This is a genomic window from Streptomyces sp. NPDC048185, assembly GCF_043202495.1.
Lineage (GTDB): Bacteria > Actinomycetota > Actinomycetes > Streptomycetales > Streptomycetaceae > Streptomyces.
The window spans coordinates 1,208,963-1,324,305 of sequence record NZ_JBIDAN010000001.1 but is presented as its reverse complement, the minus strand read 5'-3'; the positions used below and the strand labels follow the sequence as shown (position 1 = coordinate 1,324,305).

The window sequence follows — 115,343 nt, the reverse complement described above, 5'->3', positions numbered from 1 at the left end:
CGCTGGGCCAGGCGTCGGGGTCCGGCCGGGGCCCGATACCGCCGCGGCCGTCCGCCACCGCCACCGCCGATCCGACGGCGCTGCCGGGCAACGGGGCGCGTGTGGTGCCGCGGCCCGTCTCGGGCGCCCGTGGACAGGACGGCACGCCCGGGCCGGAGGCGGCGAGCCGCCCGGACGGCGAGCCGGAGGAGCCGAGCAGGCAAGGGGAGGCATTTCGTGGGCGCTGACCGCGAGGGGAGCGGTCGGCGGACGCCGACGCGCGCGGTGACGTATGCGGTCTGCGGCGTCGTACTGCTGGCCGGGTGTGCGTCCATGCCCGACAGCGGGGATCTGCGGGGCGTGGAGTCCACGCCCCGGCAGGACCCGCAGGTGCGGGTGTTCGCGATGCCGCCGGCGGAGGACGCCTCGCCGGCGGTGATCGTGCAGGGCTTCCTGGAGGCGCTGACCAGCAACGACCCGCACTACGAGACGGCCCGCAAGTATCTGACGGCCGACGCGGCGAAGACCTGGGAGCCGGAGCGGTCCACGACGGTGCTGGCGGGCGGGGCCGGGACCGAGGCCGACCACCTGGCGAGCCGTGAGGACACCGACGACTACTCGTACTCGGTCACGCTGACGGGCACCAGGGTCGCCACGGTGGACGGGCAGCAGTCGTACGCGCCGGCCTCGGGACAGTACCGCGAACCGGTGCACCTCACCCGCGACCCGAAGAGCAGGCAGTGGCGCATCGACGTCCTGCCGCAGGGCGTGGTCATGGGCAAGTCCGACTTCCAGCGCACCTACATGTCCGTCAACAAGTACTACTTCGCCTCGAACACCGTTCCGAAGGCCCAGGCCGGTACGAGTGCGCAGCCGGTGGCCGTCGCCGATCCGGTCTACGTGCGCCGGCTCGTGGACCCGCTGACCCAGGCCGTGCGGTCGCTGATCAGCGGCCCGACGCGCCTGCTGGGGCCCGTGGTCAGGTCGAGCTTCCCGACGGGTACGGCGCTGGCGGACAACGTCGACTCGCTGACGCCCGACGACCGCAACAAGCTGGAGGTGCCCCTGAACGCCAAGGCCGCAGGGGTCGGTGCGGACAAGTGCGACGAGATGGCGACGCAGCTGCTGTTCACCCTCCGCAACCTCAGCCCGGCCGTCGACGAGGTGGAGCTGACCTCGGGCGACAAGCGGCTGTGCTCGCTGGGCGAGGAGCGGGCGGAGGCGGTCGCGACGCGCGGTTCGGCCCAGCGGCCGGACTACCTGTACTTCGTGGACGCCAAGCACCGCCTGGTGCGGATCGCCGCGGGCAGCACCGCCACGCATCCCGAGACGGTGCCCGGGGCGCTGGGCGAGGGCACGACGGCTCTGCGGTCGGTGGCGGTGGCGCGGGACGAGCACAGCGCGGCGGGCATCGGCTTCGACTCCAAGTCGCTGTACGTCGCCTCGCTGGTGCCGGGCAGCTCGCTCGGGGACCCCCTGCTGGTCAGTGCGGGCAAGACGGAGGAGGACCGGCTGACTCCGCCCAGCTGGGACGCGCAGGGCGACCTGTGGATCGCCGACCGGGACCCGAAGAACCCCCGGCTGCTGGTGCTGAAGGAGGGCGCGGGCGAGCCGGTGCCGGTGCGGATCCCCGGGCTGGACGGGCGGGTGCAGGCCGTGCGGGTGGCGGCCGACGGGGTGCGGATCGCGCTCGTCGTGGAGAAGGACGGCGAACGGTCGCTGCTCATCGGGCGGATCGAACGCGACGGGCGGGCCGGCGAGCAGCCCACGGTCACCGTCGTCGAACTGCGCTCCGCCACGCCCGAGCTGGAGGAGGTCACGGCGATGTCCTGGGCGGGCGACAGCCGGCTCGTCGTGGTCGGGCGCGAGCGCGGGGGCGTCCAGCAGATCGGGTACGTCCAGGTCGACGGTTCCACGCCGGAGGCATCGGTGCCGGCGGCACTGACCGGGGTGAAGGAGATCGCCGCGACCGAGGACGAACGGCTGCCGCTGGTGGCGTACTCCGAGGACCTGATCGTCCGGCTGCCGTCCGGCATGCAGTGGCAGAAGGTGACGGAAGGGACGGCGCCGGTCTATCCGGGGTGAGGCCGGTGCCGACGCGCGTTCACCCGGCCGGGTGATGCCGGTCGGCGCCTGCGCGGACTTGTCCCCAGGCGGCTCGCGGAGGTTCTCCACAGGCCTGGCCGAGTGGTGCGGGCGTGGGCACAGTGGTGGCCATGCGCGGATGGTGGCGGGAGCTCGGCGACCTGGTGCTGCCGGCCGAGTGCGGAGGCTGCGGCAGGCCCCGCACGGTGCTGTGCCCGCGGTGCCGTGCGGCGCTGAGCGGGGGCGCGCCGTGCCGGGTCCGTCCGGAGCCGGAGCCGCCCGGGCTGCCGGTGGTGCACGCCGCCGCGCGGTACGCGGACGAGGCGCGGGCCACGCTGCTGGCCCACAAGGAACGCGGTGTGCTGGCCCTCGCCGGGCCACTGGGCGCGGCGCTGGCGGGGGCCGTGCGTGCCGGGCTCCGGGAGGCCGCCGCGGGCGGCGGTGAGGCGCGGTCCTGGGGCGCCGGGGAGCCGGTGCTGCTCGTGCCCGTGCCGTCAGCGCGCCGGGCGGTGCGGGCGCGGGGGCACGATCCGGCGCGGCGGATCGCCCTCGCGGCAGCGGGTGAGCTGCGGCGGACCGGGACGCCCGCCCGGGTCCTCGCGGTGCTGCGGCAGCGGCACGCGGTGGCGGACCAGTCGGGGCTGGGCGCCCGGCAACGACGGGACAACCTGGCCGGTGCGCTGGCGGTGGTCCCCGGCGGGGCCCGGCTGCTGCGCGGCCGTGAACCGGTCGTCCTCGTCGACGACCTGATGACCACCGGGGCGTCCCTCGCGGAGGCGGCGCGTGCCGTGCGGGAGGCGGGTGCGGTCCCGCTTGAGCGGGAGACGGGGGCGGAGACGTACAGGACGGCGAAATCGGCTGTGTATTCGTCGGCGGCATGGGAAGGCAGAGAGGAACGGAAGAGAAGGCCCCGAATGGCGGGTCCGGCAGGAGGCGGTGACGTGGGCCGTGAGGTGATCCGCGCTGCTGTGGTCGCGGCTTCACCAGATGCTTTCGAAATAAACCGGAACTGATCGAATACACGCTTCATTGCAGGTAATGAGAGAGTCAATTCACCGGAACGGAGGTAGGTCGCGGTAGAGGGTGACGACATCCGTCCGGGCGAGATATGTTCGGTTGTGAGGCAAAGCCGCAGGCCACACCTCTCACATCCGATTGCCGTGTTGCGGGTCCAGCCGTCATCACCCGCGCCGGTGGAGTGGATACCTCGCCCACGGGGGAGGAGGTGGAAGTCACCGAGTCCGAGGTTCCGGGAGAACGGAACCTGGTGCAAAAGGGAGATGCTCCGCCGTCGAAGCGGAGCGATCCGGGAACGGAGTTCTGCGTGGACATCGTCGTCAAGGGCCGCAAGACCGAGGTGCCCGAGCGGTTCCGGAAGCACGTGGCCGAGAAGCTGAAGCTGGAGAAGATCCAGAAGCTCGACGGCAAGGTGATCAGCCTCGACGTCGAGGTGTCCAAGGAGCCCAACCCCCGACAGGCCGACCGCTGCGACCGAGTGGAGATCACGCTCCGCTCCCGCGGTCCGGTGATCCGGGCGGAGGCAGCGGCGAGCGATCCGTACGCGGCGCTCGACCTGGCGGCGGAGAAGCTCGGTGCCCGGCTGCGCAAGCAGCACGACAAGCGTTTCTCGCGGCGCGGAGCGCGCCGGATCTCGGCGGCCGAGGTCGCCGACCACGTCCCCGGCGCAGCGACACTCAACGGGAACGGGGAGATCGTCCCGGAGGAGAAGCAGGACGGCGTACCCACCAAGAAGATCGGCTCGCTCGAGGTGCAGGGCGACGGACCCCTCGTCGTCCGCGAGAAGACCCACGTGGCCGCGCCGATGACCCTCGACCAGGCCCTCTACGAGATGGAACTGGTCGGGCACGACTTCTATCTGTTCGTCGACTCCGAGACCAAGGAGCCCAGCGTCGTCTACCGGCGGCACGCCTACGACTACGGCGTGATCCACCTCACGACGGACACGATGGTCACGCAGGCGCACGCTCCCGAGGCGGGCGATGCGCTCGGCGGCTGACCACCCCGCTGGGTGACGGTCGGAACGGTGCCCCTGGAGCGCGTGTGCGCCCCCAGGGGCACCGGCGTGCGACGGTGCGCGAGGTGTGCGACCCCTGCGTGTCCCGCTCTGTCGCCCCCCTGTCGGCGCGGCATGGAATCATGGCGGCAACCACCCAACCGGTGGGTCGTTGCCTTGGGTTGGCGATGGCTCAGGACCACAGGCCAGGGCCTTCAGGGGGAGGAACGATGGCGGACAGTTTCGGACCGATGCGGGACGAGGGCGCCGGCGACGGCGTCGTCGGCATGGGCCCGGACACGGGCTCGTCACGCCAGGAGCCGATCAGGGTCCTGGTCGTGGACGACCACGCCCTGTTCCGCCGCGGCCTGGAGATCGTGCTCGCGGCCGAGGAGGACATCCAGGTCGTCGGGGAGGCCGGTGACGGCGCAGAGGCCGTGGAGAAGGCCGCCGACCTGCTGCCGGACATCATCCTGATGGACGTGCGGATGCCCAAGCGCGGTGGGATCGAGGCGTGCACCTCCATCAAGGAGGTGGCCCCCAGCGCAAAGATCATCATGCTGACGATCAGCGATGAGGAAGCCGACCTCTACGACGCGATCAAGGCGGGTGCCACCGGTTATCTCCTCAAGGAGATCTCGACGGACGAGGTGGCGACCGCCATCCGCGCGGTGGCCGACGGCCAGTCGCAGATCAGTCCGTCCATGGCGTCGAAACTCCTCACCGAGTTCAAGTCGATGATCCAGCGCACCGACGAGCGCCGGCTCGTGCCCGCACCGCGCCTCACGGACCGCGAGCTGGAGGTCCTCAAGCTCGTCGCCACCGGAATGAACAACCGGGACATCGCCAAGGAGTTGTTCATTTCCGAGAACACCGTGAAGAACCACGTGCGCAACATCCTGGAGAAACTGCAGCTGCATTCCCGGATGGAGGCCGTGGTGTACGCGATGCGGGAGAAGATCCTCGAAATCCGCTGACGGGCCGGCGCCGTCGGCGGATCAGGCGAGCAGGAGGGACAGTTCCCTCGTGAGCGGCTCGCGCAGCTCCGGCGCGTCCATCCGCTCGACCCGTACGTCGGTGCAGTCCACCCAGCTCGCCGCCTCGACCAGGGCCTGGGCCACCGCCGGGGCCGCCTTGCGGCCGTCCAGCGTGACCTGCCTGGCGACCAGGGTGCGGCCCTCGCGGGCCGGGTCCACACGGCCGACGAGCCGGCCGCCGGCCAGGACCGGCATCGCGAAGTAGCCGTGCACCCGCTTCTGCTTGGGCACGTACGCCTCCAGGCGGTGGGTGAAGCCGAACATCCGCTCGGTGCGCGCGCGTTCCCAGATCAGGGAGTCGAAGGGCGACAGCAGCGTGGTGCGGTGGCGGCCGCGCGGGGGTGTCTCCAGGGCCGCCGGGTCCGCCCAGGCAGGCCTGCCCCAGCCTTCCACCGTCACCGGTACGAGGCCCGAGTCGGCGATCACGGCGTCGACCTGCTCGGCCTTGAGGCGGTGGTAGTCCGCGATGTCCGCGCGGGTGCCGACGCCCAGGGACCGGCCGGCCAGGCGGACCAGCCGGCGCAGGCACTCGGTGTCGTCCAGGTCGTCGTGCAGCAACGTCTCGGGGACCGCGCGCTCGGCCAGGTCGTACACGCGCTTCCAGCCGCGGCGCTCGACGCACACCACCTCGCCGTACATGAGGGCGCGCTCGACGGCGACCTTCGTGCCCGACCAGTCCCACCACTCGCTGGTCCTCTTCGCCCCGCCGAGGTCCGTCGCGGTGAGCGGGCCCTCGGTGCGGAGCTGCTTGACGACCTGGTCGTAGGCGCCGTCGGGGAGGTGGTGGTTCCAGTGCGGGCGGCTGCGGTAGGCGCGGCGGCGGAAGGCGAAGTGGGGCCACTCCTCGATGGGCAGGATGCACGCGGCGTGGGACCAGTACTCGAAGGCGTGGGTGTCCGTCCAGTAGGCGTTCTCGACGGTTCTGCGGCCGACGGCGCCCAGGCGGGCGTACGGGATGAGCTCGTGGGAGCGGGCGAGGACGGAGATCGTGTCGAGCTGCACCGCGCCCAGGTGACGGAGTATGCCGCGGACGCCGGCGCGGCGGTCGGGGGCGCCGAGGAAGCCCTGTGCGCGGAGGGCGATGCGGCGGGCATCGTCTGCGGACAGTTCCGTGGCGGGGGGCGGGAGGGTCGTCATGCGTCCGCACGATAGGGGGTGCGTCTGACAGTGCCGTGCTGCGCGGCGGGCGGGCGGGCAGGGGCGGTGCGGTGCGCGGCGTTGCGGAGGCGTGGTGCGGTGCTGTGGGCGGGTGGGGTCTGTCGCCCGGCGTTGCGGGGTGCCTCCCCCACTCTCGGCTTCGCTCGGGCGGGGGGACCCCCACCGCCCACCCGTGCCGCCCCAGCGGCACGACTGCCCGCAGCTACGAGCCGGCTGGGGGGCGGGGTGCGTGGCGAGCAGTTCCGGCACGACTGCCCGCAGCCAGGAGTCGGCCGTGGTCAGAAGCGGGATGGCAGGTAGGGGGTCGTGGTGGGGAGGGAGAGGTCTGAGGGGAGGAGGGAGGCTATCCAGCAGTCGCGGCGGGTGCCGTTGTTGTTGATGGCGGAGCGCAGCGTGCCCTCCATGGTGAAGCCGACGCGCTGGGCCACGGCGCGGGAGGCCGTGTTGCCGACCTCGGCGCGCCACTCCAGGCGGTCGATCGCCCGCCGGGTGAAGGCCCAGCGGGCGACGGCGGAGGCGGCCTCGGTGACGTGGCCGCGGCCGCGGTGTTCCTTGACTCCCCAGAAACCGATCTCGCCGACGCCCGGGGAGACCATGGTGACGCCGAGCATGCCCACCAGCTCCCCGGAGGGCAGGAAGAGGCCGAAGGTGAACATCGAGTCGTTCCCCCAGCCCTCCGGGGCCAGCCGCTCCGTGAAGCCCCGCGCGTGTTCCGGGAGGTAGGGCGAGGGGATCGTCGTCCAGCGCTGGATGTCGGCATCCTGGCAGGCGGCGTACACGGCGTCGGTGTCCTGGGGGCCCACCGTGCGCAGGACGAGGCGGTCGGTGGTGAGCGTCTGGGGTTCCATCGGCTGATTCTGTGCGGCGACTCGCGGCGCGCGCCATCCTTTTGCCGCGCGTGAACGAGCGGTCACTTTTCGTGCATTTGGTCGGCGGGTGCGGCACCATCCGCAGCCCTCGCACGTTGAACCTTGTGACGGCGACCGGAAGCAGGACGCAGGACCGCGCGGTCCCCGCTGTGGCAGCCCTCCCGGGGCGGCGGGGTCCTCGCATACGATGGCCGTTGCTCAGTCAGTCAAAGGAAACCGACCGTCCCAGGCCCGACCGGCAAGGAGACCAACCCCCGTGTCCGTCCTCTCGAAGATCATGCGTGCAGGCGAAGGCAAGATCCTGCGCAAGCTGCACCGCATCGCGGACCAGGTCAACTCCATCGAAGAGGACTTCGTCGACCTCTCCGACGCCGAGCTGCGGGCCCTCACCGATGAGTACAAGCAGCGCTACGCCGACGGTGAGAGCCTGGACGACCTGCTGCCGGAAGCCTTCGCCACCGTCCGCGAGGCCGCGAAGCGCGTCCTCGGCCAGCGCCACTACGACGTGCAGATCATGGGCGGCGCCGCCCTGCACCTGGGGTACGTGGCGGAGATGAAGACCGGTGAGGGCAAGACCCTGGTCGGCACGCTGCCCGCCTATCTGAACGCCCTGTCCGGCGAGGGCGTCCACATCGTCACGGTCAACGACTACCTGGCCGAGCGCGACTCCGAGATGATGGGCCGCGTCCACAAGTTCCTCGGGCTCGAGGTCGGCTGCATCCTCGCCAACCAGACGCCGGCCCAGCGCCGCGAGATGTACGGCTGCGACATCACCTACGGCACGAACAACGAGTTCGGCTTCGACTACCTGCGCGACAACATGGCGTGGTCCAAGGACGAACTCGTCCAGCGCGGCCACAACTTCGCCATCGTCGACGAGGTCGACTCCATCCTCGTCGACGAGGCCCGTACGCCGCTGATCATCTCCGGCCCGGCCGACCAGGCCACCAAGTGGTACGGCGACTTCGCCAAGCTGGTCACGCGCCTGAAGAAGGGCGAGGCGGGCAACCCGCTCAAGGGCATCGAGGAGACCGGCGACTACGAGGTCGACGAGAAGAAGCGCACGGTCGCCATCCACGAGTCCGGCGTCAGCAAGGTCGAGGACTGGCTGGGCATCGACAACCTGTACGAGTCGGTCAACACGCCGCTCGTGGGTTACCTGAACAACGCCATCAAGGCCAAGGAACTCTTCAAGAAGGACAAGGACTACGTCGTCCTCGACGGCGAGGTCATGATCGTCGACGAGCACACCGGACGTATCCTCGCCGGCCGCCGCTACAACGAGGGCATGCACCAGGCGATCGAGGCGAAGGAAGGGGTGGACATCAAGGACGAGAACCAGACGCTCGCCACGATCACCCTCCAGAACTTCTTCCGCCTCTACAAGCGCCACGACCACGAGGGCAAGGAACTCCCGGGCCTGTCCGGCATGACCGGTACGGCGATGACGGAGGCCGCCGAGTTCCACCAGATCTACAAGCTCGGCGTGGTGCCCATCCCGACCAACCGGCCGATGGTCCGCAAGGACCAGTCCGACCTGATCTACCGCACCGAGGTCGCCAAGTTCGAGGCCGTCGTCGACGACATCGCCGAGAAGCACGAAAAGGGCCAGCCGATCCTCGTCGGCACCACCTCGGTCGAGAAGTCCGAGTACCTCTCGCAGCAGCTCAGCAAGCGCGGCATCCAGCACGAGGTGCTCAACGCCAAGCAGCACGAGCGCGAGGCGTCGATCGTCGCCCAGGCGGGCCGCAAGGGCTCCGTGACGGTGGCCACCAACATGGCCGGCCGCGGTACGGACATCAAGCTCGGCGGCAACCCCGAGGACCTCGCCGAGGCGGAGCTGCGCCAGCGGGGCCTCGACCCCGAGGAGCACATCGAGGAGTGGGCCGCGGCCCTGCCCGCCGCCCTGGAGCGTGCCGAGCAGGCCGTCAAGGCCGAGAAGGAAGAGGTCGAGAAGCTCGGCGGCCTCTACGTCCTCGGCACCGAGCGGCACGAGTCGCGGCGCATCGACAACCAGCTGCGCGGTCGTAGCGGCCGTCAGGGCGACCCGGGCGAGTCGCGGTTCTACCTCTCCCTGGGCGACGACCTGATGCGCCTGTTCAAGGCGCAGATGGTCGAGCGCGTCATGTCGATGGCGAACGTCCCGGACGACGTGCCGATCGAGAACAAGATGGTCACCCGCGCGATCGCCTCCGCACAGTCGCAGGTCGAGACCCAGAACTTCGAGACCCGCAAGAACGTCCTCAAGTACGACGAGGTGCTCAACCGGCAGCGCGAGGTCATCTACGGCGAGCGGCGCCGCGTCCTGGAGGGCGAGGACCTGCAGGAGCAGATCCAGCACTTCATGAACGACACGATCGACGCCTACGTGCAGGCCGAGACCGCCGAGGGCTTCCCCGAGGACTGGGACCTCGACCGCCTGTGGGGCGCCTTCAAGCAGCTCTACCCGGTGAAGGTCACCGTCGAGGAGCTGGAGGAGGCGGCCGGCGACCGCGCCGGACTGACCGCCGAGTACATCGCGGAGTCCATCAAGGACGACATCCAGGAGCAGTACGAGGCGCGGGAGACGCAGCTCGGCTCCGAGATCATGCGTGAGCTGGAGCGCCGGGTCGTGCTCTCGGTCCTGGACCGCAAGTGGCGCGAGCACCTCTACGAGATGGACTACCTCCAGGAGGGCATCGGCCTGCGCGCGATGGCGCAGAAGGACCCGCTGGTCGAGTACCAGCGCGAGGGCTTCGACATGTTCCAGGCCATGATGGAGGGCATCAAGGAGGAGTCCGTCGGCTACCTGTTCAACCTGGAGGTCCAGGTCGAGCAGCAGGTCGAGGAGGTCCCCGTCGAGGACGCCGCTCCCTCGCTGGAGAAGGCCCCGCAGGACGCCGTCCCGGCCCAGGCCGGTGCGCGCCCGGAGATCCGTGCCAAGGGCCTCGACGCGCCGCAGCGCCGGGACCTCCACTTCTCCGCCCCGACCGTGGACGGCGAGGGCGGTGTCGTCGAGGGCGACTTCGCCACCGACGAGGAGCCCGAGCCCGCGCGGTCCTCGGCCGACGGTCTCACGCGAGCGGAGCGCCGCAAGCAGGCCAAGGGCGGGCGGCGCCGCAAGAAGTGACGCGGCGGCGCCTCGGGGCGCCGTAGCGGCGGGAAGGGCCGGGCTCCCCTGGGGCGCCCGGCCCTTCGGCCTGTCCGGTGCCGGTGCCCGCGGTCAGTCGTCGTCCGTCCGCGGCCGGCGGGGGCCGCCCAGTTCCACCGCGGTGCAGCGCCAGCGCAGGTCCCGGCCCTGCTCCAGGCGGAAGGCCATGGCGCGCAGCTGGTCGCCGGCGCCGATACGGGCGAAGACCTCCAGCGCGCCCGGGCCGGCCTCGTAGTAGCCGATGTCGCGGACGACGGGGAGGGTGCCGCGGGTGCGCAGCGGGCCGCGTTCGGCGAGCCGGGCCAGGTCGTCGTAGGCGCGGCCGACGGTGTGCCGGAGCATCGCGTGCACGGGTCGTCGGCCGCTGAGCACGTCGAGGAGGAGCTCCGCGAAGTGGTCCGTGGGCCGCAGCTGCTGGACCGGCGGGCGAGGCGTCCGGGCGGGCACGACGGGGGCGGCGGGGGCGGCCGCCCCCGTGGGGCCGGGGGGAGCGGCGGGGGCCGTCCGGGTCATCGTGGGCGGCGTCCCGGCGGTGGTGGCGACGCGGCCGGCGGCGGCCGAGACACGGTCCGGGACGGCGGTGGTGGCCGACGCGCGTGCGCTCGCCCTGGCCAGGCCGGCCGGGCCGGTGGTCACCGGGCGGTTGTCGGCCGGCCGCGTACGGGCACGCGCCGAACGGCCGGGAGAGCCCGGGGGCCGTCCGCCCGGCGCAGCGGTCCGGACGCCGCTCCCGCCGGGCCTGCGGGGCGGCACGCCGCCCCGAGCGCTGGGCGCGGCGCCGCGGGGAGCACCGGAGGCCGTGCCGGTGCCCGCGCCGGGTGCGGCGTCCACCGGGGCGGGCGGGGCGCCCTCGGCCGCGGCCGGGACACGGACGGGCCCGCCGTCCGTGGGGTCCGGCGCGGCGGGAGTGCGGGAGGCCGGGCGGGTCCTGGTCATGACCTTGCGCAGGGGCGGCACGGTCGATGCGGCATGCATGGGATTCCCCGTTCGGTGACCCGGCTGATACCGGGCGGTAACTTCATGGTCGGGGATCTTGTACGGGGTGGCGGGGGGCGGCGGCAAGGAAGCGGAGGGCCGGGTCGGGGCCGCCCGGAGGTTCACCTATCCGAGTGGCCGGGGCCCTGGGAACGGCCGGGACGGAGCGGGCGCATCGGGTGAGTCGAGGGGAGGGAAGTGGACGCGTCCGGGGCCCTGGGCGGGCGCCCGAAAGGGGACGCCACACGTATCCTGAAGGCTCTTCGGAGGATCTCCGCCCGGTTCCTGTGCTCCGGACTCCCGACCACGAAAGCGGCCCGTCATGCGCGTCTACGTCCCCCTGACCCTTTCCGGTCTCGCCGAGGCGCACAGGTCGGGGCAACTGGGGGAGGCCGGGCCGCTCGTCGCGTACGCCGTCACGCCCGCCGTCCGCGAGTGGGTCCGCTCGGACGACATCGAGGAGCTGGAGTACGCCGCCCTGAGCCGGGCCGCGCTGGCCTCGCTGCGGCTGCTGGCGGCGGACGCCGGGGCCGTGCGGCGCCGGGTCGTGGTCGCGGCGGACGTACCCGACGGCGCGGTGTCGGCCGGCCCGGACCGGGGATCCGACGCGGCGGCGCTGGGCGAGGTGCGGGTCGACGGGGCCGTACCGCTGCCCAAGGCGGCCGCGGTGCACGTCGACTCCGCCGACGCGGAGACGGACGTGGCCGCCGCGGCCGACGCCCTCGCGGCGGCGGACGGCGGGGACGACGACGCCCAGTTCACCGTGGACGGGGCCGAGGAACACGAGCTGCTCTGGTACGCGACGCAGGAGATCCCGAACCTGGTCGGTGCCGGCGACTGACGGTCGCCTCCGATGGCGGCCTCCGTCCCCCGTCGGGGCGAGGGTCTTGATTGTCGGTGGCGGCGGGTACGTTTTCTGCCATGGGGACGCAGACAGGGGCGCACATCGTCTGGGACTGGAACGGCACGCTGTTCCACGACAACGACGCCATCATCGGGGCGACGAACGCGGCGTTCGCCGAGTTCGGGCTGACGCCGATCACGCTCGAGCAGTACCGGGCGCTGTACTGCGTGCCGGTGCCGAAGTTCTACGAGCGGCTGATGGGACGGCTGCCGACGGACGCGGAGTGGGAGGTCATGGACGCGACCTTCCACCGGTACTACACCGAGCACCGGGTGCGGTGCGGGCTCACCGAGGGCGTGGCGGAGCTGCTCGCCGGGTGGCGGGCGGCGGGGCGCAGCCAGTCGATCCTCAGCATGTACGGGCACGAGGAGCTCGTCCCGCTGGTGAGGGGGCTCGGGATCGAGGCGCACTTCCTGCGGGTCGACGGGCGGACCGGGCCCTCCGGGGGCAGCAAGGCCGAGCACATGGTGCGGCATCTGGCGGCGCTGGGGTCGGTGGTGGAGCCCGCTCGTACGGTGGTCATCGGGGATGCCGCGGACGATGCGGTGGCGGCGCGGCACGTGGGGGCGCGGGCGGTGCTGTACACCGGGGGATCGCACAGTCGGGCCAGTCTGGTGGGGGTGGGGGTGCCGGTCGTGGACACGTTGGGGGAGGCGGTGGCGGAGGCGGAGCGGTTGGCGGCCGCGGCGTAGGTCTTTGGGCGCCGGTGCGTTCGCGGACCGGAGGCGGGTCGTGTGGCCCGGCGCTGCGGGGTGCCGCTGCGCCCACCCGTGCCGCCCTGGGGGCTGTGCAGTGTGTCCAAGTTCTTGGCGTTGTTTTGTACACATGCGGCTCGTGACGAATGCCCTGTCGGGGGCGATAGCCTTGTGGCGTGATCAGCGCGATAGCTCGCGGGGGCACCGGCGCCCCTGCTCTGCGCCCGGCGAACACGGACCACATCCGTGACCGGGCGGCGGTCGCTGGTCTTCGCGGGCGGGACGGGGCATCGAAGGTCCCCGGTTCGGCGCCGCGCACTCCCCGGGCGGTGACCGCGAGAGCGACATCACACCCGGCGGGCGCGTCGACATTGGCTGATATGCCCCCGCTCCTCTCACCTTGCGGCATAGCGTCGGAACAGACCGGACACCCCGCGTCTCGACGCCACGCCGGAGGGCCGGAGACCGTACTTCCTTCTACGTCACGCAATGGCGCGCGACAGGAGCCAGAGGACAATGCAGACCAAGCTGGACGAAGCCAAGGCCGAGCTGCTCGAGAGGGCCGCGCGGGTAGCTGAGAACAGCCCGGTCGGGGGGCACCTACCGACTGGGACGACGGACGAGGGCTCTCCGGACACCCCAGGGACCCCGGGCACCCCGGACCACGCGTCCGTGTTCGCGTTCCTTCGGCGCTACTACCGGCACACCGCCCCGGAGGACCTGGCCGACCGTGACCCGGTCGACGTCTTCGGAGCCGCCGTCTCGCACTACCGGCTGGCCGAGAACCGCCCGCAGGGCACCGCGAACGTGCGGGTCCACACGCCGACGGTGGAGGAGAACGGCTGGACGTGCAGCCACTCCGTCGTGGAAGTGGTCACCGACGACATGCCGTTCCTCGTCGACTCCGTGACCAACGAGCTGACCCGCCAGGGCCGCGGCATCCACGTCGTCGTCCACCCGCAGTTCGTGGTCCGTCGCGACGTCACCGGCAAGCTCGTCGAGGTCCTCGCCGGTCCGCCCACCGAGGGCCTGCCGCACGACGCGCACGTCGAGTCCTGGATCCACGTCGAGATCGACCGGGAGACCGACCGCGGCGACCTGAAGCAGATCACCGCCGACCTGCTGCGCGTCCTCAACGACGTCCGCGAGACCGTCGAGGACTGGGGCAAGATGCGCGACGCGGCCGTCCGCATCGCGGAGGGGCTGCCGGACGAGCCCGCCCCCGGTGACCTGCGCCCGCAGGAGGTGGAGGAGGCCCGCGAGCTGCTGCGCTGGCTGGCGGACGACCACTTCACGTTCCTGGGCTACCGCGAGTACCAGCTGCGCGGTGACGACTCCCTCGGGGCCGTGGCCGGCACCGGCCTCGGCATCCTGCGCTCCGACCCGCACCACGCGACCGACGAGAGCCACCCCGTCAGCCCGTCCTTCGAGCGGCTGCCCGCCGACGCCCGCGCCAAGGCCCGCGAGCACCGGCTGCTCGTGCTGACCAAGGCGAACAGCCGGGCCACCGTGCACCGGCCGTCCTACCTGGACTACATCGGCGTCAAGAAGTTCGACGAGCAGGGCAACGTCGTCGGGGAGCGGCGCTTCCTCGGCCTGTTCTCGTCCGCCGCCTACACCGAGTCCGTCCGCCGCGTCCCGGTCGTCCGGCGCAAGGTGGACGAGGTGCTGGACCGGGCCGGCTTCTCGCCCAACAGCCACGACGGCCGGGACCTGCTCCAGATCCTGGAGACGTACCCGCGCGACGAGATGTTCCAGATGCCCGTCGAGGAGCTGGAGCCGATCGTCACCTCCGTGCTCTACCTCCAGGAGCGCCGCCGGCTGCGGCTCTACCTGCGCCAGGACGAGTACGGCCGCTACTACTCGGCCCTCGTCTACCTCCCCCGCGACCGCTACACCACCGGTGTCCGGCTGCGGATCATCGACATCCTCAAGGAGGAGCTCGGCGGCACCAGCGTCGACTTCACGGCCTGGAACACCGAGTCGATCCTGTCCCGGCTGCACTTCGTGGTCCGCGTGCCGCAGGGCACCGAGCTGCCGGAGCTGTCCGACGCCGACAAGGAGCGCATCGAGGCCCGCCTCGTCGAGGCCGCCCGCTCCTGGTCCGACGGATTCGCCGAGGCGCTGACCGCCGAGTTCGGCGAGGAGCGCTCCGCGGAGCTCATGCGCCGCTACGGGGCGGCCTTCCCCGAGGGCTACAAGGCCGACCACGGCCCGCGCTCCGCGGTCGCCGACCTCGGCCACCTGGAGCGGCTCGACCCGGACCGGACGTTCGCGCTGAGCCTGTACGAGCCGGTGGGCGCCGTGCCCGAGGAACGCCGGTTCAAGATCTTCCAGAAGGGCGGCTCGGTCTCCCTCTCGCAGGTGCTGCCGGTGCTCAGCCGGCTCGGCGTCGAGGTCACCGACGAGCGCCCGTACGAGCTGCGCTGCTCGGACCGCACGACGGCCTGGATCTACGACTTCGGTCTGCGCATGCCGAAGGCCGCCGCCGGCGACTACCTCGGCGACGACGCGCGCGAGCGGTTCCAGGACGCCTTCGCCGCCACCTGGACCGGCCAGGCGGAGAACGACGGCTTCAACGCCCTCGTGCTCAGCGCCGGGCTGACCTGGCGGCAGGCCATGGTGCTGCGCGCGTACGCCAAGTACCTGCGGCAGGCCGGCTCCACCTTCAGCCAGGACTACATGGAGGACACCCTCCGCAACAACGTCCACACCACCCGCCTGCTCGTCTCCCTGTTCGAGGCGCGGATGTCGCCGGAGCGGCAGCGCGCGGGCCGCGAGATCGTGGACGCCCTGCTCGAGGAGCTCGATGCGGCCCTCGACCAGGTGGCCTCGCTCGACGAGGACCGGATCCTGCGTTCCTTCCTCACCGTCATCAAGGCGACGCTGCGGACGAACTTCTTCCAGAGGACGAGCAGCGGCAAGCCGCACGACTACGTCTCCATGAAGTTCGACCCGCAGGCCATCCCGGACCTGCCCGCGCCGCGCCCGGCGTTCGAGATCTGGGTGTACTCGCCGCGCGTCGAGGGCGTGCACCTGCGGTTCGGCAAGGTCGCGCGCGGCGGTCTGCGCTGGTCCGACCGCCGGGAGGACTTCCGCACCGAGATCCTCGGCCTGGTCAAGGCGCAGATGGTGAAGAACACGGTCATCGTGCCGGTCGGCGCCAAGGGCGGCTTCGTCGCCAAGCAGCTGCCCGACCCGAACGCGGACCGCGACGCCTGGCTGGCCGAGGGCATCGCCAGCTACCGGACGTTCATCTCGGCGCTGCTCGACATCACCGACAACATGGTGGCCGGCGAGGTCGTGCACCCGGCGGACGTCGTCCGGCACGACGAGGACGACACCTACCTGGTCGTCGCCGCCGACAAGGGCACCGCGAAGTTCTCGGACATCGCCAACGAGGTCGCCGAGGCCTACAACTTCTGGCTCGGCGACGCCTTCGCCTCCGGCGGCTCGGCCGGCTACGACCACAAGGGCATGGGCATCACCGCCCGCGGCGCCTGGGAGTCCGTCAAGCGGCACTTCCGGGAGCTGGGCGTGGACACCCAGAGCCAGGACTTCACGGTCGTCGGCATCGGCGACATGTCCGGTGACGTGTTCGGCAACGGCATGCTGCTCAGCGAGCACATCCGCCTGGTCGCCGCCTTCGACCACCGGCACATCTTCATCGACCCGACGCCGGACGCGGCCACCTCCTACGCCGAGCGCCGCCGCCTGTTCGACCTGCCGCGCTCCTCGTGGGAGGACTACGACACCGCGCTGCTCTCGGCCGGCGGCGGGATCTTCCCGCGCACGGCCAAGTCGATCCCGGTGAACGCGCACATCCGCGAGGCCCTCGGCATCGAGCCCGGCATCACCAAGATGACCCCGGCCGAGCTGATGAAGGCGATCCTCACGGCCCCGGTGGACCTGCTGTGGAACGGCGGCATCGGTACGTACGTCAAGGCGTCCAGCGAGTCCAACGGCGACGTCGGCGACAAGGCCAACGACCCCATCCGCGTCGACGGCGGCGACCTGCGGGTCCAGGTCGTCGGCGAGGGCGGCAACCTGGGCCTGACCCAGCTGGGCCGGATCGAGTTCGCCCGCAACGGCGGCAAGATCAACACGGACGCCATCGACAACAGCGCGGGCGTGGACACCTCCGACCACGAGGTGAACATCAAGATCCTGCTGAACGGTCTCGTCAAGGACGGCGACATGACCGTCAAGCAGCGCAACAAGCTGCTCGCCGAGATGACCGACGAGGTCGGCGCGCTGGTCCTGCGCAACAACTACGCGCAGAACACGGCGATCGCCAACGCGCTCGCCCAGTCCAACGACATGCTCAACGCCCAGCAGCGCTTCATGCGCCACCTGGTGCGCGAGGGCAGCCTGGACCGGGCCCTGGAGTTCCTGCCCACCGACCGCCAGATCCGCGAGCGCCTGAACGCCGGACAGGGCCTGACCGGCCCGGAGACCGCCGTCCTGCTGGCGTACACGAAGATCACGGTCGCCGAGGAGCTGCTGCACACCTCGCTGCCGGACGACCCGTACCTCAAGAGCCTGCTGCACGCCTACTTCCCGACGGCGCTGCGCGAGCAGTTCCTCGACCAGGTCGACAGCCACCCGCTGCGCCGCGAGATCACGACGACGGTCCTGGTCAACGACACGGTCAACACGGGCGGTACGACGTACCTGCACCGGATGCGCGAGGAGACGGGCGCGTCGCTCGAGGAGATCGTGCGGGCGCAGACCGCGGCCCGGGCGATCTTCCGCTCCGCCCCGGTGTGGGACGCGGTGGAGGCCCTGGACACCAAGGTCGAGGCCGCCGTCCAGACCCGCATCCGGCTGCACTCGCGCCGGCTGGTCGAGCGTGGCACCCGCTGGCTGCTCAACAACCGGCCGCAGCCGCTGCAGCTCGCCGAGACGGTGGAGTTCTTCGCCGAGCGCGTCGAGCAGGTCTGGGCGCAGCTGCCCAAGCTGCTGCGGGGCGCGGACGCGGAGTGGTACCAGCGCATCTACGACGAGCTGACCGCCGCGGGCGTCCCCGACGAGCCGGCCACCCGGGTGGCCGGGTTCTCCTCGGCCTTCCCGACGCTGGACATCGTCTCGGTGGCCGACCGTATGGGCAAGGAGCCGCTGGACGTCGCCGAGGTGTACTACGACGTCGCCGACCGGCTGGGCGTCACCCAGCTGATGGACCGCATCAGCGACCTGCCCCGCGCCGACCGCTGGCAGTCCATGGCCCGCGCGGCGATCCGCGAGGACCTGTACGCGGCGCACGCGGCGCTCACCGCGGACGTGCTGGCGGCGGGCAACGGCACGTCGACGCCCGAGCAGCGCTTCAAGCTCTGGGAGCAGAAGAACGCGGCGATCCTCAGCCGGGCGCGCACCACGCTGGAGGAGATCAAGGGCTCCGACGCCTTCGACCTCTCCAACCTGTCGGTGGCGATGCGGACGATGCGGACGCTGCTGCGTACGCACTCGTGACGGCGTAGCCGCGCGGGAGACCGCGTGCTGACGTGAAGGCGCCCCGGGTCGTTCGGACCCGGGGCGCCTTCCGTGTGCCGTCGTCCACCGGCCGTCTACCGGGCCGTGAACTTCTCGTACTCCTTCAGCACCTCGTCCGTCGGGCCGTCCATGCGCAGCTCGCCCCGCTCCAGCCAGAGCACGCGGTCGCAGGTGTCACGGATGGACTTGTTGCTGTGGCTGACCAGGAACACCGTTCCGGCGTGCTTGCGCAGCTCCCGGATGCGTTCCTCGGAGCGCTTCTGGAAGGAGCGGTCGCCGGTGGCCAGGGCCTCGTCGACGAGGAGGACGTCGTGGTCCTTGGCGGCGGCGATGGAGAAGCGCAGCCGGGCCGCCATGCCGGAGGAGTAGGTGCGCATCGGCAGGGTGATGAAGTCGCCCTTGTCGTTGATGCCGGAGAAGTCGACGATCTCCTGGTACCGGTCTTTTATCTGGGGGCGGGACATGCCCATCGCCAGGCCGCCCAGGTACACGTTGCGCTCGCCGGTGAGGTCGTTCATCAGGGCCGCGTTGACGCCGAGGAGGGAGGGCTGGCCGTCCGTGAAGATGCGGCCGTTCTCCACGGGGAGGAGGCCCGCGACCGCCTTGAGCAGGGTCGACTTGCCGGAGCCGTTGGTGCCGATGAGCCCGATCGCCTCGCCGCGGTACGCCACGAAGGACACGTTCTTCACCGCGTGCACCCGGCGCACGCCCGCGGCCTTCTCGGCCTTGTCGCGCCGCACGATGCGGTTGAGGGCGGCCGTCGCGGAACCGCGCCCGGCGCCGGTCCCGTTGACCCGGTAGACGATGTCGACGCCGGCGGCGACGACGGTGGGGACGCGCTCGTCCGTCCGCTGGGTGGTGCCGGTGTTGTCAGCCACGACCGTAGGTCTCCTCGGCCTTCCAGAAGTAGATGAAGCCGCCGATCCCGGCGACCAGCGCCCAGGCCACCGCGAGCGCCCACACGTGGGGCGGCAGGTGGCTGCCGTCGAAGGTGTCGATCAGGGCGAAGCGCATCAGGTCGATGTAGACGACGGCGGGGTTGAGCTGCAGCGCGGTGCCGACCCAGGAGGGCAGCCCGCTGTCGGGGCCGGTCATCTGGTCGATGCTGAACATGACGCCCGATCCGTACATCCAGGTGCGCAGCAGGAAGGGCATCAGCTGCGCGATGTCGGGGATCTTGGCACCCACCCGGGCCATGACCATCGAGACCCCGGTGTTGAACACGAACTGGAGCACGAGGACCGGCACCGTCAGCACCCAGGAGGCGCCGGGCGGCACGCCGAAGGCGAGCAGGATGACGGCCAGGGCGGCCATCGAGAACAGCAGCTGCTGGAGCTGCTGGAGGCAGAAGGAGACCGGCAGGGCGGCCCGCGGGAAGTGCAGGGCCCGCACCAGGCCGAGGTTGCCGGAGATGGCCCGGGTGCCCGCCATGATCGAGCTCTGCGTGAACGTCCACACGAAGACGCCCGTGACCAGGAACGGGACGTAGTCCTCCACGCCGCGCTTGGTGTCCATCAGCACGCCGAAGATGAAGTAGTACACCGCCGCGTTCAGCAACGGCGTCATCACCTGCCACAGCTGGCCCAGCTTCGCCTGGCTGTACTGGGCGGTGAGCTTGGCGGTGGCGAAGGCGCCGATGAAGTGCCGGCGCGCCCACAGCTGGCGGACGTAGTCGCGCAGGGAGGGGCGGGCGCCGCTGACCGACAGACCGTGGCGGGCGGCGAGGGCCGCGAGGTCGTCGGGTGCGAGGGTGCCGGCCGGGGCGGGTGTCGGGGGCGGTGTGTCGAGGACCTGGCTCACATCCGCTGCTTTCGCTCGGGGGAGGGGTGACGGAGGCGACTCCCGGTGTTTCCCTGCGGGACGCCGACCGTTCCATTACGTCGGGACGGCACCGTATCGTCGTGACGTGAGCGTAGGCCCCGGACGCGTCGGAACGCAACCGTTTCGTCGTGACGCCCCTATGCTTGGCCCGTATGACGCCCAACGCCGATGCCGACGCCGCCGCCGACGAGCCCCAGCCGCGCCCGCGCCGTCGTGCGCCCGCCGGGGCGGCCGTGCTGCGCGAGGACGTGACGGAGGCGATCCGGGCGGCCGTCTTCGAGGAGCTCGCGGCGGTCGGCTACGCGCGGATGTCCATCGAGGGGATCGCGCGCCGTGCGGGGGTCGGCAAGACGGCGGTGTACCGGCGGTGGCGCTCCAAGCTGCACCTGGTGCTGGACGTCGTGTCGGCGCTCGCGGTGCAGGGGCTGCCCGCGCCGGACACCGGGTCGCTCGAGGGGGATCTGCGGCTGCTGTACGAGGTGACGTCCCGGGCCCTGCGGCATCCGGTGGCCTCGCAGATCATTCCGGACCTCCAGGCGGAGGCGGCGCGTAGTCCGGAGATCGCGGAGGCGCTGCAGAAGACGGTGCGGGAGGGGCAGGACGGGGTCGCCAGCAAGATCCTCGCGGCGGCGGTGGAGCGGGGGGAGGTCGGTGCGGGTCTGGATTTCGACCTGGCGCTGGATCTGATCTCGGGGCCGCTGTACTGGCGGTCGGTGGTCGTCCGTGGGGGGAAGCCGCCCAAGGGGTATCTGGGGGCGTTGGCCCGGGCAACGGCGGAGGGGCTCAAGGCGTTGTGAGGCGCCTGCTCCCTGGTGTCCGGCCTCGGCGGGGGCGTTCTGGCGGCGGGTGGGTGTGCGGCCCGGAGTGACGGGGTGCCGCCGCGCCCGCCCGCCCGTCGTTGGGTGCCGCCGCGCCCGCCTGCCCGCGGCTCAGCTCTGGCCGTAGGTGTCCAGTGCTGTCGTCAGGCGGTCCAGGCGGGTTCGCAGGTCCTGGATCTCCGCGAGGTCCAGGCCGGTCGCCGTGGCGATGCGGCGGGGGACCTCGGCGGCCCGCTCGCGCAGTGCGACGCCCTCCTCCGTCAGCCGCACCCGCACCGACCGCTCGTCCCGCGCACTGCGCTCCCGGTGGACGAGGCCGGCCGCCTCCAGGCGCTTGAGGAGCGGCGACAGCGTGCCCGAGTCGAGCCGCAGGTGCTCACCGAGCCTCTTCACCGGCAGCTCGCCGTGCTCCCACAGCACCAGCATCACCAGGTACTGCGGGTAGGTGAGTCCCAGCTCCTTGAGGAGCACGCGGTACACGCCGCCGAAGGCGCGCGAGGCGGCGTTCAGGGAGAAGCAGATCTGCTGGTCGAGGCGGAGCCAGTCCGTCGCGGGCGCAGGCGGGGGCGGTGGCGTGGTCATGGATCCAGGGTAGCTTTCGAAGCATTGAGTTGTGCACAACTTAATTGTGTGCTCTACTTCAGTCGTCGAAATGCTTCAGCTCTCAGAGGGACGGGTTTCTCATGGACACGCTCTACACCGCCGCCGCCACCGCCACCCACGGCCGTGACGGCCGCGCCGTCAGCTCCGACGGCAAGCTGGACCTGGCCCTCAGCGCCCCGGTCGAGATGGGCGGCGACGGACGGGGCACCAACCCGGAGCAGCTGTTCGCCGCCGGGTACGCGGCCTGCTTCGGCAGCGCCCTCGGTCTCGTCGGCCGGCAGGCCAAGGTCGACGTCACCGACGCCGCGGTGACCGCAGAGGTCGGCATCGGCAAGGAGGGGCAGGGCTTCGGCCTCGCCGTCACCCTCCGCGTCGAGCTGCCCGAGGGCGTGGACGAGGAGACCGGCCGCAAGCTGGTCGAGCAGGCGCACCAGGTCTGCCCCTACTCCAACGCCACCCGCGGCAACATCCCGGTCGAGCTCGTCGTCGAGTAGTCCCCCGGGACGAACGGGGACGCACTCACCCGACCTGCGCCAGCACCTCTCCCGTCCGCTCGCTCCACGCCACCACGACCGCCTCCTCGGGCACCGGGTGCCAGCGCGTGAGCAGCAGCCAGCGGACGTGGTAGCGCCGCACGACGGCGGTGCGCACGGCGCGGGTCGAGCCGGGTGCGAGGTACGCCCTCACGTCGGCCACGCGCCGCCTGCGCTCCCGCTCGTCCAGCGACGGGTCCGGCCAGGCGGGCGCGGCCAGGTTCGGCCCGTACCCGGCGATGGCGTGAGCGGCGTAGTAGCCGTCGGTGATCACCACCTCGCCGGGCCCGATGTGCCGGGCCGCCCACGCGTACGCCGGCCAGTCGGGCGGCTGCTCGAAGCCGACCGGGTCCAGCGGGCGCGGCACCACCGCCCCCGCCTGGACCGTGAGGAACCCCAGCAGGGCGCCCGCGGCCACCACCGTGCCCAGCAGCCGCCGCCGGCGCCCCCACGGCCGGGGAGCCGCCAGCTCGATCGCCGCCGCGAACTGCAGCGGCACCAGCGTGAGCCCGAGGATCCTGCCGTAGGTGTAGTGGCCGCTGAACCAGCCGTACGCCACCACGGCGCAGTCCAGCGCGAACATCAGCACCAGCGGATCCCGCGCCGAGCGCCGCCCGCGCAGCCACAGCGCCGGCAGCCCGAGCAGCGCCAGCCAGAACTCCCCGGGCAGATCCAGGTAGAGGACCCGGTGCATGCCGTCCACGCTGGCGTCACCGGCCAGCGCGAAGACGTCGAAGTACGGCCAGCAGGCCGCCGCCCCCAGCGCCACCGCAGCCGTCAGCGCCCACCGTCCGACGACCGCCCGGTGCCGGCCCCGCTGCCACCCGGCCACCAGTGCCACGCCGCCCAGGGCCGCCGCCACCGCCGTGATCGGGTGGACCAGCAGGATCAGCCCGTACAGGACGCCCAGCCCCGCGTAGCCGCCGAAACCGTGCAGCCCGCTGGGCCCTACGTACCGCACCCGGTGCGTGTCGCGGGCCAGCGTTCCCGTCAGCGCCCACGCCCAGAAGGTGAGGCCGATCGCGAAGGCCGACGGGTAGCCGAGGTTGCCGGTCATCGACATCAGCCCCAGGTATCCGCTCCACCAGGCCCGCTCGGTGCCCCACAGCAGCGTCATCGCGCCCAGCGCCAGCACGGGCGCCCACGGCCGCGGGCTCAGCACCCGCACGAACCGGCCCAGCCCGGTCAGCAGCACCACCAGGTTCAGCGGCCCGGCCAGCCGCACCACCTCCCAGCCGCCCAGCCCCGCGAGCCGGGCGAACAGGCCCTGCGTCACCGCGTACGGCGAGTAGTAGGCGCTGCCCGCGCCCGGCAGGTCGGCCATCGGGTGGCGCGGACGGAGGAGGTCGGCCTTCAGGCGTTCCACCACCGCCGCGTGCTGGCCGGCGTCGCAGCACAGCGGCACCCGCCAGTACGCCAGGGACATCACCAGGAAGAACAGGAGGCCTGCGGCCTGGAACGGGGTGGGGCGCCAGGAGCGGCCGCCGCGCAGCGCCGTCGCGCCGCGCACGGCCCGCCGGGCGAGGACGCCGGCGCTCACGGGAGGACGGGAAAGGGGGACATCCAGGGCATTTGCCGTATGTTCCCGCCACCGTCAACAGCTTGACGTCGCTTCACCTGAACAGGTGAGTGGCGGGTTCAGCTGACCGCGCGCTCCCGGTCGGCGTGTCCCTGCGCGGGCAGGGCCACCCGTCCTCCCAGCACCGGCTCCAGCAGCAGCGGGACGCCCACCACCGGCAGCAGCCAGGCCAGCACGATCAGCCGCTCGCCCCAGATGTTGATGTCCGGGTGCGCGGCCTGGGTGAGGACACCGGTGAACGCCGCCGCGACCAGGAAGACGCCGACCGCGCGCCCCCGTCGCAGCGCACCCCACGCCCCGGCGCCCAGCGCCGCGACGAACAGCGGCTCCCACGCCTGCCGGCGCAGCCACTCCACCCAGAAGTTGCCCTGCAACTGCCAGAACTCCGGCCACGGATCCTCCCGGTCCGGCCGCGCGAAGTGGCCGGTGAGCAGGTCCTGGAGGCTCTCGGACTCGGACGGGTAGTGCAGCAGCCGGGCCAGCACCACCGTGAGCAGCGCCCCGGCCAGGCCCACGGCCGCGAGCGACAGCACCTCCCGGCCAGGTGGCCGCCCCCGCCGGCGGCGCCGCAGGGCGATCGCCGCGCCGGCCGCCGCCAGGCACACCCCGAGGAACAGCGCCTGGGAGTGCTTGACGGCGAACAGCGCGAGCAGCGACCCGGCGACCAGGGCGAGACCCGCCCGCTCGCGCCCCGCCCGCAGTACCAGCGCACAGCCCCACACCACCGCGAGCGTCAGCGCCATCAGCAGGCCCTCGGTCATCGGGCGCATGGCGGTCGTGCCGCTCGGCAGCACGTAGTACAGGGCCTGCCCGGTCAGCGCGAGCGGCACCGGGACGGACAGCGTGCGCAGGACCAGGAAGGCGAGGACGCCGCCCGCGCACGCGATGACCACGCTCGCCGCCCACAGCCCCCACGTCGTCCCGAAGGCGGTGACGAACGGCACCAGGAACACCGGATAGCCGGGCCGCGCCTCGAAGATCCGCATGAAGCGCTCCGGCATGTACGGCACGGTGTGCCCGCCGGTCTGCCCGGCCGCCAGGCGCCGCTCCACCTGACCCCACTCCCGCGCCCGGCAGTCCGCCACGACCCGCTCGCTCGGGTCGGGGCGGTGGAAGCGGACCACGTGCACGCCCTGGTTGCGGCGGGCCACCGACGCCTGGCTCGCGCACACGTAGTCGATCGTGGCGGCCGCCACCCCGCGCTTGCTCTCGCCGGACAGGCTCAGGGCGTACGCCAGGTAGTTCTTGGTGTCGGGCGTGTCCCGGCCGCTGACGTTCGCGAGCTGGAGCACGGCGAACAGCGCGGCCAGGAGAAGCACCCAGGTGCGCGGCCTCACGAGGAGGTCAGCAGGTCGCGGCCGGCGGCGGGGACGGCACGGGCCGCGGGAACGGTGGCCGTGGGCACCGGTGCCGGCATCGCCTCTCCCAGCATCAGCGTCCGCACGACCCGCTCGGCGGCCCGCCCGTCGTCGTACTCGCCGAACCGCGCCCGGAACGCTGACCTCAGCCGCGCCGACTCCTCGTCCCGCCACGCACCCGACTCCAGCAGCCACGCCAGCTCCCGGTAGGAGCGCGCGACGTGGCCCGGCGCGTCGGCGGTGATGTCGAAGTAGGCGCCGCGGCTCGCCGCGAAGGCGCCCCAGTCGTCGGCGTGCACGACGACCGGCCGGTCCAGGAGGGCGTAGTCGAACATCAGGGCGGAGTAGTCGGTGATCAGCAGGTCGGAGGCGAGCATCACGTCCTCGACGTGCGGTTCGTCCGTCGCGTCGACGACCACGCCCCGCCGGTGCAGTTCGGACAGGCCCATGCCGCGGGCGTGCCCGGTGGCCAGCGAGGGGTGCAGCCGGACCACCAGGGTGTGGTCCTCGCCGAGGTCGGCGGCGAGGCGGGCCAGGTCGATCCGGTCGACGTGCCCGCCCCGCCGGTAGTCGCGGCGGGTCGGCGCGTACAGCACCACCGTGTGGCCCTCGGGCACACCGAGCCGCTCCCGCACCCGGAGGCCGTGCTCGGGACCGGCGTTCACCAGGACGTCGTTGCGCGGGCTGCCGGTCCGCACGGACGTGAAGTGGCACGGGTACGCCCGCTCCCACACCCGCTCCGAGTGCCGGTTGGCGACCAGGCTGTAGTCCCAGCGGTCGGCGCGGCGCAGCATCTGCGGCACGTCCAGGCCGTGCCGGGCACCCGGCTTGCCCAGCAGGTCGGCGCCCATGAACTTGAGCGGGGTGCCCTGGTGGGTGTGGATGTGGACGCTGCCGGGGCGCTTGGCCAGCGAGCCGGGCCAGTTGACGTTGTTCACGAAGTACGTGGCCCGCTCGGTCACCCGGCGGTAGGCGGAGCTGCCCAGGAGCACGTGCTCCGTGCCCGGCGGCAGCAGCCTGGCGTCCTCCTCGTCGCGCACCACCCACACGCCGCGCAGGTGCGGCGCGATCTCGCGGGCCTTGTGGTAGACCGCCGCGGGGTCGCCGAGCACGCCCCGGTGGGAGAACGCCGAGTACACGGCGAGCTGTGGGTCCAGGGGGCGGCGGGTGTTCACCGCGGAGCGGACCCGGCCCAGGCGCCCGGCCGCCGCGCCGCCCGCCTGCCGCGTCCGCCGCACCAGTTCCCGGCCCGCCCGCCCGGACTGCCGCCGCAGCCGGTACACCGCGTAACCCCGCTCCAGCACCCGCAGTCCGGCCGGGACCGGGACGCCCTCCGGCCGGTGGGCGCGGAACATCTCGGCGGTGCGGCGGAAGAACTCGGCCTTGTCGGACGGGGGCAGCCGGTCCGGCTTGGACAGGATGTCCAGGCAGTGCTCGCCCATCTTGGCGTGCAGGAACGGCCGCCAGCCGGCCAGCTCCGGCCGGGCGTCGACGAACGCGAAGACCCGCTCGTACTGCTCGTGGATGTCGAAGTGCTTGCGGCTCGTGGTGGAAAGGATGTTGCCGCTGCGCCGCTGCCGGTAGTTCAGGCAGATGCGGTCCAGCGCGGCGATCCGCCCGGCGCTGAACATCACCGGGAACGTCCAGGGCGTGTCCTCGTAGTAGCCCGGCGGGAAGGTGAAGCCCTCCCGCTCGGTGAAGTCGCGCCGGTAGACCTTGTTCCACACCACCATCAGCAGGTCGAGGATCTCCGGGCGCTCGGCGGCCGTGAAGGTGCCGCCGCCGGCCTCCGCGAGGACCCGGGCGAGGGCGTTGCGGCGGGTGCCGCCCCACCAGTACGTGCGCGCGTAGTCGAAGACCAGGACGTCCGGGTCGTCCGCCTCCTCCAGCCGGTCGGCCATCGCGCGCAGGGCGCCCGGGGTGAGGGTGTCGTCGCTGTCCAGGAAGAACAGGTAGTCGCCGGTGGCGAGCGGCATCCCGGCGTTGCGGGCCCGGCCGAGGCCGACGTTCTCCTCCAGGTGCAGCACGCGCAGCCGGTCGTCGCGGGCCGCACACTCGTCGAGGATCGCGCCGCAGCCGTCCGGCGAGCAGTCGTTCACGGCGATCACCTCGATGTCCCGGTAGGACTGTTCCAGGACCGAGTCGAGGCACTCGCGCAGGAAGCCCTGCACCTTGAAGCAGGGGATGATGACGCTGAAGCGGGGCACTGCGGGGTCAGCTCCTTACGAGGGTGGCGGCGGCGGGGGCCGGGACGCGCTGCGCGAGCGGGGTCACGGGCGCGATCGCCTCCGGCGGCTCGCCGAGCAGCACCCGGCGCACCACGCGCTCGGCGGCCCGGCCGTCGTCGAACTCACAGAACCGCTCCCGGAACGCCGCCCGCAGCGCCGCCGACCCGGCGCCGGCGTACGAGCCGTCGCGGAAGACGCGGGCCAGCTCCTCGGGCGTGTGCGCCACCGGGCCGGGCGGCGCCGCGAGCAGGTCGAAGTAGACGCCGCGGGTCTCCCGGTACACGTCCCAGTCGTCGGCGTACACGACGATCGGCCGGTCGAGGTTGGCGTAGTCGAACATGATCGACGAGTAGTCGGTGATCAGCGCGTCGGCGGCCAGGCACACGTCCTCGGAGGAACGGTGCCCGGTGACGTCGATGATCCGGCCGCCGCCCGCCCGCCGGCCGCCCCGGTCGTAGAAGTAGTGGGCGCGCAGCAGCACGACCACGTCCTCGCCGGCCGCCTCGCAGAACGCCTCCAGGTCCAGGCCGCCTGCGCCGAACCCGGTCTCGTGGTCGCGGTGCGTGGGCGCGTACAGGACGGCCGTCTTTCCCTCCGGCACGCCCAGTTCGCGCCGGACGCGGGCGACGTCGTCGGCGGTCGCCGTGTAATAGACGTCGTTGCGCGGATAGCCGTACTCCAGGTGCTCGTACGAGCCGGGGAAGGCGCGCTCCCACATCCGGGTGGAATGGCTGTTGGACGACAGGTTGAAGTCCCAGCGGTCCACGCGGCCCAGCAGCTTGGCGAAGCTGCCGCTGGCCGCCGCCACCACCGGGTACGTCGACTGGTCCACGCCCATCGTCTTCAGCGGGGTGCCGTGCTGCGTCTGCACGTGCACGCTGCCGGGGCGCTTGACGACGCCCTCGGCGAAGTTGGCGTTGTTCACCAGGTACGTGGCGCGGGCCAGCACCTCCCAGTAGCGCCGGCTGCCGATGACGGCGTGCTCGACGCCCTCGGGCACGGTGTGCGCCTGGTCCGGCTCGACCAGGAACACCCCGCGCAGGTGCGGGGCGAGTTCACGGGCCTTGGCGTGGATCGCCGCCGGGTTGCAGGCGTAGCCGCGGCCCCAGTACGCGCAGTACACGACGAGGTTCGGGTCCAGCGGGCCGCGCAGCCGGCGCCGGTAGCGCAGCCGGGTGCGCAGCCCCTTGGGGCGGGGCAGGCGGCCGAGGATCCCGGCCGCCGCGCGGCTGGCGGCCCGCAGGGCGCGGAACGCCGTGTACGACCCGGACGCCAGCAGCCGGTGCTGCACACCGAGCCGGCCGCCCGGCGCGCGGAAACCGGCGGGACGGTGACGCCGGTACAGGCGGCTCGCCCGGCGGAAGAAGGCACGGCGGCCCCGGGGCAGCCGCCTGGGGTGGGCGGCCGTCTTGAGGATCAGGGCGAAGAGCTGCTCGAACAGCGGCCCGCGCCGCTCGGCCGGCAGTCCCCGCCCGGCGGCGTACGCGAGCGCCAGCTCGGCCTGGTCCAGCAGCTCGGCGTGGTGCTCGCCGGGCTGGTTCAGCCGGCTTCCCTGGCGCCGCACCAGGTGCCGTACGACGACGGAACGCAGCACCGTCATGCGGTCGGCGTCCGTCGCGGCCCGGGTGGCGAAGCCGATGTCCGTGTAGTGCCCGGCGGGGAACTCCAGCCGCCGCTCGGCGAGGAAGGCGCGGCGGTAGACGGCGCTCCACGCGGGAAGCTGCACACCGGTCAGGTGCGGCGCGCGGCCGGGGGAGAAGGCCCCGTCCGGTGCCTTCGCCAGCAGCGGGGCGGCCGGGTTGGCCGGCTCGCCCTCCCACCAGGGGACGCGCTCGTGCTCGAAGTACAACACGTCGACGCAGGTGCCGCCGCCGGTCTCCGCCAGCCGCGCGTCCAGCGCCGCCAGCGCGCCCGGCACCAGGACGTCGTCGCCGTCGAGGAACAGCAGATAGGCGCCGGTCGCCGCCCGCGCCCCGGTGTTGCGCGCCCCGGCCGGGCCCGCCGACGGCGGCGAGTGCACGGGCGCCACCCGGGAGTCCCGCGCGGAGCGGTCGGCGGCGATGTCCGCCGCGGCGCAGTCCGGGGCGTCGCAGACGGGGATCAGTTCGAAGTCGCCGAAGGACTGGGCGAGGACCGAGTCCAGCGCCTGGGACAGCCGCCCTGCGACCCCATGGGACGGGACGATGATGCTGAAGCGGGGCATACTGCTCTTTCTCTCGTTGTCCTGGTCCGACGGGAGCCCCCCGCCGCCCGGACCGCCTGGCGGCCCGGCCGTCCGGTCGGCCGCCACGTGGGCGGCCGGGTCGGAGTGGGCCGCGACGAGCTGCGGGGCATGCGAACTCCCAGTGGACAAACGGCGATCAGAGGCTGTCGGTGACGGTGCGCGGCCCGGCGGGTTGCGGCACGGTGGCGAGCGGGGGGCGGGAGAGGGCCGCCGATGGGGGTCCCCCCGCTCGAGCGACGCCGAGAGTGGGGGAGGAGGGGGCGGGGCATCGCTCGGCGAGCGGCACGACCGGCGGGAGGTCCGCCTCCCCGAACACGACGCGGCGGACGACGCGCTCGGCGACGCGGCCGTCGTCGTAGGGGCAGAACCGCTCCCGGAAAGCGGCCCTGAGCTGGGCGGACCTCGGGCCGCACCAGTGGCCGCCGGCGAAGACGCCGATCAGCTCGTCCTCGTCGCACGCCACCGCGCCCGGCGGGAAGGAGCGGAGGTCGACATAGGTGCCGACGGCGGCCTCGAAGGCCTCCGGTTCGTCGGCGTGGAGCACGATCGGCCGGTCCAGGCTCGCGTAGTCGAACATCAGTGCCGAGTAGTCGGTGATCAGCGCGTCCGAGGCGAGGCACAGCGTATCCACGCTCGGGTGGCCGGTGACGTCGACGATCCGGTCGTGACGGACGCCGGTGAGCGGGCCGCCGTGCCGGGGGTGGGCGCGGGCCAGCACCATGAAGCGGGGCCCGAGACGGGTGACGAGGCGCTCCAGGTCGAGGCCCGCGCGCTGGGTGCGGCGGTAGTCGCGGTACGTGGGCGCGTACAGGAGCGCCACGGTGCCCTCGGGGATGCCGAGGGTCTCGCGCAGCCGGGCCACGTCCGCCGCCGTCGCGCGCTGGAGCACGTCGGTGCGCGGCCGGCCGTACTCCAGCGTGGTGTAGCGGCCCGGGTACACGCGCTCGCAGGTCAGGGTGGAGTGGCGGTTCGCGCAGACCAGGTGGTCCCAGGAGTCCACGGTGTCCAGGAGCCGGGCGAAGTCGGTGCCGCGGGCGGCGGCCGGGCGTTCCCGGAGGTCCAGGCCCAGGTGCCTGAGGGGCGTCCCGGCCTGCGTCCGGACCACCACCTGGCCCCGGCGCTTGACCAGGCCCGCGTCCAGACCGGTGTGGTGCACCAGGTACCGGGAGCGGGCCAGCGCCGTCCAGTACGCGGCCGTGCCCGGGGTCAGCCGGCGGGTGCCGGGTGGGACCGTGTGGTGGTGCGCGGGGTCGGCGGCCCACGCGGTGCGGACGTGCGGCGCGAAGGTGCGGAACGCCTCCTCCAGCGCGCCCGGGTCGCCGCCGTACCCCCGGCCCCCGCCGTCGGCGAAGACGGCCCGGTCGGCCCGCAGGGGGAGGCGGCGCTGGATCCGGTAGTGCAGCCGCAGGGCGGCGGTGCGTGCCGTCCCCAGCAGCTTGGCGCAGCCCTTCAGTGTCCGTCGCCGCAGGGCCGTCACCAGGCGCAGCGCCTCGTAGGTGCGGCGCAGGCCCAGGCGGAGCAGGGCGTGGCGCAGCCGGACGGCGGGCGGCACGGCTGCGCCGGGGACGCGGTAGCGGCGGCAGTGGACGCGGGCCCGGCGCACGAACTCCGCGCGCAGGGAGGGCGGGAGACGGTCGGGACGGGTGAACACCGTCACCAGGTGGTCGGCCATGCGGCGGAACAGCACCGGCCGCCAGCGGGCCAGCTCCGGATCGGACTCGACGTACGCGAAGACCCGGTCGTACTGGGCGAAGACGTCGAGGTGGCGTTCGCCGGGGGTGCCCAGGATGCTGCCCCGCCGGCGCTGCCGGTAGTGGACGCAGACCCGGTCCAGCGTGGCGATCGACTCCGCGGCCATCAGCACCGCGTACGACCACGGGGTGTCCTCGTAGTGGCCGGGCGGGAAGGTGAAGCCCTCGCGCTCGGCGAACTCCCGCCGGACGGCCTTGTTCCAGGCCACCATCAGCACCTTCATCAGCCCCGGCCGGTCGGTCAGCCGGAACGGCGCCGGGCCCTGCTCGGTGAGGTGCGCCGCGGCCCGGTTGCGGACCGTCTCGCCGGTCCAGTGGGCGCGGGCGTAGTCGTAGACCAGGACGTCCGGCTCACCGGTCTCCTTGATCCGGTCGGCGATGCCCCGCAGCGCGTCCGCGGCGAGGGTGTCGTCGCCGTCGAGGAAGACCAGGTAGTCACCGGTCGCCCGCTCCGTCCCGGCGTTGCGGGCCGGGCCGAGGCCCTCGTTGCGGGGCAGGTGCACGGCCCGCACCCGCGGGTCGCGCTCCGCGAACTCGTCGGCGATCTCGCCGCAGGCGTCCGGCGAGCAGTCGTCGACCACGATCAGTTCGAGGTCCGGGTACGACTGGGACAGCACCGAATCCAGGCACTCGTGGAGATACGCCTGAACCTGGTACGCGGGGACGATGACACTGAACCGGGGCACGGGGACATCCATGGGTCGGCGCGGGCGTTCTGCCCGGCAACGGCCGGGAGGGCGCCTTGGTTACGGCCGTTGCGACGATCGGGGGACCTCGCGCACGCGTACGGAGGGGGCGGGCCGGTGTCCGGCCCGCCCCCTCAAGGGTGATGCGACGGCGGCTACTTGACGGCGCCCGCCATCACGCCGGAGACGAACTGACGCTGGAACGCGAAGAACACGGCCAGCGGGATCACCATCGAGATGAACGCACCGGGCGCCAGCACGTCGATGTTGTTGCCGAACTGCCGTACCTGCGTCTGGAGGGCGACCGTGATCGGCTGGCTCCCGGAGTCCGAGAAGATCAGCGCGACCAGCATGTCGTTCCACACCCACAGGAACTGGAAGATGCCGAGGCTCGCGATCGCGGGCCCGCCGAGCGGCATCACGACCCGGGCGAACAGCCGCAGTTCACCCGCGCCGTCCAGCCGCGCCGCCTCCAGCAGCTCCCGCGGGATCTCCGCGAAGAAGTTCCGCAGCAGGAACACCGCGAACGGCAGCCCGAAGCCGACGTGGAAGAGGATCACGCCCACGATCGAGCCGAACAGGCCGATCTTGCCGAAGAGTTCGGCGATCGGGATCAGCGCCACCTGGACGGGGACGACGAGCAGCCCGACCACGGCCAGGAACCACCAGTCGCGGCCCGGGAAGTCCATCCACGCGAACGCGTATCCCGCGAGCGAGCCGATGACGACGACGAGGACCGTCGCCGGGACCGTGATCAGCACGGTGTTGACGAGCGAGGAGGTGATGTCGCCGTTCTTCAGCAGCTCCTCGTAGCTCTGGAAGGTGAGCTGAGAGGGCTCGGTGAAGACCTTCCACCAGCCGCTGGCCGCCATGTCCTTGGGGGTGCGCAGCGAGGACAGCAGCAGCCCGATCGTGGGCACCAGCCAGAACAGGCCCACCACGATCAGGAACACCCGGACCAGACCGCCGCCGGCACCCTCGGCGAGCCGCGAGCCCAGCGACGGCTTCGCCTTGACGGCGGTCCCGGACGGCTCGGCGGCCGTCTTGGTGAGAGAACCCGCGTCCGCGGTCATCGCCGCACCTCCCGCCGCAGCCGCCTTACGTTACTGCGTCCTCCCGGGGGGCGACCCCCGGACCCCCAGCCGTCACACGGCGGACGTCCCGTCATCGCCGCACCTCCCGCCGCAGCCGCCTTACGTTGAACCACATCACCGGGATGACCAGGAGCAGCAGGAAGACCGCGATGGCGCTGGCGATGCCCGGCTGGTCCGAGGCGAAGCCCTTGCGGTACAGCTCCAGGGCGAGCACGTTCGCGTCGTCCTGGGAGGAGCCCGGGGCGATGATGAAGACCAGGTCGAACACCTTCAGCACGTTGATCATCAGGGTGACGACCACGACCGCGAGGACCGGCGCGAGGAGCGGCACCGTGACCCGCCGGAAGACCTGCCACTCGTTGGCGCCGTCCACCCGGGCGGCCTCCAGGAGTTCCCGGGGGACGCCGGCGAGACCGGCCGCGATCAGCACCATCGCGAAGCCCGCCCACATCCACACGTACGACCCGATGATGGCCGGGGTGACGAGCGAGGGGCCGAGCCAGTTCAGGCCGTTGTAGGGCTCCTCGAAGTTGTCGGCGGGCAGCCTGAGCAGCGCACCGTCGGCCTCGGCGGGCAGCGTGAACGTGCCGTCACCGGCCGCCTTCGTCGACGCGACGACCTTGCCGTCCTTGACGGCCTCGATCGTCATCCCGGCGTAGCCGAGCTCGGCGGCGTCGACACCGTTGAGCTTCCCGACGCCCTTGCCCCGTGTGAAGTCCTGCCAGGTGGTGCCGGTGATCTTCCCGTCCTCGGGCCGGGCGGGCACGGCCTTCTCGGCGCCGCCCGGCATCTTGTCGGGGGCCACACCGACGAGCGGCAGGACGACGCTCGCGCCCGCGCTGACCGGCTGCTTGGTGACGAACGCGCCCCCGCCGGCCGGCTCCAGCGGTGACTCGCGGCCCGGGTGCGCCTTCGGGAACGCCGACGACTCGGCGAACGTGTCGTGCACCCCCACCCACACCGCGTTCGCGACGCCCTTCTCCGGCGCCTGGTCGTACACCAGGCGGAAGATGATCCCGGCGGCCAGCATCGAGATTGCCATCGGCATGAAGACGACCAGCTTGAACGCCGTGCCCCAGCGCACCCGTTCGGTCAGCACCGCGAAGATCAGACCCAGCGCGGTGGCGACCGTGGGCGCGAACACCACCCAGATGATGTTGTTCTTCAGGGCGGTGCGGATGCCGTCGTCGGTGAACAGCGCCTGGTAGTTGTCGAATCCGGCGAAGGAGTCACCGGACTGGTCGTAGAAGCTGCGGACCAGCGAGTACCCGATCGGGTACACCACGAGCGCGCCGAGCAGCACCAGGGCGGGCAGCAGGAACAGGGCCGCCACGGTCCTGCGGGTGCCGGTCACGCTCTTGCGCGACTTGGGAGCGGCAGGGCCCGGTGAGGACCCTGCCGCCGTGGCCGACGCCATCGCGTCAGCCCCCGTAGGCGGCGGCCGCGTCCGCCTCCAGCTTCGCCTGGGCGCCCGCGACGTCCTTCGGGTTCTTCAGGAAGTCCTGCAGCGCCTTCCACTCGCCCTTGCCGGGCGTGCCGCCGAAGGCCTGCGGGGCCTGGTCCGACATGTCGAAGCGGAAGTCGTCACCGGCCGCGATCAGCGCGTCGGCCATCTTCTTCTGCACCTCGTTCGGGTAGGTGCTGGTGTCGATGGCCTTGTTCGGCGACAGGAAGCCGCCCAGCTTCGCCTGGATCGCGCCCGCGTCCGGGGAGGCCAGGAAAGTGGCCAGTGCCTGGGCGGCCTTCGAGTCCTTCAGGATCACGGCCGCGTCGCCGCCCGAGACCACCGGCGCGGTGTCACCGACGGCCGGGAACGGGAACACCTTCGCGTCCGTGCCGACCTTCGCGTCCGTCTCGCCGATGTTGACCTGCACGAAGTCGCCCTCGTAGACCATGCCCGCCTTGGGCTGGTCGCCGCCGGTGAAGGTCTGCGTCACCGAGGCCGGGAACTCCGTCTGCAGCGCGCCGGAGGCGCCGCCCGCGACGTAGTCCTTCTTGCCCCAGATCTGGGCGAGCGTGGTCAGGGCCTCCTTGACGGACGGGTCCGTCCACTTGATCTCGTGCTTGGCGAGCTGGTCGTACTTCTCCGGGCCCGCCTGCGAGAGGTAGACGTTCTCGAACCAGTCGGTGAGCGTCCAGCCGTCCGCGCCGCCGACCGAGAAGGGCGTGACGCCCGAGTCGTAGACGGTCTGCGCGGTGGTGAGCAGCTCGTCCCAGCTCTTGGGCTCGGCGGCGCCCGCGTTCTCGAAGACCTGCGCGTTGTACCAGATCAGGGACTTGTTCGCGGCCTTGTAGTAGACGCCGTACTGCTTGCCGCCGACCTTGCCGATGTCCTGCCAGCCCTGCGAGTAGTTCTTCGTCAGCTCCTTGGTGGCCTCGGCGCCCAGCGGCTTGGCCCAGCCCTTGTCGACCGCCTGCTTGATGGCGCCGGGCTGCGGGAGCATCGCCACGTCCGGCGGGGCACCGCCCGCGATCTTCGAGCCGAGGAAGTTGATGATCGGGTCCTGCGCCGGCACGAAGGTCACCTTGGCGCCGGTGCGCTTCTCGAACTCGGCGAGGACCTTCTTGAAGTTCTCCTGCTCGGCGCCGGTCCAGACGGCGGCGACCTCCAGGCTCTCGCCGTCCAGCTTGGGGAGGGTGAGGGTGGCGGGCTTCTTGCCGGCTCCGCCCTGACCGCCCTCGTCGCCACCGCCGTTGTCGTCGTCACCGCCACCGCACGCGGCCAGCGAGAGCGTGAGGGCTCCCGCGGCGAGGGCGGCGGCCGCCCTGGTGGTCCTCTTCGCGGCGCTGCGTGTCCGCGTGGTGCTGCTCGTGCGCATCACTGCCCCGTTCTTCGTTCTTCGTCGAACGTCCGGCTCTCCCGTGGGCTCTGGTGTACGCCAGGGGGGTGAGGGCGGCAAGAGCGCGTCGGCGGTGGGAGGGAAGATCGTAATCGCGTCGTGACTCGGCCCCGGGGTCCTTCGGCCGGCCGCGGCCGGGCCCGCCGCCTGCGGCAGGACGCCTCCCTCGGTGCCGGGGCCGCCCGGGAGCCGGCGCCGGGCAAGGAACGGGCGGCCTGCGGGGTCCGCCCGCCTGCGAGCGAGCCTCGAGAGCGGCGCAGGCATCCGTGCCGCGCACCGGGCCGCCGGCCCGGCCCGAGCAGCGGTGGAGGGTCACACCCGGTGCCGCGGCGCTCGCCCCGTCACAGCAGCGACGGCGGCTCCACTGCCGGAGCGCGACGGCGGCTCCGTCGTCAAAGCGCGACGGCACCTCCGCCCTCACAGCAGCCACGGCCGCTCCGTCGCACAGCCGCGACGGCAGTGCACTGTCAGAGCGCGACGGCACCTCCGCCCTCACAGCAGCGACGGAACCTCCGCCGCCGCGACCTGCCGTGCCGCCCGCTCCAACGCACTGGCCAGCAACGCGAGATCCGTGGGCCCGTTCCCCAACTCCCGCACGGGACGCCGGGCAGGCGGGTCGCCCATCCGGTGCCACTCCAGCGCCACGACGGTGGGCCGCAGCGTCGCCGTGCGGGGGATGCGCCCGGTGACGCGCCCCGCCTGGAACGGCAGGCTCCGCCCGTCCGCCCAGGTCAACCGCCCTCGCCCCGGCAGCGGTTCGTCCGGCCCCGACGCCGGCGCGTCGAGCACGGCTCGCAGCGCCGCCCGGCGGGCCGGCTCCGTCTGGGCCGTACGGCCGCCCGGCACCGCGGCCGCCACCAGGTGCACCCCGAGCCGGTCGCCCTCCCGCGCCACCGCCTCCAGCGCCCGCATCACCGACCCCGCCGCGGGCCGCCCCGGCGAGCCGAGCGGGGGTGTGACGAGCGCGTCCAGATCGTCCACGACGACCACCAGCCGGGGCAGCGGCGGCACCGCCCCCGCCCGCCGGGCCCCGCCCGGCCGCAGCCGCAGTGTCGAACTGGGCGGCGATTCGACGTCCCCGGTCTCCGCCGTCGCCCCGGGCCCGCCCGCGGCCGTGCGCTGGCTGACCATCCGTCCCGACAGCTCGCGCCCGGTGTGCCACTCGGCGAAGTCGGAGCGCCCGAGCAGCTCGGCACGCCGCTTGAGCTCGGCGCTCAACGACTGGGCGAACTCCCGCATCCGGACGGGGTCGTTGGCGGTGAGGTGGGTGGTGACGTGCGGTACGTCCGTGCAGACGCGCAGGCCCTCGCCGTGTCCGTTGCCCGCGCCCACGGTGTCCCGGCCGTCCATCAGGACGATGCCGAGCCGGTCCGGGCGTTCGGCCGAGGCGAGCGAGGCGACGAGTGCCCGCAGCAGCTCCGTGCGGCCGCTGCCGGGCGGGCCCTCGATCAGCAGGTGCGGTCCCTCGGCGGCGAGGTCCGCCGTCACCGGGCCGCGCGGGCCCGCGCCCAGCACGGCGTGCGCGCGGCCGCCGAGGGCCTCCGCGTCGTCGGCCGCGTCCGCCCAGCGGGCCATCAGGGACGCCGGGGTGGCCCGGGCCAGGCCGAGTTCGTCGAGCAGCCGGGCCGCCTGGGGCAGCGGCGCGGAGACGCGCGTGTGCCGCCCGCCCGCCGCGCCGTCGGTGCGCAGCGGTGCCAGGGCGCGCGCGAACCGCTCCGCCCAGGCGGGGGAGACGGCGTCCACCGTGCCGAGGGTGCCGCGGCCGACCGGGCCGCTCGGGGTCGACCCGCTGTGCGCGACGCGCAGCAGCCGCAGGGCCGTCGCCACGTCACCGCTGAGCAGCGCCACGGCACCGCAGTCGCGGAAGACCGGAGACGCCGCACAGGCCGCCTCGTACGTCTGCGTCACCGGCGAGGTCGGGGACGCGGCGGCCGTCTCGGCGAGACACACGACGTGGATGCCGGCCCGGGGCCCCTCCAGGGTCAGGCGCGTCATCACCTCGCGCACATCGGCGCCGCCGGGGTCGCCGTCCACGACGACCACGGTGTACGGCCCCGCGAAGCCGTCGGCCGGGTCGCTCCCGTCGTCCGCCCGCGCCCAGGAAGGCCGTCGGGCGGTCCCCGCGGCCGCCCCTGGCCCGCCGTCCGTGCCGGGCGCGTCCGGGTCGCCGTGCCGGGTGTCCTGGGCGGGAGCCGCCGGCTGGGCGGGAACCGTCCCGGAGGGGGCAGGCGGCCGGGCCCCGGTCCGGGCGTCCGTCAGGTGATCGTCGAGGCGGCGCAGCAGTTCCTGGGCGCGGGCCATGGCCTGGTCGCGGTCGTACGCGAGCAGCAGGCGGCAGTCCTGGCCGTGCCCCGGGCGCACCTGCGGCAGCCAGCCCAGCCACGACCACTCGGCGGTCCGCTCCGCGAGCGGGCGCGAGCGGTCCGCGCTGATCAGGACGATCTCCAGCAGGTCGGGGGAGTGCAGCGCGGCGAGCTGGGCCAGCACCGCGCGGGCCAGCCCGGTCAGCCGCGCGCGCGGGCCCGCCAGCCCCAGCGCACCGGCCTCGCGCAGCCCCACGGTCACCGGGACCGCGGGCAGCGGCGCGTCACCGCCGGGCGCGATCCGGTCGGCCGTGCCGAGCCGCACGGCGAGCACCTCGGGGTGCCCCGGGCCGCGCTCCCACAGCCGCGGCCCCGGTCCCAGCGCCGTCAGCAGCAGCGAGGCGGAGTCCGGCCAGGTCTCCGGCAGGGGGGAGGCGCCGACGGCGGGCGCAGCCTGCGCCGGACCGGCGGCCTCGTCGTCGTAGGCGTACGCGTCGGGCTCCGCGGCGCCCTGCGCGCCGGTGCGCCCGCCGGTCAGCCGGCGCGCCCACGCCCCGAGCCCCCCGCGCCTGCGCACGCCCTGCGGTACGTCGGTCCCCCGCAGCGGCGTCCCCTTGCGGCCGGTGCCCGCGGCCGCGGCGCCTCCGTGGGCACCCGACGGGTCCGCGTGCGCGAACTCTGTGCCGGACACCTCTCCGCGCGCGCCCGTGCCGGACACCTCGGCGTCCGTGCCTGCCGGGCCCGTCCGCGCACCACCCGGCCAGGAGCCCTCGGCATGACGGGTCCCGCCTCCGCGGCTCGCGTCACCCGTGGACGCGCCCGCGTCGGCCTTGCCCGCGTCGGCCTTGCCCGCGCCGCCTCGGTCCGTGCCGTGGGTGTCCGCACCGTGTCGCAGATCCGCGCCGGAAGCCCCCGCACGGCTCACGCCCCGCGTACCGGCGGCCCCCGCGCGGCCGGGACCGCCCGCGTCCGGCGTCCCGGCGTAACCCCATCCCGCGCCGGTCGCCCCCGTGGGCGCGGCCCCCGCCCCGGCGTGCGTGTCGTTCACCCCGGCCCGGAGATCGCCCGCGTCGGGGAGCGGACGCCGCGCACCGCCGGGCGGGGCCGGGGGCAGCGCGTCCCCCGGACGTCCGGTGCCGTGGCTCTCGATGCGGGGCGCGGCGCCCTGGCCGGGCACCAGCGGGGAGCCGGCCGGTGCCCCGACGGTGCCGTACGACGCCGTGCCGTGGGCGTGGTGCGTGCGTTCGGCGGGGAGGTCCGCGCCGTCGCCCACGCGCCCGTGGGTCACCTGGTCCGGGTCGGTCACCGCGCCGGGCAGGCGCACGTACCCCTCGCCGTCCGGTGTCGTCGGCACCCGTATCGAGGCGCCCGGCGCGGCCGGGACCAGCCGCAGCGCCGACTCGCCGATCCGCAGCAGCGCCCCCGGCGCGAAGCGGACCGGACGCTCGCCGACGCGGGTGCCGTCCAGGGTGGTGCCGTTGGTCGAGCCGAGGTCGGCGACCGAGACGCGGCCGTCGGCGGCGACGGTGACGGCGCAGTGCATCCGGGAGACGTCCGGGTCGTCGAGCGCGACGTCCGCGTCGGCGGACCGGCCGAGCCGGATCTGGCCCCCGTGCAGCAGGTGGACGCCGCCCGCGTCGGGACCGGCGACCACATGCAGCTGGGCGGGGACGTCGGCGGGCTCGGTGTGCGGGTCGGGCTCGCCCGGCGCGCCCAGGCAGAGCACGGCGCCGTCGATCAGCGGGGGCTCGCCCAGGGTGCTGCGCTGGGCGTCGAGCCGCTGCGCGCCGGCGTACAGGACCACCTGGCCGGAGCCCTGGCCCTCGCCGCCCGGGACCACCGAGGCCAGCGCGGAGGCGACCGAGGCCAGGGCCGTGCCGGCCGGCGCTGTGACCAGCACGTCGCAGCTCGCGGCGTGTGCGCTGCCCCCCGCGGACACGTGCGGGCCCAGCGGATCTACGACGGTCAGCCGGATCTGCATCGCCGTCAGCGGTCCCTTCGCGCGGGCGCCCGCGGTCGCCTGGGACGAAGCCTTCTCCCCGCGGTCCCCCACCGCGGACTTCCCCCACCGCCACACGAGCACGTCGGCCAGTACTGGAGGCATCCTCGCACCTGCCGCTGACAACGCGCCCGCCCGCCGTCTTCGAATGATCTTGATTGGTCGGCTCTGCCCGTAAAAGTGCCTGACGGAGGGGCTGGCGATGATCGAAGAGTGGCCGCTTGAGATCGGTCACGTCCGGGTCCGGCAACCAAGGGACCAGGTCGAGCGTCTTTCCTTCGCACACGAGCCGGAAGCGGAACACAAGACGCACCGGCGGACCAATGGGAACCACAGGTCGACGACAGCCCGGGCCGCACACCGCGGCACTACAGTGGGTCGGAACAGCCAGCAAGCGACAGGGAGCGCATGACGTGCGGCCGGTAGGCAGCAAGTACCTCCTCGAGGAGCCCCTCGGCCGCGGTGCCACGGGCACCGTCTGGCGTGCCCGCCAGCGCGAGACCGCGGGCGCCGAGGCGGCCGTGGCCGGACAGCCCGGCGAGACCGTCGCCATCAAGGTCCTCAAGGAGGAGCTGGCGAGCGACGCGGACATCGTGATGCGCTTCCTGCGGGAGCGCTCCGTCCTGCTCCGGCTGACCCACCCCAACATCGTCCGGGTCCGCGACCTGGTCGTCGAGGGCGAGCTGCTGGCGCTGGTCATGGACCTCGTCGACGGCCCCGACCTGCACCGCTACCTGCGGGAGAACGGGCCGTTCACCCCGGTCGCCGCCGCCCTGCTCACCGCCCAGATCGCCGACGCGCTCGCCGCGAGCCACGCCGACGGCGTCGTCCACCGCGACCTGAAGCCGGCCAACGTCCTGCTGAAGCAGACCGGCGGCGAGATGCACCCGATGCTCACCGACTTCGGCATCGCCCGCCTGGCGGACTCGCCCGGCCTCACCCGCACCCACGAGTTCGTCGGCACCCCCGCGTACGTCGCGCCGGAGTCCGCCGAGGGCCGCCCGCAGACCTCCGCGGTCGACGTCTACGGCGCCGGCATCCTGCTGTACGAGCTGGTCACCGGCCGCCCGCCGTTCTCCGGAAGCTCCGCCCTCGAGGTGCTGCACCAGCACCTGAGCGCCGAGCCGCGCCGCCCCTCCACCGTCCCCGGCCCGCTGTGGACGGTCATCGAGCGCTGCCTGCGCAAGAACCCCGACGAGCGCCCCAGCGCCGAGAACCTCGCCCGCGGCCTGCGCGTCGTCGCCGAGGGCATCGGCGTGCACGCGAACAGCGCCCAGATCGGCGCCGCCGAGAACGTCGGCGCGCTCCTCGCCCCCGACCCGGCCCCCGCGCAGGTCCCCGGCGTCCCCGGCGCCGCCGACCCCACGCAGGTCCTCCCGCAGAACCCGAACGGCGCCTACGACCCGAACGGCGCGACCAGCGTCCTGCCGCACACCGGCAACCCCGCGGGCGCCGCCGACCCCACCGCCGTACTGCCGAACCGCGGCGCGGCCGACCCGACCGCCGTCATGCCGCCGGTGCCGCCGGGACAGCCCGGACAGCCGGGACAGCCGGGCGGACCCGAGGACCCGCACCCCTGGCAGAACCAGCTGCGTGCCGCCCGCGACCGCAACGAGCAGACGCAGGTGCAGTACCTCGACCCGAACGAGGACCCGCTGCGCCGCCGCCCCCAGCGGCAGGTCGCCCGCCCTCAGCAGCAGCGGCCCCAGCAGCCGCCGCCGCAGGGCTACGGCTATCCGCAGCAGCCCCAGCCGCAGCGCTACGCCACTCCCCAGCCCCAGCAGCCCCAGCCGCAGCGCTACGCCCCGCCGCCCGCGCCCGAGCCCCGGCCGCCCCGGCGGGAGCCTCGGCCGCCGCGGCAGCGCAGCGCCAACCCGATGCGCATCCCCGGGCTCGGCTGCCTCAAGGGATGCCTGGTCACCCTGGTCATCCTGTTCGTGGCCGGCTGGCTGATCTGGGAACTGAGCCCGCTCCAGGACTGGATCGGCACCGGCAAGGGCTACTGGGACCAGCTCAGCGACTGGTTCAGCACCGTGACCGGCTGGATCGGGGACCTGGGCGGCTCGGGCGGCAACTGACCCTCGGTCGGGGCCGCGCGGCCCCGACTCTGGTGATTTGTCGACAACCAGCGGGTGATTTCCGCCTCCGCGGTGAAGGCCGGCTCTCGGGACGCGTAGTTTTGTGCGCAACACGCGTCGGTAGGAGCAGTCTTGGCACGGAAGATCGGCAGCCGGTACACCGCCCACCAGATCCTCGGGCGGGGCAGCGCCGGCACGGTGTGGCTGGGCGAAGGGCCCGAGGGCCCCGTCGCGATCAAGCTGCTGCGCGAGGACCTGGCGTCCGACCAGGAACTCGTCTCACGCTTCGTCCAGGAGCGCACCGCCCTGCTCGGCCTGGAGCACCCCCACGTCGTCTCCGTGCGCGACCTGGTGGTGGACGGCAACGATCTCGCCCTGGTCATGGACCTGGTCCGCGGCACGGACCTGCGCACCCGCCTCGACCGGGAGCGGCGCCTGGCACCCGAGGCCGCCGTGGCCGTCGTCGCCGACGTCGCCGACGGTCTGGCCGCCGCGCACGCCGCCGGGGTCGTGCACCGCGACGTCAAGCCCGAGAACGTGCTGCTGGACATGCAGGGCCCGCTCGGCCCCGGCGGCTCGCACCCCGCGCTGCTGACCGACTTCGGTGTGGCCAAGCTCATCGACACCCCCCGGCGCACCCGCGCCACGAAGATCATCGGTACCCCCGACTACCTGGCCCCGGAGATCGTCGAGGGACTGCCGCCGCGGGCCTCCGTCGACATCTACGCCCTGGCCACGGTGCTGTACGAGCTGCTCGCCGGCTTCACGCCCTTCGGCGGCGGCCACCCCGGCGCGGTCCTGCGCCGCCACGTCACCGAGACGGTCGTCCCCCTCCCCGGCATCCCGGACGAGCTGTGGCAGCTGCTCGTGCAGTGCCTGGCCAAGGCCCCGGCGTCCCGGCTGCGTGCCTCGGAGCTCGGCGCCCGGCTGCGCGAGCTGCTGCCGATGCTCGCCGGGATGGCGCCGCTGGACGTGGACGAGCCCGACGCCGACCAGGAGGAGGACCAGCCCGAGGAGGCCGCCGCCTCCTCCGCGCCCGCCGGGCGGCCGGCCCGGCGCCGGGGAGCGGTGCCGCTGGTGCCGGGCGCGAAGCCGGCCGACTCCAACCGCGACACGCACACCTCCATGCGGGTACCGGCCCCCGACGAGCTGGCCGGCGGCGCCCGCGGCACCGCCCGGGCCCCGCGCGCCTCCGGCGCACCCCGCCCCGGCTCGGCCCGCAACCGCGCCGCCGCGCGGCGCCGCCGGCTCGCGCTGGGCGCCGGCACGGTCGCCCTGGTCGCGGCCGTCGGCGTCGGTACGTGGCTGGCCACGAGCGGTGACGAGGGCGACGCGGGCCCCCAGGACACGCGGAACTCGGCACCGGCCTCTCCGTGAGGCCGGGCACGCCGCCGGCGCCGCCGTCCGCCACGGCCCGGCGTGGACCGCCCGTCGGAGCCGTTACGCTGGATGCGTGGCAGTCGTCGATGTATCCGAAGAGCTGAAGTCCCTCTCCTCGACCATGGAGTCGATCGAGGCCGTCCTGGACCTCGACAAGCTGAGGGCAGACATCGCCGTGCTCGAGGAGCAGGCGGCCGCGCCCTCCCTGTGGGACGACCCGGAGGCGGCGCAGAAGATCACCAGCAAGCTCTCCCACCTCCAGGCCGAGGTGCGGAAGGCCGAGGCCCTGCGCGGCCGGATCGACGATCTCGGTGTGCTCTTCGAGATGGCCGAGGAGGAGGACGACCCCGACACCCGCGCGGAGGCCGAGTCCGAGCTCACGGCCGTGAAGAAGGCGCTGGACGAGATGGAGGTCCGCACCCTGCTCTCGGGCGAGTACGACGCGCGCGAGGCGCTCGTCAACATCCGCGCCGAGGCCGGTGGCGTGGACGCCGCCGACTTCGCGGAGAAGCTCCAGCGCATGTACCTGCGCTGGGCCGAGCAGCACGGCTACAAGACCGAGGTCTACGAGACGTCGTACGCGGAAGAGGCCGGCATCAAGTCGACCACCTTCGCCGTGCAGGTGCCGTACGCCTACGGCACCCTCTCCGTCGAGCAGGGCACCCACCGCCTGGTGCGCATCTCGCCCTTCGACAACCAGGGGCGCCGCCAGACCTCCTTCGCGGGCGTCGAGATCCTCCCGGTGGTCGAGCAGACCGACCACATCGAGATCGACGAGTCCGAGCTGCGCGTGGACGTCTACCGGTCCTCCGGGCCCGGTGGCCAGGGCGTCAACACCACCGACTCGGCGGTGCGCCTCACCCACCTCCCCACCGGCATCGTCGTCTCCTGCCAGAACGAGCGCTCCCAGATCCAGAACAAGGCCACGGCGATGAACGTCCTGCAGGCCAAGCTGCTGGAGCGGCGCCGCCAGGAGGAGCAGGCCAAGATGGACGCCCTCAAGGGCGACGGCGGCAACTCCTGGGGCAACCAGATGCGTTCGTACGTGCTGCACCCGTACCAGATGGTCAAGGACCTGCGCACGGAGCACGAAGTGGGCAACCCCGAGGCCGTGTTCAACGGCGAGATCGACGGTTTCCTCGAGGCCGGAATTCGCTGGCGCAAGCAGCAGGAGAAGTAGCGGGGAGCATTCACGCCGCTTTGTCGACAAGGCAACTGCCGCCTCACAGGCGGCGGTTGCCTTTTCTTCGTCGGCGATGTCCGGGTTTTACATCACACTCACACCCTTTGTGTCCGGCATACGTTCCTTACCAGGACATCGCGTACGCAATGACCTTGACGATGCTTTGAACATTCGTAAGGGTGAGGCTCGGCATGCGTATTTCTGGGGCGCATGTGAACCGGGGGACTTCGCTTCAGCGCTACCACTCCCCGTCGATCACGGCCCCTGGCGCCGCCTCACTGACGATTTCAGCTACTGGGGGTAGCAACCATATGACCAAGAAGACGCGGATCCGTGTCGCACGCATAGCGGCCGGTGCCGTGATCGCGGCCGGTGCCTCGCTGACCGCCGCGGGCGCGGCCTCGGCGCTCGAGATCGGTGTCAGCGCGAGCGCCGACGGTGAGGGTCTCGGGCTCGGCCTGAGCGTCACCGGTGGCGAGGAGCCGGACCCGACGCCGACCATCCCCACCGAGCCGGACCCGACGCCCACCATCCCCACCGAGCCGGACCCGACGCCCACCATCCCGACGGAGCCGACCACGGACCCGACGGAGCCCACGACGGACCCGACGGAGCCGACCACGGACCCGACGGAGCCGACCACGGACCCGACGGAGCCGACGGAGCCCACCGAGCCGGGTGAGCCGACCGAGACCTCCGGTACCGGCCACGGCGGCAACGGTGGCGGCAACAACAACACCAACCCCGACGGCGGCTCCAACGCCTCCACCCAGGAGCAGGGCTCTTCCGCCCTGACCGACACCGGTGAGCAGGCCCCGGCCTCCGACGCCTCCGCCCAGGGCGGTGGCGAGGAGCTCGCCGAGACCGGCGCGGCGGAGACCACCTTCCTGCTGATCGGCGCCGCGACGATGATCGCCGGCGGCATCGGCTTCCGCGTCCTCCCGCGCGTGATGGGCGGCCGCGGCGCCGCTGCCTGACGGTAGCGACGCACACAGCGCGTACACACAGGGGCCCGGAGCGCAACCGCTCCGGGCCCCTGCCGCGTCTTCGCCGGGCTCTACACCGTCTGGTGGGCCAGCAGCGCCACCGCCGCCACCAGGACCGCCAGCAGGGCGATCAACGCCATCGGATTCAGCCCCGAGAGGAAGTTCTCCTGCTGCAGCCGCTCGCGGTTCGCACGGCACACCGGGCACCGGCCCTCACTCACGGGCGCCGCGCAGTTCGCGCACACCAACCGGTCGTACGTCATGCGCCTCGCCCTCCTTGCAACCGGTTCACTCACCACAACGCCCACGGAGCCGTGAACGTTCCCCTTCCACTGTGCCAGGTTCCGGGAGCCCCTGCGCGCGGTCCCGCAGGGGCGCCGGCCGGGACATAACGCGCAACTACCGCGCAACCCCGACCGGTGACTGCGGTCGGCTCCCCGGTTCGCGTATGGTCACGCTCATCTACCCCCGGCGACCCGTGGTGCATCCGTGATCCGATTCGACAACGTCTCCAAGGTCTACCCCAAGCAGAACCACCCAGCCCTCAGGGATGTCTCCCTGGAGGTCGAGAAGGGCGAGTTCGTCTTCCTCGTGGGGTCCTCCGGCTCCGGAAAGTCCACCTTCCTGCGGCTGATCCTCCGCGAGGAGCGGTGCAGCCACGGACAGGTGCACGTTCTGGGCAAGGACCTCGCGCGCCTGTCCAACTGGAAGGTGCCGCAGATGCGGCGCCAGCTGGGGACGGTGTTCCAGGACTTCCGCCTGCTGCCGAACAAGACGGTCGGCGAGAACGTCGCCTTCGCCCAGGAGGTCATCGGCAAGTCCCGCGGCGAGATCCGCAAGTCGGTGCCGCAAGTGCTCGACCTCGTCGGGCTCGGCGGCAAGGAGGACCGCAGACCGGGCGAGCTGTCCGGCGGTGAGCAGCAGCGCGTCGCCATCGCGCGCGCCTTCGTCAACCGGCCGAAGCTGCTGATCGCCGACGAGCCCACCGGCAACCTCGACCCGCAGACCTCCGTCGGCATCATGAAGCTGCTCGACCGCATCAACCGGACGGGCACCACCGTGGTGATGGCCACGCACGACCAGAACATCGTGGACCAGATGCGCAAGCGCGTCATCGAGCTGGAGAAGGGTCGCCTCGTGCGCGACCAGGCGCGCGGCGTCTACGGCTACCAGCACTGAGACCGCAGACCGCACCGGCTTCACGGAAAGGCTCAACCACTCGCCATGCGCGCCCAGTTCGTGCTCTCGGAGATCGGCGTCGGTCTCCGCCGCAACCTGACCATGACCTTCGCTGTCATCGTCTCCGTCGCCCTGTCCCTGGCCCTGTTCGGCGGGTCGCTCCTGATGAGCGACCAGGTCGAGACGATGAAGGGCTACTGGTACGACAAGGTCAACGTCACGGTCTACCTCTGCAACAAGAGCGACGCCAAGTCCGACCCCGCCTGCGCCAAGGGCGCGGTGACCGAGGACCAGAAGAAGCAGATCCTGGCCGACCTCGACGAGATGAACGTCGTCGAGAAGGTGACGTACGAGTCGCAGGACGAGGCGTACAAGCACTACAAGGAGCAGTTCGGCGACTCGCCGCTGGCCAGCTCGCTCACGCCGGACCAGATGCAGGAGGCGTACCGCGTCAAGCTGAAGGACGCGGAGAAGTACCAGGTCATCGCGACCGCCTTCGACGGCCGGGACGGCGTGCAGTCCGTGGCGGACCAGCGCGGCACCCTGGACAACCTCTTCAAGCTCCTCGAGGGCATGAACGTGGCCGCGCTGGCGGTGATGGCGCTGATGCTGGTCGTCGCGCTGATGCTGATCGTCAACACGGTGCGCGTCTCGGCGTTCAGCCGGCGGCGCGAGACCGGGATCATGCGGCTGGTCGGCGCCTCGGGCTTCTACATCCAGGCGCCGTTCATCATGGAGGCGGCGGTCGCCGGGCTGATCGGCGGCGCGGTCGCCTGCGGCTTCCTGGTGACCGCGCGGTACTTCATCATCGACCACGGGCTCGCGCTGTCCGACAAGCTGGCCCTGATCGACTTCATCGGCTGGGACGCCCTGCTGGCGAAGCTCCCGCTCATCCTGGCGACCGGTCTGCTGATGCCCGCGTTGGCCGCGTTCTTCGCGTTGCGCAAGTACCTGAAGGTGTGACGCATGCCAAGAGGGCCGAACGGTCAAGCGACCGTTCGGCCCTCTCGCGTTGTCCTAGACTCACCGGCATGTCAGGTCGTGACCCGTTCTGTCAGCCCCGCCGCGTACGCCACGGGGCCGCCCTGACCTTGGTGTTCGCGAGCGTACTCGTCGCCGGGGCGGCCACCGGATCGTTCCCCGAGGGTGACCGTAAGTCCACGGCGGACACGGCCCGTTCGGCCGCACCCGCCGGGCACCACGAGGACGTGGCCCGGGCGGCGGCCGAGGCGATGGCCGACGGCAAGTCCCCGGTGGAGGCCGCCGAACAGGCCGTCAGCCGCAGCGGGGACCGCTGGGGCGCCGTCTACTCCCGTGTCGAGTACGAGGAGTTGGAAGAGGCCCTCGACGGCCAGTACACCGGCGTCGGCCTCTCCGCGCGACGCGAGCGCGACGGCCGCATCGAGGTGACCCGGGTGCGCTCCGGGTCGCCCGCCGCCGACGCAGGGGTCCGCGAGGGCGACCGGCTGCGCAGTGTCGACGGCGAGCGGGTCGACGGCCGCCCGGTCACCGAGGTCGTGTCGATACTGCGCGGCGACGCGGAGGAGGACCCCGCCGGCACCGCCGTCCGGCTCGGCCTGGAGCGCGGCTCGCGGGCGTGGACCGAGACCGTCCGGCGGGCCAGGCTGTCCACGGACCCCGTGACCGTCCGCACGCTCGGCGGCGGTGTCACCGTCGTCAAGGTCACCTCGTTCACCAAGGGCGTCGGCCGGCAGGTGTGCGACGCCGTGGAGCGGGTGCCGTCCGGTGCCGGTGTCGTCCTCGACCTGCGCGGCAACTCCGGCGGTCTGGTCGCCGAGGCCGTCACCGCCGCCTCCGCCTTCCTCGACGGCGGCCTCGTCGCCACCTACGACGTCGACGGCGACCAGCGCGCCCTGCACGCCGAACCCGGCGGCGACACCGCCAGGCCCCTGGTCGCGCTCGTCGACGACGGCACCATGAGCGCGGCCGAGCTCCTCACCGGAGCCCTCCAGGACCGCGGCCGGGCGGTCGTCGTCGGCTCGCGCACCTTCGGCAAGGGATCGGTGCAGATGCCCAGCCGGCTCCCCGGCGGCTCGGTCGCCGAACTGACCGTCGGGCACTACCGCACCCCCTCCGGCCGCGGCGTCGACGGCACGGGCATCACGCCCGACCTGGACGTCGACCCGGCGGACCCGGCCGCGCTGGAGCGGGCGCGGACCGTGCTCAGCGGACTGGGACGGTAGGCACCGCCCCTCGTCGGGCCCCGCCCCGGCCCGCGTAAATCGGCTTCCCGCGGACCCCCTCCGTAGTGCCAAAATGGGCTGCACTATGGCTAAGGAAAAAGGGCGCAAGCTGATCGCGCAGAACAAGAAGGCGCGGCACGACTACCAGATCCTCGACACCTACGAGGCCGGACTGGTCCTCACCGGGACCGAGGTGAAGTCACTGCGCCAGGGGCGGGCGTCGCTGGTCGACGGCTTCGTGCAGCTGGACGGGCACGAGGCCTGGCTGCACAACGTGCACGTGCCGGAGTACAGCCAGGGCACCTGGACCAACCACAGCGCCCGCCGCAAGCGGAAGCTGCTGCTGCACCGCGTGGAGATCGACAAGCTGGAGTCGAAGTCCCAGGAGACCGGGCACACGATCGTGCCCCTCGCGCTGTACTTCAAGGACGGCCGCGCCAAGGTCGAGATCGCGCTCGCGCGCGGCAAGAAGGAGTACGACAAGCGCCAGACCCTGCGCGAGAAGCAGGACCGGCGCGAGGCGGAGCGGACGATCTCCGCGATCCGCCGCAAGCAGCGGGCCTGACCCGGCGGGAATAGGCTGGCACCCACGTGCGTTGGTCACGTACGATGGCACCTGCACCGCCCGACGGTGCGGAGTTTGAAAAAACAACATGGGGATGATCGGTTTCGACAGCGGCTGTCGAAGCAGGGGAAGCGTGTCGAGGAAGCGGCCATGATCTCGTAAACCACAGGCCGAAACAAATAATCGCCAACTCCAAGCGCGATTCCTCCCAGCAGGCCTTCGCCCTCGCTGCCTGATCTCAGGTAGCGAAGCGAGCCTCCTACAAAGGGAGTGTCAGCCCGGGGCTGTTCCCGACCCGGATCCTGGCATCAGCTAGGGGACTAAACCTTGATCCCGGTCACGGGGTGAAGAGGGAAACCAAACAGTGACTGAGCCCGTCGGAGACTTGTCCGCGTGATCTCCGGGGCTGAGAAAATCGAAGCGGACTGCACACGGAGAAGCCCTGGTTCCACACCGTTGGACGCGGGTTCGATTCCCGCCATCTCCACAATTCCCATGTGGGCGAAGGCCCCGTCGCTTCCGAGCGGCGGGGCCTTCGTCATGCCCGGGCGCCGACCGGACGGGGCCCGCGGGGCCGCGGCAGCAGCGCCAGCAGCAGGGAGAGCGCGGCGGCCGTGACCGGCACGCCGTAGCCGGCCGTGGGCGACACGTGCTCCACCGTCCAGCCGCCGGCCGCGCTGCCGCAGGCGATGCCGCCGAGCAGCCCGGTCACCGCGAGGGTCATGCCCTCGTTCAGGCGGCCCTCGGGGGTGCGGTGCTGGACCAGCGTCATCGTCGTGACCATCGTCGGGGCCGTCGCCATGCCGGCGGCCAGCAGCGTGAGCGCCAGCAGCGGCAGCGAGCCGGTGAGGGACGCGGCCAGCAGGGGCAGCGTCATCAGGGCCGTCATCGCGGCCACGCACCACGGCAGGCGCACCTCGGCCGGCCCGGCCGGCTTCAGCGCGCCGTACAGCAGACCCGCCGCGCACGAACCGGCCGCCTGGAGCGCCAGGACCACTCCCGCGGCCGAACGGTGCCCCAGTGCGTCCGCGAACGCGATCGTGACGACCTCCATCGCGCCGAACACCGCGCCCGTCGCCAGGCACACCGCCAGCAGCGGCGGTATGCCTGGCGCGCGGAAGGGCGCCTTCGCGGCGGGGCGCGGCCGGGCCGGCGGTTCCGTCGCGCGCTGGGCGGCGAACAGCAGGATGCCGGTCACCAGCAGGACCACACCGGTCAGCGTGCCGGCCTCCGGGAAGAGGGTCGTGCACAGGAACGCCGCGAGGACCGGGCCGAGCATGTAGCACAGCTCGTCCGTGGCCTGCTCGAAGGAGTTCGCCGTGTGCAGGGCGGCGGCGTCGCCCTTCAGCAGATGGGACCAGCGGGCGCGCGCCATGCCGCCGGTGTTCGGTGTCGTGGCCGTGGCGGCGTACGCGGCGAACAGGGTCCAGTCGGGGGCTCCGGAACGCACGCACAGCACCAGCGCGAGGGAGCCGAGCGCCGCGAACAGCGTCGCCGGGACCGCCACCCGGGCCTGGCCGTGCCGGTCCACGAGCCGCGCGGTCCAGGGCGCGACCAGCGCGGTCGCCGCCAGCCCGGTCGCGGTGACCGCACCGGCGAGGGCGTACGAGCCGCGCGTACCGGCGATCATCACGACCGCGCTGACGCTGAACATGCCCATCGGCAGCCGGGCGACGAGATTCCCGATGGTGAACGCCCGGGCGCCGGGCACGGACAGCAGACGCCGGTAGGGGCCGGGCGGCCGGCGCGAGGTGCGCGGAGTGCGCGGACGGAAGTCGGCGGCGACGAGGGCGTCGGCCGTGACGGTGAGCAAGGGGGCCTGGGGACCGGAGCGTTCCGGAGTCGGTTGCGGCATGCGTCCACCGTCGCCGCGGCCGATCACGGGGTCCAACACCTTCTCCGTACACATTCACGCACTTCCGTTGTAAGTTCGCCGGATGCCCGCACCCGCCCACCTCGATCCGCGCCTCCTGCGCGCCTTCGTCACCGTCGCCGAGGAGCTGCACTTCACCCGCGCCGCGGCCCGCCTGTACGTCGCCCAGCAGGCGCTCAGCCGCGACGTGCGGCGCCTGGAACGCGAGCTGGGCGCCGAGCTGTTCGTGCGGTCCACCCGGCAGGTGACGCTGACGGCCGACGGCGAGCGGCTGCTGCCGTACGCCCGCCGCGTGCTCCAGGCGCAGGACGACCTCCTCACCGCCTTCGGGCAGGCCCGCCCGCTGCTGGTCGACCTCAACTCGCCCGGGCTGGTCACCGGACGGCTGGTCCTGGAACGGGCCCGCCGGCTCGCACCCGAGCTGGAACTCATGGCCCGCTACGAGAGCGGGCTGACCGGCGCGGCCGCCGAACTGCTCGCGGGCCGGCTCGACGCCTCGTTCGGCCGGTTCGCGGGCCTCCCCCCGGCACTGCGGGCGGGACTCGGCCACCAGCCGGTCCGCTACGAGCCCATGGCGGTCGTCCTGCCCGAGGACCACCCTCTGGCCCCGCTGCCCGAGGTGCCGCTCGCCGCGCTGGCCGGCGAGACCGTGTACGCCGGGGCCGGCAACCCGCGGACCCCGGAGTGGACCGACCTGGGACACCGCCTGTTCGAGGGACGCGGCATCGACGTGGCGCCACCCCTTCCGCTGGCGATCGGGGACGAGGAGTTCCAGCGGATCATGGACAAGACGCGCAATCCGATCCTCGCGGTGGTGAGCTTTCCGGCCATGGCCTCGACCGTGGTGCGTCCGCTCGTCGAACCCGTCCCGCTGTCGCCGGTCTCCCTGGTCTGGCGAAAGGGGCTGGTGCACCCCGCTTTCGACGCGCTCCGCAGGGCCGCCGCCCAGGTCGCGGCCGAAAACGAGTGGCTCCACCGGCCCGCCGAGGCGTGGGTTCCGGCCAGTGACGCGGCTGTGATGTCCGTCCATTAACCGACACGGGGCAACCACATGTCCCTCGCGTGCGCTACATTCTTGGCCTGAGCACGGTGTGGTACAGGGGGCGCTCGAACCTGGTGGGGGCCGGTTCGGCCGACGGGTGCTCGGAGTCGTATGCGCACCCAGAACTGTCCCTCGGGGGGAAGTGCGTGCGCGTGAAGAATTGGCAGAAAGACGCCCAACCGGAGTGGCCCGGAGCCACGTCCGGTGCTCGTGATGTCGCGGAGCCGCAGGAGGACAGCACCCAGGTGCTTCCCGCGGCCGGTGGCTTCCCGGGCACCGCGGCGTTCCCGGCGGCCGGCGGGCCCACGGAGTCCGGGTGGTTCGGAGGTGCCCGGGACTTCCCGGCCGGCGCCGGAGAAGCGGACGTCCCGCGCCCCGGCCCGGACGCCGCCGAGACCGAGGTCCTCCGGCCCCGGGCGGGCGACGACCTCTTCGGCGGCGCGACGCGCCAGGACCGAATAGGCCAGGGCCGAGCGCCCCGGCACGGCGGGCGCCGGCCGGGGGACGCACCGCGCCGGGACACCGACCGGACGGACGTCCTCCCGTCGGCCGCCCAGGCGGCCCCGACCCGCGCCTTCCCCACCGGCGGCCCCGCCGCCCTGCGCGACCCCTGGCAGGAGACGCCGGGCGCCCTGGACGCGGACGCACCCGACGCGACGAACCAGGGCCCGGCCTCCGGCTCCGACCACACGCACGACCCCCACGAGGTGACGGTCCAGCTCGACGCCGTCCAGCTCGGTGACGGCGTCCTCCGCCGGGCGGCCGCAGGCCCCGGCAAGCACGCCGCCTCCGACGCCTCCGACGGACCGGTGTTCGTCGACGAGTCGGGCCGCCGCAGCCGCCGCTTCCGCCGCATCGGCATCGCCCTCGGCGGTGCCTGCGCGATCTACGCCGTGGTGATCGTCTCCACGCTCCTGTCGGGCAACTCCAACGCGCCCTGGCTGCCCGTACCCGGTCAGGAACAGGGCAAGCCGGCCGGACAGGTCGACACCACCCCGCTGCCCTCGCAGTCGGCGCAGCCCTCCGCGAGCGGCAGCGCCACCCCGCAGACCAGCCCCTCGGCCGGCACCGGCGCGGCGACGACACCGGGCGCCGAGGCCCCGGCGCCCGGCACCTCCGGCACCGCGCGGCAGCCGGGCACCAGCGCCGATCCCCGGCCCTCCGCGTCCGCGACCGCCCCGAAGCCGGGCGGGGGCGGTGCGGCCGAGCCGGACCCGACGGTGTCGACGCAGCAGCCGCCCCCCGTGGTCACGGACCCGTCGACGCCGGCCGGCGGGGGAGAGACCCCGGTCGACCCGACCACGCCCACGGACGGTGGCTCCGCCCCGGCCGATCCCGGCGGCACCACCGTGAACGGCGCGAGCGACACCTCCCCGGTGGCCGCCGGCCCCGTGGCCGCGCCCGTCGTCGACGCCGCACCGGCCGGCACCTCCACTTCCCCTTCCCTGTCCCCGGAGTACACCCTCTGATGGCCTCCCGCACCCGCCGTCACGGCGCCGCCCGCGGCGCCCGTGGCGGCGCCCGGCGCCGCCGCCTGCCCTTGCGCCTGCTGCTGCCGCTGCTCGTCCTCGTCGCCCTGGTGGCGATGCTCATGCTGCGCGGCTACGTGCACAGCGAGATCCTCGCCGACCACCGCATCCAGCCGCCCGCCGCCACCGACCACGTCCCCGAGAAGATCCTCGAGGGCGGCCCGGTCATCGACACCCGCGGCGGCCAGACCAACAGCCTGCGCGTGCCCGACCACCGCCTGGTCCTCACCTTCGACGACGGCCCGGACCCGGTCTGGACGCCGAGGGTGCTGGACGTGCTGAAGAAGCACGACGCCCACGCGGTCTTCTTCGTCACCGGCACCATGGCCTCCCGCTACCCGGACCTCGTCAAGCGCATGGTCGACGAGGGCCACGAGGTCGGCCTGCACACCTTCAACCACCCCGACCTCTCCTACCAGTCCAAGAAGCGCATCGACTGGGAGCTGTCGCAGAACCAGCTGGCGATCACCGGCGCGGCCGGCGTCCGCACCTCGCTCTTCCGCCCGCCGTACTCCTCCTTCGCCGACGCCATGGACGACAAGTCCTGGCCGGTCACCGAGTACATCGGCTCCCGCGGCTACATCACCGTCGTCAACAACACCGACAGTGAGGACTGGCAGAAGCCCGGCGTCCACGAGATCATCCGCCGCGCCACGCCGCACGGCGGCAAGGGCGCCATCGTCCTGATGCACGACTCCGGCGGCGACCGCCACCAGACCGTGCAGGCCCTGGACAGGTTCCTGCCCGACCTGAAGAAGAAGGGCTACGAGTTCGACAACCTCACCGAGGCCCTGGACGCGCCCAGCGCCATGACCCCGGTGACCGGCGTCGACCTGTGGAAGGGCAAGGCGTGGGTCTGGCTGGTCCAGGCCTCGGAGAAGCTCACCGACGGCCTCGTGGTGGGCCTGGCGATCATCGGCACCCTGGTCATCGGCCGGTTCGTGCTGATGCTGCTGCTGTCCGGCGTCCACGCCCGCCGGGTGCGCCGCAGGAGGTTCCGCTGGGGTCCGGCCGTCACCGAGCCGGTGACGGTGCTGGTGCCGGCGTACAACGAGGCCAAGTGCATCGAGAACACCGTTCGTTCGCTGATGGAGAGCGACCACCCGGTCGAGGTCATCGTCATCGACGACGGCTCCAGCGACGGCACGGCCCGGATCGTGGAGGCGATGGGCCTGCCCAACGTCCGGGTGATCCGCCAGCTCAACGCGGGCAAGCCCGCCGCGCTCAACCGCGGCCTGGCGAACGCCAGTCACGACATCGTCGTGATGATGGACGGCGACACGGTCTTCGAGCCGTCCACCGTCCGCGAACTCGTCCAGCCCTTCGGCGACCCGAAGGTCGGCGCCGTCGCGGGCAACGCCAAGGTCGGCAACAAGGACAGCCTCATCGGCGCCTGGCAGCACATCGAGTACGTGATGGGCTTCAACCTGGACCGCCGCATGTACGACGTGCTGCGCTGCATGCCGACGATCCCGGGCGCTGTGGGTGCCTTCCGGCGCTCCGCGCTGGAGCCGTTCGGCGGCATGAGCGACGACACCCTCGCCGAGGACACCGACGTCACCATGGCGCTGCACCGCGCAGGCTGGCGCGTCGTCTACGCCGAGAACGCCCGTGCCTGGACCGAGGCCCCGGAGTCCGTCCAGCAGCTGTGGTCCCAGCGCTACCGCTGGTCCTACGGCACCATGCAGGCCATCTGGAAGCACCGCCGCGCCGTGATCGAACGGGGCCCGTCGGGCCGTTTCGGCCGCGTCGGCCTGCCCTTCGTCTCCCTGTTCATGGTCGTGGCCCCGCTCCTGGCCCCGCTGATCGACATCTTCCTGCTCTACGGCATCGTGTTCGGCCCGACCCAGAAGACGATCGTGGCCTGGCTGGGCGTCCTGCTCCTCCAGGCGGTCTGCGCGGCCTACGCCTTCCGCCTCGACCGCGAACGCATGACCCATCTGATCTCGCTGCCCCTCCAGCAGATCCTCTACCGCCAGCTCATGTACGTCGTGCTGCTCCAGTCCTGGATCACCGCGCTCACCGGCGGCCGCCTGCGCTGGCAGAAGCTGCGCCGCACCGGCGTCGTCGAGGCCCCGGGCGGTGGGGTCCCGAGCCAGCGGTCGCGCAGCGGCAATGATCGGAGGCCCGTGGCATGACCCACGGATACACGACGGGTACGGGCAGGAACCCGGACCCGGCCGGCCCGTACGGAACGCTGCACGGCACGCCGCACGGGACGCCCTACGGAACGTCTGACGGGACGCCGTACGGAACGCCGTACGCGGGTACCCCTGGCGGCGCCCCGGGGACGCCGTACGCGGGAAACCCCGGGGGCGCCCCGGGGACGCCGTACGCCGTCCCGCAGCAGCGCACGACGGAGCCCGCGCCCGAGGCAGCCGCGCCGCCGGCCGCCCCGGCCCCCAAGAAGCCGGGCCGCGACCGGTACCTCGACCTGCTGCGTTCCATCGCCCTGGTCCGCGTCGTGGTCTACCACCTCTTCGGCTGGGCCTGGCTGTCGGTGCTGTTCCCGTCGATGGGCGTGATGTTCGCGCTGGCCGGATCGCTGATGGCGCGATCGCTGAAGCGCCCGGCGCTGAGCGTGATCCGCAGCCGCGTCCGCCGTCTCCTGCCGCCCATGTGGGCGTTCGGCGTGGTCGCGCTGGCGATGATGTTCGCGAGCGGCTGGAACCCGGCCGAGGACCCGGACCACGGCGACACCTGGGGCCTGCTGTCGCTGCTCAACTACGTCGTCCCGATCGGTGCCCCGCCCTACCCCTGGCACAGCGGGTCCCCGTCGGGACTGCTGGACGAGACCTGGGCCGTGCAGGCCGCGGGGCCGCTGTGGTACCTGCGCGCCTACCTGTGGTTCGTCATCGCGTCCCCCCTCCTGCTCTGGGCGTTCCGCCGTGCCCCGTGGCCGACGCTGTTCGCCCCGCTGGGGCTGACGGCGATCGTCGGCACGGGCCTGGTGAAGATCCCCGGTGAGACGGGCAACGCGGTCACCGACTTCGCGGTGTACGGCAGTTGCTGGGTGCTCGGCTTCGCCCACAACGAGGGCCTGCTGAAGCAGATCCCGCGCTACGTCGCCGTCTCCGTCGCCTCGCTGGTGATGGCGTTCGGCCTGTGGTGGGCCTCGGGCCACCTGGGCGCCGACGGCTGGGACCTCAACGACATCCCGATGGCGCAGGCCGCCTGGTCGTTCGGGTTCGTCGTGATCCTGCTCCAGTACTCCCCGTCCTGGCAGGAACTCCCGGGCCGGCTGGCCAAGTGGGACAAGCTGGTGACCCTCTCCAACAACCGGGCGGTCACCATCTACCTGTGGCACAACCTCCTGATCATGCTGACGGTGCCGATCATCGACCTGATGTACCGGCTCCCGTTCATGCAGAGCGCGCGGGCGGCGGACGCCCTCTCGGATGCGTACTCGCTCTGGATGTTCGCGCTCGTCTGGCCCCTGATCGGTCTGATGGTCCTCGCCGTCGGCTGGATCGAGGACCTCGCGGCGAAGCGCAGTCCGCGGCTGTGGCCGAACGGCACGAAGCGCTCCGCCGGGAAGCGGGCGACGGCCGGGGCGGCCCGCCGGGGCTGACGCCTTCCGCTCCCCCGTGCGAGACTGCCCCGGTTGCGGACGGGAACAGGGTGGCGTGAGCCGGCCCGGGGGAGCGGTGGGATGAGCAAGCGCCAGACACAGAAGATGCTGCGGCTGATGGCGAGCGGGGAGCCGGTCGAGCTCACCAGCGCGATGGCATCTGTGAAGAAGCTCGCCCGACTCGCCTTCGTCGCCCAGCAGTTCGGGTACGAGTACGCCGACGTGCGGCAGGGCGGCGGGAACAACAGCCGGCTCACGATGCTGATCGTGCCCGACCCCAGCCCGCAGGCACGGGCGCGGGCCGCGCAGAACTGGGCGCAGTACCCGCAGGCCGGCGACGGCGTCTCGGTGCCGCCACTCGTGCCGGACGCCCTCGAACTCCTCAAGGCCCGCATCAACTTCGACCTCACCGGCAAGAACGCCGAGAAGCGGATGGGGTACGGCGCCCTCGGCGTCACCGTCGGCTGCTGCGTCCTCGCCTTCCGGGCCGGTGGCCGGTCCGGCGACTTCGTGATGGCCGCGATCGTCTGGCTGTTCGTCCTGGCCGTCCTCGGCGTCGGCCTCCTCGTCACCCGCAAGCGCAACGCCACGTTCGCGGCCCGCCTCCAGGCGGCCGGGTTCGTGCCGGTGGCGGACGCGACGGGACGGGTGCGGTACCTGCCGCCGGGGGCGCAGCCGCCCGGCCACGGCAACCCCTTCGGCGCGTTCGGGGGCGGCGCCCCCGTCGCCGGACCGCAGTACGGCTACCCGGCGCCCGGCGGCCACCCCGCGCCCGGCGGCTACGGGCAGCCCGCTCCCGGTCCGTACGCCCCCCAGCAGCCGTACCCGCCCCAGGGCGCCTACGGCCGGCCGCCGCAGCCGTACGCGTCGCCGCAGCCGTACCCCCAGCAGAACCCGCACTGGCCGCCCCAGCAGCCGCAGGGCTGACCGGGTCCGGACCTCTCACCCCGCCGTCGCGCCGGGTGAGAGCAACGTTCCCTGCCGGTCACCCGCAGCCCCACCGGACCGAAACGCGCCCTTCCTACCGTCGGTGCGAACCGAGCCCCGGAGCGCGTGGAGGCGTCATGACAGTCCCTGGCGGCCGCTGGATCCAGCACTGGGATCCCGAGGACGAGACCTTCTGGAAGGAGACGGGAGAGCCGATCGCCCGGCGCAACCTGTTCTTCTCCGTCCTCTCCGAGCACATCGGGTTCTCGGTCTGGACGATGTGGTCCGTACTGGTGCTCTTCATGGGGCCCGAGTACGGGCTGACACCGGCCGACAAGTTCCTGCTGACGTCCGTGGTGACGCTGGTGGGGGCCGTGGTGCGGGTGCCCTACACCTTCGCCGTCGCCGTCTTCGGCGGGCGGAACTGGACGGTCGTCTCCGCGGGGCTGCTGCTCGTGCCGACCGTCGCGGCCTTCACCGTCATGGAGCCGGGGACGTCCTTCTCGACCTTCCTCCTGATCGGCCTGCTGGCCGGCATCGGCGGCGGCAACTTCGCCTCCTCCATGACCAACATCAACGCCTTCTTCCCGCTCCGCCGGAAGGGCTGGGCGCTCGGCCTCAACGCCGGGGGCGGCAACATCGGCGTGCCGGTCATCCAGCTCGTCGCGCTGGCGATCATCGGGGCGAGCGGCGGGCCCCGGGTGCTGCTCGGCATCTACATCCCGCTGATCCTCGTGGCCGCCCTCCTCGCCGCCCGCTTCATGGACAACCTCGCGTCCGTCCGGAACGACACCGGCGCCGCCAGGGACGCGGCCCGGGACCCGCACACCTGGATCATGTCCGTGCTGTACATCGGCACGTTCGGCTCGTTCATCGGCTACAGCTTCGCCTTCGGGCAGGTGCTGCAGACCCAGTTCGGGCGCACCCCGCTCCAGGCCGCGTACCTCACCTTCATCGGGCCGCTCCTCGGCTCCCTGATCCGGCCGCTCGGCGGCAGGCTCGCCGACCGGTTCGGCGGTGCGCGGATCACGCTGGGGAACTTCGTCGCCATGGCCGCCGCCACCGCCGTGCTCGTCGCCGCCAGCGTGGCGAAGTCGCTCGCGCTGTTCGTGGCCGTGTTCGTGGTGCTGTTCGTGCTCAGCGGGCTCGGCAACGGATCGACGTTCAAGATGATCCCCGGGATCTTCCAGAACAAGGCGCTGGCCAGGGGACTGACGGGGGAGGAGGCCGTGGCGTACGGGCGGCGGCTCTCCGGTGCCTCCATGGGGCTGATCGGCGCCGTGGGCGCGCTCGGCGGTGTCGCCATCAACCTCGCCTTCCGGCAGTCCTTCCTCTCCCTCGGCTCCGGCACCGGCGCCTTCGTCGCGTTCCTCGCCTACTACGCCGTCTGCTTCGCCGTCACCTGGGCGGTATACCTTCGCCGCCCCGCCGTACGGGTTCCGGACGGGCCGGCCGACCCCGCCGCGGCGAAGGACCGGCTCGGCTACGCCCGGGTGTGACGTAACACTGGTGACATGCGGTGGAACCGAGTCCGTCACGCGCCGTTGACAGGCTCGGACGCCGTACAGACAGGTACGACGACCGGGACGAGGGCGATGGACGACGAACAGCAGCAGCCGGACCACGGTCCCCTCGCCGGATTCACCGTGGGCGTGACCGCCGCGCGCCGCGCCGACGAACTGGGCGCGCTGCTCCAGCGGCGCGGCGCCGCCGTCCTGCACGCCCCGGCGCTGCGGATCGTGCCGCTCGCCGACGACAGCGAGCTGCTGGCGGCGACCAAGCAGCTGATCGACCAGGCGCCGGACGTGGTCGTGGCCACCACCGCCATCGGCTTCCGGGGCTGGGTCGAGGCCGCGGACGGCTGGGGGCTCGGCGACGCCCTGCTGGCGCGGCTGCGCACGGTGGAGCTGCTCGCCCGCGGCCCCAAGGTCAAGGGCGCGGTGCGCGCGGCGGGGCTGACGGAGCGGTGGTCGCCGTCCTCCGAGTCCATGGCCGAGGTGCTGGACCGGCTGCTGGCGGAGGGCGTCGACGGCCGCCGGGTCGCCGTACAGCTGCACGGCGAGCCGCTGCCGGGGTTCGTGGAGGCGCTGCGGGCGGGCGGCGCCGAGGTCGTCGGGGTGCCGGTCTACCGGTGGCTGCCGCCGGAGGACCTCGGGCCCGTGGACCGGCTGCTGGACGCCGCCGTCTCGCGGGGCGTGGACGCGGTGGCGTTCACCAGCGCGCCCGCCGCGGTCTCCTTCCTGGGCCGCGCCGAGGAGCGCGGCCTGCTGCCCGGGCTGCTCGACGCCCTCGGCCACGACGTGCTGCCCGCCTGCGTCGGCCCGGTCACCGCGGTGCCGCTCCAGGCGCACGGCGTCGACACGGTCCAGCCCGAACGCTTCCGGCTCGGCCCCCTCGTGCAGCTGCTGTGCCAGGAGCTGCCGGCCCGGGCCCGGTCGCTGCCCGTCGCCGGGCACCGGGTGGAGATCCGCGGCCACGCCGTGCTGGTCGACGGGGAACTCAAGGCGGTGCCGCCGGCCGGGATGTCCCTGCTGCGGGCGCTGTCCCGGCGGCCGGGCTGGGTCGTGCCCCGCGCCGAGCTGCTGCGGGCGCTGCCGGGCGCCGGGCGCGACGAGCACGCCGTGGAGACGGCGATGGCCCGCCTGCGCACCGCCCTCGGGACGCCGCGGCTGATCCAGACGGTGGTCAAGCGCGGCTACCGCCTGGCCCTGGACCCGGCCACGGACGCGAAGTACGCCGACGACTGACCCGGCGACAGTTCCGGCGCCGGGCTCCCGGCCCCGGGCGGTACGAGGGGTTCCGGGCGGGGAAGCGGGCAGGCACTGTAGAGGGAGCGGTCCACCTGCTCCCCTCCCCAGCCCGCTCCACCGCGGGCAACCCCTAGGCGGTGACAGGAACATGGCACTGGGCACGGTGACTGGTCCGTACGAGCTGCGGTTCGACACCGGGCGGGTCTGTCTGGACCTCCTCGCCACCACCCACCCCGTCGAACGGCTCGACTCCGTCGCGGTGCTGCGCGCCTGGATCACCGGCTCGGGGATCGTCCCGCCGGGCACGCCCCTGGCCCACGCCGACGGCTCCTGGCTGGCCGGTTTCCGCGAACTGCGCTGCCAGACCGCCCGCCTGGTGCGCGCCCGCGGCCCGCGCGGGCCCGGCCCGGCTCCCGGCGGGCCCTACGACCTCGCGCTCGCCCGCGTCAACGACCTCGCCCGCGCCGCGCCCCCCGCACCCCGGGCGGTGCGCGGCGAGGACGGCGCGCTGGTACGGGAGCTGACGGCGCCGGTGGAGTGTGCCGCACTGCTCGGCGCGCTCGCCCGGGACGCCGTGGAACTGCTCACCGACCCCGTCGCGCGGGCCGGCCTGCGCCAGTGCGCGGGCGACAACTGCCCCATCGTGTACGTGGACACCTCCCGGGGCCGCCGCCGGCGCTGGTGCTCCAGCGAGATCTGCGGCAACCGCGAGCGCGTCGCCCGGCACCGCCGCCGCGCGGCCCTCGCCCGCTGAGGCGTGCGGGATGTGCCGCCGTGTCCGCCGCTGCCCCCTTCGTCGCCCCGCCCCGGAGAAAACTGTCACCTCACGTTGAACACCCCGCGCCCCGCGTCCGTACCGGATGGACGAGCGACCGACTGGGGGAACCCCCGGACATCGGAGGTGGGCGTGCGCAAGGATTCCGTCGTGGCCGGTGAACGTGGTGCGAGGGCCCGACATCGCATGTCCCAGACCTCCTCGGAACCCGACGAGGACCTGATGCGCGCCCTCTACCGGGAGCACGCCGGCCCCTTGCTGGCGTACGTGCTGCGGCTGGTCGCGGGGGACCGGCAGCGCGCCGAGGACGTCGTCCAGGAGACGCTCATCCGTGCCTGGAAGAACGCCGGTCAGCTCAACCGTGCGACCGGATCGGTACGCCCCTGGCTGGTGACGGTCGCCCGGCGCATCGTCATCGACGGCCACCGCAGCCGGCAGGCCCGGCCGCAGGAGGTCGATCCGTCGCCGCTGGAGGTCATCCCCGCGGAGGACGAGATCGACAAGGCGCTGTGGCTGATGACGCTGTCGGACGCGCTCGACGACCTGACCCCGGCCCACCGGGAGGTTCTCGTCGAGACGTACTTCAAGGGGCGTACCGTCAATGAGGCGGCGCAGACACTGGGCATTCCCAGCGGCACCGTTCGCTCCCGGGTGTTCTACGCCCTGCGTTCGATGAAGCTGGCACTGGAGGAGCGGGGGGTGACGGCGTGATGAGCGGGTACGGGGGTTTCCAGGGATTCGGCGCGGGTGATTCGGGTAGTTCTGCCCCCATGCAGGGATCATCGGTGCCGAACGAACACGAGACCGTCGGCGCCTACGCCCTCGGGATTCTCGACGACGCCGAAGCAACCGCTTTCGAGGCGCACCTCGCCGACTGCGAGTGGTGCGCCCAGCAGCTCGACGAGCTGGCCGGCATGGAGCCCATGATGGCCGCCCTCGCCGACCTGCCGGGCGCGGGCACCCCCGCGATCGCCGAGTCCTTGAGCGTCAGGCCGAGCCCGCGCCTGGCGGAGAAGCTCGTCGACGAGGTCGCCGAGCGCCGCGCGAGCAAGCGCCGCCGCAACTTCTACCTGGTGGGCACCGCCGCCGCGCTGATCATCGGCGGCCCGTTCGCCGCGGTGGCGACGACCAGCGGCGGCGACGACGGCGGCGGCCACCGGACCGAGGCGCAGCAGACCAGCAGTCCGGCCGCGTCCGCGTTCGCCGCCATGCCCGACCGGGTCACCGCGACCGACCCGGCCACCAGGGTGAGTGCCACCGTGGCCCTGGAGAAGAAGGCGTGGGGCACCGACGCGGTCCTGGAGCTCAAGAACGTCAAGGGGCCCGAGAAGTGCTCCCTGATCGCCGTCGGCAAGAACGGCGAGCGCGAGACGCTCAGCTCCTGGTCCGTCCCGAACTGGGGCTACGGCATCCCGGGCGCCGCCACCGACAAGGCCAAGGAGCCGCTCTACGTGCACGGCGGCGCCGCCCTCGAACCCAACGAGATCGACCACTTCGAGGTCATGACCTTCGACGGCGACCGTCTGGTGGAGGTGGACGTGTAGGGCTCGCGGACCGCCCCGTGGCCTCCGGCCCCCCCTTCGCGTACGGTTGACGGCTGCCCAGCACGTCAGAAGGGGGCCCGGTGGCCGCACAGGCACAACAGGATTCGGCGGTCGACTCGGTGCACGATTCCGTACGCGACCGAGAGATCAGCGTGGAACAGGCACACCTGGACCGGGTGTACCGCCGCCTCGAGGAGAAGATCCACGAGGCCGAGTTCCTCATGCAGGACGCGGCGCGGCGCGGCCACGTCGGCACCCCCGGCGCGCTCGCCGAGCGCGACGCGCAGGTCTTCCGGGCGGGTATCCACCTGAACCGCCTCAACAACGAGTTCGAGGACTTCCTCTTCGGCCGGATCGACCTGCTCCTCGGCAGGGACGGCCAGAAGGGCGCGGACGGCGCGTACACGGCCGTGGAGCCCGCCGAGGGGTCCGTACGGCCCGACGACACCGCGGACATCGCCGAGACCCTGCACATCGGCCGCATCGGCGTCCTGGACGAGGACTACGCGCCGCTGGTGATCGACTGGCGGGCGCCCGCCGCCGCGCCGTTCTACCGTTCCACGCCCGTCGACCCGGGCCGGGTCGTGCGCCGCCGGGTCATCCGGTCCAAGGGGCGGCGCGTGCTCGGCGTCGAGGACGACCTGATGCGGCCCGAGATCACGGCGTACCTGGACGGCGAGGCGCTGCCCGTCGTCGGCGACGGCGCGCTGATGGCCGCCCTCGGCCAGGCCCGCACCCACAGCATGCGGGACATCGTCGCCTCCATCCAGGCCGAGCAGGACCTGGTCATCCGCGCCCCCGCCGCCTCCGTGACGTACGTCGAGGGCGGCCCCGGCACCGGCAAGACCGCCGTCGCCCTGCACCGGGCGGCGTACCTGCTCTACCAGGACCGGCGCCGCTACTCGGGCGGCATCCTGATCGTCTCGCCGACCCCGCTGCTCGTGGCGTACACCGAGGGCGTGCTGCCCTCCCTCGGCGAGGAGGGCCAGGTCGCGATCCGCGCGATCGGCTCACTCGTCGACGGTGCCGAGGCCACGCTGTACGACTCCCCGGCCATCGCCCGTGCCAAGGGCTCCTCGCGGATGCTCAGGGTGCTGCGCAAGGCCGCGCGCGGCGCGCTGGAGCCGGAGGGCTCGCCGACCCTGCTGCGGGTCGTGGCCTTCGGCCGGCGGCTGGAGCTGGAGGCGGAGGAGCTGGCCGCCGTCCGCCGCACGGTGCTCGGTGGCACGGCGCCCGTCAACCTGCTGCGTCCGCGCGCCCGCCGGCTGCTCCTGGACGCCCTGTGGGGCAAGTCCGGCGCGGCCGGCCGGCACAGCGACCCGGAGCTGGCCGCCGAGCTCCGCTCCTCCTTCGACGAGGACGTCAGCTCCGAGGACTCCTTCATCGCCTTCCTGGACGCCTGGTGGCCGGAGCTGACGCCCGGTGCCGTGCTGGCGGCCATGGCGGACGAGAAGCGGCTGGGCCGCTGGGCGCGGCGGATCCTCAACCCCGGCGAGGTCCGCAAGGTGGCCCGGTCGCTGCGGCGCGAGGGCCACTCCGTGCACGACATCGCCCTGCTCGACGAGCTCCAGGCCGTCCTCGGCACCCCGGCACGCCCCCGCAAGCGGCGCGAGCTGGATCCCCTGGACCAGCTCACCGGCCTCGAGGAGCTGATGCCGCAGCGCGAGGAGACCCAGCGGGAGCGCGCAGAGCGGCTGGCGCAGGAGCGCACCGAGTACGCGCACGTCATCGTCGACGAGGCGCAGGACCTCACGCCCATGCAGTGGCGGATGGTCGGCCGCCGCGGCCGGCACGCCACGTGGACGGTCGTCGGTGACCCGGCCCAGTCCTCCTGGTCCGACCCCGACGAGGCGGCGGCGGCCCGCGACGAGGCCCTGGGCACGCGCCCGCGGCGGCGCTTCGAGCTCACGGTGAACTACCGCAACCCGGCCGAGATCGCCGAGCTGGCCGCGAAGGTGCTGGCCCTCGCGATGCCCGGCTCCGAGGCGCCGACGGCGGTCCGCTCGACCGGTGTGGAGCCGCGCTTCGCCGTCGTCGGGGACGCCCTCGCGTCGACCGTGCGGACGGAGGCGGCCCGGCTGCTCGACCTGGTCGACGGCACCGTCGGCGTCGTCGTGGCCATGAACCGCCGCGAGGAGGCCCGGCGCTGGCTCGCCGGGCTCGGCGACCGGGTGGTGGCGCTGGGCAGCCTGGAGGCCAAGGGTCTGGAGTACGACGCGACCGTCGTCGTCTCGCCGGCCGACATCGCGGACGAGTCGCCCGCCGGGCTGCGCGTGCTCTACGTCGCCCTGACCCGCGCCACCCAGCAGCTGACGATCGTCTCGGCCGACCGGGACGAGCCGGACGCGGCCGGGGTGCCGGACCTGCTGCGCGACTGAGGGCACCGGGATGTGCGAAAGGCCCGCGCCGTCGTCCGGCGCGGGCCTTCCGCGTTGGTCAAGCGGCACCGACCCGCCATGCTCGCCTCGCGGCAAGTGGTCGCTCGTAGCGACGAAGGTTGGGCCCGGGGGCTTGGATCGAGCCGGTGCCACATCCAAGGTAACAAACGATCCCCGCATGACAATTCCCGTCCCGCGAGTTCTTTTCCGGGGCCGGGCTGCCGCTCCCCGAAGCCTCTTCCGCCGACGCGCAACTTCTCGTATGGTGGAAGTCGTTTTCCGAAAGCAGCTCTCCGTCGGTCGAACGGCGCGCGAACGAAAAGTTCGCAATCCGGGGCGGCTACCACGTACCCGGTGGTAGGTGCGACGATCGGACGGCACAACACGCGACACGGTGAAAGCAGAGGAAGTCGGCCATGGCTACGGCGCCCAGCGTCTCCTACTCGATGACCATCAGGTTGGAGGTGCCCGCGAGCGGAACCGCCGTTTCGCAGCTCACCACCGCCGTGGAGTCCTCCGGCGGCTCGGTGACCGGCCTCGACGTCACCGCCTCCGGCCACGACAAGCTGCGGATCGACGTCACCATCGCGGCCGGCTCGACCTCCCACGCCGACGAGATCGTGGAGCAGCTGCGCGGCATCGAGGGCGTCATCCTCGGCAAGGTCTCCGACCGTACGTTCCTGATGCACCTCGGCGGCAAGATCGAGATGGCGTCGAAGCACCCCATCCGCAACCGTGACGACCTGTCCATGGTCTACACGCCCGGCGTGGCCCGCGTCTGCATGGCGATCGCCGAGAACCCCGAGGACGCCCGCCGCCTGACCATCAAGCGCAACTCCGTTGCGGTCGTGACGGACGGCTCCGCGGTGCTGGGCCTCGGCAACATCGGCCCGAAGGCCGCGCTGCCGGTCATGGAGGGCAAGGCGGCCCTGTTCAAGCGCTTCGCCGGCATCGACGCCTGGCCGATCTGCCTCGACACCCAGGACACCGACGCGATCGTCGAGATCGTCAAGGCCATCGCCCCGGGCTTCGCCGGCATCAACCTGGAGGACATCTCCGCGCCGCGCTGCTTCGAGATCGAGGCCCGGCTGCGCGAGGCCCTCGACATCCCCGTCTTCCATGACGACCAGCACGGCACGGCGATCGTCGTCCTCGCCGCCCTGACCAACGCGCTGCGCGTGGTCGACAAGCCCATCGAGAACGTGCGCGTCGTCATGTCCGGCGCGGGCGCCGCCGGCACGGCGATCCTCAAGCTGCTGCTCGCCGCGGGCGTCAAGAACGCCGTCGTCGCCGACATCCACGGCGTCGTCCACTCCGGCCGCGCCGACCTGGTCGACGCCGCCCCCGAGTCGGCGCTGCGCTGGATCGCCGACAACACCAACCCCGAGGGCCTGACCGGCACCCTGAAGGAGGCGGTGCACGGCGCCGACGTCTTCATCGGCGTCTCCGCCCCCAACGTCCTGGACGGCGACGACGTGGCCGCCATGGCCGACGGCGCGATCGTGTTCGCGCTCGCGAACCCCGACCCCGAGGTGGACCCGGCAATCGCCCGTCAGACGGCGGCGGTTGTGGCCACCGGCCGCTCCGACTTCCCGAACCAGATCAACAACGTGCTGGTCTTCCCGGGCGTGTTCCGCGGTCTGCTGGACGCCCAGTCCCGCACGGTCAACACCGAGATGATGCTGGCCGCCGCGCAGGCCCTCGCGGACGTGGTGACCGAGGACGAGCTGAACCCGAACTACATCGTCCCGAGCGTGTTCAACGACAAGGTCGCCGGTGCCGTCGCGGGCGCCGTGCGCGAGGCGGCGAAGGCCGCCGGCGTGGCGTCGTAGGGGCCCCACGCAGGGACACGGCGGTCCGTGCCGCGGCTGTGAGGATCGCCACGACGGGCCGCCGTACCGGCGCGTCGTGGAACGGAGCGCCTCGGACGGCCCTCTAGGGTTGCGCCAGACCGGGGTCCGGGGCCCTCTCCGTTGACTCCCAAGGGTGTTCTCACGACTCCTGGGGGTGCCGGATTGGCATTACCGCCGCAGGTGCAGGCAGGATGCCTGTCTGGGCGCGAGGGCCCGAGGACGGACCCCGGGTGAGGGAACTGTCCGAGGTTCCTGGCAGCATCGGCTTTCGCTGTGCCCGCATGCGGCTCCGCCGCGTGGCACGCCTCAACGGCAAGAAGAACACGGGAGTAACAACATGAACCGCAGTGAGCTGGTGGCCGCGCTGGCCGACCGCGCCGAGGTGACCCGCAAGGACGCCGACGCCGTGCTGGCCGCGTTCGCCGACGTCGTCGGCGACATCGTCTCCAAGGGCGACGAGAAGGTCACCGTCCCCGGCTTCCTGACCTTCGAGCGCACGCACCGTGCCGCTCGCACCGCCCGCAACCCGCAGACCGGCGAGCCGATCCAGATCCCGGCCGGCTACAGCGTGAAGGTCTCCGCGGGCTCCAAGCTCAAGGAAGCGGCCAAGGGCAAGTAAGCGCTCCGCTTCGAGCGCCGGGGACTGGGCGGACCGCTCGTTCGGGCTGCGGTCGTTTCGCGGCCGCGGGCCGGGTGCGGCTGGTCGCGCAGTTCCCCGCGCCCCTTTCCGGGGCGCTCGACGCAACGCCGATGGGGCGGTCACCCGAGATCGGGTGACCGCCCCATCGGCGTGTCCGGAGGTGCTAGCCGAGTGCCTTGCCCGGGAGTTCGACCTTCGCGCCCAGTTCCACGAGCTTCTCCATGAAGTTCTCGTAGCCCCGGTTGATCAGGTCGATGCCGTGGACCCGGGACGTGCCCTGGGCCGCGAGGGCGGCGATGAGGTAGGAGAAGCCGCCGCGCAGGTCGGGGATGACCAGGTCGGCGCCCTCCAGCTTGGTCGGTCCCGAGACGACCGCCGAGTGGAGGAAGTTGCGCTGGCCGAAGCGGCAGTCGGAGCCGCCGAGGCACTCGCGGTAGAGCTGGATGTGGGCGCCCATCTGGTTGAGCGCGGAGGTGAAGCCGAGCCGGGACTCGTAGACCGTCTCGTGGACGATGGACAGGCCCGTGGCCTGCGTCAGGGCGACCACCAGGGGCTGCTGCCAGTCGGTCTGGAAGCCGGGGTGCACGTCCGTCTCCAGGGCGATGGACTTCAGATGGCCGCCCGGGTGCCAGAAGCGGATGCCCTCGTCGTCGATCTCGAAGGCGCCGCCCACCTTCCGGAAGGTGTTCAGGAACGTCATCATCGAGCGCTGCTGGGCGCCGCGGACGTAGATGTTCCCCTCGGTCGCCAGTGCCGCCGACGCCCAGGAGGCGGCCTCCAGGCGGTCGGAGAGGGCGCGGTGGGTGTAGCCGCCGAGCTGGTCCACACCGGTGATGCGGATGGTGCGGTCGGTGTCCATCGCGATGATCGCGCCCATTTTCTGCAGGACGCAGATCAGGTCCTCGATCTCCGGCTCCACGGCCGCGTTGGACAGCTCCGTGACGCCCTCGGCGAGCACCGCCGTCAGCAGCACCTGCTCGGTCGCGCCGACGGACGGGTACGGCAGGTTTATCTTCGTGCCGCGCAGCCGCTGCGGGGCCTCCAGGTACTGGCCGTCCGCCCGCTTCTCGATCTTCGCGCCGAACTGCCGCAGCACGTCGAAGTGGAAGTCGATGGGCCGGCCGCCGATGTCGCAGCCGCCCAGACCGGGGATGAAGGCGTGGCCGAGGCGGTGCAGCAGCGGGCCGCAGAAGAGGATCGGGATGCGCGACGAGCCCGCGTGGGCATCGATGTCTGCGACGTTCGCGCTCTCCACGTGGGTGGGGTCGAGCACCAGCTCGCCGGGCTCCTCGCCCGGACGGACCGTGACCCCGTGCAGCTGCAGCAGTCCGCGTACGACCCGCACGTCGCGGATGTCGGGCACATTGCGCAGCCGGCTCGGCGCACTGCCCAGCAGGGCGGCGACCATGGCCTTCGGCACGAGGTTCTTCGCACCGCGGACCCGGATCTCGCCCTCCAGCGGGGTTCCGCCGTGGACAAGCAGTACGTCATCAGCGCCGTTGACGGTCATGAATCTCGCGTTCCGTGGGGTGGGGCAGGGGCCAGAAGGGAAAGGGTAGTCGCCCCGCACCCCCCTTAAGTAAGCCCGAGGAGGGTCCGGCGACGTCATGGCTGTGTCACAACACGAAGGGTCTCGCGGCGGGTACGGGCGGTCACCGGGCGGGCGCGTGCGGGGGCGTCCGTTCACCCCCGTGCCCCCGATTGCCTCCCCATGGGAGGGGAACATGCGGGATCATGTCTGGCATGACCGAGGTGTCCTCGCTCACGGGGCGGCTGCTCGTGGCAACGCCCGCCCTGGCGGACCCGAACTTCGAGCGTGCGGTGGTGCTCCTTCTCGACCACGACGAGGAGGGCTCCCTCGGTGTCGTCCTCAACCGCCCCACGCCGGTCGACGTGGGCGACATCCTGGAGGGCTGGGGGGACCTCGCCGGTGAGCCCGGGGTGGTCTTCCAGGGCGGCCCGGTGTCGCTGGACTCGGCCCTCGGTGTCGCCGTCGTCCCCGGCGGGGCGTCCGGGGAGGCGGCCCCGCTGGGCTGGCGCAGGGTGCACGGCGCGATCGGTCTGGTCGACCTGGAGGCGCCGCCGGAGCTGCTGGCGCCCGCCCTCGGCGCCCTGCGGATCTTCGCCGGGTACGCCGGCTGGGGCCCCGGTCAGCTGGAGGGCGAGCTGACGGAGGGCGCCTGGTACGTGGTGGAGTCGGAGCCGGGTGACGTGTCCTGTCCGGTCCCGGAGAGGCTCTGGCGCGAGGTCCTGCGCCGCCAGCGCAGCGAGCTGGCGATGGTGGCGACGTACCCGGACGACCCTTCGCTCAACTGAAGCGTGTGAGCTTCAGTACCCTTGACCTTTATGAGCACTCTCGAGCCCGAGCGCGGGACTGGTACGGGGACCCTCGTAGAGCCGACGCCACAGGTGTCCCACGGCGACGGCGACCACGAGCGCTTCGCCCATTACGTCCAGAAGGACAAGATCATGGCGAGCGCCCTCGACGGCACCCCCGTCGTGGCGCTGTGCGGGAAGGTCTGGGTGCCGGGCCGCGACCCGAAGAAGTACCCGGTGTGTCCCATGTGCAAGGAGATCTACGAGTCCATGAGCGCCGGCGGCGACCAGGGCAAGGGCGGCGACAAGAAGTAGCCGCCCGTCCGACCCGTCCTCCCGAGGCCCCCGGAGCGTGCCCGCGCGCGTTCCGGGGGCTTTCGCGTGTCCGGGGGCGGCGCCCGGACCTCGCGTGTCACGAAGTGGTTGAGACCTCTTGTGGACATGTTCATGTAGTCCATAACCTCCTGGATGTTGTGCAGAGCGAAACAGTCATTGCATATGTTGCAACGCGCGTCCGGAGGATCACTCCATGAAGCTCTCCCCCCGACTGGCCGTCCTCGTGGCCGCCACCGCCGTCGTCGCCGCGGCCTGCGCGCCCCAGACGTCCGACAACTCCTCCTCCGGCAAGGACGAGAAGAGCGGCACCCTGCGGGTCTGGCTCTTCCAGGAGGTCAACAACAAGCCCAAGGAGCAGGTCGTCGACCAGGTCCTCGCCGGATTCCGGAAGGCGCACGAGGACACGAAGGTCTCCGTCGAGTACATCCCCGTCGAGACCCGCGCCCAGCGCATCAAGGCCGCCTTCAACGACCCGAAGAGCGCCCCCGACGTCATCGAGTACGGCAACACCGACACCGCCGGGTACGTGAAGGACGGCGGACTCGCTGACGTCACCGAGGAGTTCGGCGCCTGGAACGAGGCCAAGGACACCGACCCGACCGCCCGGCAGTCGGTCACCGTGGACGGCAAGGTCTACGGCGCCCCGTACTTCGTGGGCGTACGGGCCCTGTACTACCGCACCGACGTGTTCAAGGAGCTGGACCTGCGGCCCCCCACGTCGCTGGACGAGCTGACGTCCACCGCCAGGACGATCCGCGCCGCGAAGCCCGGCCTGTACGGCCTCGCGGTCGGCGGCGCCTACACCTACGGCGCGATGCCCTTCATCTGGGCCAACGGCGGCGAACTCGCCACCGGCAAGGGCGGTTCGTACGCCTCCGCCATCGACAGCGCCGCCGCCCGCAAGGGCATCACGGCGTACACGTCCCTCTTCGGCGACGACAACTGCCCGGCCGCCAAGTGCGCCGGCATGGGCGGCAACGACACCGTCACCGCGTTCGCGTCCGGCAAGGCGGCCATGGCGATCGGCGGCGACTTCAGCCACCAGGCCGTGGAGGCCGGCAGCGTCAAGGGCAAGTACGCCGTCGTGCCGCTGCCCGGCGTGAAGCCCGGCTCCATCGCCCCGGCCTTCGCGGGCGGCAACAACATCGGCGTCCTCAGGAGCACCTCGCACCGCACCCTCGCCGTCGACCTGATGAAGCGGCTGGCGTCGAAGGAGGCACAGGGCGACCTGTTCGACGCGATGGGCTTCCTGCCGACCTTCACGGACGTCCGGCAGGGGGTGGCGGCCAAGGAGCCGTTCGTGAAGCCGTTCGTCGACACCCTCGCCGCGGGCACGAAGTTCGTGCCGGCGTCGGCCGCGTGGGCGACGATCGACTCGTCGCTGGTGCTGCCGACGATGTTCCAGGAGGTGGTCAGCGGCAAGAAGGACGTGGACGCTGCCGCCGGGGGCGCGGCGAAGAAGATGAACGAGGCGTTTGGCTCCGCCGGATGAGTGTGCCGCCTTCCAGCTCGGGGGGCGCGGTGAGCGGGCGGGTGCGGGTGCGTCGTGGTTCTTCGCGCCCACGCGGCGGTAGCCGCACATCCGGCACAGCCCCGCGCCCCTACCGGGCCACCCCCTGGATCTACCTCGCACCCGCTCTCGTCGTCCTCGGTGGCTTGCTCGTCTACCCCGTCTACCAGCTCGGGCTGATCTCCTTCCTGGAGTACACGCAGGCCCAGGTGTCCGGCGGGGAGCCGACCAGCTTCCAGGGGTTCGGGAACTACGCCGAGTTGTTCGGCGACAGTGAGTTCTGGCGGGTGTTGCTCGCGACCGTCGTGTTCGCGGGCGCCTGTGTCGTTTCCACGCTGGCCGTCGGGTGCGCGCTCGCCGTGCTGCTCACGCGGGTGCGGGCGCTGCCGCGGCTCGCGCTCATGCTGGCCGCGCTCGGAGCCTGGGCGACTCCGGCGGTCACCGGGTCGACGGTGTGGCTGCTGCTGTTCGACCCGGACTTCGGGCCGGTCAACCGGATGCTGGGCCTCGGCGACCACTCCTGGACGTACGGGCGCTACAGCGCCTTCCTGCTCGTCCTGCTCGAAGTGGTCTGGTGTTCCTTCCCGTTCGTCATGGTCACCGTCTACGCCGGGATCCGCGCCGTCCCCGCCGAGGTGCTGGAGGCCGCCGCGCTCGACGGGGCGTCCCAGTGGCGGATCTGGCGCTCGGTGCTGGCACCGATGCTCCGGCCGATCCTCGTGGTCGTGACCATCCAGTCGGTCATCTGGGACTTCAAGGTCTTCACCCAGATCTACGTCATGACGAACGGCGGCGGCATCGCCGGCCAGAACCTCGTCCTCAACGTCTACGCCTACCAGAAGGCGTTCGCGTCCTCGCAGTACAGCCTCGGCTCCGCGATCGGCGTCGTCATGCTGCTGATGCTGCTCGCCGTGACGCTGGTCTACCTGCGGCTGCTGCGCCGCCAGGGGGAGGAGCTGTGAATCTTCCGCGCACGCGTGTGCGCCGTCCCTGGCGGCTGGCGGCCGAGGCGTCGGCACTGCTGATCGCGGTCGTGGTGGCCTTCCCGCTGTACTGGATGGTGCTGAGCGCGTTCAAGCCGGCCGGGGAGATCGAGTCGAGCGAGCCGCGGCCGTGGACGCTGACGCCCACGCTGGATTCCTTCCGGCGGGTCTTCGGCCAGCAGGAATTCGGCCGCTACTTTCTCAACAGTCTGCTCGTGGCGGTCACCGTCGTCGTCGCCTCGGCACTGATCGCCTTTCTCGCCGCGACCGCGGTGACACGTTTCCGGTTCCGTTTCCGGACCACCCTGCTGATCATGTTCCTGGTGGCCCAGATGGTGCCCGTGGAGGCGCTCACGATTCCGCTGTTCTTCCTCATGCGCGACCTCGGCCAGCTGAACACCCTGGGGTCACTGATCCTGCCCCACATCGCCTTCTCGCTGCCCTTCGCCATCTGGATGCTGCGGGGCTTCGTGAAAGCGGTGCCCGAAGCCCTGGAGGAAGCCGCCCACATCGACGGAGCGAGCCGGGCGCGCTTTCTGTGGCAGATCCTTTTCCCCCTGGTCTTCCCGGGGCTCGTGGCGACCAGTGTCTTCTCCTTCATCTCGACCTGGAACGACTTCCTGTTCGCCAAGTCGTTCATCATCAGCGACACCTCCCAGTCGACCCTCCCGATGGCGCTGCTGGTCTTCTACAAGCCGGACGACCCCGACTGGGGCGGCGTCATGGCGGCCTCCACCGTGATGACGATCCCGGTGCTGGTCTTCTTCGTACTCGTGCAACGACGACTCGTCTCCGGCCTCGGCGGAGCGGTGAAGGACTGACGTGACCGAACTGATTCCGGCGCCGCGCGCCGTCGAAGGCCCCGGGGACCGCGCCGTCCTGCTCGACGGGGACACCACCCTGTGGGCCGCTCCCGGTACGGAGAGCACGGAACGCTGGCTGCGCGCCACGCTCGGCGCCGCCTTCGCGCTGCCCCTGCGGCCGGGAGCGCAGGACGACGCCGGCGTACGGCTGCTGCTGGACGACGCGCTGGAGCCGGAGGCGTACCGGCTGAGCGTGACCCGCGACCGGGGCGTCGAGATCCGCGGCGGCGGCCCCGCGGGCGTCTTCTGGGGCGCCCAGACCCTGCGGCAGCTGCTCGGACCCGAGGCCTTTCGCCGGGCGCCCCTGCGGCCCGGCACCGCGCCCGGCGTCCCGGAGCGGTCCGTCGAGGACGCGCCCCGCTTCCGCTGGCGCGGCATGATGCTGGACGTGGCCCGGCACTTCATGCCCAAGGACGGCGTCCTGCGCTACCTGGACCTGATGGCCGCCCACAAACTCAACGTGCTGCACTTCCACCTGACGGACGACCAGGGCTGGCGCGTCGAGATCAAGCGGTACCCGAAACTCACCGAGACCGGTTCCTGGCGGTCGCGCACCAAATACGGGCACCGGGCATCGCCGCTGTGGGAGGACAAGCCGCACGGCGGCTTCTACACCCAGGACGACATCCGGGAGATCGTCGCCTACGCCGCCGAACGGCACATCACCGTCGTCCCCGAGATCGACGTACCCGGGCACTCGCAGGCCGCCATCGCCGCCTATCCGGAACTCGGCAACACCGACGTCGCCGACACCGCCGCGCTCACCGTCTGGGACACCTGGGGCGTCTGCGAGAACGTCCTCGCGCCCACCGACGCGACCCTGCGCTTCTACGAGGGCGTGTTCGAGGAACTCCTCGACCTCTTCCCCTCGCAGTTCGTGCACGTCGGCGGTGACGAATGCCCCAAGGGGCAGTGGCAGCGGTCGCCCGCCGCGCAGGCGCGCATCGAGGAACTCGGGCTCGCCGGCGAGGACGAACTCCAGGCCTGGTTCATCAAGCACTTCGACCGGTGGCTGACCGCCCGCGGGCGCAGGCTCATCGGCTGGGACGAGATCCTCGAGGGCGGACTGGCCGAGGGCGCGGCCGTCTCGTCCTGGCGCGGGTACGCCGGCGGGGTCGCCGCCGCGCGCGCGGGGCACGACGTGGTCATGTGCCCCGAGCAGCAGGTGTACTTGGACCACCGGCAGGACGCGGGCGAGGACGAGCCCGTACCGATCGGATTCGTGCGCACCCTGGAGGACGTCTACCGGTTCGAGCCGGTTCCACCGGAGTTGACGCCCGAGGAGGCCGCGCACGTGCTCGGCACCCAGGCGAACGTGTGGACCGAGGTGATGGAGACCCAGGCCCGCGTGGACTACCAGGTCTTCCCGCGTCTGGCCGCCTTCGCGGAGGTCGCCTGGAGCGCCCTGCCCGTCCCGGGCGAACGGGACTTCGCCGGCTTCGAACGACGGATGGCCGCCCACTACCGGCGGCTCGACGCCCTGGGCGTCGCCTACCGGCCGCCCACCGGCCCCCTGCCGTGGCAGCGACGGCCGGGAGTGCTCGGCCGGCCGATCGACGGACCGCCGCCGAACAAGTAAGGAAAACGCCCCGAATCGCCACTGAAGAGTGGCAACTCGAGCGCATCGTCGACCAACGGGTATCCCGTGCGAAAACGGACCATCTCGACGACGAGGTGGGCGAATGCCTCCTAGCGGACCCCCGCGTTCGGGCCCTGCGAAGATGTGCCAGAGTTGCCACGTCCGCCCTGTCAGGTCGTACCGTACGGCAACACGGGCGGGACCAGGTGGGACAGCGGGAAGGGGCAGTCGGTTTGACCACGCACGCACCGCAGGCGGCGCAGGCCGTCACGCTGCCCACGACACTGGACGAGGCCGTGGCGGCGCTCGCGGCCATGCCCGCCGCCGTGCCGGTGGCGGGCGGCACCGATCTGATGGCCGCCGTCAACTCCGGGCAGCTCAGGCCGGCCGCGCTGGTCGGCCTCGGCCGCATCAGCGAGATCCGCGGCTGGCAGTACCAGGACGGTCACGCGCTGCTCGGCGCCGGGCTCACGCACGCCCGCATGGGCCGCCCCGACTTCGCCGCCCTCATCCCGGCGCTCGCCGCCGCCGCGCGCGCCGCCGGCCCGCCGCAGATCCGCAACGCGGGCACCCTGGGCGGCAACATCGCCTCCGCCGCCCCCACCGGGGACGCGCTGCCCGTGCTGGCCGCGCTGGAGGCGACCCTGATCATCGCGGGCCCGGGCGGGGTCCGCCGCGAGATGCCGGTCTCGCACCTGCTGGCCGGCATGGAGATGCTCCGCGCGGGCGAACTCATCGGCTACGTGCGCGTGCCGCTGCTGCACGCGCCGCAGGTCTTCCTCAAGGCGACCGGCCGGACCGGGCCGGGCCGGGCGATGGCGTCCGTGTCCCTGGTCCTCGACCCCGCTAGGCGGGGCGTGCGCTGCGCGGTCGGTGCCATCGCGCCGATGCCGCTGCGGCCCCTGGAGGCCGAGCAGTGGGTGGCCTCGCTCATCGACTGGGACAACGGCCGCGCGATCGTCCCGGAGGCGCTCGCCGCCTTCGGCGAGTACGTCGCCGCCGCCTGCATCCCCGACGCGGCCCCGGCCGAGGACGGCTCCGTGCCGCAGCTCCCGCCCGCCGTACTGCACCTGCGGCGCACCGTCGCCGCGCTGGCCCGACGAGCACTGGGGAGGGCGCTGTCGTGACCGACGACCAGCACGGAGAGGACGCGCCCCGGAGCGGCGGACGCTGGGACCCGCTGCCCCAGGGCGACTACGACGACGGCGCGACGGCCTTCGTGAAGCTCCCCGAGGGCGGCATCGACGCGCTGCTGGCCTCGGCCGACAGCCCGCTCGCCGCGCCCGGGCACGGCTATGTGCCGCCGCAGATCACGGTCGCGCCCGCCACCACCGCCGGGACCGACCCGGCGGCCACCGGGAGCTGGGCGCTGCCGTCCGCCCCCGTGGACGGCGCGCAGTGGCACGTCCCGGACGCCGGACAGCAGTACCCCGGGCACCAGGAGTTCACCGGCTACGCGCAGCAGGACCCCTACGGCCAGGCCGCGGGGTACGACCCGCACGCCGGGCACGGCGACCGGTTCACGTACCACCCGGGCGCCACCGGACAGTGGGACTTCTCCGACGCCGCCGCGGACAACGCGGCATCGGACGCCGAGGCGGGGCACGAGGCGCCCGGCCAGGACGTCACCGGGCAGTGGTCCATCCCCGTCGCCGGCGGTGACCTCCCGGACGAGTCGGGAGAGTTCACCGCGTCGTCGCTGGCCGAGCAGTGGGGCGGCACCGCACCGGCCACCCTCCCCGGCGGCGCACCGGCGCCCTGGGCGACCCAGCCGTGGGCGCAGGAGCCGGCCGGGCCGGACCGGGCCGGCGACGACCTGGCCGCCGGGACCGCGCAGGACTCCGCCCCTTCCGCCGGACCCGGGCCCTTCCCCGTCCGGGCGGCGGGCGCGTACCCGCACGCACCCGCGGAGCCCGGCGCCGGGACCGTGCCGCCTGCGCCGTCGGCGGACGGGACGACGACCGGCGAGGCACCGGCCGGCGAGGTACCGGCCGACGGGACGGGTCCCGACGGGACGGGTCCCGACGCGACGAGTCCCGACGGGACGGCGCCGGACGGCATGGCCTCGGACGGCATGCCGTCGGACGGGACAGCCTCCGACGAACCGGCCCCCGACGAGACAGCACCCGGCCAGGGAGCGGTCGACGAGGCCGCGACCGGCGAGGCGGCGACGGACGAGGCCGCGACCGGCGAGGCGCCTGCGGCAGAGGAGGCCCCTGAGGCCCCTGAGGCCGAGGAGGCCCCTGAGGCCCCTGAGGGCTCCGCAGAGCCCCCCGTGGCGCCCACCGGGGACGAGGAGACGGCTCCCGACCCGGAGAGCCCCGAGGCGGCCCCCACCGACCCGGCGCCGTCAGCGGAACCGGTGGCCGCGCAGGAGACGGAGGACGAGCCGCGTCCGGAGCCCCCGGGCTCCGCCGCCCCCGCCGAGCCGGCCCCCGCCGCCCCCGTCGGCCCGCAGGACGAGCACCCCCTCGCCTCCTACGTGCTCCGCGTCAACGGCGCCGACCGCCCCGTCACCGACGCGTGGATCGGCGAGTCCCTGCTGTACGTGCTGCGCGAACGCCTCGGGCTCGCGGGCGCCAAGGACGGCTGCTCGCAGGGCGAGTGCGGGGCCTGCAACGTCCAGGTCGACGGACGGCTGGTCGCCTCCTGCCTGGTCCCGGCCGTCACCGCCGCGGGCAGCGAGGTGCGCACCGTCGAGGGCCTGGCCGCCGACGGGCAGCCGTCGGACGTGCAGCGGGCGCTCGCCCGGTGCGGCGCGGTGCAGTGCGGTTTCTGCGTGCCCGGCATGGCGATGACCGTGCACAACCTCCTGGAGGGCAACCCCGCGCCGACCGACCTGGAGGCCCGGCAGGCCCTGTGCGGCAACCTGTGCCGCTGTTCCGGCTACCGGGGCGTCCTGGATGCGGTCAGGGAGGTCGTCGCCGAGCGTGCGGCCCACTCCGCCGCCGGCGCGGCGGAGGCGGACACCGACGAGCCCCGCATCCCGCACCAGGCGGGCCCTGGAGCCGGCGGGGTCAACGCGTCGGCCTTCGAGTCCCCGGGACCGCCCGGCACACCGGACGCACCCGCGCCGCACGACCAGCCGTACGGCGACGAGCCCTACCCGGAACAGCCGTACGGCGACGAGCCCTACGGGGAGCAGTCCTACGGCGATCACCCCTACGGTGACCGGCCCTACGCGGACCAGCCCTACGACGACCGGTCCCACGGCCAGGACGGAGGCCACGCGTGAGCAACGAGACCGCCACCGCCGAGGCCGCGGGAGCGGCGGAGGCCGTCCCCGCCCCCGAGCCGGTCCCGCACGGCCTCGGCGCCTCCCTGCCGCCCGCCGACGCGCGCGCCAAGACCGAGGGCACCTTCCCGTACGCCGCCGACCTGTGGGCCGAGGGCCTGCTGTGGGCCGCCGTCCTGCGCTCACCGCACCCGCACGCGCGCATCGTGTCCATCGACACCACGCACGCGCGCGAGATGCCCGGCGTCCGCGCGGTCGTCACCCACGAGGACGTGCCCGGCACCCCGCTGCACGGCCGGGGCCGGGCCGACCGCCCCGTGTTCGCCTCCGACGTCGTACGCCACCACGGCGAGCCCATCGCCGCGGTCGCCGCGGACCACCCGGACACCGCCCGGATGGCCGCCGCCGCGGTCATCGTCGAGTACGAGGTGCTCGATCCGGTGACCGACCCCGAGCAGGCCTTCGAGGCCGAGCCGCTGCACCCCGACGGCAACCTGATCCGGCACATCCCGCTGCGGCACGGCGACCCGGAGGCGGCGGGCGAGATCGTCGTCGAGGGCCTGTACCGCATCGGCCGTCAGGACCCGGCCCCCATCGGCGCCGAGGCGGGCCTCGCGGTGCCGCGTCCCGACGGGGGCGTGGAGCTGTACCTGGCCTCCACCGACCCGCACGGCGACCGCGACACGGCCGCCGCGTGCTACGGACTCGAACCCGAACGGGTGAAGATCGTCGTCACCGGCGTGCCCGGTGCCACCGCCGACCGCGAGGACCAGGGTTTCCAGCTGCCGCTCGGCCTGCTGGCGCTGAGGACCGGCTGCCCGGTGAAGCTGACCGCCACCCGCGAGGAGTCCTTCCTCGGTCACGCCCACCGCCACCCCACCCTGCTGCGCTACCGCCACCACGCGGACGCCGAGGGCCGGGTGGTCAAGGTCGAGGCGCAGATCCTCCTCGACGCGGGCGCCTACGCCGACACCTCCTCCGACGCCCTGGCCGCCGCGGTGGCGTTCGCCTGCGGTCCCTACGTCGTCCCGAACGCCTTCATCGAGGGCTGGGCCGTGCGCACCAACAACCCGCCCTCCGGCCACGTCCGGGGCGAGGGGGCCATGCAGGTCTGCGCCGCGTACGAGGCGCAGATGGACAAGATCGCCAAGAGGCTCGGCCTGGACCCGGCCGAGGTGCGGCTGCGCAACGTCCTGGCCACCGGCGACGTTCTGCCCACCGGCCAGACGGTCACCTGCCCGGCACCGGTCGCCGAACTCCTCCAGGCCGTACGGGACGTGCCGCTGCCCGCGCTGCCCAAGGACACGCCCGAGGACGAGTGGCTGCTGCCGGGCGGACCCGAGGGCGCGGGCGAACCGGGGGCGGTGCGCCGGGGCGTCGGCTACGGCATCGGCATGGTGCACATGCTCGGCGCGGAGGGCGCCGACGAGGTCTCCACGGCCACCGTGAAGGTGCAGGACGGCGTGGCGACGGTGCTGTGCGCGGCCGTCGAGACCGGACAGGGCTTCACCACGCTGGCCCGGCAGATCGTGCAGGAGACCCTGGGCGTCGACGAGGTGCACGTGGCGCCCGTCGACACCGACCAGCCGCCGGCCGGCGCGGGCTGCCGGGGCCGGCACACGTGGGTGTCGGGCGGTGCGGTGGAACGGGCGGCCAAGATGGTCCGCACCCAGCTCCTCCAGCCGCTCGCGCACCAGTTCGGGATGTCGACCGAGCTGCTCCAGATCGCCGACGGCAAGATCACCTCGTACGACGGCGTGCTGTCGACCACGGTCGCCGAGTCGCTGGACGGCAAGGAGCTGTGGGCCACCGCCCAGTGCCGTCCGCACCCGACCGAGCCGCTGGACGAGGCGGGCCAGGGCGACGCCTTCGTCGGCATGTCCTTCTGCGCGATCCGCGCGGTGGTGGACGTCGACATCGAGATCGGCTCGGTGCGGGTCGTGGAGCTGGCGGTCGCGCAGGACGTCGGCCGGGTGCTGAACCCGGCCCAGCTGGCCGCGCGGATCGAGGCGGGCGTCACCCAGGGCGTCGGGATCGCGCTGACGGAGAACCTGCGCACCCCGCGCGGCCTGATCCGCCACCCCGACCTGACCGGCTACGCGCTGCCGACGGCCCTCGACGCCCCGGACATCCGGATCGTCAAGCTCGTCGAGGAGCGGGACGTGGTCGCGCCCTTCGGTGCGAAGGCGGTCAGCGCGGTGCCGGTGGTGGCCTCCCCGGCGGCCGTGGCCTCCGCCGTGCGCGCGGCCACGGGCCGCCCGGTGAACCGCCTCCCGATCCGGCCCCAGGCCGCGGTGGTCACCGGCTGAGCGGGGGAGCGAGACGGACGAACAGAGGGGCGGCACCTTTGCGGGGTGCCGCCCCTCTGTTCTGCCTCGTCGGGCGGTGGAGGCCGTGGCGGGATTCGAACCCGCGTCACTCGCTTTGCAGGCGAGCCCCTGGGCCACTCGGGCACACGGCCGTGTTCCGGACTCCGTCGGGGTCCGTGCCGAACTCGGTGACTCGACCGTACGGCGGGTCGGTGAAGGGGCTCAAGGGTTGCGGGGGGCCCCGCAACGCGACTGCCACACGCCGTTCATGAACGGGGGCGGTCGTACGACCAAGGTCCCGGTTCCGCCCCGTCTCCCGACAGGGGTCACAGGGGGCTGCGGCCCTTACTCTGGCCACCATGACCGTCCCTGACCCGCGCGACACCGATGTCGCGGATCCCGCCGGCCCCGGCCCGGCCACCGAGTTCGCCGTTCCCGCCGACACCGTGCTGAGCCGCGCCTACCGGGCGCTGAGCATCGGCATCGTCTCCGTCGTGGTGCTGATCGCCTTCGAGGCGACGGCGGTCGGCACGGCGATGCCGGTCGCGGCACGGGAGCTGGACGGGGTGTCGCTGTACGCGTTCGCGTTCTCGGGGTACTTCACGACCAGCCTGTTCGGCATGGTGCTCTCCGGGCAGTGGTCGGACCGGCGGGGGCCGCTGGGGCCGCTGACCGGCGGGATCGCCGCCTTCGCCGCCGGGCTGCTGCTGTCCGGGACGGCCGGTGCGATGTGGCTGTTCATCCTCGGACGGGCCGTGCAGGGACTCGGCGGCGGGCTGGTGATCGTCGCGCTGTACGTCGTCGTCGGGCGGGCCTACCCCGAGCGGCTGCGGCCCGCGATCATGGCGGCGTTCGCGGCAGGCTGGGTCGTGCCGTCCGTCGTCGGACCGCTGGCCTCCGGCGCCGTCACCGAGCACCTCGGCTGGCGGTGGGTGTTCGTCGGCATCCCGGTGCTGGTGGTCTTCCCGCTGGCGCTCGCACTGCCCCAGATACGCAGCCGGGCGGCGGGCCCGGTGGGAGGAGCGGACGCGGGGGAGGGGCCCGCCTCCTTCGACCGGCGCCGCATCCGCCTCGCCCTCGGCATCTCCCTGGGCGCGGGACTCCTCCAGTACGCCGCCCAGGACCTGCGCTGGATCTCGCTGCTGCCCGGTGCGGCCGGCGTCGCGCTGCTCGTCCCGGCCGTCCTCGGACTGCTCCCGCGCGGCACCTACCGGGCGGCGCGCGGCCTGCCCTCCGTGGTCCTGCTGCGCGGCGTCGCCGCCGGGTCCTTCATCGCCGCCGAGTCCTTCGTGCCGCTGATGCTGGTCACGCAGCGGGGACTCAGCCCGACGCTGGCCGGGCTCTCGCTGGCGGCGGGCGGTGCCACGTGGGCGGCCGGCTCCTGGCTCCAGTCCCGGCCCCGCCTGGAGCCCCACCGGGACCGGCTGATGACGCTGGGCATGGTGCTGGTCGCGGCGGCCATCGCCACCGCACCGAGCGTGCTGATCGACGCCGTGCCCGTCTGGACGGTCGCCGTGGCCTGGGGCTTCGGCTGCCTCGGCATGGGCCTGGTGATCTCCTCCACCAGTGTGCTGCTGCTCCAGCTGTCCGCCCCCGAGGAGGCCGGCACCAACTCCGCCGCCCTCCAGATCTCCGACGGCCTGTCCAACGTGATCCTGCTGGCCGCCGGCGGAGCGGCCTTCGCGGCCCTGGGCGGCGGCACGGTCAGCCACGCGGCGACGGAGGCCACGGGCTCCCACCCGACCGCGTTCGCGGCGGTGTTCCTGCCCATGGCGGGCGTGGCCCTGGCGGGCGCGTGGGTGACGACGCGGCTGCGGGCAGCTTCCTGACTGGTACCAGACTGACCCCAGCCTGGTGGTACCGTTTTGGTATGGCCATGAACCTGCGTCTTCGCGACGACCAGACGGAAGCCCTGAAGCTGCGCGCCGAGGAGGAGGGGGTCAGCATGCACGCGATACTGCTCCGAGCCGTGGACGACTACCTGGCCCGCACGGCGCACGAGGCTCTCGTCCGCAAGGCCGCCAAGGAGCAGACCGCGAAATGGGCCGAGTTGCTGGAGCGCCTCAAGTGACCTGCGTCTACTTGTCGGCGGAGGACGTCCTCGTCATCGCCGATCTCGCCGTCGACGACCAGAACGTCGTCGTACGCGACGCCGGACTGCTGGAGTCGGCCGTGCACCGTCCGGCGGCGGCCATGTTCGGGCAGGAGGCGTACGCGGACCTGTTCGGCAAGGCCGCGGCGCTGCTGCAGTCACTCGCGGTGAACCACCCCTTCGTCGACGGCAACAAGCGAACGGCGTGGACCTCGTGCGTCGTTTTCCTGGCGATGAACGGTGTCGAGCTGCGTCCGGACATCGACGCCGCCGAGCGCTTGGTCATCGCGGTGGCCACTGGCGCGGAGGACGAGATCAAGGTCATTTCCGAGGCGCTGCGAGACCTGTCCTGACCTCGGTGTGACCTCGGTCCCACCCCGCCCCGCCCCGGCCCCGTCCGGGCGGGGCACCTCCCGGCCGCCGGTAGGGTGGCCCGGTTGTCATACGTGGCCGAGCCGTTCTACCCCCTTCGGAGACCGTGACTACCACCGCCAGCTCCAGCCCTTCGCACCACCTCTCCCCGGCCTTCCCCGGCCGCGCCCCGTGGGGCACCGCCAGCAAGCTGCGGGCCTGGCAGCAGGGGGCGATGGAGAAGTACCTCCAGGAGCAGCCCCGGGACTTCCTGGCGGTTGCCACCCCCGGCGCCGGAAAGACGACGTTCGCGCTGACGCTGGCGTCCTGGCTGCTGCACCACCACGTCGTGCAGCAGGTGACCGTGGTCGCGCCCACCGAGCACCTGAAGAAGCAGTGGGCGGAGGCCGCGGCCCGGATAGGCATCAAACTCGACCCCGAGTACAGCGCGGGCCCGCTCAGCCGCGAGTACCAGGGCATCGCCATCACGTACGCCGGTGTCGGCGTCCGGCCCATGCTGCACCGCAACCGCGTCGAGCAGCGCAAGACCCTCGTGATCCTCGACGAGATCCACCACGCCGGCGACTCCAAGTCCTGGGGCGAGGCCTGTCTGGAGGCCTTCGAGCCGGCCACCCGGCGCCTCGCCCTGACGGGTACGCCCTTCCGGTCCGACACCAACCCGATCCCCTTCGTCACGTACGAGGAGGGCAACGACGGCATCCGCCGCTCCGCCGCCGACTACACGTACGGCTACGGGTCCGCGCTCGCCGACGGCGTCGTGCGCCCCGTCATCTTCATGAGCTACAGCGGCAACATGCGCTGGCGCACCAAGGCCGGCGACGAGATCGCCGCCCGGCTCGGCGAGCCCATGACCAAGGACGCCGTCAGCCAGGCGTGGCGCACCGCGCTTGACCCGCGCGGCGAGTGGATGCCGGCCGTGCTGCGCGCCGCCGACCAGCGGCTCACCGAGGTCAGGAAGGCCATCCCGGACGCCGGCGCCCTCGTCATCGCCGCGGACCAGGACTCCGCCCGCGCCTACGCCAAGCTGATCCGGGAGATCACCGGCAGCAAGGCCACCGTCGTGCTCTCCGACGACACCGGCGCCTCCAAGAACATCGACGCGTTCAGCCAGAGCACCGACCGGTGGATGGTCGCCGTCCGCATGGTGTCCGAGGGCGTGGACGTCCCGCGGCTGGCGGTCGGCGTGTACGCCACGACGATCTCGACGCCGCTGTTCTTCGCGCAGGCCGTCGGCCGCTTCGTACGGTCCCGGCGGCGCGGCGAGACCGCGTCCGTCTTCCTGCCGACCGTGCCCGACCTGCTCACCTTCGCCAACGAGATGGAGCGCGAGCGCGACCACGTCCTCGACAAGCCCAAGAAGGAGGGTGAGGAGGACCCCTACGCCGAGTCCGAGAAGGAGATGGACGAGGCGAACCGGGAGCAGGACGAGGACACCGGCGAGCAGGACATGCTGCCCTTCGAGGCGCTGGAGTCCGACGCCGTCTTCGACCGGGTCATGTACAACGGGGCCGAGTTCGGCATGCAGGCCCACCCGGGGAGCGAGGAGGAGCAGGACTACCTCGGCATCCCCGGGCTGCTGGAGCCCGACCAGGTGCAACTGCTGCTCCAGAAGCGGCAGGCGCGGCAGATCGCGCACAGCCGCAAGAAGCCCGACGACGAGGCCGACCTGCTCGAACTGCCCGCCGAACGGCGCCCGGTCGTCTCGCACAAGGAGATGATGGAGCTGCGCAAGCAGCTCAACACCATGGTCGGCGCCTACGTCCACCAGAGCGGCAAGCCCCACGGCGTGATCCACACCGAGCTGCGCCGCGTGTGCGGCGGCCCGCCCAGCGCCGAGGCCACCGCCGGGCAACTGCGCCAGCGCATCGCCAAGGTGCAGGAGTGGGCGACGCGCATGAAGTGACACGGCGGGGTGAGTGAACCACAGCGCGTGCTGTACGTATGGGGACAAACACGGTCGGTTTCCGCAGGTTACTGACCGGATTCTGGACGGAGCCTTCCGCTGAGCGGACCGGCTCGCTACTGTCCCGCTACGCACGCCCCGTGGCAGCGCCGCCGCGGAGCGCAGCCGTGAAGCGACTGGGCCCGGGCACAAGGCCGGGCCGTCAGCCGATCGGCGGCCTCTGAAGCGCGTGACCGACGGGACTCGGTGACGCATCCGCCGCGAGGGGACCGCCGACCTCACCACTAAGGAGTGGGCGTCGTGACCGCGGAGACCTCTCAGACGCTCGACCGGGGACTGCGTGTCCTCAAACTGCTGGCCGATACGGACCACGGGCTGACCGTCACCGAGCTGTCCCACAAACTGGGCGTCAACCGGACCGTTGTGTACCGGTTGCTCGCCACGCTGGAGCAGCACGCGCTGGTACGCCGTGACCTGGGCGGACGTGCCCGGGTCGGGCTGGGGGTGCTGGGGCTTGGCCGCCAGGTGCACCCGCTGGTGCGCGAGGCGGCGATGCCGGCGCTGCGGTCGCTGGCCGAGGACATCGGGGCGACCGCCCATCTGACGCTGGTGGACGGGGCGGAGGCGCTCGCCGTGGCCGTCGTCGAGCCGACCTGGACGGACTACCACGTGGCCTATCGGGCCGGGTTCCGGCATCCGCTGGAGCGGGGGGCCGCGGGGAAGGCGATCCTGTCCGCCCGGCAGAAGGTCGCCGTGGCGGAGCCCGGGCCCGGGTACACGCTGACGCACGGGGAGCTGGAGGCGGGGGCCTGCGGGGCCGCGGCGCCGCTGCTCGGGGTGACGGGGGTGGAGGGCAGCGTGGGGGTCGTGATGCTGTCCGAGGTGGTGCCGGAGCGGGTGGGGACGCGGGTGATGGAGGCGGCGCGGGAGGTGGCGGAGGCGCTGCGGTGACGTGGCCGTCGGCTGGGCGGGGCGTCTTCGGGGGCCTGCGCCCGGCGTGTTCGCGGACCGCGGGGCGGGTTCGCGTGGCCCGGCGCTGCCACTGCGCCGACGGCGCCGGTGCGGGCCGGGTGGGTCGCGTTGCCCGGCGCTGCCGGGGTGCCGCTGCGCCCACCCGTGCCGCCCCAGGGGGTACCTCCCAGGCCGTTCAGGCACTGGGGGAGGCACGACTGCCCGTAGCTGCGGTGGCTTCCGCGGCTGCCCGCGGCAGCGTGGCCGCGGGCGCACGTTAGATTTGCCTCGTGCTTTCTCGTCTCTCGCGGCCCAAGGCTGTCGCCGTCTGTGCCCTGCCCGTCGTGGGGCTGTTCGCCACCGCGGTGTTCGCGCCCCTGCCGTTCTCCGTCGCGCAGCCGGGGTCGACGGCGAACGTGCTCGCGACGTACCAGGGCGACGAGGTGATCACCATCTCGGGCGCGCCGACCCGGGACACCGCGGGCCAGCTGCGGATGACGACGATCGTGGCGACCGGCCCCGACGCGCGGGTCTCCCTCGGTGACGTGCTGGGCAACTGGTTCGACACCGACCGGGCGGTCATGCCCCGGGACGCCGTCTACCCCGAGGGCGACGACGTCAAGGAGATCGAGAAGTACAACCTGAACCAGATGCGGGAGTCCCAGGACACGGCGACGACGGCCGCGCTGGACTACCTGGATCTCGACCCGTCCGACGTGAACGTCCAGCTGGACCTCGGGGACGTCGGCGGCCCCAGCGCCGGCCTGCTGCTCTCCCTCGGCATCGTCGACAAGCTGGCCGGCGACGGCAGCGGTGGCGACCTGACCGGCGGCCGGAACATCGCCGGCACCGGCACGATCAGCGCCGGCGGCAAGGTCGGCGCCGTCGGCGGGGTGCCGCTGAAGACGCAGGCGGCCCGGCGGGACGGTGCCACCGTCTTCCTGGTGCCGAAGGACGAGTGCTCGGACGCGCAGGCCGAGCTGCCCGCGGGGCTGCGGCTGGTCCCGGTGACCTCTCTGAAGGGCGCGGTCGACGCGCTGCGGGCGCTGAACTCGGGCAGGGGCGAGGTCCCCTCCTGCTGAGCCGCGCTCAGCCCTCCTTCACGAAGCCCTTCTCCTTCATCCAGTCCAGCGCCACCTGGTGCGGGTCCTCACCGTCGACGTCGACCTTCGCGTTCAGGGTCTGCGCGACGTCGTTGTCCAGCGCCTTGGTGACGGGCGCGAGGACGGACGCGATCGCCGGCCACTTCTTCAGGGTGGCGGTCCTGACCATGGGCGCGGCGTTGTAGTTCGGGAAGAACTTCTTGTCGTCCGCCATCACCACCAGGTTCATCGACTTGATCCGCCCGTCGGTGGTGAACACCTCGCCGTAGGTGCAGGCGCCCTTCGCCGTCTGCGTGTAGATGATCCCGGTGTCCATCTGGGTGATGTTCCGCTGCGGGATGCTCATCCCGTACGCCTTCTCCAGGCCCGGCAGGCCGTCCGCGCGGTTGGCGAACTCGCCCTCCACGCACAGCGTCACGGCGGCGGGGTCCTTCTCGGACAGCTCCGCCACCTGCGACAGCGTCCTGGTGCGGTACTTGCGGTAGTTGGCCTGGTTCATCGCCAGCGCGTAGGTGTTGTTCATCGGCGCCGGCGGCAGCCACGTCAGCCCCTTCTTTGCGTCCGCGTCCTTCACCGCCTCCCACTGCTGCCGCGGATCGGGGATCGGCTCGCTGTTGCCGAGGTAGGTGATCCAGGCGGTGCCCGTGTACTCGTACGTGGCGTCCCCGTCACCGTTCTCCACCGCCGCGCGGGTGCCGACGGAGCCCTGGATGCCGGTGCGGTCCAGCACGTTCGCGCCCGCCGCCTCGAAGGCGATGCCCATGATCGCGCCGAGGATCAGCTGCTCGGTGAACTCCTTGGAGACGACGGTGAGGTCGGCGCCCTCCAGGGGCCGGCCCCGCCCGACCGTGCCGGGCTTGACGTCGTCCACCATGGGGGAGCCGCTGGTCAGGCCGCAGCCGGAGGCGGCCACCAGGACCGCCGCGGCCAGCAGGCACGTACGCCGCCTCATGTGCCCACCTCCAGGCCGCGGGGCCGCAGCAGCAGCTCGGCGAGCGAGGCCAGCCAGTCCACCAGCAGCGCCAGGGCGACGGTGAGGACGGAGCCCAGCACGAGCACCGGCATGCGCTGGCTGGTGATGCCGGTGGTGATCAGGACGCCGAGGCCGCCGCCGCCCCCGAACACGGCGAGCGTCGCCGTTCCGACGTTCAGCACCAGGGCGGTGCGCACCCCGGCCAGGATCAGCGGGACGGCCAGCGGCAGCTCCACCCGGGTGAGCACGCCCGTGGGGGACATGCCGATGCCGCGGGCCGCCTCCAGCAGCGTCGGGTCGTTGGCCTTCAGGCCCGCGATGGTGTTGGAGAGCACCGGCAGGATCGCGTAGATGATGATGCCGATCAGCGCCGACCGGCGGCCGATGCCGAGCCAGATCACCAGCAGGGCCAGCAGACCCAGTGCCGGGGTCGCCTGGCCCATGTTGGCGAAGGCCATCGCCACCGGGGTGGCCTTCCGGAACGTCCTGCGGGTCAGGAGGATCCCCAGCGGAATGGCGATGATCAGCACGAAGAACGTGGAGATCGCGGTCAGCTGGATGTGCTGCCACAGGGCCTTGGTGACCGCGCCGCGTGCCAGGGCGTTCTCGCTGAGCGCGTCCAGGGACGCCTGCCGGAACCACAGCCAGGTCGCGAGCAGCACCAGGACGAGCACCACCGGCAGCACGGTCAGCTTCCGCCAGGTGACCCGCGGGGCGCTCGCCGCCCCGGGCTCGGGCGGGCGGGGCTCGTGCTCGCTGTCGCCGTCGTCCGGGGCGGTGAGCGCCCCCTCGCTCCCGTCCTCGTCACGCCGGCCCGTCGGTGCACTCACGCCTTCGCCGCCCCTCCGAAGCCCTCCTGCTCGGTGTGCGTCCGCTCGGCCCGGGCCTCCTCCAGGTCGTGGCGGTGCTCCAGAGCGTCCAGCCGGTCGGCCTCCAGCAGCTCCTGCACCGAGTTCATCAGCGTCTCCATGTCGACGACGCCCGTGTACTCGCCCCGCCGCCCGGTGACCGCGACCCGGCCGGCGTTGTCGGTGAGCACCGCCTCCAGGGCGTCCCGCAGCGTCGCGTCCCGGGTCACCGTGTCGCTGACCAGCGTCCCGGCCCGGGCGAGCGAGCCCTTGGCCCGCATCAGGTCGCCCCGCCGCAGCCACTTGTAGGGGCGGCCGCGCCGGTCCAGCAGCAGGATCTCGTTGGTGCCGCCCGCCCGCAGCCGGTCGAAGATGTGCTGGAGCGGGTCCTCCACGGTCACCGTCGGGTAGTCGGTGATCTCCACGTCCCGCACCCGGGTCAGGTTCAGCCGCTTCAGCGCGGCACCGGCACCCACGAAACCGGAGACGAAGTCGTCGGCCGGGTTGGTGAGGATCGCCTCCGGGGTGTCGAACTGGGCGATGTGGGACTGCTCGCGCAGCACGGCGATCCGGTCGCCCAGCTTGATCGCCTCGTCGAAGTCGTGGGTGACGAAGACGATGGTCTTGTGCAGCTCGTGCTGGAGCCGGATCAGCTCGTCCTGGAGGTGGTCCCGGGTGATCGGGTCGACCGCGCCGAACGGCTCGTCCATCAGCAGCACCGGCGGATCGGCCGCCAGCGCCCGGGCCACGCCGACCCGCTGCTGCTGACCGCCGGACAGCTGGCGGGGATAGCGGTCGTGGAACTCCCCGGGGTCCAGCCCGACCAGGTCGAGCATCTCCTCCACCCGGGAGCGGATCCGCGCCTTGGGCCAGCCGATCATCCGGGGCACCAGCCCGATGTTCTGGGCGACGGTCATGTGCGGGAAGAGACCGGAGGACTGGATCGCGTAACCGACCTTCCGGCGCAGTTTCACCGGGTCGATGTCGGTGACGTCCTCGCCGTCGATGCGGATGCGTCCGCCGCTCGGCTCGATCAGCCGGTTGATCATCTTCAGCGTCGTGGACTTCCCGCAGCCCGACGGGCCGACGAAGATGACCGTCTCGCCCGCCTTGATCTCCATGGAGACGTTGTCCACGGCGGGCACCTGGCTGCCGGGATACCGCTTGGTCAGGTTCTCCAGCTCGATGGTCGCGCCCGTCGCGCCCGTGGTGCCCGGGGTGTCCGGCGCGTCGGCGGAGGTGGTCTCGGACGTCTCAGACACGGATCCCCCGGGAGATGGTCAGCCGGCCCAGCAGCACGTAGGCGGCGTCGAACAGCAGGGCCAGGACGATGATGCCGAGCGTGCCCGCGAGCACCTGGTTGAGCGCGTTCTTGCTGCCCAGCGACGCGATCCCGCGGAAGATCTCGTTGCCGAGGCCGGGCCCGGAGGCGAACGCGGCGATCGCCGCGATGCCCATCAGCATCTGCGTCGAGACCCGGATGCCGGTCAGGATCGGCGGCCAGGCCAGCGGCAGCTCCACCCGCAGCAGCCGCGCCGTCCGCGACATCCCGATGCCCTTGGCCGCGTCCACCAGCGCCGGGTCGACGCCGCGCAGCCCGACGATCGCGTTGCGCACGATGGGCAGCAGCCCGTACAGGGTCAGCGCGGTCACCGTCGGCGGGACGCCCAGCCCGACCACCGGGATGAGCAGACCGATCATCGCCAGGGACGGAATGGTCAGGATCGTCGCGGTGGTGAGCGTCGCCAGGTTCCCCGCCCACTCGCTGCGATAGGTGACGACACCGATCAGCACCCCGATCAGCGTCGCCACCACCATGCACTGGAAGACGGCACTGGCGTGCTGGTAGGCGTCGGTGAGCAGCTGCTGGTGACGGCTGGCGAGGAACTCCCAGAAGTTCACGTCCGCTCACCTCCGCGGTCGGCCGGTCTCACTCACGTCGTCGGTCGCGGTCCTCGGCCGCCTGCTCCACCAGCGGGATGATCCGCAGCGGAACCGGGTTCTCCATCACGATCGCCGTGGCGGCCCGGACGATGCCATCAAAACCGACAACCCGGTCGATCACCCGTTGGAGATCGGCGTTCGAGCGGGCCACCAGCCGGCACAGCATGTCACCGGTACCGGTCGTGGTGTGCAGCTCCAGCACCTCCGGCACGCTCGCCAAGTGCGCCCGGACGTCGGGACCTTGACCCTGCCGGATCTCCAGCGTCGCGAACGCCGTCACCGGGTAGCCGAGCGCCGCCGGGTCCACCTCCGGACCGAATCCGCGGATGACTCCGTTCGACTGAAGCCGGTCCAGCCGCGCCTGCGCCGTGCCGCGCGCCACCCCCAGCCGCCGGGACATCTCCAGCACCCCGATCCGGGGCTCCCGCGCCAGCAGCCCGATGATCCGCCCGTCCAGTCGGTCGATCCCCATCCCCGCGCCCCTCCCGGCTGGTCATCCTGTACAGATCGCCCGCCGCGACCGGCGTCCGACTGGGCAGGGTGCCCAGTGAAAACGCAAACTATTGCGCACCTTGCGGACGCGGGAGACCCTGCGGCTATGACGCAGACCACACACCACACTCCCGACACCGCCCGGCAGGCCGACCCCTTCCCGGTCAAGGGAATGGACGCGGTCGTCTTCGCCGTGGGCAACGCCAAGCAGGCCGCGCACTACTACTCCACGGCCTTCGGCATGCGGCTGGTCGCCTACTCCGGACCGGAGAACGGCAGCCGCGAGACAGCCAGCTACGTCCTGGAGAACGGCTCCGCCCGCTTCGTGTTCACCTCGGTGATCAAACCGGCCACCGAGTGGGGCCGCTTCCTCGCCCAGCACGTGGCCGAGCACGGCGACGGCGTCGTCGACCTCGCCATCGAGGTCCCGGACGCGCGCGCCGCCCACGCCTACGCCGTCGAGCACGGCGCCCGCTCGATCGCGGAGCCCTACGAGGTCAAGGACGAGCACGGCACCGTCGTCCTCGCCGCCATCGCCACCTACGGCGAGACCCGCCACACCCTGGTCGAGCGCACCGGCTACGACGGCCCCTACCTGCCCGGCTACGCCACCGCCCGGCCGATCGTCGAGCCGCCCGCGCAGCGCACCTTCCAGGCCGTGGACCACTGCGTCGGCAACGTCGAACTCGGCCGCATGAACGAGTGGGTCGGCTTCTACAACAAGGTCATGGGCTTCACGAACATGAAGGAGTTCGTGGGCGACGACATCGCCACCGAGTACAGCGCGCTGATGTCCAAGGTCGTCGCCGACGGCACGCTCAAGGTCAAGTTCCCGATCAACGAGCCCGCCGTCGCCAAGAAGAAGTCCCAGATCGACGAGTACCTGGAGTTCTACGGCGGCGCCGGCGTCCAGCACATCGCGCTGAACACCAACGACATCGTGCAGTCCGTGCGCACGATGAAGGCGGCCGGCGTCGAGTTCCTGGACACGCCCGACTCGTACTACGACACGCTCGGCGAGTGGGCCGGCGAGACCCGCGTACCGGTCGAGATCCTGCGGGAGCTCAAGATCCTCGTCGACCGCGACGAGGACGGCTACCTGCTGCAGATCTTCACCAAGCCGGTCCAGGACCGTCCGACCGTCTTCTTCGAGATGATCGAACGCCACGGCTCGATGGGCTTCGGCAAGGGCAACTTCAAGGCCCTGTTCGAGGCGATCGAGCGCGAGCAGGAGAAGCGCGGCAACCTCTGACGGCCGCGAGCGGCTACCCGGGCGGGTCCTCCACGGAGGGCTCGCCCAGCTCCGCCAGCGCCCGCCGGGCCTCCGCCGCCCGCAGCGGGGAGAAGTACGGGTTGACCATCAGCGCCTCCCGCAGATGCCGGCGCGCGGGCCCGTGCCGCTCCAGCGCCCGCTCGATCATGCCCTGGTGGAACAGGTACGGGGCGCTGCGCACCCCGCCGTGCTCGCCGTCCGTCGCGATCTCCGCGAACCGCAGCGCCTCCTCGTGGTCACCGGTCCGGTGCAGCGCCCAGCCCAGCGCGTCGGCCACCGCGATCGCCGGCTGCCGCTCCCACTCGGACTCCAGCCGCTCCACGGCCGCCTCCGCGTCCCCGTGGTCCGCCTCGAACCGCCCCATCACCAGGTCCTCGTCCGCCCCCGCCGCCTCGGCGCGCCGCACCCGCTCCCGCACCAGGTCGTACTGGACCCGCGCCGGCTGCCCCAGCCCCAGCGACTGGTACAGCTCGCCCAGCTCCAGCGCGTACTGCGGGCACGGCCGCTCGGCCAGCGCGGCCCGGTAGGCGGTCAGCGCCTCCGTCGTCCGCCCCAGCGCCGCCAGGGCCCTGCCCTCCCCAGCCCGCGCGGCCCGCTCGTCGGGGTCGGTGCGCAGCGCCTCCCGGAAGTACCGCAGCGCTCCCTCGCGGTCCCCGCGCTCGAACGCCAGCCGCCCGGCCTGCTCCAGGTACGCCGCCCGCTCGGCCGGCGCCCCGGCGGCGGCCGCCGCGTCGGAGATCTGCGCCGCCGCGTCCTCCCGCCAGCCCCGGTCCCGGTAGACGGCGGCGGCCCGCGCCCGCACGGCGGGCAGGCCCGGACGCAGCTTTCTCATCCGGTCCAGGGCCTTCCCCACGGCCTCGTGGTCACCGAGCCCGGTGTACGCGTCGATCAGCACCGCCTGCGTCGTCCACCGCTTCGGCGCCAGCTTCAGCGCGCTCTCGCCCCACTTCTCCGCCGCGGCGAAGTCCCGCCGCTCCACCGCGAGCGCCGCCAGCGACTCCAGGGCCTGCGGATCGCTCCGCGCACCCACCTTCAGCGACGTACGCAGCGCCTTCTCCGCCTTCGGCCAGTTCGCGGCGTCCGCGGTCCGCCGGCCCTGCTCCACGTAGGCCGCGCCCAGCAGTGCCCACGACGGCGCGTCCAGCGGATGCGCCCGCAGATGCTTCTCCCGGTCACCGATCAGCGCCGCGAGGTCCCCCAGCGCGGCCGGTGCCCCACCGGTGACCGCACCGCGCGCCAGCACCGCCGGGCCGGGCGCGGGCGGGGGAGCGGAGCCCCGTTCCCCCGGCAGCAGCACCAGCACCCCGCCGAGGACCACGCAGCCGGCGGCGGAGGCGATCAGCACCCGGTGCACGCGCCGCTTCCGCGGACCCGGCAGGACGCTCGACGTCTGGAAGTCCATGGCGCTCACTGTGCGCCAGTACGACGAGCACACCGGCACAGGCGAAGGGTGCCGTCGACGGGGTTCACACCGATGGCCCCGGGTGCGACGCTGTGATCATGAGCCGTATCGAAGCGCCTCGCGACGAAGACGACGCAGCCACGGCGGTCACCGGCACCCTCGTCGACCGGCTGCTCGCCGGCCTGCCCGCCGAGGCCGTCCTCACCGACCCCGACGTCACGGCCTCGTACGCCAACGACATGGCGAGCTTCTGCCCGGCCGGCGCCCCCGCCGTGGTCGTCCTGCCGCGCACCGTGGAGGAGGTGCAGCACGTCATGCGGACCGCGACGGCGCTGCGCGTCCCCGTCGTCCCGCAGGGCGCCCGCACCGGCCTGTCCGGCGGCGCCAACGCCACCGACGGCTGCGTGGTCCTCTCCCTGACCAAGATGGACCGCATCCTGGAGATCAGCCCGGTCGACCGCGTCGCCGTCGTCGAACCGGGCGTCGTCAACGCCACGCTCTCCCGCGCGGTCGGCGAGCACGGGCTGTACTACCCGCCCGACCCCTCCAGCTGGGAGATGTGCACGATCGGCGGCAACATCGGCACCGCCTCCGGCGGCCTGTGCTGCGTCAAGTACGGGGTGACCGCCGAGTACGTCCTCGGCCTGGACGTCGTCCTCGCCGACGGCCGCCTGATGTCCACGGGCCGCCGCACCGCCAAGGGCGTCGCCGGATACGACCTCACCCGCCTGTTCGTCGGCTCCGAGGGCTCCCTCGGCATCGTCGTCCGGGCCGTCCTCGCGCTGCGGCCCGAGCCGCCCGAGCAGCTCGTGCTGGCCGCCGAGTTCGCCTCCGCGTCCGCCGCCTGCGACGCGATCTGCCGGATCATGGAGGGCGGACACGTCCCGTCCCTCCTCGAACTGATGGACCGTACGACCGTCAAGGCGGTCAACGACCTCGCCCACATGGGTCTGCCGGAGACCACCGAGGCCCTCCTGCTCGCCGCCTTCGACACCGCCGACCCGGCCGCCGACCTGGCCGCCGTCGGCGCGCTGTGCGAGGCCGCCGGCGCCACGCAGGTGGTCCCCGCCGACGACGTGGCCGAGTCCGAACTGCTCCTCCAGGCCCGGCGCCTGTCCCTCACGGCCCTGGAGGCGGTGAAGGGCACGACGATGATCGACGACGTGTGCGTGCCGCGCTCCCGGCTCGGCGACATGCTGGAGGGCATCGAACGCGTCGCCGCGAAGTACGACCTCACCATCGGCGTCTGCTGCCACGCGGGCGACGGCAACACCCACCCCACCGTCTGCTTCGACGCGGCGGACCCGGACGAGTCGCGGCGCGCCCGTGAGTCCTTCGACGAGATCATGGCCCTCGGACTGGAACTCGGCGGCACCATCACCGGCGAGCACGGTGTGGGCGTGCTGAAGAAGGAGTGGCTGGCGCGCGAGATCGGCCCGGTGGGACTGGAGATGCAGCGGGCCGTCAAACAGGTCTTCGACCCGCTCGGCATCCTCAACCCGGGCAAGCTGTTCTGACGTCCCGACCGGGCTACCGGGCGAGCAGCTCGGCCAGCCCGTCGTCCAGACCGAGCCGCGCGCCCTCGGTGCCCGGCGGCACCGCCCGCAGGGTCCGCTCCAGCCAGGCCGACACCTGCGCCGACGGCGCCTCCAGCAGGGCGTCTCCGTCCGGGCTGCTCAGTGCCATCAGGACGACGCCGCGGCCGTCGGCCTTGACCGGCCACACCCGCACGTCCCCGTGCCCGCACGGCCGGAACACCCCCTCCACCAGGAGTTCGCGGGCGAACGTCCACCGCACCGGGTGGTCGGAGTCGATGTGGAAGGCGACGTGCACGGCGTAGGGGTCGTCGGCGAGGTAGGTGAGCCTGGCCGCGACCGGGACGCTGTCCTCGGGCGACAGGACGAGCCTCAGCTCCAGCTCGCGCTCCACGACGGTGGTGTGCATGGCGGATGGGTCCTCTCTCGTACGGTCCGTCACGGGCCGCCCGGAGCGGGCCCGTACGAGGGAGAGCGGCCTCGGCCGCGGGCGTTACGCGGGTTCGCGGAACTTTTCTCCGGTGTCCTCCCCACGCCGCCGGACCGCTCGTGCGCGTGAAGGTCCGTGCACGAGGTTGCCCGGAAAGGGGTGGGTACGGCGGGACTGGCCGTACGGGTTGCGTCCGTCTGATAGATGTGGAGGCCCCCCGAACCATCCCCGAGCAGATACCGGACGACGGACATGAGCGCCCCAACCCCGGCCCCCGGTGACGACAGGCCCCGCGAAGGGTATTACCCGGACCCGTCCATTCCTGGATACGTCCGGTACTGGAACGGTGCCTCATGGGTGGCCGGTACCAGCCGGCCGGCGCCCAAGGACGGTGAGCCGCTCGCACCGCCGCCCGGCGTGCGGCCCGCGGCGCCCGCGGTGGCCTCCGTGGAGGAGACCGGGCCGCACTTCTTCGACGAGGACCCGGCCGAGGAGCCGCCCGCCGGTGCCGCGGCACAGCACGGCAGCCGTCCGGAGCCCGCCGCCGCCTGGGGCGACGGCCGGGCGGGGCAGCCCGGGAGCGGGCGCGCCGCGTGGCCCGACGCCCAGGGGGCCGACCCGAGGGTGCCGCACGCACGGTCCGGGCCCGGCGGCGGGGCGGGGGCGGGGGCCTCCGGCCGGTCACCCGCGGACTCGGCGCTCCCGGCCCAGACCGGGCCCACCGGCACCGCACCGGCGCACGGACCCTCCCCGACCGACCGGCCCGCCACCGGGTCCGCCGGTTCCCGCCAGGGCTACGGGGCTGCCGGTGCCGGGCAGGCGTACGGGGACGCAGGTTCCGCCGCCTCCGCGGCCGGGGCCGCCGGTGCAGCGGCGTTCGGGGATTCGGCTGCCGGTCAGGGCGCCGGTGACGGCTCCGCCGACGGGCGCGTCGCCCGGTCCGACGGCCCGTCCGGGGCCGCCGGAGCCCAGGCGGGCGGCGCACCCGCCGACGCGGAGGGCGGAGCCGGCAGCACCTTCGTCTTCCGCCGCCCGACGGCCGGCCCGCAGGCCGCCCCCGCGGCCGACGAGGGCACCATCACCTTCCGCGCCGTCCCGCCGCGCGCGGCGACCGGCACCCCCGACGCACCCGCCACGGGCGGCCCCGGCTTCGCCGCGGGCAAGGCCGCCGCCCGGGCCGCCGTCCAGGGCACGGCGGGCCCCCAGCAGGCTCCCGCGGCCGGCCCGACGGCGCTCTCCGGTCCGCAGCACGCGGGCGGCCCGGCAGGGCCCGGCGTCCCCCGGCAGACCGCCGCTCCCCAGCCCCGCCCCGTCCAGTCCCAGCCGCAGCCCGCCGCCTCGGCCCCGGTCGCCGTCGGTCCCGGCGGAGGGCAGTCCTCCTGGGCGCAGCAGGTGCACCAGCTCGCCGGGGCGGGCGGGGACGAGCAGCCCGTCGCGCCCTGGAAGCCGCCCGTCGACGACGTGTTCCAGGCCGCCGCCCGGCGCCAGGCCGCGGCCCGCCCCGCCGGGCTCGGCAAGCGGCTGGCCGCCCGGCTGATCGACACCGTCGTCCTGGCGGGCGTCACCGCCGTGGCGGCCGTACCCCTCGGCACCAAGGCGATCGACCACGTCAACGACAAGATCGACGCGGCGAAGCTCTCCGGCGAGACCGTCACCGTCTGGCTGCTCGACGGCACGACGGGCACGTACCTGGGCATCGTGCTGGCCGTCCTGCTGCTCTTCGGCGTCGTCTACGAGACGCTGCCCACCGCCAAGTGGGGCCGCACCCTGGGCAAGAAGCTGCTGGGTCTCGAGGTGCGGGACATCGAGGCCCACGAACCCCCGTCCTTCGGCGCCGCGCTGCGCCGCTGGCTGGTCTACAGCGTCCCCGGCCTCCTCGCCGTCGGGATCGTCGGCGTCGCGTGGTGCCTGTTCGACCGGCCGTGGCACCAGTGCTGGCACGACAAGGCGGCCGGCACGTTCGTCGCGGGGTAGCTCGCCGGGCGGGGGCCGTGGGGGCGTCCGTCGCGCGGTCGGGCGCGGGTGCGTCGTGGTGGCTCGCGCAGTTCCCCGCGCCCCTTGAGGTAGGTGCGCTGAACGCCCTTGAAAGGGGCGCGGGGAACTGCGCGACCGGCCCCCACGCACCCGCACCCGCCGAAGAGACCCGCGCCCCCACCCCGAACGGCCCACCCCCGTCCGCCGAACGTCGCACCCCCGTCCACCGGACGGCCCCTCGCCGGATGCGCCGGAAAAGTGCCCGGTATCCACTCGGGCCATGAGCAGCGAACCGCCCAACGGCCCCGGCGGGCAGCCGCCCGAGGACGACCCGTTCAGGAAGCCGCCCCCACCCCCCGGTCCGGGCCCGGGCGGCTCGGGCTCGCCGTACGACAACCCTCCGCCGTACGGAGGCGGCGAACCTCCGCCCCCCGGCGGCGGCCCGGGCGGAGGGGGTCCTTACGGCGGCGGCGGGGGTCCTTACGGCGGTGACCCCTACGGCGGCGGTTCCTACCCCTCCGACCCGCTGGCCGGCATGCCGCCGCTCGCGGACAGCGGCCGCCGCACCCTCGCCCGCATCATCGACATGATCCTCGTGGGCATCGTGGTCTGGCTGCTCAGCTGGGCGTTCGACGTCCAGGAGTACCAGGTCGACGGCGACCAGGTCTCGGCCGGCAAGTCCTTCGGGCAGTCGCTGATCGCCGCCGTGCTCTACGTCGCCTACGACACCTACATGATCGCCCGCAACGGTCAGACGCTCGGCAAGAAGTGGCTCGGCATGCGGGTGGCCAACCTGGACAACGGCGCCACGCCCTCCGTGCAGACCTCGCTGATCCGGGCCCTCGTGCTGTGGATCCCGTTCGCGTTCTGCTGCGCCTGCGTGTGGACGATCATCGCGGGCGGCTGGAGCTTCTTCGACAAGCCGTTCAAGCAGGGCCTGCACGACAAGGCGGCCAAGACGGTGGAGGTCAGCACCCGTTGAGGGCCGCCGGGTCCGCGGTCAGGCGGCCCGGCCCCGCACCGTCTCGCCGGCCCCCGCGTGGACCCGGGAGGCGGCCGGCACCGGTTCCTCGGCCGCGGCGGGCCGCACCGCGGAGACCGGGCGGGTCCTCGGCAGCGGAACCGTCATGGCGACCAGCAGGCCGAGGGCGAGGGCGGCGACGGCGACGACCGCGACTCCCGGACCCGAACTCGTCCGTGACAGCAGCAGCATGGCGAGCGTCGAGACGATCACGGTGCACGAACCGTAGACGAACTGGGCGGCAGTCGGACGGGGCATGGCCATCGTGTCCTCGGAAGGCAATCTGTGGGTAGGACCGGCTGTCGGCCTGGCTTTCCGCCGACCCCGGGCGTTCCGCCAAACGACTCTAACGGGCTGTGTGCCCGAGTGGAACAAACAGTAAGCGTGACCTGGCAGACAGGGCAGATGCACGGGGGGCGCACGGATTCATGGTGTCGGACACGGGACCCGTCCCACGCGCCCGCGGGCCGCGGACGGTGTCCGCAAAGCGAACCACGGCTCCGCATAGTGCACTTGTCCTGCTCAAGTCAAGGTCTGTCTTTTCGCGTGAACCTCTAGTCAAATGTCGTCACTTGACTACACGCGTTGATCACGTGTGCGCGGACTTTGCCATGTCCTGGGTCCCCCGATCCGCGCGCGTGCACGCGGGGGAGGAACTCAAGTGACCAGTAGATCCTGGACGTTCAGAACGGCGGCCACCGCCGTCGCGCTCGCCGCGGCGGGTGCCACGCTCTCCGCCGCCACCATGGCGTACGCGGACGCGCCCGTCCGCCCGGCGGCCTCGGAGGGCAACGACCCCCACCCGGCCAAGGGTATGGACTCGCACGACCTCGACGGCCCCCTCAGCAAGACCCAGGAGGCCCAGCGCCAGGAGGCGCTGAACCAGGTCATCGCCGGCAAGGCCTCGGTGAAGAAGAAGGACGGCTCCAACGTCGTCCAGCTCAAGAGCAAGAAGGGCGACGCCAAGTACGTCGAGCTGGGCCGGGAGAAGACCGACAAGATCTTCACCATCCTGGTCGAGTTCGGCGACAAGGTCGACAGCCGCTACGGCGGCGACGCCGGCCCGCTGCACAACCAGATAGCCAAGCCGAACCGCAGGACGGACAACTCCACGGCCTGGCAGGAGGACTACGACCAGCAGCACTTCCAGGACCTCTACTTCGGTTCCGGCACGGGCGTCAACTCCGTCAAGACGTACTACGAGAAGCAGTCCTCGGGCCGCTACTCGGTCGACGGCGAGGTGTCCGACTGGGTCAAGGTCCCCTACAACGAGGCCCGTTACGGCAACAACGCCTGCGGCGACACCAACTGCCCGAGCGTGTGGAACGTCGTCAGCGACGGCCTGAACGCCTGGGTCGCCCAGCAGAAGGCCGCCGGCCGCACCGACGCACAGATCAAGGCCGACGTCGCCCGCTTCGACGAGTGGGACCGCTACGACTTCGACGGCGACGGCGACTTCAACGAGCCCGACGGCTACATCGACCACTTCCAGATCGTCCACGCCGGCGAGGACGAGTCCGCGGGCGGCGGCGTCCAGGGCACCGACGCGATCTGGGCCCACCGCTGGTACGCCTTCGGCACCGACGCCGGCGCCACCGGCCCGTCCGAGAACAAGCTCGGCGGCGCGCAGATCGGCTCCACCGGCGTCTGGGTCGGCGACTACACCATCCAGCCGGAGAACGGCGGACTGGGCGTCTACGCCCACGAGTACGGCCACGACCTCGGCCTGCCGGACCACTACGACACCGCGGGCGGCGACAACTCCACCGGCTTCTGGACGCTCATGTCGTCCGGCTCCTGGCTCGGCACCGGCCGCAACGAGATCGGCGACCTGCCCGGCGACATGAACGCCTGGGACAAGCTCCAGCTCGGGTGGCTGAACTACGACACCGCCAAGGCGGGCGTCAACTCCTGGCACAAGCTGGGCGTGGCCGAGTACAACACCAAGCACAAGCAGGGCCTGGTCGTCGAGCTGCCGAAGAAGGAGGTCACCACCGAGATCGTTCCCCCCGCGCAGGGCCAGACCCAGTGGTGGAGCGGCAGCGGTGACGACCTCAAGAACACGCTGACCCGCAGCGTCGACCTCACCGGCAAGACGTCGGCCGCCCTCACCCTCGACGCCTGGTACGACATCGAGGCGAACTACGACTACCTCTACACCGAGGTGTCCACCGACGGCGGCGCCAACTGGACGGCCCTGGACGGCACGTTCGACGGCCGGCCGATCGAGCGCGACGGCAGCGACAAGCCGGCCCTGAGCGCCTCCGTCGACGCCTACGGCAAGCTCGTCTACCCGCTGGACGCGTACGCCGGCAAGAAGATCGACCTGCGCTTCCGCTACCAGACCGACGGCGGCCTGGCCATGAAGGGCTTCACCGCCGACGAGATCACGGTGACGGCCGACGGCGCGGTGCTCTTCTCCGACGACGCCGAGACGGCGGACGCCGCGTGGACCGCCAAGGGCTTCACCCGTCAGGGCGCGTCCTTCGCCAAGGACTACGCGCAGTACTACGTCGCCGAGAACCGGCAGTACGTGTCGTACGACAAGACGCTGAAGACCGGCCCGTACAACTTCGGCTTCACGGACCGTCCGGACTGGGTGGAGCACTACCCGTACCAGAACGGCCTGCTGATCTGGAAGTGGGACACCTCCCAGGCGGACAACAACACCAGCCAGCACCCCGGCACCGGCCTGGTCCTGCCGATCGACTCGCACCCGACCGCGATGACGTGGAAGGACGGCACCCTGCTGCGCAACCGCATCCAGGCGTACGACTCGCCGTTCAGCCTGTACCGCACGGACGCGATCACGCTGCACAAGGCGGACGTGGCCAAGTACTTCCCGGGCTCGAAGGGCGTCTCGGTCTTCAACGACCGCAAGAACACCTACTACGACCCGGCGAACCCGACCGGCGGTGTCAAGATCACTGACACCAACACGCAGATCAAGATCCTCAAGGAGGCCAAGGACGGCTCGACGATCGAGCTCGAGGTGGGCTCCGCAGGTAGGTAAATAGTATCTGCGCAGGTCAGCGCATGATCGGCGGCGACCCCCTGGCGGGTCGCCGCCGATCCGTGTTTAGGTGCGTCCTGTGGCTCTCTTATTGACACCGGAACCCGCACCGACCGACACGGGGGTATGACCGCATGGCCGCAGGAGGCTTCTGCAAGCTGCCGAACGGCACGGTGGTGGTGGCACTGAACCTGCCCAGCCCCGCCGCCGCCGAGGGCAGCGTGCGCGTGCTCGTCCACGCCCAGAACCGGGCGCGCGCCCTGACCAGGCTGCGCAACCTGGGCCTGCGCGCGGTCTACCTGCGGGGCAACGCCGCGCCGCCCACACCGGACGAGATCACGGCGGTCCTGCACCACCCCGACGGCCTGATATGGCGCACGGCTCCCGTGGGCGGCGACCTCGTCCAGGAGCTGTGGCACCCGATCCGGGCGCTGCTCAGGCGCCCGACGGCCACGCCCTAGGCGCGCCCCCTACTGGACGACGGGCTTGCCCGACAGCTCCACGCCCGCCCGCCGCAGCTCCTCCAGCGCCCGCTCGGTCGTCTCCGGGGCGACTCCGGCGGTCAGGTCGAGGAGCACCTGCGTGCGGAAGCCCTCCCGGGCGGCGTCCAGCGCGGTGGCCCGGACGCAGTGGTCGGTGGCGATGCCGACGACGTCGACCTCGTCGATCTGCCGGTCCCGCAGCCAGTCGGCGAGCGTCGCGCCGTTCTCGTCGGTGCCCTCGAAGCCGCTGTAGGCCGCCGAGTACGCCCCCTTGTCGAAGACGGCGTCGATGGCGCCGGAGGCGACGGCGGGGGCGAAGTTCGGGTGGAAGCCGACGCCCTCCGTGCCGGCCACGCAGTGCGCCGGCCAGGAGTGGACGTAGTCGGGGTTGTCGGCGAAGTGGCCGCCCGGCGCTATGTGGTGGTCGCGGGTGGCCACGACGTGGCGGTAGCCGGCGGGCGCCTGCCCGATCAGCTCGGTGATGGCGGCCGCCACGTCGGCACCGCCGGTCACGGCGAGGCTGCCTCCCTCGCAGAAGTCGTTCTGCACGTCTACGACGATCAAGGCGCGGCGCATGGTCGGTGTCCTTCGACTGGGGCGGCTACGGGGTCGGCGGGGGCAGGGGGGACGGTGCGGGGCGGACGGTGCGGGCCTTTTCGCGTCGCACCAGCATTAGCTACCCGAGCCCCCGTGGTGGTACTCCGTCGGAATGACGGGTTCCCCCCGGGAGAGCTGGGTCGCGGACAGCGGCAGGTTGGCGCGGGCGGCGGCGTGCCGGTCCCGGGCGACGTCCAGCGGCTCGCGGGCGACGACCTCGCCGTCCTCGACCAGCCGGACCAGGAGCTGCCGGTCGGCGAGGTCGGCGGGGACCGGCCCGGTGCCGACGACCTCGGCCTCGGCGTAGCCGTAGGAGTCCAGGCGCCGGGCGGCCCACTTGCGGCCGCCGATGGAGGTCTTGCCGCCGCTGGACTTCTTGGCCACCGGCACCAGCGGTGCCCCGGCGTCGCCGGACTCGGCGCGGGCGACGAGCTTGTAGACCATCGAGGCCGTGGGGTGCCCGGACCCGGTCACCAGCTGGGTGCCGACGCCGTACGCGTCCACCGGCGCCGCCGCCAGCGAGGCGATGGCGTACTCATCCAGGTCGGAGGTGACGACGATCTTCGTCTCGGTGGCGCCCAGCTCGTCGAGCTGCTGCCGCACCCGGTGCGCGACCAGCAGCAGGTCGCCGGAGTCGATGCGCACGGCGCCCAGCTCGGGCCCGGCCGCCTCCACGGCCGTGCGGACGGCCTCGGCGACGTCGTAGGTGTCCACGAGCAGCGTCGTGTCCCGGCCGAGGGCGTCCACCTGGGCGCGGAAGGCGTCGCGCTCGGTGTCGTGCAGCAGGGTGAAGGCGTGGGCGGAGGTGCCGACGGTGGGGATGTTGTAGCGGAACCCGGCGGCCAGGTCGGAGGTGGTCGCGAAGCCGCCGACGTAGGCGGAGCGGGCGGCGGCGACCGCGGCCAGCTCGTGGGTGCGGCGGGCGCCCATCTCGATCAGCGGCCGGTCACCGGCGGCGGACGCCATGCGGGAGGCGGCGGCGGCGATCGCCGAGTCGTGGTTGAGGATGGACAGGAGCACCGTCTCCAGGAGCACGCACTCGCCGAAGGTCCCCTCGACCCGCATGATCGGCGAGCCGGGGAAGTACACCTCGCCCTCCGGGTAGCCCCAGATGTCGCCGCTGAAGCGGTAGTCGGCGAGCCAGTCCAGGGTCTCGCCGTCGACGATGTCCTTCTCGCGCAGGAAGCGCAGGACACCGGCGTCGAAGCGGAAGTTCTCCACCGCGTCCAATACCCGTCCGGTGCCCGCCACGACGCCGTAGCGGCGCCCGTTCGGCAGTCGCCTGGTGAAGACCTCGAACACGCTCCGCCGTCCGGCCGTGCCCGCCTTCAGGGCGGCTCGGAGCATGGTCAGCTCGTACTGGTCCGTGAAGAGTGCCGTCGAGGGAACGTCCACCGGCAGCCCAAGGTCCGCTGTGTTCATGGCAGGATCGTACCCCCATTTCGTCAGTCTGACGATTTATGGGTGAGTGGCGCGGCGCACAGGCCGGTTTGTGCGGCTGCCCCCCTGTGGTGGCAGCATGGGCTGTGTGACGGCAGCCGCACCCATGGAGATCGAGAAGACCGAGTCGGCGGAGGAGGTCTTCGCCGTACCCGAACCCGACGTGCCCTGGGTGACGATCGTGCACAACGATCCCGTCAACCTCATGAGCTACGTGACGTACGTCTTCCAGTCGTACTTCGGCTACTCCAAGGACAAGGCCACCAAGCTCATGATGGACGTCCATCACAAGGGCCGGGCGGTCGTCTCCAGCGGCAGCCGCGAGGAGATGGAACGGGACGTGCAGGCCATGCACGGCTACGGCCTGTGGGCCACGCTCCAGCAGGACCGGAAATGACCGACGCCCGCCCGCAGGACGGAAGCAGCTGAATCACCTCCATGCCAGGACAGTTCGAACCGCTCCCCGGCGGCGGCGCGGCCGTCGCCCTCGACGACGTCGAGATCTCCATCATCCGTTCGCTCGCGGTCCAGCTCCTGGAGCTGATCGGCCCCGGCCCCGCCGAGGACGCCTCCGACGACCCGCTCGCCGAGCTCTTCGCCGAGGGGCCCAGCGAGCCGCCCTCCGACCCGGTGCTGCGCCGCCTGTTCCCGGACGCCTACGGCGACCCCGAGGGCACCCCGCAGGCCCGGGAGGCCGAGGAGCAGCGCGCGCACTCCGCCGAGTTCCGCCGCTACACCGAGAACGACCTGCGCGCCGGCAAGCGCGAGAACGCCCTCGCGGTGATCCGCGCCCTGGACGCCCTCGCGTCCGCGTCCGCGTCGGCGGGCGAGGACGGGGCGGTGCTGAAGCTGTCGCCGGGCGAGTCGCGGCAGTGGCTGGGCGCCCTGAACGACCTGCGCCTGGCGATCGGCTCCCGGCTGGAGATCGCCGACGAGGACGACTCCGACCTGCTCTACCGGCTGCCCGACGAGGACCCGCGCAAGCCCATGGTCATGGCCTATCTGTGGCTCGGAGGGCTCCAGGAGACCCTCGTCGCGACCCTTATGCCCTGATCGGTCCCGATCGCGAGGCTCGTCTGTCCGCTCAGCGGAGTCTCAAATCCGGATAACGATCCTGTCAAAGCAGTGCCCTTCTTGCCCATCTCGGGCGCCTTTTGTCCGCTTCTGTTTGTGTGACACGTCACAGGGGCCCCCTGTGATCAGTGCTGCGGCCGTGGTAAATCTTCACGACCGCCCGGCGAACACCACCCGAATGTTCGGCCGGGTGCGCCACCGAGCCGGCGGACCGCCGGCCAGGCACGAGCGGGACGCGAGGCCCGCTCAGCTCCATCATCCGGGGGGATCGAGACCCGATCCGAGGCCGACGACAGGCCCGGGTCGGCATGGAGAAAGGCGCACCACACATGACCTCTGCGCAGGTCGACACGGAGAAGGCCCCCGAAGAGGGGTACGAGCGCGGTCTCGGCAGCCGCCAGGTCCAGATGATCGCGATCGGCGGCGCCATCGGCGTCGGCCTCTTCCTGGGAGCCGGGGCCAACATCGCCAAGGCCGGCCCCAGCATCATCCTCATGTACGCCCTCGCGGGTGTGATCATCTTCTTCATCATGCGGGCGCTCGGCGAGCTCCTGCTCTACCGTCCGGTCTCGGGCTCCTTCGCCGAGTACTCGCGCGAGTTCCTCGGTCCCTTCTTCGGCTACTTCACCGGCTGGACGTACTGGCTGATGTGGGTGGTCACCGGCATGGCGGAGCTCACCGCCGCCGCCATCTACATCCACTACTGGTTCCCGGACATCCCGCAGTGGGTCTCCGCCCTGGTCTTCCTGGTCGTGCTGTTCGCCGCCAACCTGATCTCGGTCAAGCTCTTCGGCGAGATCGAGTTCTGGTTCTCGATGGTCAAGGTCACCGCCATCATCGGCATGATCGTCATCGGCGTCGGCGTGCTCACCCTCGGCTTCAGCCAGGCCGGCGACACCGCCGCCGTCTCCAACCTGTGGGAGTTCGACGGCTTCTTCCCCAAGGGCATCGGCTCGTCCCTGATGACCCTCCAGGGCGTCATGTTCGCCTACCTCGCCGTCGAGCTGGTCGGCGTCACCGCCGGCGAGTCCGAGAACCCGGAGAAGACCCTCCCGAAGGCGATCAACACCCTGCCCTGGCGCATCGCGCTGTTCTACGTCGGCGCCCTCACCGTCATCCTGGCCGTCGTGAAGTGGACCGAGTTCGCCGAGGGCGTCAGCCCCTTCGTGAAGGCCTTCTCGGTCATCGGCATCCCGGCCGGCGCCGGCATCGTCAACTTCGTCGTGCTCACCGCCGCCCTGTCCTCCTGCAACTCCGGCATGTACTCCACGGGCCGCATGCTGCGCACCCTCGCCGACAACGGCGAGGCGCCCAAGGTCTTCAGCCGGCTGTCGTCGACCAAGACCCCGGCGTTCGGCATCACGGTCTCGGTCGTCTTCATGGGCATCGGCGTCGTGCTGAACTACATCGTCCCGGAGAAGGCCTTCGGCTACGTCACCTCCGTCGCCACCGCGGCCGGCATCTGGACCTGGCTGATGATCCTGGTCAGCCACGTCCGCTACCGCCGCCAGGTCGTCGCGGGCCGCCTGCCCGCCTCCTCCTTCCCGGCGCCGGGCGGCTCGGTCTTCTCCTACGTCGCCATCGCCTTCCTGCTCTTCGTCACCGGCCTCATCGCCTACGACGCCGACTCCAGGATCTGTCTGTACGTCATGGCCGGCTGGGCCGCCGCCCTGGGCATCGGCTGGTTCGTGCTCAAGGCCCGCAACCCGCAGGTCACCGAGCGCCGCGGCGAGCCGGAGTTCGAGAAGGTCGGCTGACCGCCGCACCCTCGCTGACCAGCGCCTTCGCGCGCACCCCGGACGTCCGGCCGCACGGGCTGCTCGTGGCACCCCGGAAGGGCCGCCGCTCAGGATGTCCGGCATACGGGCCGATCCGTACCACCCACCGGTACGGATCGGCCCTTCTGCTTATGCTGGCCGCATGCTGACCCTCACCCAGGAGCTGTACGACCGGATCGTCGCCCACGCGCGCGAGGACCACCCCGACGAGGCGTGCGGCGTGGTGGCCGGTCCCGTGGGCGCCGGCCGCGCCGAGCGGTTCATCCCGATGCTCAACGCCGCCCGCTCGCCCACCTTCTACGAGTTCGACTCGCAGGACCTGCTCAAGCTCTACCGCGAGATGGACGACCGCGACGAAGAGCCGGTGATCATCTACCACTCCCACACGGCCACCGAGGCGTACCCCTCCCGCACCGACATCACCTACGCCAACGAACCCGGCGCCCACTACGTCCTCGTCTCCACCGCGGACACCGACGGCGCCGGCGATTTCCAGTTCCGCTCGTTCCGGATCGTGGAAGGCGAGGTCACGGAGGAGGAGGTCAAGGTGGTGGAGGCCTACTGATCTCGCACTTCGGATGAAAAGTGTCCGAACGATGAGATCACACTCCGGAAGCCGGACCGGGAATCGATACGATGAGCCCATGGTTCTTCTCGACGTGAGCGACAAGACGCCGGGCACGCTGCTCGTGGCGCGGCTGCACGTCGACCTGTGCAGGCTGAACAGCGCCATCTGTTGATCTTCGCTGCCGCCGTACGGCCGTGAGCCGCGGCGGGCTGCCGCGTGCCGCCGCGCGCCCCACCGAACCCACGACACCTTCCGACAGGAGCCCTCAGCCATGGCCATCGAGGTCCGCATCCCGACCATCCTCCGCCAGTACACCGACGGCCAGAAGGCGGTGGAGGGCAACGGGGACACCCTCACCGAGCTCTTCGCCGACCTCGAGACCCGGCACGCGGGCATCCAGGACCGACTCATCGACAAGGCGAACGGCGACCAGCTGCGCCGCTTCGTCAACGTCTACCTGAACGACGAGGACGTCCGCTTCCTCGACGGCATCAACACCAAGCTCGCCGACGGCGACAGCATCACGATCCTGCCGGCCGTCGCCGGCGGTATGGCCTGATCGGGATGCGGTACGACTCCCCGCTGGCCGCGGTGGGCAACACCCCCCTGGTGCGCCTGCCGCGGCTCTCGCCGTCCGAAGACGTCCGCATCTGGGCCAAGCTGGAGGACCGCAACCCGACCGGCTCGATCAAGGACCGCCCGGCCCTGCACATGATCGAGCAGGCGGAGAAGGACGGCCGCCTCACCCCCGGCTGCACCATCCTCGAGCCCACCAGCGGCAACACCGGCATCTCGCTGGCCATGGCCGCCAAGCTCAAGGGCTACCGCATCGTCTGCGTGATGCCCGAGAACACCTCGCAGGAACGCCGGGACCTGCTCGCCATGTGGGGCGCGGAGATCATCTCCTCGCCGGCCGCGGGCGGCTCCAACACCGCCGTACGGGTCGCCAAGGAACTCTCCGCCGAGCACCCCGACTGGATCATGCTGTACCAGTACGGCAACCCGGACAACGCCGGAGCCCACTACACCGGCACCGGCCCCGAGATCCTCGCCGACCTGCCCTCGGTCACCCACTTCGTGGCCGGACTCGGCACCACCGGCACCCTCATGGGCGTCGGCCGCTACCTGCGCGAGCACAAGCCGGACGTGAAGATCGTCGCCGCCGAACCGCGCTACGACGACCTGGTCTACGGCCTGCGCAACCTCGACGAGGGCTTCGTGCCCGAGCTGTACGACGCCTCCGTACTCACCACCCGCTTCTCGGTGGGCTCGGCCGACGCGGTCACCCGCACCCGCGAACTCCTCCAGCAGGAGGGCATCTTCGCGGGCGTCTCCACCGGCGCCGCCCTGCACGCCGCCATCGGCGTCGGCAGGAAGGCGGTCAAGGCGGGGGAGAGCGCGGACATCGTCTTCGTCGTCGCCGACGGCGGCTGGAAGTACCTCTCCACCGGCGTCTACACCGCCGCCACCACCGAAGAGGCCATCGAGACCCTCCACGGCCAGCTCTGGGCCTGACGCCTCATCGGGCGAGGTGCCGCACCTGGTCCCACAGGGCCGGGTCCACCTCGCCCACCCGGCGCCGGAAGTCACCCACCGGGACCCGGCGCAGCTCGTCCGTCTCCAGGTAGCTCGCCCGCCCCCGCCCGTCCCCGACGGCTCCCGGCGGCAGCGGGATCACCCCGGCCCGCCCCTCCCGGTACCTGCTGGTGATCTTCGCGACCAGCACCTGCCGCCCGCGCACCGCGATCACCAGGCACGGCCGGTCCTTCGCACCCCGGACGTCCTCGAAGGGCACGTTCGCCCACCAGATCTCCGCGGGCCGCGGCCGCACCGACCGGCCCCGCGGACCCAGCGGACCCCGAGGCCGCCCCGGCGGACGCCGGCCGCCCCCGGGCCGCCGCCGCCCGGCGCCCCAGCCGTCGACGACCGCGGCGACGAGCGCGAGAAGCACCACCGCCGCGAGCGCGAGCCACCAGGACGTGTCCATGCGACGACGTTACCGGCGCGCGCCCGCGCCGCGCGCCCCCTCGTGGGCCCCGGGCGCCCCAGTTCCAGCCGAACCGGTGACACCACAGGTGAGTTCGCCCACAACGGCCCCTGGCGGAGGAGCGACCAAAGGTTTTGCGCCTTACGCTCGACGGACCGCACGACCCCCGTCTCTTCCCATCCGCCAGCGGAGGTTTCTGCTTCATGAAGCTCACCGTCGTCGGCTGCTCGGGGTCGTTCCCGTCCGCGGAATCGGCCTGCTCGAGCTACCTCGTCGAGGCCGACGGCTTCCGGCTGCTCCTCGACCTGGGCAACGGAGCCCTCGGCGAGCTGCAGCGCCACTGCGGTCTCTACGACCTCGACGCGATCTTCCTCAGCCACCTGCACGCCGACCACTGCATCGACATGTGCGCCTACTTCGTGGCGCGCTACTACCGGCACGACGGCGGCCGCTGCGACCCCCTCCCCGTCTACGGGCCCGAGGGCACCGAGCACCGGCTCACCACCGCCTACGCCGACACCCCCTCCGCCTCCTCCATGAGCGAGGTCTTCGACTTCCACACGGTCAAGCCGTCCACCTTCGAGGTCGGCCCCTTCACCGTGCACACCGAGCGCGTCGCCCACCCCGTGGAGGCCTACGCGATCCGCGTCGAGCACGGCGGCCGGTCGCTGACGTACTCCGGCGACACCGGCACCACCCCGGTGCTGGACGAACTCGCCCGGGACACCGACCTGTTCCTGTGCGAGGCCGCCTTCACGCACGGCAAGGAGAACATCCCCGACCTCCACCTCAACGGGCGCGAGGCGGGGCAGAGCGCGAGCCGGGCCGGCGCCCGGCGCCTGGTCCTCACCCACATCCCCCCGTGGACCGACCCGCAGATCAACCTGGCCGACGCCCGCGAGGTCTACGACGGCCCGGTGGACGTGGCGGCGCCGGGCGCGGTGTACGAGATCTGACGCCGGCGCCCACCCGGACGCGACGAGGCCCCCGGAGCTGCGGCTCAGGGGGCCTCGGTCGTGCGGCGCTCACGCGCGGCGGGGTCTCACGCCTTGGTGAGGTCCTCGACCTCCTCCTCGGGCTCGCGGCCCGGGGTCTTGAGGTCGAACTTGACGATCGCGAAGCGGAACGTCACGTAGTAGATCGCCGCGAACACCAGGCCGATCGGGATGATCAGCCATGGCTTGGTCGCCAGGTGCCAGTTCAGGGCGTAGTCGATGAAGCCGGCCGAGAAGTTGAAGCCGGCGTGCACCCCGAGGCCCCAGGTCACCGCCATCGAAACGGCCGTCAGCACCGCGTGCAGCACGTACAGGACCGGCGCGATGAACATGAAGGAGAACTCGATCGGCTCGGTCACACCGGTGACGAACGAGGTCAGGGCGAGCGAGACCATCATGCCGAGGACGGCCTTGCGGCGCTCGGGCCGGGCGCAGTGCGCGATGGCGATCGCGGCGGCCGGCAGACCGAACATCATGATCGGGAAGAAGCCCGCCTGGAACAGTCCGGCGTTCGGGTCGCCGGCCAGGAAGCGGGTGATGTCGCCGTGCACGACCTCACCGGCGGAGTTGGTGAAGTCACCGAGCTGGAACCAGGCCACGGTGTTCACGAACTGGTGCATGCCGACCGGGATCAGCGCGCGGTTCACGCCGCCGAACAGGGCGGCGCCGCCGGAGCCGAGGCCGGTCATCCACTCGCCGAAGTTCGAGATGCCGGTGCCGATGGGCTCCCAGACCAGGCCGAAGAAGACGCCGACGACGATGCCGACGAAGGCCATGATGATCGGCACCAGGCGGCGGCCGTTGAAGAAGCCGAGCCAGTCCACCAGCTTGGTGCGGTGGAACCGCTGCCACAGAACGGCGGAGAGCAGACCCATGATGATGCCGCCGAGCACACCGGGGTCGTTGTACGTCGCGGCGATGTCCTCGCCCTTCTGCACCACCGCCTCGGTGACCGGGAAGGCCTGGAGGACCTTGCTGTAGACGAGGAAGCCGACCACGGCGGCCAGGGCCGTCGAGCCGTCCGCCTTCTTGGCGAAGCCGATGGCCACGCCTATGCAGAACAGGATCGGCAGCGAGCCGGTGAGGGCACCGCCCGCGTTGTTGAAGACGGCGGCGACCTTGTCCCAGCCGAGGCCGTCCTTGCCGAAGATGTCGTCCTGGCCGAGCCGGACCATGATGCCCGCCGCCGGCAGTACGGCGATCGGGAGCTGCAGGCTGCGGCCGACCTTCTGCAGGCCCTGGAAAAGGCCCTGTCCCCGCTTCTTTGCGGGGGCCGCCGTTGCGGTGGCGGTGCTCATAAGTCCTCCATCGGGTGATGGTCTACACCACTGAGTGGTGTAGACCTGTTGTAGCACGATGAAGGCCGCGTAAGGAACCCGCGAATCCGCTACCGCGGCACTACGCGCAGTGCCGGTCGAGCACCCCAGGTCAGACCCCCTCCGGGGCGCGACGGAGCGCGCCGAAGGCCCCCGGACGGCAGGTCCGGGGGCCTTCGCGAGACCACGCTCCCAGGGTACGTGAGGTCTACACCTTGGTGACGTCCTCGACCTCGTCCTCCGGCTCCCGCCCCGGAGTCTTCAGGTCGAACTTCGTGATCGCGAACCGGAACACCACGTAGTACACCGCCGCGAACACCAGGCCGATCGGAATGATCAGCCACGGCCTGGTCGCCAGGTTCCAGTTGATGACGTAGTCGATCAGCCCCGCCGAGAAGCTGAACCCGTCGTGCACCCCGAGCGCCCACGTCACCGCCATCGACACACCCGTCAGCACCGCGTGCACCGCGTACAGCGCCGGCGCGACGAACAGGAACGAGTACTCCAGCGGCTCGGTGATGCCCGTCACGAACGACGTCAGCGCCACCGACAGCATCAGACCGCCCACCTCCTTGCGGCGGTGCGGCTTCGCGCAGTGCGTGATCGCCAGCGCGGCGGCCGGCAGCGCGAACATCATGATCGGGAAGAACCCCGACGTGAACTGACCCGCGTCGGGGTCCCCGGCCAGGAACATGTTGATGTCGCCGTGCACCACCGTGCCGTCCGGCTTCGTGAAGCTGCCGAACTGGAACCACATCGGCACGTTCAGGAACTGGTGCAGCCCGATCACCAGCAGCGCCCGGTTCGCCAGCCCGAACACACCCGCGCCCCACGAACCGATCCCGTTCAGCCAGTCACTGAAACTCTCCAGCGTGTCGCCGATCGGCGGCCACACCCACAGGCACAGCGCCGCGAACAGGATCGCCACGAACGCCATGATGATCGGCACCAGCCGGCGTCCGTTGAAGAAGCCCAGCCAGTCCACCAGCTTCGTCCGGTGGAAGCGCTGCCAGAAGTACGCCGACAGCAGCCCCATCACGATGCCGCCGAACACCCCCGGGTTCTGGAAGACGAACGCCGTCACCGTGCCCGACCCGTCGGTCACCTGGCAGCCGATCTGCGGGATCGCCTTCGACCCCTCCGGACAGTCCTCCGGGAACTGCCGCAGCACGTTGAAGTAGACGAGGAACCCCGCCACCGCCGCCAGCGCCGTCGAACCGTCCGCCTTCTTCGCCATCCCGATGGCCACGCCGACGCAGAACAGCAGCGGCAGCCCCAGCGAACCGTCGAGCAGGGCACCGCCCGCACCCGTCATCACCTTCGAGACGTTCGTCCAGCCCAGACCGTCGTCCCCGAACACGTCCGGCTGCCCCAGCCGGTTGAGAATGCCCGCGGCGGGCAGGACCGCGATGGGCAACTGAAGACTGCGGCCCATCTTCTGCAAGCCCTGGAACGCCTTGTTCCAGCGGGCACGCGCAGGACTGACCGCACTCTCGGCACTCATCCGGTCTCCATCCGGTCGCCGGTACACTGGTGTAGACCAGTTGCGGGACGGTTCCGCAGTCGTGACGCCATCATTCGGTACACACCGCATGACCGCTCGCGAAGATGGGCCAACTGTGGGTTACTGCGACAAAGCGGTTCGGATCAGGGAGAAGGAACATGGCCAGCAAGGCTGAGAAGATCGTCGCCGGCCTCGGCGGCATCGACAACATCGACGAGATCGAAGGCTGCATCACCCGCCTCCGCACCGAGGTCAACGACGCTTCCAAGGTCGACGAGGCCGCCCTGAAGGCCGCCGGCGCCCACGGCGTCGTCAAGATGGGCACCGCCATCCAGGTCGTCATCGGCACCGACGCCGACCCGATCGCCGCGGAGATCGAAGACATGATGTGAGCCACCCGCTCACCGGCAAGGGGCCTCTCCCACGGCGGGACAGGCCCCTTCCGCACGGGCGGCTAGGCTCACCCGCATGTCACGAATCGACGGCCGCACCCCCCAACAACTCCGCCCCGTCAC

The 115,343-nt window shown here is 72.4% G+C and carries 94 protein-coding genes, 1 tRNA gene and 1 other RNA gene (2 of these 96 running past the window's edge); 64 read left to right on the top strand and 32 right to left on the bottom strand.

The genetic code is table 11. From position 1 onward, the window contains the following. The 5 genes from mtrB to ACGF3H_RS05815 all read left to right on the top strand — a co-directional run. Nucleotides 1-227: the 3' portion of an MtrAB system histidine kinase MtrB gene (mtrB, locus tag ACGF3H_RS05835; protein WP_362497437.1), read on the top strand. 1,843 nt of this gene lie to the left of the window's left edge; 227 of the gene's 2,070 nt are visible here — the last part of the coding sequence; its start codon lies off the left edge, out of view; it ends in the stop codon at nucleotides 225-227. Continuing rightward, nucleotides 217-2,064: an LpqB family beta-propeller domain-containing protein gene (locus ACGF3H_RS05830; RefSeq protein ID WP_362497435.1), complete on the top strand. Its 1,848-nt coding sequence runs from the start codon at nucleotides 217-219 to the stop codon at nucleotides 2,062-2,064. Before mtrB ends, ACGF3H_RS05830 begins: the two co-directional genes overlap by 11 nt. A 131-nt stretch (nucleotides 2,065-2,195) precedes the next feature. After that, nucleotides 2,196-3,077: a ComF family protein gene (locus ACGF3H_RS05825; RefSeq protein WP_362497455.1), complete on the top strand. Its 882-nt coding sequence runs from the start codon at nucleotides 2,196-2,198 to the stop codon at nucleotides 3,075-3,077. Nucleotides 3,078-3,388: 311 nt separating this feature from the next. After that, nucleotides 3,389-4,081 (top strand): ribosome hibernation-promoting factor, HPF/YfiA family, encoded by a 693-nt coding sequence (gene hpf, locus ACGF3H_RS05820; RefSeq protein WP_318213091.1) that lies wholly within the window; start codon nucleotides 3,389-3,391, stop codon nucleotides 4,079-4,081. 227 nt (nucleotides 4,082-4,308) lie between these two features. Beyond that, the gene (locus tag ACGF3H_RS05815) at nucleotides 4,309-5,055 is read left to right on the top strand and encodes a response regulator transcription factor (protein WP_362497432.1); all 747 of its coding nucleotides are present in this window, start codon (nucleotides 4,309-4,311) and stop codon (nucleotides 5,053-5,055) included. Nucleotides 5,056-5,076: 21 nt separating this feature from the next. On the opposite strand, the gene ACGF3H_RS05810 is transcribed toward ACGF3H_RS05815, so the two are convergent. Both ACGF3H_RS05810 and ACGF3H_RS05805 read right to left on the bottom strand, forming a co-directional pair. Continuing rightward, nucleotides 5,077-6,252 carry a DNA glycosylase AlkZ-like family protein gene (locus tag ACGF3H_RS05810; protein ID WP_362497430.1) on the bottom strand — a complete coding sequence of 392 codons (1,176 nt, stop codon included), beginning with the start codon at nucleotides 6,250-6,252 and terminating at the stop codon, nucleotides 5,077-5,079. Between the two features lie 299 nt (nucleotides 6,253-6,551). Continuing rightward, a complete protein-coding gene (locus tag ACGF3H_RS05805) occupies nucleotides 6,552-7,121 on the bottom strand; it encodes a GNAT family protein (protein ID WP_362497427.1) in 570 nt (189 codons plus the stop codon). 277 nt (nucleotides 7,122-7,398) lie between these two features. Here ACGF3H_RS05805 and secA point away from each other — a divergent pair, with 277 nt between their 5' ends. Further along, on the top strand, nucleotides 7,399-10,251 hold the full coding sequence (secA, locus tag ACGF3H_RS05800) for a preprotein translocase subunit SecA (RefSeq protein WP_362497424.1): 2,853 nt from the start codon (nucleotides 7,399-7,401) through the stop codon (nucleotides 10,249-10,251). 93 nt (nucleotides 10,252-10,344) lie between these two features. Here the strand turns inward: secA and ACGF3H_RS05795 are convergent, their stop codons facing one another. Next, nucleotides 10,345-11,247, bottom strand: coding sequence for an Rv3235 family protein (locus tag ACGF3H_RS05795; protein ID WP_362497422.1), 903 nt, complete (start codon nucleotides 11,245-11,247; stop codon nucleotides 10,345-10,347). A gap of 322 nt (nucleotides 11,248-11,569) precedes the next feature. On the opposite strand from ACGF3H_RS05795, the gene ACGF3H_RS05790 reads away from it, so the two are divergent. The 3 genes from ACGF3H_RS05790 to ACGF3H_RS05780 all read left to right on the top strand — a co-directional run bounded on the left by ACGF3H_RS05790 (nucleotide 11,570) and on the right by ACGF3H_RS05780 (nucleotide 18,315). Further along, entirely contained in the window at nucleotides 11,570-12,088 is a 519-nt protein-coding gene (locus ACGF3H_RS05790; RefSeq protein WP_362497419.1) for a DUF6912 family protein, read from the top strand. Between the two features lie 80 nt (nucleotides 12,089-12,168). After that, the gene (locus ACGF3H_RS05785) at nucleotides 12,169-12,843 is read left to right on the top strand and encodes an HAD family hydrolase (RefSeq protein WP_362497417.1); all 675 of its coding nucleotides are present in this window, start codon (nucleotides 12,169-12,171) and stop codon (nucleotides 12,841-12,843) included. A gap of 519 nt (nucleotides 12,844-13,362) precedes the next feature. Further along, nucleotides 13,363-18,315, top strand: a complete 4,953-nt coding sequence (locus ACGF3H_RS05780; RefSeq protein WP_362497414.1) for an NAD-glutamate dehydrogenase — start codon at nucleotides 13,363-13,365, stop codon at nucleotides 18,313-18,315. A gap of 95 nt (nucleotides 18,316-18,410) precedes the next feature. Here ACGF3H_RS05780 and ACGF3H_RS05775 read toward each other — a convergent pair whose 3' ends face one another. Both ACGF3H_RS05775 and ACGF3H_RS05770 read right to left on the bottom strand, forming a co-directional pair. Continuing rightward, on the bottom strand, nucleotides 18,411-19,214 hold the full coding sequence (locus tag ACGF3H_RS05775) for an ABC transporter ATP-binding protein (protein ID WP_362497412.1): 804 nt from the start codon (nucleotides 19,212-19,214) through the stop codon (nucleotides 18,411-18,413). After that, nucleotides 19,207-20,136, bottom strand: a complete 930-nt coding sequence (locus tag ACGF3H_RS05770; RefSeq protein ID WP_362497409.1) for an ABC transporter permease — start codon at nucleotides 20,134-20,136, stop codon at nucleotides 19,207-19,209. The genes ACGF3H_RS05775 and ACGF3H_RS05770 overlap by 8 nt, the downstream gene beginning before the upstream one ends. Before the next feature lie 173 nt (nucleotides 20,137-20,309). On the opposite strand from ACGF3H_RS05770, the gene ACGF3H_RS05765 reads away from it, so the two are divergent. Next, complete coding sequence (locus tag ACGF3H_RS05765) at nucleotides 20,310-20,954, top strand: TetR/AcrR family transcriptional regulator (protein WP_362497406.1); 645 nt, start codon at nucleotides 20,310-20,312, stop codon at nucleotides 20,952-20,954. 132 nt (nucleotides 20,955-21,086) lie between these two features. On the opposite strand, the gene ACGF3H_RS05760 is transcribed toward ACGF3H_RS05765, so the two are convergent. After that, nucleotides 21,087-21,557 (bottom strand): MarR family transcriptional regulator, encoded by a 471-nt coding sequence (locus tag ACGF3H_RS05760; RefSeq protein WP_362497404.1) that lies wholly within the window; start codon nucleotides 21,555-21,557, stop codon nucleotides 21,087-21,089. A gap of 101 nt (nucleotides 21,558-21,658) precedes the next feature. Between ACGF3H_RS05760 and ACGF3H_RS05755 the strand changes: the two genes are divergently transcribed. After that, on the top strand, nucleotides 21,659-22,072 hold the full coding sequence (locus ACGF3H_RS05755; protein ID WP_362497401.1) for an organic hydroperoxide resistance protein: 414 nt from the start codon (nucleotides 21,659-21,661) through the stop codon (nucleotides 22,070-22,072). Nucleotides 22,073-22,097: 25 nt separating this feature from the next. Here ACGF3H_RS05755 and ACGF3H_RS05750 read toward each other — a convergent pair whose 3' ends face one another. From ACGF3H_RS05750 to ACGF3H_RS05710, 9 genes are all read right to left on the bottom strand, one after another. Beyond that, a complete protein-coding gene (locus tag ACGF3H_RS05750; protein WP_362497399.1) occupies nucleotides 22,098-23,651 on the bottom strand; it encodes a hypothetical protein in 1,554 nt (517 codons plus the stop codon). 98 nt (nucleotides 23,652-23,749) lie between these two features. Further along, complete coding sequence (locus tag ACGF3H_RS05745) at nucleotides 23,750-25,027, bottom strand: hypothetical protein (RefSeq protein WP_362497396.1); 1,278 nt, start codon at nucleotides 25,025-25,027, stop codon at nucleotides 23,750-23,752. After that, on the bottom strand, nucleotides 25,024-27,255 hold the full coding sequence (locus ACGF3H_RS05740) for a bifunctional glycosyltransferase family 2 protein/CDP-glycerol:glycerophosphate glycerophosphotransferase (RefSeq protein WP_362497394.1): 2,232 nt from the start codon (nucleotides 27,253-27,255) through the stop codon (nucleotides 25,024-25,026). The genes ACGF3H_RS05745 and ACGF3H_RS05740 overlap by 4 nt, the downstream gene beginning before the upstream one ends. A gap of 7 nt (nucleotides 27,256-27,262) precedes the next feature. Beyond that, entirely contained in the window at nucleotides 27,263-29,479 is a 2,217-nt protein-coding gene (locus ACGF3H_RS05735) for a CDP-glycerol glycerophosphotransferase family protein (protein ID WP_362497391.1), read from the bottom strand. Nucleotides 29,480-29,636: 157 nt separating this feature from the next. Further along, nucleotides 29,637-31,937, bottom strand: coding sequence for a bifunctional glycosyltransferase family 2 protein/CDP-glycerol:glycerophosphate glycerophosphotransferase (locus tag ACGF3H_RS05730; protein WP_362497389.1), 2,301 nt, complete (start codon nucleotides 31,935-31,937; stop codon nucleotides 29,637-29,639). A gap of 155 nt (nucleotides 31,938-32,092) precedes the next feature. Further along, nucleotides 32,093-33,010, bottom strand: coding sequence for a carbohydrate ABC transporter permease (locus ACGF3H_RS05725; protein ID WP_362497386.1), 918 nt, complete (start codon nucleotides 33,008-33,010; stop codon nucleotides 32,093-32,095). Between the two features lie 91 nt (nucleotides 33,011-33,101). Then, entirely contained in the window at nucleotides 33,102-34,448 is a 1,347-nt protein-coding gene (locus ACGF3H_RS05720) for a sugar ABC transporter permease (protein ID WP_362497383.1), read from the bottom strand. A 4-nt stretch (nucleotides 34,449-34,452) separates the two neighbouring features. After that, on the bottom strand, nucleotides 34,453-35,850 hold the full coding sequence (locus ACGF3H_RS05715) for an ABC transporter substrate-binding protein (RefSeq protein WP_362497380.1): 1,398 nt from the start codon (nucleotides 35,848-35,850) through the stop codon (nucleotides 34,453-34,455). Between the two features lie 513 nt (nucleotides 35,851-36,363). After that, a complete protein-coding gene (locus ACGF3H_RS05710) occupies nucleotides 36,364-40,155 on the bottom strand; it encodes an FHA domain-containing protein (protein ID WP_362497452.1) in 3,792 nt (1,263 codons plus the stop codon). A 431-nt stretch (nucleotides 40,156-40,586) separates the two neighbouring features. Between ACGF3H_RS05710 and ACGF3H_RS05705 the strand changes: the two genes are divergently transcribed. From ACGF3H_RS05705 to ACGF3H_RS05690, 4 genes are all read left to right on the top strand, one after another. Next, entirely contained in the window at nucleotides 40,587-42,251 is a 1,665-nt protein-coding gene (locus tag ACGF3H_RS05705; RefSeq protein ID WP_362497378.1) for a serine/threonine-protein kinase, read from the top strand. Between the two features lie 132 nt (nucleotides 42,252-42,383). Next, nucleotides 42,384-43,628, top strand: a complete 1,245-nt coding sequence (locus ACGF3H_RS05700) for a serine/threonine-protein kinase (RefSeq protein WP_362497376.1) — start codon at nucleotides 42,384-42,386, stop codon at nucleotides 43,626-43,628. A gap of 76 nt (nucleotides 43,629-43,704) precedes the next feature. Then, entirely contained in the window at nucleotides 43,705-44,811 is a 1,107-nt protein-coding gene (prfB, locus tag ACGF3H_RS05695) for a peptide chain release factor 2 (protein ID WP_362497374.1), read from the top strand. A 314-nt stretch (nucleotides 44,812-45,125) separates the two neighbouring features. Further along, a complete protein-coding gene (locus tag ACGF3H_RS05690; protein WP_362497372.1) occupies nucleotides 45,126-45,791 on the top strand; it encodes a hypothetical protein in 666 nt (221 codons plus the stop codon). An 80-nt stretch (nucleotides 45,792-45,871) separates the two neighbouring features. Here ACGF3H_RS05690 and ACGF3H_RS05685 read toward each other — a convergent pair whose 3' ends face one another. Further along, nucleotides 45,872-46,063 (bottom strand): hypothetical protein, encoded by a 192-nt coding sequence (locus ACGF3H_RS05685; protein WP_188184167.1) that lies wholly within the window; start codon nucleotides 46,061-46,063, stop codon nucleotides 45,872-45,874. Nucleotides 46,064-46,289: 226 nt separating this feature from the next. On the opposite strand from ACGF3H_RS05685, the gene ftsE reads away from it, so the two are divergent. The 5 genes from ftsE (at nucleotide 46,290) to ssrA (ending at nucleotide 50,238) form a co-directional block, all read left to right on the top strand. Continuing rightward, nucleotides 46,290-46,979, top strand: coding sequence for a cell division ATP-binding protein FtsE (gene ftsE / locus ACGF3H_RS05680; RefSeq protein WP_239766276.1), 690 nt, complete (start codon nucleotides 46,290-46,292; stop codon nucleotides 46,977-46,979). Between the two features lie 45 nt (nucleotides 46,980-47,024). Further along, nucleotides 47,025-47,942, top strand: a complete 918-nt coding sequence (ftsX, locus tag ACGF3H_RS05675) for a permease-like cell division protein FtsX (protein ID WP_362497368.1) — start codon at nucleotides 47,025-47,027, stop codon at nucleotides 47,940-47,942. 68 nt (nucleotides 47,943-48,010) lie between these two features. Then, on the top strand, nucleotides 48,011-49,183 hold the full coding sequence (locus tag ACGF3H_RS05670) for a S41 family peptidase (RefSeq protein ID WP_362497365.1): 1,173 nt from the start codon (nucleotides 48,011-48,013) through the stop codon (nucleotides 49,181-49,183). An 85-nt stretch (nucleotides 49,184-49,268) separates the two neighbouring features. Then, nucleotides 49,269-49,748, top strand: a complete 480-nt coding sequence (gene smpB / locus ACGF3H_RS05665) for an SsrA-binding protein SmpB (RefSeq protein WP_189231037.1) — start codon at nucleotides 49,269-49,271, stop codon at nucleotides 49,746-49,748. 90 nt (nucleotides 49,749-49,838) lie between these two features. Beyond that, nucleotides 49,839-50,238: a transfer-messenger RNA gene (gene ssrA / locus ACGF3H_RS05660) on the top strand. 48 nt (nucleotides 50,239-50,286) lie between these two features. Here ssrA and ACGF3H_RS05655 read toward each other — a convergent pair. Beyond that, nucleotides 50,287-51,603 carry an MFS transporter gene (locus tag ACGF3H_RS05655; protein ID WP_362497361.1) on the bottom strand — a complete coding sequence of 439 codons (1,317 nt, stop codon included), beginning with the start codon at nucleotides 51,601-51,603 and terminating at the stop codon, nucleotides 50,287-50,289. An 82-nt stretch (nucleotides 51,604-51,685) separates the two neighbouring features. Here ACGF3H_RS05655 and ACGF3H_RS05650 point away from each other — a divergent pair, with 82 nt between their 5' ends. The 13 genes from ACGF3H_RS05650 (at nucleotide 51,686) to ACGF3H_RS05590 (ending at nucleotide 68,609) form a co-directional block, all read left to right on the top strand. Further along, nucleotides 51,686-52,654, top strand: coding sequence for a LysR family transcriptional regulator (locus ACGF3H_RS05650; protein WP_362497358.1), 969 nt, complete (start codon nucleotides 51,686-51,688; stop codon nucleotides 52,652-52,654). A 161-nt stretch (nucleotides 52,655-52,815) separates the two neighbouring features. Continuing rightward, entirely contained in the window at nucleotides 52,816-54,132 is a 1,317-nt protein-coding gene (locus ACGF3H_RS05645) for a hypothetical protein (RefSeq protein WP_362497356.1), read from the top strand. After that, nucleotides 54,132-56,330, top strand: a complete 2,199-nt coding sequence (locus tag ACGF3H_RS05640) for a glycosyltransferase (protein ID WP_362497353.1) — start codon at nucleotides 54,132-54,134, stop codon at nucleotides 56,328-56,330. The genes ACGF3H_RS05645 and ACGF3H_RS05640 overlap by 1 nt, the downstream gene beginning before the upstream one ends. Next, the gene (locus ACGF3H_RS05635; protein ID WP_362497350.1) at nucleotides 56,327-57,763 is read left to right on the top strand and encodes an acyltransferase; all 1,437 of its coding nucleotides are present in this window, start codon (nucleotides 56,327-56,329) and stop codon (nucleotides 57,761-57,763) included. Before ACGF3H_RS05640 ends, ACGF3H_RS05635 begins: the two co-directional genes overlap by 4 nt. Before the next feature lie 81 nt (nucleotides 57,764-57,844). Next, the gene (locus ACGF3H_RS05630; protein WP_362497347.1) at nucleotides 57,845-58,690 is read left to right on the top strand and encodes a hypothetical protein; all 846 of its coding nucleotides are present in this window, start codon (nucleotides 57,845-57,847) and stop codon (nucleotides 58,688-58,690) included. 137 nt (nucleotides 58,691-58,827) lie between these two features. After that, a complete protein-coding gene (locus ACGF3H_RS05625; RefSeq protein WP_362497344.1) occupies nucleotides 58,828-60,189 on the top strand; it encodes a nitrate/nitrite transporter in 1,362 nt (453 codons plus the stop codon). 96 nt (nucleotides 60,190-60,285) lie between these two features. Then, nucleotides 60,286-61,437, top strand: coding sequence for a uroporphyrinogen-III synthase (locus ACGF3H_RS05620; RefSeq protein WP_362497341.1), 1,152 nt, complete (start codon nucleotides 60,286-60,288; stop codon nucleotides 61,435-61,437). A 151-nt stretch (nucleotides 61,438-61,588) separates the two neighbouring features. Beyond that, complete coding sequence (locus tag ACGF3H_RS05615; RefSeq protein WP_362497338.1) at nucleotides 61,589-62,194, top strand: ABATE domain-containing protein; 606 nt, start codon at nucleotides 61,589-61,591, stop codon at nucleotides 62,192-62,194. A gap of 207 nt (nucleotides 62,195-62,401) precedes the next feature. Further along, nucleotides 62,402-62,926, top strand: coding sequence for a sigma-70 family RNA polymerase sigma factor (locus ACGF3H_RS05610; protein ID WP_362497334.1), 525 nt, complete (start codon nucleotides 62,402-62,404; stop codon nucleotides 62,924-62,926). Nucleotides 62,927-62,985: 59 nt separating this feature from the next. Further along, nucleotides 62,986-63,759, top strand: coding sequence for a zf-HC2 domain-containing protein (locus tag ACGF3H_RS05605; protein ID WP_362497331.1), 774 nt, complete (start codon nucleotides 62,986-62,988; stop codon nucleotides 63,757-63,759). Nucleotides 63,760-63,839: 80 nt separating this feature from the next. Continuing rightward, complete coding sequence (locus ACGF3H_RS05600; RefSeq protein ID WP_362497328.1) at nucleotides 63,840-66,137, top strand: UvrD-helicase domain-containing protein; 2,298 nt, start codon at nucleotides 63,840-63,842, stop codon at nucleotides 66,135-66,137. Nucleotides 66,138-66,553: 416 nt separating this feature from the next. After that, complete coding sequence (locus ACGF3H_RS05595) at nucleotides 66,554-67,969, top strand: NAD-dependent malic enzyme (RefSeq protein ID WP_362497324.1); 1,416 nt, start codon at nucleotides 66,554-66,556, stop codon at nucleotides 67,967-67,969. 358 nt (nucleotides 67,970-68,327) lie between these two features. Next, entirely contained in the window at nucleotides 68,328-68,609 is a 282-nt protein-coding gene (locus ACGF3H_RS05590) for an HU family DNA-binding protein (protein WP_043372451.1), read from the top strand. 184 nt (nucleotides 68,610-68,793) lie between these two features. Here ACGF3H_RS05590 and murA read toward each other — a convergent pair whose 3' ends face one another. Beyond that, a complete protein-coding gene (gene murA / locus ACGF3H_RS05585; protein ID WP_362497321.1) occupies nucleotides 68,794-70,140 on the bottom strand; it encodes a UDP-N-acetylglucosamine 1-carboxyvinyltransferase in 1,347 nt (448 codons plus the stop codon). A 233-nt stretch (nucleotides 70,141-70,373) separates the two neighbouring features. On the opposite strand from murA, the gene ACGF3H_RS05580 reads away from it, so the two are divergent. The 9 genes from ACGF3H_RS05580 to ACGF3H_RS05540 all read left to right on the top strand — a co-directional run bounded on the left by ACGF3H_RS05580 (nucleotide 70,374) and on the right by ACGF3H_RS05540 (nucleotide 81,761). Next, complete coding sequence (locus ACGF3H_RS05580; RefSeq protein ID WP_362497317.1) at nucleotides 70,374-70,946, top strand: YqgE/AlgH family protein; 573 nt, start codon at nucleotides 70,374-70,376, stop codon at nucleotides 70,944-70,946. A 30-nt stretch (nucleotides 70,947-70,976) separates the two neighbouring features. Further along, on the top strand, nucleotides 70,977-71,261 hold the full coding sequence (locus ACGF3H_RS05575) for a DUF3039 domain-containing protein (RefSeq protein ID WP_171991040.1): 285 nt from the start codon (nucleotides 70,977-70,979) through the stop codon (nucleotides 71,259-71,261). 214 nt (nucleotides 71,262-71,475) lie between these two features. After that, a complete protein-coding gene (locus tag ACGF3H_RS05570) occupies nucleotides 71,476-72,774 on the top strand; it encodes an extracellular solute-binding protein (RefSeq protein WP_362497313.1) in 1,299 nt (432 codons plus the stop codon). After that, a complete protein-coding gene (locus ACGF3H_RS05565; protein ID WP_362497310.1) occupies nucleotides 72,771-73,754 on the top strand; it encodes a sugar ABC transporter permease in 984 nt (327 codons plus the stop codon). Before ACGF3H_RS05570 ends, ACGF3H_RS05565 begins: the two co-directional genes overlap by 4 nt. Then, on the top strand, nucleotides 73,751-74,596 hold the full coding sequence (locus ACGF3H_RS05560; RefSeq protein ID WP_362497307.1) for a carbohydrate ABC transporter permease: 846 nt from the start codon (nucleotides 73,751-73,753) through the stop codon (nucleotides 74,594-74,596). Before ACGF3H_RS05565 ends, ACGF3H_RS05560 begins: the two co-directional genes overlap by 4 nt. Before the next feature lies 1 nt (nucleotide 74,597). Then, the gene (locus ACGF3H_RS05555) at nucleotides 74,598-76,217 is read left to right on the top strand and encodes a beta-N-acetylhexosaminidase (RefSeq protein ID WP_362497304.1); all 1,620 of its coding nucleotides are present in this window, start codon (nucleotides 74,598-74,600) and stop codon (nucleotides 76,215-76,217) included. A gap of 233 nt (nucleotides 76,218-76,450) precedes the next feature. Further along, nucleotides 76,451-77,344 (top strand): FAD binding domain-containing protein, encoded by an 894-nt coding sequence (locus ACGF3H_RS05550; RefSeq protein ID WP_362497301.1) that lies wholly within the window; start codon nucleotides 76,451-76,453, stop codon nucleotides 77,342-77,344. Continuing rightward, on the top strand, nucleotides 77,341-79,452 hold the full coding sequence (locus tag ACGF3H_RS05545; protein WP_362497299.1) for a 2Fe-2S iron-sulfur cluster-binding protein: 2,112 nt from the start codon (nucleotides 77,341-77,343) through the stop codon (nucleotides 79,450-79,452). The genes ACGF3H_RS05550 and ACGF3H_RS05545 overlap by 4 nt, the downstream gene beginning before the upstream one ends. Then, on the top strand, nucleotides 79,449-81,761 hold the full coding sequence (locus ACGF3H_RS05540; RefSeq protein WP_362497297.1) for a molybdopterin cofactor-binding domain-containing protein: 2,313 nt from the start codon (nucleotides 79,449-79,451) through the stop codon (nucleotides 81,759-81,761). The genes ACGF3H_RS05545 and ACGF3H_RS05540 overlap by 4 nt, the downstream gene beginning before the upstream one ends. Before the next feature lie 77 nt (nucleotides 81,762-81,838). On the opposite strand, the gene ACGF3H_RS05535 is transcribed toward ACGF3H_RS05540, so the two are convergent. Beyond that, a tRNA-Cys gene (locus ACGF3H_RS05535) sits at nucleotides 81,839-81,913 on the bottom strand. A gap of 207 nt (nucleotides 81,914-82,120) precedes the next feature. Here ACGF3H_RS05535 and ACGF3H_RS05530 point away from each other — a divergent pair. The 6 genes from ACGF3H_RS05530 (at nucleotide 82,121) to ACGF3H_RS05505 (ending at nucleotide 88,161) form a co-directional block, all read left to right on the top strand. After that, nucleotides 82,121-83,590 (top strand): MFS transporter, encoded by a 1,470-nt coding sequence (locus ACGF3H_RS05530; RefSeq protein ID WP_362497294.1) that lies wholly within the window; start codon nucleotides 82,121-82,123, stop codon nucleotides 83,588-83,590. Nucleotides 83,591-83,631: 41 nt separating this feature from the next. Beyond that, the gene (locus ACGF3H_RS05525) at nucleotides 83,632-83,832 is read left to right on the top strand and encodes a ribbon-helix-helix protein, CopG family (protein WP_016826066.1); all 201 of its coding nucleotides are present in this window, start codon (nucleotides 83,632-83,634) and stop codon (nucleotides 83,830-83,832) included. Continuing rightward, nucleotides 83,829-84,206, top strand: coding sequence for a type II toxin-antitoxin system death-on-curing family toxin (locus ACGF3H_RS05520; protein WP_362497290.1), 378 nt, complete (start codon nucleotides 83,829-83,831; stop codon nucleotides 84,204-84,206). Before ACGF3H_RS05525 ends, ACGF3H_RS05520 begins: the two co-directional genes overlap by 4 nt. 125 nt (nucleotides 84,207-84,331) lie before the next feature. Next, entirely contained in the window at nucleotides 84,332-86,128 is a 1,797-nt protein-coding gene (locus ACGF3H_RS05515) for a DEAD/DEAH box helicase (RefSeq protein WP_350722591.1), read from the top strand. 300 nt (nucleotides 86,129-86,428) lie between these two features. Next, the gene (locus tag ACGF3H_RS05510) at nucleotides 86,429-87,079 is read left to right on the top strand and encodes an IclR family transcriptional regulator (RefSeq protein ID WP_239766312.1); all 651 of its coding nucleotides are present in this window, start codon (nucleotides 86,429-86,431) and stop codon (nucleotides 87,077-87,079) included. Nucleotides 87,080-87,369: 290 nt separating this feature from the next. Then, the gene (locus ACGF3H_RS05505) at nucleotides 87,370-88,161 is read left to right on the top strand and encodes a S16 family serine protease (protein WP_362497286.1); all 792 of its coding nucleotides are present in this window, start codon (nucleotides 87,370-87,372) and stop codon (nucleotides 88,159-88,161) included. A 7-nt stretch (nucleotides 88,162-88,168) separates the two neighbouring features. On the opposite strand, the gene ACGF3H_RS05500 is transcribed toward ACGF3H_RS05505, so the two are convergent. Genes ACGF3H_RS05500 through ACGF3H_RS05480 form a run of 5 tightly spaced genes read right to left on the bottom strand, consistent with a single transcriptional unit; the run spans nucleotide 88,169 to nucleotide 92,419 of the window. Beyond that, entirely contained in the window at nucleotides 88,169-89,134 is a 966-nt protein-coding gene (locus tag ACGF3H_RS05500) for a glycine betaine ABC transporter substrate-binding protein (protein ID WP_362497283.1), read from the bottom strand. Continuing rightward, nucleotides 89,131-89,985: an ABC transporter permease gene (locus ACGF3H_RS05495; RefSeq protein WP_362497280.1), complete on the bottom strand. Its 855-nt coding sequence runs from the start codon at nucleotides 89,983-89,985 to the stop codon at nucleotides 89,131-89,133. The genes ACGF3H_RS05500 and ACGF3H_RS05495 overlap by 4 nt, the downstream gene beginning before the upstream one ends. Continuing rightward, nucleotides 89,982-91,265, bottom strand: a complete 1,284-nt coding sequence (locus ACGF3H_RS05490; RefSeq protein ID WP_393816457.1) for a betaine/proline/choline family ABC transporter ATP-binding protein — start codon at nucleotides 91,263-91,265, stop codon at nucleotides 89,982-89,984. The genes ACGF3H_RS05495 and ACGF3H_RS05490 overlap by 4 nt, the downstream gene beginning before the upstream one ends. Then, nucleotides 91,258-91,905 (bottom strand): ABC transporter permease, encoded by a 648-nt coding sequence (locus ACGF3H_RS05485; protein WP_362497277.1) that lies wholly within the window; start codon nucleotides 91,903-91,905, stop codon nucleotides 91,258-91,260. The genes ACGF3H_RS05490 and ACGF3H_RS05485 overlap by 8 nt, the downstream gene beginning before the upstream one ends. A 28-nt stretch (nucleotides 91,906-91,933) precedes the next feature. Continuing rightward, nucleotides 91,934-92,419, bottom strand: a complete 486-nt coding sequence (locus ACGF3H_RS05480) for an Lrp/AsnC family transcriptional regulator (protein ID WP_362497274.1) — start codon at nucleotides 92,417-92,419, stop codon at nucleotides 91,934-91,936. Between the two features lie 126 nt (nucleotides 92,420-92,545). Between ACGF3H_RS05480 and hppD the strand changes: the two genes are divergently transcribed. After that, nucleotides 92,546-93,691: a 4-hydroxyphenylpyruvate dioxygenase gene (gene hppD / locus ACGF3H_RS05475; RefSeq protein ID WP_362497271.1), complete on the top strand. Its 1,146-nt coding sequence runs from the start codon at nucleotides 92,546-92,548 to the stop codon at nucleotides 93,689-93,691. Nucleotides 93,692-93,704: 13 nt separating this feature from the next. On the opposite strand, the gene ACGF3H_RS05470 is transcribed toward hppD, so the two are convergent. Further along, complete coding sequence (locus ACGF3H_RS05470; protein WP_362497268.1) at nucleotides 93,705-95,114, bottom strand: tetratricopeptide repeat protein; 1,410 nt, start codon at nucleotides 95,112-95,114, stop codon at nucleotides 93,705-93,707. A 92-nt stretch (nucleotides 95,115-95,206) separates the two neighbouring features. Between ACGF3H_RS05470 and ACGF3H_RS05465 the strand changes: the two genes are divergently transcribed. Continuing rightward, entirely contained in the window at nucleotides 95,207-96,631 is a 1,425-nt protein-coding gene (locus ACGF3H_RS05465) for an FAD-linked oxidase C-terminal domain-containing protein (RefSeq protein WP_362497265.1), read from the top strand. A gap of 13 nt (nucleotides 96,632-96,644) precedes the next feature. Here the strand turns inward: ACGF3H_RS05465 and ACGF3H_RS05460 are convergent, their stop codons facing one another. Further along, nucleotides 96,645-97,058, bottom strand: coding sequence for an SsgA family sporulation/cell division regulator (locus ACGF3H_RS05460; protein WP_362497263.1), 414 nt, complete (start codon nucleotides 97,056-97,058; stop codon nucleotides 96,645-96,647). 273 nt (nucleotides 97,059-97,331) lie between these two features. Between ACGF3H_RS05460 and ACGF3H_RS05455 the strand changes: the two genes are divergently transcribed. Together ACGF3H_RS05455 and ACGF3H_RS05450 are read left to right on the top strand one after the other, a co-directional pair. Beyond that, nucleotides 97,332-99,053: an RDD family protein gene (locus tag ACGF3H_RS05455; protein ID WP_362497260.1), complete on the top strand. Its 1,722-nt coding sequence runs from the start codon at nucleotides 97,332-97,334 to the stop codon at nucleotides 99,051-99,053. Between the two features lie 280 nt (nucleotides 99,054-99,333). Next, nucleotides 99,334-100,035, top strand: a complete 702-nt coding sequence (locus ACGF3H_RS05450) for an RDD family protein (protein WP_362497257.1) — start codon at nucleotides 99,334-99,336, stop codon at nucleotides 100,033-100,035. Between the two features lie 18 nt (nucleotides 100,036-100,053). Here the strand turns inward: ACGF3H_RS05450 and ACGF3H_RS05445 are convergent, their stop codons facing one another. Beyond that, nucleotides 100,054-100,338, bottom strand: a complete 285-nt coding sequence (locus ACGF3H_RS05445; protein ID WP_393582474.1) for a hypothetical protein — start codon at nucleotides 100,336-100,338, stop codon at nucleotides 100,054-100,056. A 397-nt stretch (nucleotides 100,339-100,735) separates the two neighbouring features. Between ACGF3H_RS05445 and ACGF3H_RS05440 the strand changes: the two genes are divergently transcribed. Beyond that, entirely contained in the window at nucleotides 100,736-103,087 is a 2,352-nt protein-coding gene (locus tag ACGF3H_RS05440; RefSeq protein WP_362499098.1) for an immune inhibitor A domain-containing protein, read from the top strand. Between the two features lie 134 nt (nucleotides 103,088-103,221). Beyond that, nucleotides 103,222-103,548 carry a hypothetical protein gene (locus ACGF3H_RS05435; RefSeq protein ID WP_362499095.1) on the top strand — a complete coding sequence of 109 codons (327 nt, stop codon included), beginning with the start codon at nucleotides 103,222-103,224 and terminating at the stop codon, nucleotides 103,546-103,548. Nucleotides 103,549-103,557: 9 nt separating this feature from the next. On the opposite strand, the gene ACGF3H_RS05430 is transcribed toward ACGF3H_RS05435, so the two are convergent. Both ACGF3H_RS05430 and ACGF3H_RS05425 read right to left on the bottom strand, forming a co-directional pair. Next, nucleotides 103,558-104,145, bottom strand: a complete 588-nt coding sequence (locus ACGF3H_RS05430; protein ID WP_362499092.1) for a nicotinamidase — start codon at nucleotides 104,143-104,145, stop codon at nucleotides 103,558-103,560. A gap of 96 nt (nucleotides 104,146-104,241) precedes the next feature. Continuing rightward, complete coding sequence (locus ACGF3H_RS05425; protein WP_362499089.1) at nucleotides 104,242-105,588, bottom strand: nicotinate phosphoribosyltransferase; 1,347 nt, start codon at nucleotides 105,586-105,588, stop codon at nucleotides 104,242-104,244. 97 nt (nucleotides 105,589-105,685) lie between these two features. Between ACGF3H_RS05425 and clpS the strand changes: the two genes are divergently transcribed. From clpS to ACGF3H_RS05390, 7 genes are all read left to right on the top strand, one after another. Then, nucleotides 105,686-106,003, top strand: a complete 318-nt coding sequence (gene clpS / locus ACGF3H_RS05420) for an ATP-dependent Clp protease adapter ClpS (RefSeq protein ID WP_003975895.1) — start codon at nucleotides 105,686-105,688, stop codon at nucleotides 106,001-106,003. Between the two features lie 41 nt (nucleotides 106,004-106,044). Further along, nucleotides 106,045-106,659, top strand: a complete 615-nt coding sequence (locus tag ACGF3H_RS05415; RefSeq protein ID WP_362499086.1) for a DUF2017 domain-containing protein — start codon at nucleotides 106,045-106,047, stop codon at nucleotides 106,657-106,659. Between the two features lie 350 nt (nucleotides 106,660-107,009). After that, nucleotides 107,010-108,437, top strand: coding sequence for an amino acid permease (locus ACGF3H_RS05410; RefSeq protein ID WP_362499083.1), 1,428 nt, complete (start codon nucleotides 107,010-107,012; stop codon nucleotides 108,435-108,437). A 163-nt stretch (nucleotides 108,438-108,600) separates the two neighbouring features. Then, nucleotides 108,601-109,023: a M67 family metallopeptidase gene (locus ACGF3H_RS05405; RefSeq protein WP_362499080.1), complete on the top strand. Its 423-nt coding sequence runs from the start codon at nucleotides 108,601-108,603 to the stop codon at nucleotides 109,021-109,023. Nucleotides 109,024-109,102: 79 nt separating this feature from the next. Next, the gene (locus tag ACGF3H_RS05400; RefSeq protein ID WP_362499078.1) at nucleotides 109,103-109,198 is read left to right on the top strand and encodes a putative leader peptide; all 96 of its coding nucleotides are present in this window, start codon (nucleotides 109,103-109,105) and stop codon (nucleotides 109,196-109,198) included. Nucleotides 109,199-109,297: 99 nt separating this feature from the next. Beyond that, the gene (locus ACGF3H_RS05395; RefSeq protein WP_362499075.1) at nucleotides 109,298-109,585 is read left to right on the top strand and encodes a MoaD/ThiS family protein; all 288 of its coding nucleotides are present in this window, start codon (nucleotides 109,298-109,300) and stop codon (nucleotides 109,583-109,585) included. Between the two features lie 5 nt (nucleotides 109,586-109,590). Further along, nucleotides 109,591-110,541 (top strand): cysteine synthase, encoded by a 951-nt coding sequence (locus tag ACGF3H_RS05390; protein ID WP_362499072.1) that lies wholly within the window; start codon nucleotides 109,591-109,593, stop codon nucleotides 110,539-110,541. A 4-nt stretch (nucleotides 110,542-110,545) separates the two neighbouring features. On the opposite strand, the gene ACGF3H_RS05385 is transcribed toward ACGF3H_RS05390, so the two are convergent. Continuing rightward, a complete protein-coding gene (locus tag ACGF3H_RS05385) occupies nucleotides 110,546-111,013 on the bottom strand; it encodes a type II toxin-antitoxin system PemK/MazF family toxin (protein ID WP_362499070.1) in 468 nt (155 codons plus the stop codon). 203 nt (nucleotides 111,014-111,216) lie between these two features. Between ACGF3H_RS05385 and ACGF3H_RS05380 the strand changes: the two genes are divergently transcribed. Further along, entirely contained in the window at nucleotides 111,217-111,969 is a 753-nt protein-coding gene (locus ACGF3H_RS05380; protein ID WP_362499067.1) for an MBL fold metallo-hydrolase, read from the top strand. Between the two features lie 86 nt (nucleotides 111,970-112,055). Here the strand turns inward: ACGF3H_RS05380 and ACGF3H_RS05375 are convergent, their stop codons facing one another. Then, nucleotides 112,056-113,306 (bottom strand): PTS transporter subunit EIIC, encoded by a 1,251-nt coding sequence (locus ACGF3H_RS05375; RefSeq protein ID WP_362499064.1) that lies wholly within the window; start codon nucleotides 113,304-113,306, stop codon nucleotides 112,056-112,058. A gap of 226 nt (nucleotides 113,307-113,532) precedes the next feature. Then, on the bottom strand, nucleotides 113,533-114,828 hold the full coding sequence (locus tag ACGF3H_RS05370) for a PTS transporter subunit EIIC (RefSeq protein WP_362499060.1): 1,296 nt from the start codon (nucleotides 114,826-114,828) through the stop codon (nucleotides 113,533-113,535). Between the two features lie 158 nt (nucleotides 114,829-114,986). Here ACGF3H_RS05370 and ACGF3H_RS05365 point away from each other — a divergent pair, with 158 nt between their 5' ends. After that, on the top strand, nucleotides 114,987-115,220 hold the full coding sequence (locus ACGF3H_RS05365; protein WP_362499057.1) for a PTS glucose/sucrose transporter subunit IIB: 234 nt from the start codon (nucleotides 114,987-114,989) through the stop codon (nucleotides 115,218-115,220). Between the two features lie 76 nt (nucleotides 115,221-115,296). Then, on the top strand, nucleotides 115,297-115,343 hold the 5' end (the start) of the coding sequence (rph, locus tag ACGF3H_RS05360; RefSeq protein ID WP_362499054.1) for a ribonuclease PH. 691 nt of this gene lie beyond the right edge of the window; only the first 47 of its 738 coding nucleotides appear in the window; it begins with the start codon at nucleotides 115,297-115,299; its stop codon lies beyond the right edge, outside the window.

Bases quoted from the DNA above. Each gene is read 5' to 3' on its own strand.
- ACGF3H_RS05590 (WP_043372451.1), top strand. From the start codon at position 68,328: ATGAACCGCAGTGAGCTGGTGGCCGCGCTGGCCGACCGCGCCGAGGTG.
- ACGF3H_RS05815 (WP_362497432.1), top strand. From the start codon at position 4,309: ATGGCGGACAGTTTCGGACCGATGCGGGACGAGGGCGCCGGCGACGGC.
- ACGF3H_RS05430 (WP_362499092.1), bottom strand. From the start codon at position 104,145: ATGCGCCGCGCCTTGATCGTCGTAGACGTGCAGAACGACTTCTGCGAG.
- ACGF3H_RS05710 (WP_362497452.1), bottom strand. From the start codon at position 40,155: ATGCAGATCCGGCTGACCGTCGTAGATCCGCTGGGCCCGCACGTGTCC.
- ACGF3H_RS05410 (WP_362499083.1), top strand. From the start codon at position 107,010: ATGACCTCTGCGCAGGTCGACACGGAGAAGGCCCCCGAAGAGGGGTAC.
- ACGF3H_RS05735 (WP_362497391.1), bottom strand. From the start codon at position 29,479: ATGCCCCGCTTCAGCATCATCGTCCCGTCCCATGGGGTCGCAGGGCGG.
- ACGF3H_RS05525 (WP_016826066.1), top strand. From the start codon at position 83,632: ATGGCCATGAACCTGCGTCTTCGCGACGACCAGACGGAAGCCCTGAAG.
- ACGF3H_RS05415 (WP_362499086.1), top strand. From the start codon at position 106,045: ATGCCAGGACAGTTCGAACCGCTCCCCGGCGGCGGCGCGGCCGTCGCC.
- ACGF3H_RS05760 (WP_362497404.1), bottom strand. From the start codon at position 21,557: ATGACCACGCCACCGCCCCCGCCTGCGCCCGCGACGGACTGGCTCCGC.
- ACGF3H_RS05615 (WP_362497338.1), top strand. From the start codon at position 61,589: ATGGCACTGGGCACGGTGACTGGTCCGTACGAGCTGCGGTTCGACACC.
- ACGF3H_RS05450 (WP_362497257.1), top strand. From the start codon at position 99,334: ATGAGCAGCGAACCGCCCAACGGCCCCGGCGGGCAGCCGCCCGAGGAC.
- ACGF3H_RS05445 (WP_393582474.1), bottom strand. From the start codon at position 100,338: ATGGCCATGCCCCGTCCGACTGCCGCCCAGTTCGTCTACGGTTCGTGC.
- ACGF3H_RS05565 (WP_362497310.1), top strand. From the start codon at position 72,771: ATGAGTGTGCCGCCTTCCAGCTCGGGGGGCGCGGTGAGCGGGCGGGTG.
- ACGF3H_RS05425 (WP_362499089.1), bottom strand. From the start codon at position 105,588: ATGAACACAGCGGACCTTGGGCTGCCGGTGGACGTTCCCTCGACGGCA.
- ACGF3H_RS05605 (WP_362497331.1), top strand. From the start codon at position 62,986: ATGCAGGGATCATCGGTGCCGAACGAACACGAGACCGTCGGCGCCTAC.
- ACGF3H_RS05790 (WP_362497419.1), top strand. From the start codon at position 11,570: ATGCGCGTCTACGTCCCCCTGACCCTTTCCGGTCTCGCCGAGGCGCAC.
- ACGF3H_RS05455 (WP_362497260.1), top strand. From the start codon at position 97,332: ATGAGCGCCCCAACCCCGGCCCCCGGTGACGACAGGCCCCGCGAAGGG.
- ACGF3H_RS05630 (WP_362497347.1), top strand. From the start codon at position 57,845: ATGAGCAAGCGCCAGACACAGAAGATGCTGCGGCTGATGGCGAGCGGG.
- ACGF3H_RS05385 (WP_362499070.1), bottom strand. From the start codon at position 111,013: ATGGACACGTCCTGGTGGCTCGCGCTCGCGGCGGTGGTGCTTCTCGCG.
- ACGF3H_RS05480 (WP_362497274.1), bottom strand. From the start codon at position 92,419: ATGGGGATCGACCGACTGGACGGGCGGATCATCGGGCTGCTGGCGCGG.
- ACGF3H_RS05825 (WP_362497455.1), top strand. From the start codon at position 2,196: ATGCGCGGATGGTGGCGGGAGCTCGGCGACCTGGTGCTGCCGGCCGAG.
- ftsX (WP_362497368.1), top strand. From the start codon at position 47,025: ATGCGCGCCCAGTTCGTGCTCTCGGAGATCGGCGTCGGTCTCCGCCGC.
- ACGF3H_RS05625 (WP_362497344.1), top strand. From the start codon at position 58,828: ATGACAGTCCCTGGCGGCCGCTGGATCCAGCACTGGGATCCCGAGGAC.
- ACGF3H_RS05810 (WP_362497430.1), bottom strand. From the start codon at position 6,252: ATGACGACCCTCCCGCCCCCCGCCACGGAACTGTCCGCAGACGATGCC.
- ACGF3H_RS05400 (WP_362499078.1), top strand. From the start codon at position 109,103: ATGGTTCTTCTCGACGTGAGCGACAAGACGCCGGGCACGCTGCTCGTG.
- ACGF3H_RS05470 (WP_362497268.1), bottom strand. From the start codon at position 95,114: ATGGACTTCCAGACGTCGAGCGTCCTGCCGGGTCCGCGGAAGCGGCGC.
- ACGF3H_RS05715 (WP_362497380.1), bottom strand. From the start codon at position 35,850: ATGCGCACGAGCAGCACCACGCGGACACGCAGCGCCGCGAAGAGGACC.
- ACGF3H_RS05460 (WP_362497263.1), bottom strand. From the start codon at position 97,058: ATGCACACCACCGTCGTGGAGCGCGAGCTGGAGCTGAGGCTCGTCCTG.
- ACGF3H_RS05375 (WP_362499064.1), bottom strand. From the start codon at position 113,306: ATGAGCACCGCCACCGCAACGGCGGCCCCCGCAAAGAAGCGGGGACAG.
- ACGF3H_RS05405 (WP_362499080.1), top strand. From the start codon at position 108,601: ATGCTGACCCTCACCCAGGAGCTGTACGACCGGATCGTCGCCCACGCG.
- ACGF3H_RS05570 (WP_362497313.1), top strand. From the start codon at position 71,476: ATGAAGCTCTCCCCCCGACTGGCCGTCCTCGTGGCCGCCACCGCCGTC.
- ACGF3H_RS05575 (WP_171991040.1), top strand. From the start codon at position 70,977: ATGAGCACTCTCGAGCCCGAGCGCGGGACTGGTACGGGGACCCTCGTA.
- ACGF3H_RS05755 (WP_362497401.1), top strand. From the start codon at position 21,659: ATGGACACGCTCTACACCGCCGCCGCCACCGCCACCCACGGCCGTGAC.
- ACGF3H_RS05365 (WP_362499057.1), top strand. From the start codon at position 114,987: ATGGCCAGCAAGGCTGAGAAGATCGTCGCCGGCCTCGGCGGCATCGAC.
- ACGF3H_RS05380 (WP_362499067.1), top strand. From the start codon at position 111,217: ATGAAGCTCACCGTCGTCGGCTGCTCGGGGTCGTTCCCGTCCGCGGAA.
- ACGF3H_RS05580 (WP_362497317.1), top strand. From the start codon at position 70,374: ATGACCGAGGTGTCCTCGCTCACGGGGCGGCTGCTCGTGGCAACGCCC.
- ACGF3H_RS05785 (WP_362497417.1), top strand. From the start codon at position 12,169: ATGGGGACGCAGACAGGGGCGCACATCGTCTGGGACTGGAACGGCACG.
- murA (WP_362497321.1), bottom strand. From the start codon at position 70,140: ATGACCGTCAACGGCGCTGATGACGTACTGCTTGTCCACGGCGGAACC.
- ACGF3H_RS05640 (WP_362497353.1), top strand. From the start codon at position 54,132: ATGGCCTCCCGCACCCGCCGTCACGGCGCCGCCCGCGGCGCCCGTGGC.
- ACGF3H_RS05720 (WP_362497383.1), bottom strand. From the start codon at position 34,448: ATGGCGTCGGCCACGGCGGCAGGGTCCTCACCGGGCCCTGCCGCTCCC.
- ACGF3H_RS05500 (WP_362497283.1), bottom strand. From the start codon at position 89,134: ATGAGGCGGCGTACGTGCCTGCTGGCCGCGGCGGTCCTGGTGGCCGCC.
- ACGF3H_RS05725 (WP_362497386.1), bottom strand. From the start codon at position 33,010: ATGACCGCGGACGCGGGTTCTCTCACCAAGACGGCCGCCGAGCCGTCC.
- clpS (WP_003975895.1), top strand. From the start codon at position 105,686: ATGGGCTGTGTGACGGCAGCCGCACCCATGGAGATCGAGAAGACCGAG.
- ACGF3H_RS05685 (WP_188184167.1), bottom strand. From the start codon at position 46,063: ATGACGTACGACCGGTTGGTGTGCGCGAACTGCGCGGCGCCCGTGAGT.
- ACGF3H_RS05595 (WP_362497324.1), top strand. From the start codon at position 66,554: ATGGCTACGGCGCCCAGCGTCTCCTACTCGATGACCATCAGGTTGGAG.
- ACGF3H_RS05395 (WP_362499075.1), top strand. From the start codon at position 109,298: ATGGCCATCGAGGTCCGCATCCCGACCATCCTCCGCCAGTACACCGAC.
- ACGF3H_RS05650 (WP_362497358.1), top strand. From the start codon at position 51,686: ATGCCCGCACCCGCCCACCTCGATCCGCGCCTCCTGCGCGCCTTCGTC.
- ACGF3H_RS05795 (WP_362497422.1), bottom strand. From the start codon at position 11,247: ATGCATGCCGCATCGACCGTGCCGCCCCTGCGCAAGGTCATGACCAGG.
- ACGF3H_RS05610 (WP_362497334.1), top strand. From the start codon at position 62,402: ATGTCCCAGACCTCCTCGGAACCCGACGAGGACCTGATGCGCGCCCTC.
- ACGF3H_RS05635 (WP_362497350.1), top strand. From the start codon at position 56,327: ATGACCCACGGATACACGACGGGTACGGGCAGGAACCCGGACCCGGCC.
- ACGF3H_RS05765 (WP_362497406.1), top strand. From the start codon at position 20,310: ATGACGCCCAACGCCGATGCCGACGCCGCCGCCGACGAGCCCCAGCCG.
- ACGF3H_RS05620 (WP_362497341.1), top strand. From the start codon at position 60,286: ATGGACGACGAACAGCAGCAGCCGGACCACGGTCCCCTCGCCGGATTC.
- ACGF3H_RS05670 (WP_362497365.1), top strand. From the start codon at position 48,011: ATGTCAGGTCGTGACCCGTTCTGTCAGCCCCGCCGCGTACGCCACGGG.
- ACGF3H_RS05805 (WP_362497427.1), bottom strand. From the start codon at position 7,121: ATGGAACCCCAGACGCTCACCACCGACCGCCTCGTCCTGCGCACGGTG.
- ACGF3H_RS05530 (WP_362497294.1), top strand. From the start codon at position 82,121: ATGACCGTCCCTGACCCGCGCGACACCGATGTCGCGGATCCCGCCGGC.
- ACGF3H_RS05690 (WP_362497372.1), top strand. From the start codon at position 45,126: ATGACCAAGAAGACGCGGATCCGTGTCGCACGCATAGCGGCCGGTGCC.
- ACGF3H_RS05390 (WP_362499072.1), top strand. From the start codon at position 109,591: ATGCGGTACGACTCCCCGCTGGCCGCGGTGGGCAACACCCCCCTGGTG.
- ACGF3H_RS05655 (WP_362497361.1), bottom strand. From the start codon at position 51,603: ATGCCGCAACCGACTCCGGAACGCTCCGGTCCCCAGGCCCCCTTGCTC.
- smpB (WP_189231037.1), top strand. From the start codon at position 49,269: ATGGCTAAGGAAAAAGGGCGCAAGCTGATCGCGCAGAACAAGAAGGCG.
- ACGF3H_RS05435 (WP_362499095.1), top strand. From the start codon at position 103,222: ATGGCCGCAGGAGGCTTCTGCAAGCTGCCGAACGGCACGGTGGTGGTG.
- ACGF3H_RS05370 (WP_362499060.1), bottom strand. From the start codon at position 114,828: ATGAGTGCCGAGAGTGCGGTCAGTCCTGCGCGTGCCCGCTGGAACAAG.
- ACGF3H_RS05780 (WP_362497414.1), top strand. From the start codon at position 13,363: ATGCAGACCAAGCTGGACGAAGCCAAGGCCGAGCTGCTCGAGAGGGCC.
- hppD (WP_362497271.1), top strand. From the start codon at position 92,546: ATGACGCAGACCACACACCACACTCCCGACACCGCCCGGCAGGCCGAC.